At 65.6% G+C, this 115,343-nt stretch carries 96 protein-coding genes and 2 pseudogenes (2 of these 98 running past the window's edge); 40 read left to right on the top strand and 58 right to left on the bottom strand.

Annotation, left to right across the window (positions count from 1 at the left end):
* Positions 1–1,021, bottom strand: the 5' portion of a protein-coding gene (betC, locus tag P2869_RS23330) for a choline-sulfatase (RefSeq protein ID WP_026121694.1). Its footprint begins 542 nt before the window's first position; 1,021 of the gene's 1,563 nt are visible here — the first part of the coding sequence; its start codon is at positions 1,019–1,021; its stop codon lies beyond the left edge, outside the window.
* A gap of 185 nt (positions 1,022–1,206) precedes the next feature.
* Here betC and P2869_RS23325 point away from each other — a divergent pair, with 185 nt between their 5' ends.
* Positions 1,207–2,121, top strand: coding sequence for a LysR family transcriptional regulator (locus P2869_RS23325; RefSeq protein ID WP_017775990.1), 915 nt, complete (start codon positions 1,207–1,209; stop codon positions 2,119–2,121).
* 175 nt (positions 2,122–2,296) lie between these two features.
* Positions 2,297–3,184 carry a formyltetrahydrofolate deformylase gene (locus P2869_RS23320; RefSeq protein ID WP_017775989.1) on the top strand — a complete coding sequence of 296 codons (888 nt, stop codon included), beginning with the start codon at positions 2,297–2,299 and terminating at the stop codon, positions 3,182–3,184.
* A 103-nt stretch (positions 3,185–3,287) separates the two neighbouring features.
* Here P2869_RS23320 and P2869_RS23315 read toward each other — a convergent pair whose 3' ends face one another.
* From P2869_RS23315 to P2869_RS23270, 10 genes are all read right to left on the bottom strand, one after another.
* Positions 3,288–4,169 (bottom strand): glycine betaine ABC transporter substrate-binding protein, encoded by an 882-nt coding sequence (locus tag P2869_RS23315; protein ID WP_017775988.1) that lies wholly within the window; start codon positions 4,167–4,169, stop codon positions 3,288–3,290.
* A 154-nt stretch (positions 4,170–4,323) separates the two neighbouring features.
* Positions 4,324–5,481: a hybrid-cluster NAD(P)-dependent oxidoreductase gene (locus tag P2869_RS23310; protein ID WP_017775987.1), complete on the bottom strand. Its 1,158-nt coding sequence runs from the start codon at positions 5,479–5,481 to the stop codon at positions 4,324–4,326.
* A 72-nt stretch (positions 5,482–5,553) separates the two neighbouring features.
* Positions 5,554–6,795: an aromatic ring-hydroxylating dioxygenase subunit alpha gene (locus tag P2869_RS23305; protein WP_126877476.1), complete on the bottom strand. Its 1,242-nt coding sequence runs from the start codon at positions 6,793–6,795 to the stop codon at positions 5,554–5,556.
* Between the two features lie 88 nt (positions 6,796–6,883).
* The gene (locus P2869_RS23300) at positions 6,884–7,828 is read right to left on the bottom strand and encodes an electron transfer flavoprotein subunit beta/FixA family protein (RefSeq protein ID WP_277599833.1); all 945 of its coding nucleotides are present in this window, start codon (positions 7,826–7,828) and stop codon (positions 6,884–6,886) included.
* 14 nt (positions 7,829–7,842) lie between these two features.
* The gene (locus P2869_RS23295) at positions 7,843–9,021 is read right to left on the bottom strand and encodes an electron transfer flavoprotein subunit alpha/FixB family protein (protein WP_277599700.1); all 1,179 of its coding nucleotides are present in this window, start codon (positions 9,019–9,021) and stop codon (positions 7,843–7,845) included.
* Positions 9,022–9,034: 13 nt separating this feature from the next.
* Positions 9,035–10,954 (bottom strand): (Fe-S)-binding protein, encoded by a 1,920-nt coding sequence (locus P2869_RS23290; RefSeq protein ID WP_277599699.1) that lies wholly within the window; start codon positions 10,952–10,954, stop codon positions 9,035–9,037.
* A gap of 2 nt (positions 10,955–10,956) precedes the next feature.
* A complete protein-coding gene (locus P2869_RS23285; RefSeq protein WP_199543616.1) occupies positions 10,957–13,020 on the bottom strand; it encodes an NADH:flavin oxidoreductase in 2,064 nt (687 codons plus the stop codon).
* 73 nt (positions 13,021–13,093) lie between these two features.
* Positions 13,094–13,636, bottom strand: a complete 543-nt coding sequence (locus P2869_RS23280) for a DUF5943 domain-containing protein (RefSeq protein WP_017773742.1) — start codon at positions 13,634–13,636, stop codon at positions 13,094–13,096.
* Positions 13,637–13,734: 98 nt separating this feature from the next.
* Positions 13,735–14,706: a dipeptidase gene (locus P2869_RS23275; protein ID WP_017773741.1), complete on the bottom strand. Its 972-nt coding sequence runs from the start codon at positions 14,704–14,706 to the stop codon at positions 13,735–13,737.
* A 22-nt stretch (positions 14,707–14,728) separates the two neighbouring features.
* Positions 14,729–16,003: a serine hydroxymethyltransferase gene (locus P2869_RS23270; RefSeq protein ID WP_277599698.1), complete on the bottom strand. Its 1,275-nt coding sequence runs from the start codon at positions 16,001–16,003 to the stop codon at positions 14,729–14,731.
* A 483-nt stretch (positions 16,004–16,486) separates the two neighbouring features.
* On the opposite strand from P2869_RS23270, the gene P2869_RS23265 reads away from it, so the two are divergent.
* A complete protein-coding gene (locus tag P2869_RS23265; RefSeq protein WP_277599697.1) occupies positions 16,487–17,533 on the top strand; it encodes a GlxA family transcriptional regulator in 1,047 nt (348 codons plus the stop codon).
* 34 nt (positions 17,534–17,567) lie between these two features.
* Here the strand turns inward: P2869_RS23265 and P2869_RS23260 are convergent, their stop codons facing one another.
* The 3 genes from P2869_RS23260 to P2869_RS23250 are packed head-to-tail and all read right to left on the bottom strand — an operon-like array spanning position 17,568 to position 20,139.
* A complete protein-coding gene (locus tag P2869_RS23260; RefSeq protein WP_199543622.1) occupies positions 17,568–18,038 on the bottom strand; it encodes an SCP2 sterol-binding domain-containing protein in 471 nt (156 codons plus the stop codon).
* Complete coding sequence (locus P2869_RS23255) at positions 18,035–19,033, bottom strand: U32 family peptidase (protein WP_277599696.1); 999 nt, start codon at positions 19,031–19,033, stop codon at positions 18,035–18,037. Before P2869_RS23255 ends, P2869_RS23260 begins: the two co-directional genes overlap by 4 nt.
* 5 nt (positions 19,034–19,038) lie before the next feature.
* Positions 19,039–20,139: a peptidase U32 family protein gene (locus tag P2869_RS23250; protein ID WP_277599695.1), complete on the bottom strand. Its 1,101-nt coding sequence runs from the start codon at positions 20,137–20,139 to the stop codon at positions 19,039–19,041.
* Positions 20,140–20,439: 300 nt separating this feature from the next.
* On the opposite strand from P2869_RS23250, the gene P2869_RS23245 reads away from it, so the two are divergent.
* On the top strand, positions 20,440–22,977 hold the full coding sequence (locus P2869_RS23245; protein ID WP_126877485.1) for an adenosylcobalamin-dependent ribonucleoside-diphosphate reductase: 2,538 nt from the start codon (positions 20,440–20,442) through the stop codon (positions 22,975–22,977).
* A gap of 68 nt (positions 22,978–23,045) precedes the next feature.
* On the opposite strand, the gene P2869_RS23240 is transcribed toward P2869_RS23245, so the two are convergent.
* The 4 genes from P2869_RS23240 to fdhA all read right to left on the bottom strand — a co-directional run bounded on the left by P2869_RS23240 (position 23,046) and on the right by fdhA (position 29,481).
* Entirely contained in the window at positions 23,046–23,825 is a 780-nt protein-coding gene (locus P2869_RS23240; RefSeq protein ID WP_240659021.1) for a hypothetical protein, read from the bottom strand.
* A gap of 25 nt (positions 23,826–23,850) precedes the next feature.
* Positions 23,851–25,281, bottom strand: a complete 1,431-nt coding sequence (locus P2869_RS23235) for a hypothetical protein (protein WP_277599693.1) — start codon at positions 25,279–25,281, stop codon at positions 23,851–23,853.
* A 2-nt stretch (positions 25,282–25,283) separates the two neighbouring features.
* A complete protein-coding gene (locus P2869_RS23230) occupies positions 25,284–27,944 on the bottom strand; it encodes a type VI secretion system Vgr family protein (RefSeq protein ID WP_017773733.1) in 2,661 nt (886 codons plus the stop codon).
* A 337-nt stretch (positions 27,945–28,281) separates the two neighbouring features.
* Complete coding sequence (gene fdhA / locus P2869_RS23225; RefSeq protein WP_017773732.1) at positions 28,282–29,481, bottom strand: formaldehyde dehydrogenase, glutathione-independent; 1,200 nt, start codon at positions 29,479–29,481, stop codon at positions 28,282–28,284.
* Positions 29,482–29,713: 232 nt separating this feature from the next.
* Between fdhA and betI the strand changes: the two genes are divergently transcribed.
* The 4 genes from betI (at position 29,714) to P2869_RS23205 (ending at position 35,308) form a co-directional block, all read left to right on the top strand.
* Positions 29,714–30,301, top strand: a complete 588-nt coding sequence (gene betI, locus P2869_RS23220) for a transcriptional regulator BetI (protein WP_026121229.1) — start codon at positions 29,714–29,716, stop codon at positions 30,299–30,301.
* 37 nt (positions 30,302–30,338) lie between these two features.
* Complete coding sequence (gene betB, locus P2869_RS23215; RefSeq protein ID WP_277599692.1) at positions 30,339–31,808, top strand: betaine-aldehyde dehydrogenase; 1,470 nt, start codon at positions 30,339–30,341, stop codon at positions 31,806–31,808.
* A gap of 72 nt (positions 31,809–31,880) precedes the next feature.
* Positions 31,881–33,644: a choline dehydrogenase gene (gene betA, locus P2869_RS23210; RefSeq protein WP_277599691.1), complete on the top strand. Its 1,764-nt coding sequence runs from the start codon at positions 31,881–31,883 to the stop codon at positions 33,642–33,644.
* A gap of 206 nt (positions 33,645–33,850) precedes the next feature.
* Complete coding sequence (locus P2869_RS23205) at positions 33,851–35,308, top strand: MFS transporter (protein WP_277599690.1); 1,458 nt, start codon at positions 33,851–33,853, stop codon at positions 35,306–35,308.
* Positions 35,309–35,405: 97 nt separating this feature from the next.
* On the opposite strand, the gene P2869_RS23200 is transcribed toward P2869_RS23205, so the two are convergent.
* The 3 genes from P2869_RS23200 to P2869_RS23190 all read right to left on the bottom strand — a co-directional run bounded on the left by P2869_RS23200 (position 35,406) and on the right by P2869_RS23190 (position 39,238).
* A complete protein-coding gene (locus P2869_RS23200) occupies positions 35,406–36,659 on the bottom strand; it encodes a hypothetical protein (protein ID WP_277599689.1) in 1,254 nt (417 codons plus the stop codon).
* 337 nt (positions 36,660–36,996) lie between these two features.
* Positions 36,997–37,698: a YceH family protein gene (locus tag P2869_RS23195; protein ID WP_017773726.1), complete on the bottom strand. Its 702-nt coding sequence runs from the start codon at positions 37,696–37,698 to the stop codon at positions 36,997–36,999.
* 79 nt (positions 37,699–37,777) lie between these two features.
* Positions 37,778–39,238, bottom strand: a complete 1,461-nt coding sequence (locus P2869_RS23190; RefSeq protein WP_277599688.1) for a TIGR00366 family protein — start codon at positions 39,236–39,238, stop codon at positions 37,778–37,780.
* A 495-nt stretch (positions 39,239–39,733) separates the two neighbouring features.
* On the opposite strand from P2869_RS23190, the gene P2869_RS23185 reads away from it, so the two are divergent.
* The 3 genes from P2869_RS23185 (at position 39,734) to P2869_RS23175 (ending at position 41,786) form a co-directional block, all read left to right on the top strand.
* The gene (locus P2869_RS23185) at positions 39,734–40,189 is read left to right on the top strand and encodes a CHRD domain-containing protein (protein ID WP_277599687.1); all 456 of its coding nucleotides are present in this window, start codon (positions 39,734–39,736) and stop codon (positions 40,187–40,189) included.
* 510 nt (positions 40,190–40,699) lie between these two features.
* On the top strand, positions 40,700–41,197 hold the full coding sequence (locus P2869_RS23180) for a hypothetical protein (protein ID WP_017773722.1): 498 nt from the start codon (positions 40,700–40,702) through the stop codon (positions 41,195–41,197).
* Between the two features lie 130 nt (positions 41,198–41,327).
* Entirely contained in the window at positions 41,328–41,786 is a 459-nt protein-coding gene (locus P2869_RS23175) for an RT0821/Lpp0805 family surface protein (RefSeq protein ID WP_017773721.1), read from the top strand.
* An 8-nt stretch (positions 41,787–41,794) separates the two neighbouring features.
* On the opposite strand, the gene P2869_RS23170 is transcribed toward P2869_RS23175, so the two are convergent.
* Together P2869_RS23170 and P2869_RS23165 are read right to left on the bottom strand one after the other, a co-directional pair.
* Positions 41,795–42,499: a cytochrome b/b6 domain-containing protein gene (locus P2869_RS23170; RefSeq protein WP_277599686.1), complete on the bottom strand. Its 705-nt coding sequence runs from the start codon at positions 42,497–42,499 to the stop codon at positions 41,795–41,797.
* A 162-nt stretch (positions 42,500–42,661) separates the two neighbouring features.
* Positions 42,662–43,483, bottom strand: a complete 822-nt coding sequence (locus P2869_RS23165) for a ProQ/FINO family protein (RefSeq protein ID WP_277599685.1) — start codon at positions 43,481–43,483, stop codon at positions 42,662–42,664.
* Between the two features lie 134 nt (positions 43,484–43,617).
* Between P2869_RS23165 and P2869_RS23160 the strand changes: the two genes are divergently transcribed.
* Positions 43,618–45,576 carry a beta-galactosidase gene (locus tag P2869_RS23160; RefSeq protein WP_277599684.1) on the top strand — a complete coding sequence of 653 codons (1,959 nt, stop codon included), beginning with the start codon at positions 43,618–43,620 and terminating at the stop codon, positions 45,574–45,576.
* Positions 45,577–45,616: 40 nt separating this feature from the next.
* Here P2869_RS23160 and P2869_RS23155 read toward each other — a convergent pair whose 3' ends face one another.
* The 4 genes from P2869_RS23155 to P2869_RS23140 form a co-directional block, all read right to left on the bottom strand.
* Positions 45,617–47,593: a hypothetical protein gene (locus P2869_RS23155; protein WP_017773717.1), complete on the bottom strand. Its 1,977-nt coding sequence runs from the start codon at positions 47,591–47,593 to the stop codon at positions 45,617–45,619.
* Between the two features lie 131 nt (positions 47,594–47,724).
* Positions 47,725–48,390, bottom strand: coding sequence for a hypothetical protein (locus P2869_RS23150; protein WP_277599683.1), 666 nt, complete (start codon positions 48,388–48,390; stop codon positions 47,725–47,727).
* A gap of 43 nt (positions 48,391–48,433) precedes the next feature.
* Entirely contained in the window at positions 48,434–51,751 is a 3,318-nt protein-coding gene (locus tag P2869_RS23145) for an EAL domain-containing protein (protein WP_277599682.1), read from the bottom strand.
* Positions 51,752–52,361: 610 nt separating this feature from the next.
* Positions 52,362–52,967: an NUDIX domain-containing protein gene (locus tag P2869_RS23140; protein WP_033350620.1), complete on the bottom strand. Its 606-nt coding sequence runs from the start codon at positions 52,965–52,967 to the stop codon at positions 52,362–52,364.
* A 131-nt stretch (positions 52,968–53,098) separates the two neighbouring features.
* On the opposite strand from P2869_RS23140, the gene P2869_RS23135 reads away from it, so the two are divergent.
* A complete protein-coding gene (locus P2869_RS23135; protein WP_026121227.1) occupies positions 53,099–53,854 on the top strand; it encodes a DeoR/GlpR family DNA-binding transcription regulator in 756 nt (251 codons plus the stop codon).
* A gap of 111 nt (positions 53,855–53,965) precedes the next feature.
* On the opposite strand, the gene P2869_RS23130 is transcribed toward P2869_RS23135, so the two are convergent.
* The 4 genes from P2869_RS23130 to P2869_RS23115 are packed head-to-tail and all read right to left on the bottom strand — an operon-like array spanning position 53,966 to position 56,571.
* Entirely contained in the window at positions 53,966–55,285 is a 1,320-nt protein-coding gene (locus P2869_RS23130; protein WP_026121226.1) for an ATP-binding protein, read from the bottom strand.
* A 14-nt stretch (positions 55,286–55,299) separates the two neighbouring features.
* Positions 55,300–56,043 carry a response regulator gene (locus P2869_RS23125; RefSeq protein WP_126877500.1) on the bottom strand — a complete coding sequence of 248 codons (744 nt, stop codon included), beginning with the start codon at positions 56,041–56,043 and terminating at the stop codon, positions 55,300–55,302.
* A 10-nt stretch (positions 56,044–56,053) separates the two neighbouring features.
* On the bottom strand, positions 56,054–56,203 hold the full coding sequence (locus P2869_RS23120) for a hypothetical protein (RefSeq protein ID WP_017773710.1): 150 nt from the start codon (positions 56,201–56,203) through the stop codon (positions 56,054–56,056).
* Positions 56,200–56,571, bottom strand: a complete 372-nt coding sequence (locus P2869_RS23115; protein ID WP_017773709.1) for a GFA family protein — start codon at positions 56,569–56,571, stop codon at positions 56,200–56,202. Before P2869_RS23115 ends, P2869_RS23120 begins: the two co-directional genes overlap by 4 nt.
* 208 nt (positions 56,572–56,779) lie before the next feature.
* Between P2869_RS23115 and P2869_RS23110 the strand changes: the two genes are divergently transcribed.
* The 5 genes from P2869_RS23110 to P2869_RS23090 all read left to right on the top strand — a co-directional run bounded on the left by P2869_RS23110 (position 56,780) and on the right by P2869_RS23090 (position 60,271).
* Complete coding sequence (locus P2869_RS23110; RefSeq protein ID WP_017773708.1) at positions 56,780–57,493, top strand: cytochrome c biogenesis CcdA family protein; 714 nt, start codon at positions 56,780–56,782, stop codon at positions 57,491–57,493.
* 1 nt (position 57,494) lies between these two features.
* Positions 57,495–58,013: a thioredoxin family protein gene (locus P2869_RS23105; protein WP_017773707.1), complete on the top strand. Its 519-nt coding sequence runs from the start codon at positions 57,495–57,497 to the stop codon at positions 58,011–58,013.
* Positions 58,014–58,201: 188 nt separating this feature from the next.
* Positions 58,202–58,912, top strand: a complete 711-nt coding sequence (locus P2869_RS23100) for an SDR family oxidoreductase (protein WP_277599681.1) — start codon at positions 58,202–58,204, stop codon at positions 58,910–58,912.
* A gap of 119 nt (positions 58,913–59,031) precedes the next feature.
* The gene (locus P2869_RS23095) at positions 59,032–59,268 is read left to right on the top strand and encodes a 4-oxalocrotonate tautomerase family protein (RefSeq protein ID WP_017773705.1); all 237 of its coding nucleotides are present in this window, start codon (positions 59,032–59,034) and stop codon (positions 59,266–59,268) included.
* Between the two features lie 85 nt (positions 59,269–59,353).
* Complete coding sequence (locus tag P2869_RS23090) at positions 59,354–60,271, top strand: LysR family transcriptional regulator (RefSeq protein WP_277599680.1); 918 nt, start codon at positions 59,354–59,356, stop codon at positions 60,269–60,271.
* A 28-nt stretch (positions 60,272–60,299) separates the two neighbouring features.
* Here P2869_RS23090 and garD read toward each other — a convergent pair whose 3' ends face one another.
* Positions 60,300–61,889 (bottom strand): galactarate dehydratase, encoded by a 1,590-nt coding sequence (gene garD, locus P2869_RS23085; RefSeq protein ID WP_277599679.1) that lies wholly within the window; start codon positions 61,887–61,889, stop codon positions 60,300–60,302.
* 444 nt (positions 61,890–62,333) lie between these two features.
* Between garD and P2869_RS23080 the strand changes: the two are divergent.
* Positions 62,334–62,468 (top strand): annotated as a pseudogene (locus P2869_RS23080) (glycoside hydrolase family 28); the annotation flags it as partial.
* 59 nt (positions 62,469–62,527) lie between these two features.
* Complete coding sequence (locus P2869_RS23075; RefSeq protein WP_042302198.1) at positions 62,528–63,820, top strand: MFS transporter; 1,293 nt, start codon at positions 62,528–62,530, stop codon at positions 63,818–63,820.
* Between the two features lie 14 nt (positions 63,821–63,834).
* Here the strand turns inward: P2869_RS23075 and P2869_RS23070 are convergent, their stop codons facing one another.
* The 3 genes from P2869_RS23070 to P2869_RS23060 form a co-directional block, all read right to left on the bottom strand.
* Positions 63,835–64,314 carry an OsmC family protein gene (locus P2869_RS23070; protein WP_126877507.1) on the bottom strand — a complete coding sequence of 160 codons (480 nt, stop codon included), beginning with the start codon at positions 64,312–64,314 and terminating at the stop codon, positions 63,835–63,837.
* A 68-nt stretch (positions 64,315–64,382) separates the two neighbouring features.
* On the bottom strand, positions 64,383–65,339 hold the full coding sequence (locus P2869_RS23065) for a 2-hydroxyacid dehydrogenase (protein ID WP_277599678.1): 957 nt from the start codon (positions 65,337–65,339) through the stop codon (positions 64,383–64,385).
* 324 nt (positions 65,340–65,663) lie between these two features.
* Positions 65,664–67,679, bottom strand: coding sequence for an alkaline phosphatase family protein (locus tag P2869_RS23060; RefSeq protein WP_240659027.1), 2,016 nt, complete (start codon positions 67,677–67,679; stop codon positions 65,664–65,666).
* Positions 67,680–67,989: 310 nt separating this feature from the next.
* Between P2869_RS23060 and P2869_RS23055 the strand changes: the two genes are divergently transcribed.
* Entirely contained in the window at positions 67,990–68,388 is a 399-nt protein-coding gene (locus tag P2869_RS23055; RefSeq protein ID WP_277599677.1) for a VOC family protein, read from the top strand.
* 55 nt (positions 68,389–68,443) lie between these two features.
* Here P2869_RS23055 and P2869_RS23050 read toward each other — a convergent pair whose 3' ends face one another.
* Both P2869_RS23050 and P2869_RS23045 read right to left on the bottom strand, forming a co-directional pair.
* On the bottom strand, positions 68,444–68,881 hold the full coding sequence (locus P2869_RS23050; RefSeq protein ID WP_277599676.1) for a hypothetical protein: 438 nt from the start codon (positions 68,879–68,881) through the stop codon (positions 68,444–68,446).
* Between the two features lie 116 nt (positions 68,882–68,997).
* Positions 68,998–69,915, bottom strand: coding sequence for an AraC family transcriptional regulator (locus tag P2869_RS23045; protein WP_138721038.1), 918 nt, complete (start codon positions 69,913–69,915; stop codon positions 68,998–69,000).
* Between the two features lie 313 nt (positions 69,916–70,228).
* Here P2869_RS23045 and P2869_RS23040 point away from each other — a divergent pair, with 313 nt between their 5' ends.
* Together P2869_RS23040 and P2869_RS23035 are read left to right on the top strand one after the other, a co-directional pair.
* Complete coding sequence (locus P2869_RS23040; RefSeq protein WP_199543663.1) at positions 70,229–71,281, top strand: NAD(P)-dependent alcohol dehydrogenase; 1,053 nt, start codon at positions 70,229–70,231, stop codon at positions 71,279–71,281.
* Positions 71,282–71,623: 342 nt separating this feature from the next.
* The gene (locus tag P2869_RS23035) at positions 71,624–72,592 is read left to right on the top strand and encodes a LysR family transcriptional regulator (protein ID WP_277599675.1); all 969 of its coding nucleotides are present in this window, start codon (positions 71,624–71,626) and stop codon (positions 72,590–72,592) included.
* 47 nt (positions 72,593–72,639) lie between these two features.
* Here the strand turns inward: P2869_RS23035 and P2869_RS23030 are convergent.
* From P2869_RS23030 to P2869_RS23000, 7 genes and pseudogenes are all read right to left on the bottom strand, one after another.
* Positions 72,640–72,891: pseudogene (locus P2869_RS23030) on the bottom strand (hypothetical protein); the annotation flags it as partial.
* 24 nt (positions 72,892–72,915) lie between these two features.
* Positions 72,916–73,464, bottom strand: coding sequence for a dihydroneopterin aldolase (locus tag P2869_RS23025; protein ID WP_277599674.1), 549 nt, complete (start codon positions 73,462–73,464; stop codon positions 72,916–72,918).
* Entirely contained in the window at positions 73,461–74,120 is a 660-nt protein-coding gene (locus tag P2869_RS23020; protein WP_277599673.1) for a sarcosine oxidase subunit gamma, read from the bottom strand. Before P2869_RS23020 ends, P2869_RS23025 begins: the two co-directional genes overlap by 4 nt.
* Positions 74,110–77,109 carry a sarcosine oxidase subunit alpha family protein gene (locus P2869_RS23015; protein WP_277599672.1) on the bottom strand — a complete coding sequence of 1,000 codons (3,000 nt, stop codon included), beginning with the start codon at positions 77,107–77,109 and terminating at the stop codon, positions 74,110–74,112. The genes P2869_RS23020 and P2869_RS23015 overlap by 11 nt, the downstream gene beginning before the upstream one ends.
* A complete protein-coding gene (locus P2869_RS23010) occupies positions 77,106–77,450 on the bottom strand; it encodes a sarcosine oxidase subunit delta (protein WP_277599671.1) in 345 nt (114 codons plus the stop codon). Before P2869_RS23010 ends, P2869_RS23015 begins: the two co-directional genes overlap by 4 nt.
* Before the next feature lie 30 nt (positions 77,451–77,480).
* Positions 77,481–78,725 (bottom strand): sarcosine oxidase subunit beta family protein, encoded by a 1,245-nt coding sequence (locus P2869_RS23005; RefSeq protein WP_126877517.1) that lies wholly within the window; start codon positions 78,723–78,725, stop codon positions 77,481–77,483.
* A gap of 14 nt (positions 78,726–78,739) precedes the next feature.
* Positions 78,740–80,152: an L-serine ammonia-lyase gene (locus tag P2869_RS23000; protein ID WP_277599670.1), complete on the bottom strand. Its 1,413-nt coding sequence runs from the start codon at positions 80,150–80,152 to the stop codon at positions 78,740–78,742.
* Positions 80,153–80,525: 373 nt separating this feature from the next.
* Here P2869_RS23000 and P2869_RS22995 point away from each other — a divergent pair, with 373 nt between their 5' ends.
* A complete protein-coding gene (locus P2869_RS22995; protein ID WP_017773685.1) occupies positions 80,526–81,605 on the top strand; it encodes a GlxA family transcriptional regulator in 1,080 nt (359 codons plus the stop codon).
* A 232-nt stretch (positions 81,606–81,837) separates the two neighbouring features.
* On the opposite strand, the gene lhpI is transcribed toward P2869_RS22995, so the two are convergent.
* From lhpI to P2869_RS22960, 7 genes are all read right to left on the bottom strand, one after another.
* The gene (gene lhpI / locus P2869_RS22990) at positions 81,838–82,791 is read right to left on the bottom strand and encodes a bifunctional Delta(1)-pyrroline-2-carboxylate/Delta(1)-piperideine-2-carboxylate reductase (RefSeq protein WP_277599669.1); all 954 of its coding nucleotides are present in this window, start codon (positions 82,789–82,791) and stop codon (positions 81,838–81,840) included.
* A 395-nt stretch (positions 82,792–83,186) separates the two neighbouring features.
* Positions 83,187–83,858, bottom strand: a complete 672-nt coding sequence (locus P2869_RS22985; protein WP_277599668.1) for a C39 family peptidase — start codon at positions 83,856–83,858, stop codon at positions 83,187–83,189.
* 83 nt (positions 83,859–83,941) lie between these two features.
* The gene (locus P2869_RS22980; protein WP_017773680.1) at positions 83,942–84,565 is read right to left on the bottom strand and encodes a uracil-DNA glycosylase family protein; all 624 of its coding nucleotides are present in this window, start codon (positions 84,563–84,565) and stop codon (positions 83,942–83,944) included.
* A gap of 72 nt (positions 84,566–84,637) precedes the next feature.
* Entirely contained in the window at positions 84,638–85,978 is a 1,341-nt protein-coding gene (locus P2869_RS22975) for an FAD-binding oxidoreductase (protein WP_277599667.1), read from the bottom strand.
* A 160-nt stretch (positions 85,979–86,138) separates the two neighbouring features.
* Positions 86,139–86,486: a DUF4148 domain-containing protein gene (locus P2869_RS22970; protein ID WP_277599666.1), complete on the bottom strand. Its 348-nt coding sequence runs from the start codon at positions 86,484–86,486 to the stop codon at positions 86,139–86,141.
* A 226-nt stretch (positions 86,487–86,712) separates the two neighbouring features.
* Positions 86,713–88,074, bottom strand: coding sequence for an ATP-binding protein (locus P2869_RS22965; RefSeq protein WP_017773677.1), 1,362 nt, complete (start codon positions 88,072–88,074; stop codon positions 86,713–86,715).
* Complete coding sequence (locus tag P2869_RS22960; RefSeq protein WP_199543679.1) at positions 88,071–88,733, bottom strand: response regulator; 663 nt, start codon at positions 88,731–88,733, stop codon at positions 88,071–88,073. Before P2869_RS22960 ends, P2869_RS22965 begins: the two co-directional genes overlap by 4 nt.
* 467 nt (positions 88,734–89,200) lie before the next feature.
* Between P2869_RS22960 and P2869_RS22955 the strand changes: the two genes are divergently transcribed.
* Positions 89,201–90,055, top strand: coding sequence for a helix-turn-helix domain-containing protein (locus P2869_RS22955; protein WP_017773675.1), 855 nt, complete (start codon positions 89,201–89,203; stop codon positions 90,053–90,055).
* Between the two features lie 36 nt (positions 90,056–90,091).
* On the opposite strand, the gene P2869_RS22950 is transcribed toward P2869_RS22955, so the two are convergent.
* Both P2869_RS22950 and P2869_RS22945 read right to left on the bottom strand, forming a co-directional pair.
* Positions 90,092–91,960: an ATP-binding protein gene (locus tag P2869_RS22950; protein WP_277599832.1), complete on the bottom strand. Its 1,869-nt coding sequence runs from the start codon at positions 91,958–91,960 to the stop codon at positions 90,092–90,094.
* Positions 91,960–92,439 carry a molybdopterin-dependent oxidoreductase gene (locus P2869_RS22945; RefSeq protein WP_277599830.1) on the bottom strand — a complete coding sequence of 160 codons (480 nt, stop codon included), beginning with the start codon at positions 92,437–92,439 and terminating at the stop codon, positions 91,960–91,962. Before P2869_RS22945 ends, P2869_RS22950 begins: the two co-directional genes overlap by 1 nt.
* A 224-nt stretch (positions 92,440–92,663) precedes the next feature.
* On the opposite strand from P2869_RS22945, the gene P2869_RS22940 reads away from it, so the two are divergent.
* Complete coding sequence (locus P2869_RS22940) at positions 92,664–93,608, top strand: phosphoribosyltransferase (protein WP_126877578.1); 945 nt, start codon at positions 92,664–92,666, stop codon at positions 93,606–93,608.
* A 127-nt stretch (positions 93,609–93,735) separates the two neighbouring features.
* Here the strand turns inward: P2869_RS22940 and P2869_RS22935 are convergent, their stop codons facing one another.
* Positions 93,736–95,400, bottom strand: a complete 1,665-nt coding sequence (locus P2869_RS22935; RefSeq protein ID WP_277599665.1) for an ATP-dependent helicase — start codon at positions 95,398–95,400, stop codon at positions 93,736–93,738.
* A gap of 302 nt (positions 95,401–95,702) precedes the next feature.
* Between P2869_RS22935 and P2869_RS22930 the strand changes: the two genes are divergently transcribed.
* The 3 genes from P2869_RS22930 to P2869_RS22920 all read left to right on the top strand — a co-directional run bounded on the left by P2869_RS22930 (position 95,703) and on the right by P2869_RS22920 (position 98,675).
* Entirely contained in the window at positions 95,703–96,329 is a 627-nt protein-coding gene (locus P2869_RS22930; RefSeq protein ID WP_277599664.1) for a glutathione S-transferase, read from the top strand.
* A gap of 31 nt (positions 96,330–96,360) precedes the next feature.
* On the top strand, positions 96,361–97,953 hold the full coding sequence (locus tag P2869_RS22925) for a tetratricopeptide repeat protein (RefSeq protein WP_277599663.1): 1,593 nt from the start codon (positions 96,361–96,363) through the stop codon (positions 97,951–97,953).
* 86 nt (positions 97,954–98,039) lie between these two features.
* Positions 98,040–98,675, top strand: a complete 636-nt coding sequence (locus P2869_RS22920) for a Fur family transcriptional regulator (RefSeq protein WP_233411773.1) — start codon at positions 98,040–98,042, stop codon at positions 98,673–98,675.
* A 66-nt stretch (positions 98,676–98,741) separates the two neighbouring features.
* Here P2869_RS22920 and P2869_RS22915 read toward each other — a convergent pair whose 3' ends face one another.
* The gene (locus P2869_RS22915) at positions 98,742–99,209 is read right to left on the bottom strand and encodes a DUF1801 domain-containing protein (RefSeq protein ID WP_277599662.1); all 468 of its coding nucleotides are present in this window, start codon (positions 99,207–99,209) and stop codon (positions 98,742–98,744) included.
* Positions 99,210–99,253: 44 nt separating this feature from the next.
* Positions 99,254–99,658 carry a response regulator gene (locus P2869_RS22910; RefSeq protein ID WP_017773666.1) on the bottom strand — a complete coding sequence of 135 codons (405 nt, stop codon included), beginning with the start codon at positions 99,656–99,658 and terminating at the stop codon, positions 99,254–99,256.
* A gap of 424 nt (positions 99,659–100,082) precedes the next feature.
* Between P2869_RS22910 and P2869_RS22905 the strand changes: the two genes are divergently transcribed.
* Positions 100,083–100,832: a ribonuclease activity regulator RraA gene (locus P2869_RS22905; RefSeq protein WP_277599661.1), complete on the top strand. Its 750-nt coding sequence runs from the start codon at positions 100,083–100,085 to the stop codon at positions 100,830–100,832.
* A 27-nt stretch (positions 100,833–100,859) separates the two neighbouring features.
* On the opposite strand, the gene P2869_RS22900 is transcribed toward P2869_RS22905, so the two are convergent.
* A complete protein-coding gene (locus P2869_RS22900; RefSeq protein WP_277599660.1) occupies positions 100,860–101,732 on the bottom strand; it encodes a TetR/AcrR family transcriptional regulator in 873 nt (290 codons plus the stop codon).
* 133 nt (positions 101,733–101,865) lie between these two features.
* On the opposite strand from P2869_RS22900, the gene P2869_RS22895 reads away from it, so the two are divergent.
* From P2869_RS22895 to P2869_RS22860, 8 genes are all read left to right on the top strand, one after another.
* Complete coding sequence (locus P2869_RS22895) at positions 101,866–103,422, top strand: MDR family MFS transporter (protein WP_277599659.1); 1,557 nt, start codon at positions 101,866–101,868, stop codon at positions 103,420–103,422.
* A gap of 193 nt (positions 103,423–103,615) precedes the next feature.
* Entirely contained in the window at positions 103,616–104,710 is a 1,095-nt protein-coding gene (locus tag P2869_RS22890; RefSeq protein ID WP_277599658.1) for a phosphoserine transaminase, read from the top strand.
* 2 nt (positions 104,711–104,712) lie between these two features.
* A complete protein-coding gene (locus P2869_RS22885; RefSeq protein ID WP_277599657.1) occupies positions 104,713–106,194 on the top strand; it encodes a hypothetical protein in 1,482 nt (493 codons plus the stop codon).
* Between the two features lie 206 nt (positions 106,195–106,400).
* On the top strand, positions 106,401–106,961 hold the full coding sequence (locus P2869_RS22880) for a GNAT family N-acetyltransferase (protein WP_277599656.1): 561 nt from the start codon (positions 106,401–106,403) through the stop codon (positions 106,959–106,961).
* A gap of 185 nt (positions 106,962–107,146) precedes the next feature.
* The gene (locus P2869_RS22875) at positions 107,147–108,094 is read left to right on the top strand and encodes a MerR family transcriptional regulator (protein ID WP_017773659.1); all 948 of its coding nucleotides are present in this window, start codon (positions 107,147–107,149) and stop codon (positions 108,092–108,094) included.
* 263 nt (positions 108,095–108,357) lie between these two features.
* A complete protein-coding gene (locus tag P2869_RS22870; RefSeq protein ID WP_277599655.1) occupies positions 108,358–109,944 on the top strand; it encodes an NAD(P)/FAD-dependent oxidoreductase in 1,587 nt (528 codons plus the stop codon).
* 98 nt (positions 109,945–110,042) lie between these two features.
* A complete protein-coding gene (locus tag P2869_RS22865) occupies positions 110,043–110,945 on the top strand; it encodes an SDR family NAD(P)-dependent oxidoreductase (RefSeq protein WP_277599654.1) in 903 nt (300 codons plus the stop codon).
* Positions 110,946–111,019: 74 nt separating this feature from the next.
* Positions 111,020–111,904, top strand: coding sequence for a metal-dependent hydrolase (locus P2869_RS22860; protein WP_277599653.1), 885 nt, complete (start codon positions 111,020–111,022; stop codon positions 111,902–111,904).
* 106 nt (positions 111,905–112,010) lie between these two features.
* On the opposite strand, the gene P2869_RS22855 is transcribed toward P2869_RS22860, so the two are convergent.
* Complete coding sequence (locus P2869_RS22855; RefSeq protein ID WP_277599652.1) at positions 112,011–112,577, bottom strand: putative glycolipid-binding domain-containing protein; 567 nt, start codon at positions 112,575–112,577, stop codon at positions 112,011–112,013.
* A 535-nt stretch (positions 112,578–113,112) separates the two neighbouring features.
* Here P2869_RS22855 and P2869_RS22850 point away from each other — a divergent pair.
* Positions 113,113–114,522: a cytochrome ubiquinol oxidase subunit I gene (locus P2869_RS22850; RefSeq protein ID WP_026121216.1), complete on the top strand. Its 1,410-nt coding sequence runs from the start codon at positions 113,113–113,115 to the stop codon at positions 114,520–114,522.
* A 61-nt stretch (positions 114,523–114,583) separates the two neighbouring features.
* Positions 114,584–115,343 carry the 5' portion of a cytochrome d ubiquinol oxidase subunit II gene (gene cydB, locus P2869_RS22845; RefSeq protein WP_126877535.1) on the top strand. It continues 245 nt past the right edge of the window, so 760 of the gene's 1,005 nt are visible here — the first part of the coding sequence; the start codon lies at positions 114,584–114,586; the stop codon falls past the right edge of the window.

Here is a 115,343-nt window from a genome sequence, read left to right as displayed (position 1 = left end):
GGTGCGAAACCGGCGCCGCCACACGATGCGCCGCGAAATGGCCCGGCGCATGCACGATCAGCGGCACGCGCACGCCGCCTTCGAAGAAGGTCATCTTGTACCAGAGGCCGCGCTCGCCCAGCATGTCGCCGTGGTCGGAGGTGAGCACCACGATGGTGTCTTCGGCGAGGCCCGTCTGCTGGAGTGCATCGAGTATCGCGCCGAACTGTGCATCCACATACGAGAGCGCGCCGTAGTAGGCATGGCGTGCACGGCGCACCTGATCGTCCGTGGGCGGCGTGCGGTCCGTCTCGCAGACGTGGCGCAGGCGCTGCGAATGCGGGTCGCTCTCGTCGAAGGTGAGCGACGTGCGGGGCAGATCGATGTCCTCGTCGCGATAGAGGTCCCAGTACGGCTGTGAAATCGCGTAAGGGTCGTGCGGATGCGTAAGCGACGCCACGAGGCAGAACGGCCGATCGTCGCGGCCCGCGGCCCGCTCGCGCACGATGTCGAAGAGCTTCTGGCGCGAGGTGAAGGTGACTTCGTCGTCGAAGTCGAGCTGGTTGGTGCGCACGCACGGCCCCGCGTCGAGGACGGAACTCATGTTGTGATACCAGCTGGGCCGCACCTCGGGATGCGCCCAGTCCGGCACCCAGCCGAAGTCGGCGGGATAGATGTCGGTGGTGAGGCGTTCCTCGAAGCCGTGCAACTGGTCCGCGCCGCAGAAATGCATCTTGCCCGCGAGTATCGTGCGGTAGCCTTCGGCGCGCAGATAGTGCGCGAAGGTCAGCGTTTGCGCGGGGAATTCTGCGGCGTTATCGTAGGCGCCAATCTGCGACGGCAGCTTGCCCGCCAGCATCGAAAAACGCGCGGGCGCACAGAGCGGGCTTGCGCAATAGGCGGCGTCGAAGACGACGCCTTCACGTGCGAGCGCATCGATGCGCGGCGTGATGGACAAACGATGACCGTAGGCGCGCAGCGCGAACGGCGTCATCTGGTCCGCCATCAGAACGAGAATGTTAGGCTTCCTGCCGGAGGTCATGTTCAGTGGAACCGGGTGGTTGAGAGTTGAAGTGCGGTGCCATCGCATCGATTACGCCAATGAAGCGGCGGATGAAGCTGCCAATGAAGCGGCCGGACGCAGCGCAATGCGGCACCTCTGCACTATTGCCGCTCAATTTCGCCGTGGGAAGCCGGCGCATGCTTATAAGGACATAAGGGACCGTTATGACCGTGCAGGACCGCTTGCCGCCCATGCAGGCGCTCGCCGTATTCGAGTCGGCTGCGCGCCTCACGAGCTTTTCAGCCGCGGCGCGCGAACTGGGCGCCACGCAGCCCGCGGTGAGCCAGCGCATCGTGCAGCTCGAAAACGACCTGGGTGCGCCGCTCTTCGAGCGCACCCCGCGCGGCGTCACGCTCACGCCCGACGGCGAACGTCTTTACGAGGCGGTACGCGTGAGTCTCGAATCCATTCGCGTGGCGGCGGCCGACATTCGCGCGCGACGCTCCAATGAAGCCCTCACCCTGCTCACCGACTTCGGTTTCGCCACCTACTGGCTCATGCCGCGCCTCATGCGTTTGAAGGAAAGTCTGCCGGGTTTGAGCGTGAAGATCGTCACCTCGCAGCACGGCTACGATCCGCACCGCGATCACGCCGACATCGCCATTGCGTTCGGCAACGGCGACTGGGCGCCTTGCACGTCCACGCGGCTCTTCCAGGAAGAAGTGACACCCGTGTGCTCGCCGGCGTTTCTCGCCGCGCATCCCGAGGCCGCCACGCCCGCAGGCCTCGCGCATCTGCCGCTGCTGCACGTGCAACCGACGCAGCCCGAGCGCTGGCTCTCGTGGCGCGGCTGGTTTGCGGCGCAGCAACTCGAAGCGCCCGACGAGCGGCACGGCATGATGTTCAACAGCTACGCGCTCGTTATCCACGCCGCGCTGATGAATCAGGGCATTGCGCTCGGCTGGCGGCCGCTCGTCGATGAACTGGTGGCAACAGGGCAACTGGTTCGCCTCTGTGGCGAGCCCGTGAAGACATCGAGCGGCTACTTTCTGGTCTGCCCGCCCGCGCGGCCCGAAGCGGCAGCCACGCCGCTGTTCCGGCGCTGGCTGCTCGCGGAGGTTGCGCAGCCCGGTATGTAGGCGCCGCCCGCGTTGCGAAGCGCTGGCGTATGGATACCAGCAGCACGGCGCATCGGTTCTATTCGCGGCACACGTCGCGCTGGTTTACTTCGGCTACCTGCGTAATGGTTTGCCGCGCGTGCTGACGCATGCCAGGCACCGCGCGGGTATTTCACGCCAACCGGAGAGAACCCGCATGACCGCCACCGCTCGCTCGCATCAATACGCCCTGACGCTCGACTGCCCCAGCGCCGCCGGCCAGGTGGCCGCCGTGGTGGGATGTCTGGACCGGCATCGCTGCTACATCGACGAACTCACCGTATTCGACGACGACATCAGCGCACGCTTCTTCGTGCGCTGCGTCTTTCATGGCACCGGCGACGGCGTGGCCGCTTCGGACACCTCGTTGCAGATCGACACACTCAAGCGCGAATTCGCACCCGTGGCTGCGGATTTCCAGATGCGCTGGGCCATCCACGACATGACCGTGCGGCCCAAGGTGCTCATCATGGTGTCGAAGCTCGAACACTGCCTTGCCGACCTGCTGTTCCGCTGGCGCATGGGCGAGCTTGCGGTGGATATCGTCGGCATCGGCTCGAATCATCCCGACTTCGAACCGCTTGCGGCGCAGCACGGCTTGCCGTTCTGGCATCTGCCTGTGACCGTGGAAACCCGCGCGACGCAGGAAGCGCAACTGCTCGATCTCTTCGAACGCACCGGCGCCGAGCTGATGATTCTCGCGCGCTACATGCAGATACTGTCCGACGCCACGAGCCGCAGCCTCGCGGGCCGCGCCATCAATATCCATCACTCGTTTCTGCCCGGCTTCAAGGGCGCGCGGCCCTATCACCAGGCGCATGCGCGCGGGGTAAAGCTGATCGGCGCAACGGCGCACTTCGTCACCGACGATCTGGACGAAGGCCCGATCATCGAACAGGTGGTGGAGCGCGTGGATCACGCCTACCGGCCCGAGCAGTTGCTCGCCGTGGGACGCGACGTGGAATGCATCACGCTCGCACGCGCCGTGAAGGCGTTCGTGGAGCGGCGCGTATTCATCAATGGGGAGAGGACGGTGGTGCTTTGACAGCGTAGCGCCGTCAACGAAAAAGCGCGGACCGGAAGGGTCCGCGCTGGAACTTCACTGATACCGCTTCACTACGTTCAAGCCATTCGCGTCAGAAGACGCATTAATGCGCGCCCGCCACCCAGCTGTCGACGCGATCGGTGTGTGCGGCGATCCAGGCATCGGCCGCGGCCTCCGGCTTGGTGCCGTTCTGCGCGGCCAGCATCACGCTGTCGATTTCGCCCGGCTTCCACTGGAATTTCTTGAGGAACGAGACCACCGGCGGCGCCTTCGTTTCAAGTGACGGATTGATCACGTTGTCCACGTGCTCGGCCTCGCCGAATACCTTCTTCGGGTCGTCGAGGAATTTGAGCTTCCACTTGGCGAACATCCAGTGCGGCGCCCAGCCCGTCACGATCACGGGCTTGTTGGCCTGGATCTCGCGTGCGAGTTCGGCCGTCATTGCCGCGCCGGAACTCGGCATGAGCTGATAGTCGAGGTTGTAGGCCTTGATGGCGTCCGCGGTCTTCTTCATCACGCCGGCGCCGGCGTCGATCCCGACGATACGGCCGCCGAACGCCGCCTTCTGTGCTTCGAGGTCGGCCAGGCTGTTCGCGGGCGCGTTGGCCGGCACGATCAGCCCGATCTTGGCGTCAGGGAAATTCACGCCGAGGTCTTTCACTTGCGTCTTGAACTTGTCCCAGTACGCGCCCTGCGTGACGGGCAGCCATGCGGAGAGCGTCGCGTCCAGGTCGCCGCGCGCCACGCCCTGCCACATCATGCCTGCCGCTACCGGCACCAGTTCCACCTGGTAGCCGAGGCGTTTTTCGATCACGCGTTTGGCCACGTTCGAGGTGGCCACGCTGTCGTCCCAGCCTTCCACATAACCGATCTTGATGGTCGGTTTCGTGTCGGCCACGGCACCCGTGCTGAACGACGCACTCATCGCCACCACGAGCGCAGCGCCCACCGCGCCGCACAGCATCTTTCTCTTCAAGGGTTTCATCGTCGATCTCCTGTTCGCCGCACGTCCGCGCGGTCCCGAGCCTTCAGAATCACCAGCCAGAAATCGACTCGCTAAAGACATTGCGACACGTGATTGTCGAATTGCGACGCGTGTAACGACGTGTGCAAACACGCGCGCCATGACACGCCTTTCGCTACTTGTCGACGACGAGATCCGAAAGCGGCTTGCTACAACACAACAACACCATGCCCTGGTCGATTTCGCGCTGGCGAATGCCGCCGTTGTGCTTCATGTCGACCTGGCCCGAGACGAGCTTGACCTTGCAGGTGCCGCACATGCCCTGCGTGCACGAGGCGGGCAACCTCACGCCGGCCTCGCGCGCGGCGGTGAGCACCGGTTGATCGGCACCGCACGTGATCTCGCGATTGCTGCGCGCGAAGCTCACGGCAAAACGCGCGACACCATGGCCGGCCTGCGACTGCGCATCCGCCTCGCTGCCTTCGGTCGCCGCCCCGCTTGCCGCATTTTCGGCGGCCAGCGTCTCGAACGAAAAGCTCTCTTCGTGGTAGTGGCTGCGATCGAAGCCCGCTTCGTCCAGCAGATCGCGCACGGCCTTCATATACGGCGCTGGGCCGCACGTGAATACCTCGCGCTCCATGAAGTCCGGCGCAATCAGCTTCAACAGCGGCAGCGTGAGAAAGCCCGTGACACCAGGCCAGTTCGTGCGCGCACCCAGCCGCTCGCAGACAAACGAGGTGCGAAAGTTCGCCTGGTTCGACGCAATGAGATCGAGTTCGCGCGCGAAGATGATGTCGTCGGGCGTGCGGGCGCTGTGCACGAACACGATGTCCTGGTCGTCGCCCAGTTCGTGGTGCGCGCGGCTCATCGACATCAGCGGCGTGACGCCCGAACCCGCGGAGAGAAACAGAAACTTGCGCGCCGGATGCCGCGCGCACGTGAATTCGCCGGCCGGGCCCAGCACGCGCACGCTCATGCCCGCCTGCAGGTTGTCGTGCAGCCAGTTCGACACCTTGCCGCCCGGCACGCGCTTCACGGTAATCGAAATGGTATGCGGCCGCGTAGGCGCCGACGAAATCGTGTAGCAGCGGTTGATGGTCTCGCCGTCTATCTCAAGTTCGAGCGTGATGAATTGTCCTGGCTCGAACACGAACGCGCGGCCCTGCGGCGAGCGGAAGAAAAAGCTCTTCACGTCGTGCGTTTCCTGCCGGACGTGGCAGCACACCAGCGCTTCCTCGTCTTCGCTCGTCCAGCGCGCGGGCAACGCGCGCCAGAATTCCGGCTTCGTCACACGGCTTTCCACGGGCTCAAAGGTGGCCGCATCCCGCATCATTGTCTGCTCCTGTTGCCATGAGGCGTGGGTCTACGCGCTTGAACAATCCACGTCACGCGCACCCACGAACGCTCACTTTTCGATCTGCGCTTCGAGGCGGCCGATGTACCACTCGCAGAACTTCTCGACGAGGCCTTCCGTGAACGGCGAATACGGGCCCGGCTCGTAGGCGCTGCTCGAAGCGCCGCGCTGCGAATACTCCACAAGCGCGCGGTCCTGGTCGTTGGTCGCGTTCCAGACGGCCGTGAGGTTCTTCACGTCGTAATCCACGCCCTCTTTCGCGTCTTTGTGCACGAGCCATTTCGTGCGCACCAGCGTTTCGCCGGCCGACAGCGGAATGACCGAGAACGTCACGATGTGGTCGCTCATGAAGTGGTGCCACGAATTCGGCTGCGTCCAGAACGAGAGTCCGCCCAGGTCCGCCTGCCGGAACTCGCCCAGCAGCTTCTTTGAGGCCACCTTGGCGTCGAGCGTCTGCGACTCGCCGCTGCGGTCGAGCGGCAGGCGCTGCGTGCGAAAGCCCGTGACGTCCGTCAGGCGGTCGATCTCCACCGACGGCAGATCCATCGACTCCCACTGTGCGGCACGTTCCACACAGGTGCGCTCGAACGCGGCCATGCCTTCGGCGTTCGCGGGCGACGGCTGGTAGCCGAAGCCGTATTCGTAGAGCGAGATGGTGAGTTCGGGATGGTTGGCCACGCAGTGATAGCACTCGCGGTTGTTCTCCATCGTGAGCTTCCAGTTGCCCTTTTCGATGATGTCGACTTGCGCCGCGATCTTGCAGTTCGGCAGGTCGTGCGGGAGCATGTACGGCTCCATGGCGGCGCGCATCAGCTCGAAGTCGACGGGCGGCTCGTCGGCAAGGCACACGAAAAGCAGGCCCGCCAGGCTCTGCAGGTGCACAGGCTTCAGGCTGTGCTTGCAGCGGTCGAACTGCTCGCCCATGTGCTCGGCGAACATCAGGTCGCCCGTGAGGTTGTAGGTCCAGCTGTGATACGGGCAGACGATGTTGCCCACCGACCCCTTGTCCTCGTTGCACAGCCGCGCGCCGCGATGGCGGCAGACGTTGTGGAATGCGCGCACCTGCATGTCGTCGTCGCGCACGATCAGGATCGAGTCGTGGCCCAGTTCCACCGTGACGTAGTCGCCGGGTTCGGGAACGTCGGGCTCCACGCCGACCTGGATCCAGTGCTGGCGGAAAATGGCCTCCATGTCGAGCGCGAAAATCTCGTCGCTCAGATAGAACGGTGCTTCGAGGCTGTAACCCTTCTTGCGCCGTTCGATGAGCGCGCGCACGTCTGCCGATACTTTCATCTTGTGCTCCGGAAAGCGTAATGGGGCGGCTTGAGCCTGTTTCTGGAATCCTGGCCGGGGGCGGGGTCGTGAACGGTTCGCCCGCGGGCTAGTAATCGATGAGTTGATGCTCCCGCAAATAGCCAAGGATCACTTGTGCTTTTTCGACCGAAGTCCCTTCAATTACGACGCTGCCGCCCCGGCTTTCAGTCGTGGTAGCGGAGAGCATGCGGGCATGGCCGGAGCGCTTTTCGGCGGCGGCCAGCCGCACGGGCTTCCGCTCGATGGGGCCGATGGTCCAGGCGGCAGCGGTTGTGGCTGCGGGTTGCCGGTCTGCCGGGCCGCCTTGTTCGCGCCCCGAAAGCGACGCCTGCTGCGAGCCGGGTTGCGAGCCGGGTTGCAAGCCTGGCCGCGCGGCTTGCTTAGACCCCGACTGAGCAGCCGCCGCCGCGGGCCGACCCGGCACGATTTCCCCAGCACGCAGCCGCGCATAGGCGTAGCGCGGCGCCACGGCCGCGAGCGGGTGCACGGCCACCACAGCAGGCAGCGTCACCGCCACCGCGCGGCGCAGGCCCTTCGGCAAGAACTGGCGCACGCGCACCGCCGCAGGCGCACCTGCCGCGCCCGGCTCCGGCGCAACTTCCACGGCCGCGTTCACGAGCGGGTAGCCCAGCCGGTCCGCAAGCTGATACGGCAGCAGGCCGCTGTCGAAGGCGCCTTCGGCGCAGGTGCCCGTGAGCACGAGGTCGTAACCCTGCACGCGGGCCGCCAGCGCAGCCACAGCGGCGCCCTGGTCCTCTTCATCTGCATTGCCGCACGCAAGCACTTCGACGCGTTCGGCGCCGAGCGCCAGATACGCTTCCAGCACCGGGTTCCGGGCGTCGCCCGCATGCAGCACGTCGAGCTGCGCGCCCCAGCGTCCCGCAAGCGTGCGACCGATTTCGAGCGCCGCCGCATCGTTTCGGCTATAGCGCGCCACCCCGCTCACGGGATGCCGCCCCACCGAAACGAGCACCGCGATGCGCTTCAGGCGCGCTGCCTCGCGTGCTTCCATGTTGTCTCGTACGTTCATGCCGCGACTCCCTCCACGACGGTTGGCGCGCCCGCGGCGCGGCTCGCTTCGCCATGCGCGGCACGGGCGCGCGCGATGGCCTCGGTCAGCGACGCAATGGTTTCCCGCGTGTCGCCCACGATGGTCAGGTCCGCACGTTTGGCAATGGGCGCGCTCGCGTCCAGATTCACGGCAATCACGTGGCGGCAGTCCTTGATGCCCTGCAAGTGCTGAACCGCCCCCGAAATGCCGAACGCGATGTAGACGCTCGCCTGCACCGTCTTGCCAGTGGCGCCCACCTGCTTGTCGCGCGTGAAGTGACCGTTGTCCACGGCCACGCGGCTCGCGCCGATGGCTGCGCCCAGCACGCCCGCGAGCGCTTCGAACGCGGCGATGTCCGTCACGCCGTTGCCGGCCGACACGATGAAGTCGGCTTCTTCGAGCGCCATCTGCGACGCATCCGTTTCCTCGATACCGAGATCGCGATAACGCGCGGCTGCTGAAGCCGCCGTGTCGAAGCTGCCCATCTGCATGGCTTCGCCTGCGCCCACGAACGGCAAACGCGAATCGACGGCACCCGGCGCGAGCAACACGACCTCGGGCACCGTGCGCTTCGCCACGGCCTTCTTCGCGTGCACGTAGACGCTCACGTGTGCGGCGTCGATCTCCACCACGTGCGCGGCCACACTCGCGCCCGCCTGGGCTGCGTAGCGGCGGCCCAGATCGCCGTCGCCCGCAGCGTTGTCGGGCAGCAAGATATGCACGGGCGCGAACTGCGCTGCGCAGGCCGCAAGCGCCTGCACCTCGCTTTCAGGGGCAAACGCGCGACGGTCGAAGGCCGCGAGTTCGATCACCTTGTCGGCGCCCAGCGCGGCGGCGTCTTCTTTCAGTTCGCCGAATACCATCAGCGCGACCTGCGTCTTCGCGTCGGCCATCAGCGCGGCGGCCGCAACCGTTTCGCGTGCATGCTCGTCGAGCGCGCCGCGGTCGCTGTGCGCGGCCACGAGAATCGTGCGTTGCGCGGGCTCTACGGTGCGGCGCGGCTTCGCGGCTGCGCGCCCGTGCAGCGAGGCCGCGGCAGCACTCGTGTCGAACGAGCCATCGGCGGTGCCCACTTCGCCCAGCGTGATGCGTTTGAGACCGGCGGCCGTGATGACGAACGGCCGGCGCGGATCGATACGTTTGATCGTGTTCATGGCGCGGCTCCGTTCAATCCAGCGACGCGGCAACGAGTTCGGCCACGTCGAGCACTTCGGGCCTCGGCCCCACCACGCCTTCCAGCATCGCCGTGCAGTTCGGGCACCCCACCGCGACCACCTCGGCGCCCACAGCGCGTGCGTCGGCCATGCGGATGTCGGGAATGCGCTGCTTGCCCGGAATGTCGGTGAGCGGCGCGCCGCCTCCGCCGCCGCAGCAGCGGCCGCGCGTGCCGTGGCGCTCCATCTCCACCACCTCAATGCCGATGGTCTTCAGGAGCTTGCGCGGTGCGTCCGTTTCGCCGTTGTAGCGGCCGAGATAACAGGGGTCGTGATACGTGATGCGACGGCTCGCCAGCGCCTCGGCAGCCTTCGGCGCGAGCTTGCCCGCCTCCACCAGTTGCGCGAGCAGCGTGGTGTGATGCAGCACTTCGTAGCGCGCGCCGAACGCGCGGTACTCGTTGCGCAGGCTATGCATCACGTGCGGGTCCGCGGTGACGATGCGCCGGAACGTGAGCGTGGAAAGCGTCTGGATCATCGTGGCCGCGAGTTGCTGGAACGTCGCCTCGTCGCCGAGGCGCCGAGCCACGTCGCCAGTGTCGGTTTCGCCCGCGCCCAGTACCGCGTAGTCCACGCCGGCCTGGTTCAGCACCTTCACGAGCGCACGCAGCGTGCGCTGGTAGCGCATGTCGAACGCGCCTTCGCCTGCCACGAGCAGCACATCCACGGGCTTGCCCGGTTGCGCGAGCGCTGCGTTGAGATCCACGGACCAGTCGTAGCGCGCCGCGCGGTCATAGCCGCCCGCCGTGCCCGTCTCGCGCAGGTTCGCGAGCACCTCGGGGCCCTTGCCCGGCACTTCGCCGTGCACGAGCGTCTGGTTGCGACGCATGTCGACGATGGCGTCCACGTGCTCGATCAGCATGGGGCACTCGTGAACACAGGCGCGGCACGTGGTGCACGACCAGAGGGTGTCCGCTTCGATCAGGCTCGACACGATGGGACGCTGCGGCTCGCCGCCGTGGCGGCCCACCGGAATGCCCGGCGTCGGGCTGCCCGCGTAGGCCGAATCCGTGCCGCCCACCATGCCCGTTACGAGGTCCTGAATCAGCTTCTTCGGATTGAGCGGCTGGCCTGCCGCGAACGCCGGGCACGCGGCTTCGCACTTGCCGCACTGGACGCACGCATCGAAGCTCAGCAACTGGTTCCAGCGGAATTCGACGGGCTTGCCCACGCCGTACCCGTTGTGGTCCAGAGCGGGCGCCTTGAGCGCGGTGGGCGGCACGGCATCGCGTTGGGCCGTCTTTTCAGCGGAGAAACGTTCCTGCCGAGGATGAAACGCGAGATGCAGCAGCCCCGCGATGGCGTGTTTCATCGGACCGCCGCGTGCCGCGCCGAACGTCATCGCGAACGCACCGGCCGCGATGAGCAGCGCGAAGATCACGGCGAGCCCGCCCGACATCGCCCCGGCCGGCACCGCCACGTAGAGCGCGAGCCCCAGTGCGAAGGAACCGAGCAGCCACGGCAACGTGTTCCACGGTCCGCGCGACAGCCGCGCGGGTACGCCTTTCGTGTCGTGACGGCGACGCCACACGAACACGGCGCCCACCAGCATCGCAAGCGCGCAAAGCAGGATCAGGCGGTCGAGCCACGGCGAATAAATGGCGAGCCCGTAATTGACGAACACCAGCGCGAACGCCGCAATCGCGCCGCCCGCGGTGGCGATATGGGTCTTCGCGATGTACGGGTCGCGCGCCACGACGTGATGCAGATCGACGAAATAGCGCTTCGGAATGGCGAGCAGGTTCGCGAAGCCGAACGCGCCCGCCGCCGTGGCGCGCCCGAGCTTCCAGTACGACGCGCGCTTTGCGACCGCGAACGCGAGGCCCGCCACCGAAACCCACAGCAGCGCGGTGATGAGGAACGCCGGGCTCATGGCTAGAAGTCCTTGCAAAGACGCAGTGCGTCGTAGATCGCACCGTGAATGTTGTGCATGGAGATGCAGTCGCCCACGCGGAACAGCAGGAAGCGGCCGTTGCCGAGTTCTTCCGAAAGCGACGGCTGCGGTTCGGCGGCGAAGAGCTTGTGCACGTCCACCTGGCCGCGGTTCACGGACTCGGGCTTGAGCTTCCAGTAGAGCGCGTCGTTGGGCGTGACGCCGTTTTCGATCACCACCTGATCGACGGCGCGCTCTTCCTGTTCCTCGGTGTACTCGTTGCGGATCACGGCGATCTTCTTGCCGTTCTCTTCATAGACGCGGTCGAGCCAGTAGTTCGGCGTGTGGATCACGCCCTGCGCGTAGAGCCGGCGATAGAAGATGGGGAACGTGGTGCCGCCCACGTCGTCGGCTACCTTCACGTCGGGCGTCACGATCTCCACCTTCGAGCCGCGGCTCGCGATGAAGTCGGCCACGCCGGCGCCTGCATGCGTGCTCACGCCGTCATAGACGAGCACGTTCTGCATGGGCTGCACGTTGCCCGAGAGAATGTCCCACGCGCTCACGGCGAGGCCTTCGGCCACGCCCCACGCGGGCACCTGCTGCGTGAAGCTCGAGCCGCCCGTGGCCAGTACCACGATGTCGGGCTTCTCGGCCATGATGGTTTTCTCGTCGGCGGCAACACCCAGGCGCCGGTCTACGCCAAGGCGCTTCGTTTCCATGTCGAACCAGCGCACGATGCCGGCCATCTGCTCGCGCTGCGGCGCCTTCGCGGCGAGCAGAATCTGGCCGCCCACCGCGTCGCTCTTTTCGAACAGCACCACGTCGTGACCACGCGAACGCGCCACGCGCGCCGCTTCGAGTCCTGCCGGCCCCGCGCCCACCACGACCACCTTGCGGCGCGGCCCGCGCGTTTTTTCGATGACGTGCGGCATGGTGGCTTCGCGCGACGTCGCGGCGTTCTGCACGCAGAGCACGTCGAGGCCGTTGTACTGGCGGTCGATGCAGTAGTTCGCGCCCACGCACTGCTTGATCTCGTCTTCGCGTCCGTCGCGAATCTTGATGACCATGTGCGGGTCGGCAATCTGTGCACGCGTCATGCCCACGAGGTCGATCATGCCCGTGGCGAGCAGGCGTTCGGCCTGGCCCGCGTCGCGAATGCTCTGCGCGTGCATGACGGGCAGTTTCACGACCGACTTGATGCCCGCGGCCAGATGCACGAACGGCTCGGGCGGCAACGCCATGGGCGGCATGCAGTTGGCGAGCGTGTTGTGCGTGTCCGCGCCGGAACCGATCACGCCGACGTAGTCGATCAAGCCCGTTTCCGCCATGGCTTGCGCGATCTCTTTCAACTGCTCGTGGTCGAGGCCGTCTTCGTGAAACTCGTCGCCGCACATGCGCAGGCCCACGCAGAAGTCACGGCCCACAGCCTCGCGCACGGCTTTCAACACTTCGATGCCGAACCGCAGACGGTTCTGCAGGCTGCCGCCCCACTCGTCGGTACGGAAGTTGGTGCGCGGGCTCCAGAACTGGTCGATAAGGTGCTGGTGGGCCGCGGAAATTTCGATGCCGTCCATGCCGGCCTGCTGCACGCGCTTCGCCGCGGTCGCGAAGTCGCCTATGATGCGGCGGATTTCCTCCACCTCGATGATCTTCGCGTTGCCGCGGTGCACGGGCTCGCGCACGCCCGAAGGCGACATCAGATGCGGCCAGTGCTCGCCGTGAAACGCCGAGCGGCGGCCCATGTGCGTGGCCTGGATCATGATCTTCGCGCCGTGCCGATGCATGGCTTCGGCCAGCCGCCCGAGCGGATCGATCACGCGGTCCGTCGCAAGGTTCACGGACTTCCACCATCCCTGCGGGCTATCGATCGAAACCGGGCTCGAGCCCCCGCACACGGCAAGGCCCACACCGCCCTTCGCCTTTTCCTCGTAGTAACGGATGTAGCGGTCGCCGGGCAGCCCGCCGGGCTCCGCATAGACTTCCGCGTGCGCCGTGCTGACGATGCGGTTGCGCAGCGTGAGCTGGTTCAGCGCGAGCGGTTTGAACAGGTTGGGGTAACGCATCGCAGACAACCTCGGGCGTGGGTGTGGGGATTGAGTCGGTGTGGGGCGTGCCCGGCAGACCGGTACAAGTCGTTCAGTTCGCGAGCGGCGACACTTCGAACACGCAGTGGTCGTGGCCTTCGGCCGCACACTGCACTTCCTTCGACTGCGCACGCGGTGCGTGGCCGCTGGCGCCGCTCGTGTCGCTGGTGTCATTGACCCAGTCCATCGCGCCTGCGAACCAGCCGGCGAACATGTAGCAGAGCTTGCCCGCTTTGCCCGGCTGCGCGAGCACGAACGACGAGTGGCGCAGTTCGATGCGTGCATGTGCACTGGCGGGGTCCGCCTCGACGATGCGGAACAGACCCCAGCCGCGTTGCGACAAACGCTTCAGGTAATGCTCGAACACCGCCATGCCGCTGATGCCGTGCTGCTTCGCTTCCTTGTCGCACCAGTGGTACGCCGACTTGTAGCCGGCCTGGTACAGAATACCGGCGTAGGCTTCGCGGCCCAGCGCCTCTTCCACAGCGGTGTGGTTATTGGTGAAGAAGTGACGCGGCACGTACAGCATGGGCAGCGCGTCAGTGGTCCAGACGCCGGTTTCGGCATCGACGTCGATGGGCAGTTGCGGTTGCATCGCGAAAGCTCCGTGGGGTGAGCGTGAGGTTTCTTCGGTGTGTGGCGTGTCGTTATGGACGAGCGTGGTCGTGTGTCGGGTCGTAAGGCGCTGAAGCCTTACGCGCCCCACACGTCGCGGAACACGCGCACCCAGTTCTCGCCCATGATCTTGCGGATGCGCGTCTCGCTCCAGCCGGCGCGCTCCATCGCCTGCGTGAGGTTCGGGAATTCGCCGATGGTGCGAATGCCTTCGGGGTTCACCACCTTGCCGAAGTTCGTGAGGCGGCGGTAGCGGCCCTTGTCGTGCGTGAGCCAGTCGAAGAAGTCCACGCTGTAGCCCTGCGTGAAGTCCGTGCCGATGCCCACGGCGTCTTCGCCGATCAGGTTCACCACGTAATCGATGGCTTCGATGTAGTCGTCGATAGTGGCGTCGATGCCGCGCTTCAGGAACGGCGCGAACATCGTCACGCCTACGAAACCGCCTGCGTCCGCAATCTCTTTCAACTGCGCGTCGGACTTGTTGCGCGGATGCTCTTTCAGCCCCGAAGGCAGGCAGTGCGAATAGCAGACCGGCTTCTTCGAAAACGCGATGGCTTCCGAAGACGTATTGCTGCCCACGTGCGACAGATCGACCATGATGCCCACGCGGTTCATCTCCGTAATGACTTCGCGGCCGAAGTCGGAGAGCCCGCCGTCTCGCTCGTAGCAGCCGGTGCCCACGAGGTTCTGCGTGTTGTAGCAAAGCTGCACCACGCGCACGCCCATGTCGGCGAACGCTTCGATGTAGCCGATGTTGTCTTCGAACGCATGCGCGTTCTGGAAGCCGAGAATCACACCCGTGCGGTTCTCCTTCTTCGCACGCGCAATATCTTCGGTGGTGCGCACGAGCGTGAGCAGTTCGCTGTTCGCGCGGATCTGCTGCTTCATGAGCGCGATGTTGTCCACGGTCTTCGCGAAGCTCTCCCACACGGACACCGTGCAGTTCGCCGCCGTGATGCCGCCTTTTCTCATGTCTTCGAACACCGAACGGTCAAACTTCGAAATGTTCAGACCGTCGATGATGATGCTGTTCTCGTGCAGGGTGCTCATGCCGTAGCTCCGTGGTTCGGGTTCAGTAGATCGGGAAGCGCTCGCACAGCGCGAAGATCTCGCGGCGCACGCGCTGCTCGGTAGGCGCATGGCCTTCGGGGTGCTCGCGCAGCGCATCGAACACGTCGAGAATGAGGCGCCCGATCTCGCGGAACTCCGCAACGCCGAAACCGCGCGTGGTGCCGGCCGGCGAGCCGAGGCGAATGCCCGAGGTCACCGTGGGCTTCTCGGTATCGAAGGGAATGCCGTTCTTGTTGCAGGTGATGCCTGCGCGTTCCAGCGCCTGCTCCACCTGCGTGCCCTTGAGGCCCTTCGGGCGCAGATCGACGAGCAGCAGATGGTTGTCCGTGCCGCCCGTGACGAGGTCCACGCCGCCTTCTTTCAGCACTTCGCCCAGTGCCTGCGCATTGGCGAGCACGCTGTCGATATAGGTCTTGAAATCTGCATGCAGCGCTTCGCCGAAGGCCACGGCCTTGCCCGCGATCACGTGCATGAGCGGGCCGCCTTGCAGCCCCGGGAACACCGCGGAGTTGATCTTCTTCGCGATGTCTTCGTCGTTCGTGAGCACGAAGCCGCCGCGCGGGCCGCGCAGCGTCTTGTGCGTGGTCGAGGTCACAACATGCGCGTGGCCGACAGGGCTCGGATGACGCCCCGCGGCGATGATGCCGGCGATGTGCGCCATATCCACCATCAGCTTCGCACCCACGCTGTCGGCAATCGCGCGAAAGCGTGCGAAGTCGAGCACACGCGGATACGCGGAGAAGCCCGCGATGATGAGCGTCGGCTTGTACTCGTGCGCGAGCTTTTCCACCTGGTCGTAATCGATGCGCAGCGTCTCGCGATCCACGCCGTACTGCACGGCGTTGAACCACTTGCCCGAGAGGGCGGGCTTCGCGCCGTGCGTGAGGTGCCCGCCCGCGTCCAGCGACATGCCCAGCACCGTGTCGCCGGGCTTCGCGAGCGCGAGCATCACGGCGCCGTTGGCCTGCGCGCCCGAATGCGGCTGCACGTTCGCATAGCCCGCGTTGAAAAGCGTCTTGATGCGATCGATGGCGAGCGCTTCGACCTCATCCACATATTCGCAACCGCCGTAGTAACGCTTGCCGGGATAACCTTCCGCGTACTTGTTGGTCAGCACCGAGCCCTGCGCTTCCAGCACAGCGCGCGAGACGATGTTTTCCGAGGCGATCAGTTCGACCTGCGACTGCTGCCGCTCGAGCTCCTTCAGCACCGCGCTGCGCACGGGCGCGTCGCGTTCGGCGAGGGTCTGCGTAAAGAAAGGGTTGGCGTTCGACATGGGGCGTCCGTTGGTCAGGAAAAGCAGCGTATTCAGGCATGCGAAGCGCAGCACATAAGGCTCAGGGCTGCCGACGGCTCTATTCTTGTCTTTCGCCTTTTGCGCCAATTGATGAATTCAGACGCGTTCTTTTCCATTTCCGCCATGCGAGTCCGTTTTGGACAAGTCGGCTTTCAAGCGTCGGAAAAAGCAGGCCGCACGGCCAATGCTGCTTTGCAGCGCAAACACCCTTCAGGAGCACCGCTTGCGTGCGGCGTGCGCCCGCCCACGGTGCTCGTGCCGCACAGTGCAGGTGCACAGCACGACCGTGCGAATGCTCGATAAGTGGGACGAATAAGGGTTTGGCCGGGGTTTCGCCAGGGTTTGGCCAGGGTTACAACGTATGGCACGCTTGTTGCCATCAACACGAGAATAAATGCGGCCGCGCCCCACCGGCCGTCAAGCTGTAGAGCCGAAGTCAGAGAGCCGAAGGAACACCGCACCATGTCGCCCGACCGTACCGCGTCGTTGTCCCACTTCGCTTTCATGCCGCTGCCCAACTTCACCATGATCGCGTTCACCAACGCGATCGAAGTGCTGCGCATGGCGAATTACCTGAGTGGGCAGCCGCTCTACCGTTGGTCCGTCATCAGCCCCGACGGCGGCCTCGTGAGCGCGAGCAACGGCCTCTCCGTAGACACGGGGCCGGCCGACTGCGTCGGCAAACCCGACATCGTATTCGTCTGCGGCGGCATCAACGTGCAGCGCGAAACCACGGCCACGCATCTGGCCACGCTGCGCCGCTTCGCGCGCGAAGGCGTGGCGCTCGGCAGCCTGTGCACCGGCACCTACGCGCTCGCGAAAGCCGGCTTGCTCGCGGGCTATGCATGTGCGATTCACTGGGAAAACATGTCGGCGCTCAAGGAAGAGTTTCCGGACACGCGCTTTTTGAAAGAGCTGTTCGTGATCGACCGCGATCGCGTGACCTGCACGGGCGGCGTCGCACCGCTCGACATGATGCTGAATCTCATCGCCTCGCGCATCGGCACGGCGCGCGTGACGCAGATCGCCGAGCAGTTCATCGTGGAGCACGTGCGCGATACGAGCGCGCAGCAGCGCATGCCGCTCGTGGCGCGTCTTGGCTCAGCGAACAAGTCGCTGTTCGAAGTGATTTCGCTGATGGAGAACAACATCGAAGAGCCGCTCTCGCGCGAAGAACTCGCGCGGCTCGCGAACATGTCGCAACGGCAATTGCAGCGCCTTTTCCGCGAACATCTGGGCATGACGCCGACGCACTACTACCTCACGCTGCGTCTGCGTCGTGCACGCGAGCTGCTGCTGCAGACCGACATGTCGATCATGCACATCACCATGGCCTGCGGCTTCCAGTCCGCGTGCCATTTCAGCAAGAGCTATCGCGATGCGTTCGGTACGGCGCCCACGCGCGAGCGCCGCAAGCAGGTGGCGCCGCTTGCCGAAGTGGTGGGCGCTCCGGGCACTGTGCCGGCGCCAGCGGCAGCCTCAGCGCACCACGCGTTTCTGTCCGCCTGAAGTTCCCTGATACGTTCGCTGATATCCCGCACGTTCAAGCGAACCGCGCCGTCACCTGAACCGCGCGGCGCAGCGCCGTCTGCATGAGCGCGCCGCCCGGCATCTTCTCGAAGTCGATAGCTTCCACCGCGTTGCGCACGATCAGCCCGAGTTCCGTGCTGCCCTGCATGATGAGGCGCCGGCTGAAGAACAGCGTGTCGGCATCCACGTCGCGCGCCGCGAGCCGGATGAAGTCGGGGCCGCTCGCTGCGACGATCAGGTCCGGGGCTCGTGCCTCCCCACGCCAGAGTTCGAAACGATCCGCGCCCACGGTGAGGCGCACGGTGAGGCCGATGTCCGTCACGTTCAATTCGTAGAGATACCCGGCCAGCAACGCACGCGTATCGGTGTCGAGCACGGGCAGCACATGGCGATTGAGCGCCACACAAAGTGCATACGCGAGCGGCGTAGCGGGCAGACGGGCCGCGCAGTAGCGCAGCAGGGGCACAGGGCTCGGTAGCTTCATGTGCGGACTCCGGTCGTGCCTGCTGCGGCGGATGGATTGCCGGTCGGCGTGGCGCTCGTGAGGTCTGCGATGCCTGCATTAGCGGCCGCCTTTTCAGCCAGGCCCGGCTCCCCGAACCAGAACCCGTTGCAGGACGGTGCGTCGTGCTGCGCGCAGGCCTCGCGATACGCATCCCGCGGCGTGAGTTCGCCGTCGCATACCGCCTTGAAGATATCGAGCACCGCCACCGTGCGATTCGCCTGCGGGCTGATGCGCAGTACCGATACGCCTTCGCTCGCCAGACCGTGTGTGTGGCCGGCCAGGTTCACCACCTGCGCCGTCTGCGTCTGAATGCCGTTGATCGTGACGAACGGTTTGCCATCCTGAGCGAAAGCGGTCATGCCTTCGGGGTCGTCGATACAGCGGCGTTCGCAATGATCCTTCTGCAAATGGTGATGACGCGCGGTGAAGCAGCGCGCCGAAAAGGCGAGCGGCGCACGGCCGTAAGCGAAGTACTCGATCTCGCAGGTCGGCTCGCTCGCGGCGCCGTTCGCATCGGTGATGCCACCGCGAATTTCGGAGAGCGTGGCACGCGAGCAATCCACGGGCGTCACCCAGCGCCGTGCGCCCAGACTCACGAGCCATTCGAGCATCTGCGCGCTGTAGCAGTTGAGATGCGGCCCCGCCACGAAAGGCATGCGTCGCGCGACGAGCGCGAGCGCGGACATGTCGTTCACTTCCGGCATGAACTCGCCGTTCTCGGCGAGCTTGCGCGCCTGGCGCAGGTCCGCTTCGGTTTCGGCGAGTGCCAGTGCGGAGAGCACGACCTCTTTGCCGGCCGACGCCAGTTCGCGCGCAATCGCGACCCAATCCGAAAAGCGCAGTTCGTGACGGCGCGAGCAGACCACCTCGCCGACGTAGACGACATCTGCCGCGGAAGCCGCCACGTCGGCATAGAACGCCATGACGTGGTTGCGAGGCCAGTAATACAGAATGGGACCGAGCGCGAGCTTCATGAGGCTTACTTCCATGGACGTGAATAGGCGCCGAGCGTGTCCTGCTGCCCCTCGGCAAGCGAGCCGAGCGCGGCGTGCCATGTCGCCGCGCGCCGCGCCGCGACACCTTCGCGCGTGAGCGCATCGAGCGCTTCGCGCCAGACGCGCGTAACGGCCGCGGTGTAGGCGGGACCGCGCTGACGGCCTTCGATCTTCACCGCCGCCACGCCCATGCGCGCAAGCTCGGGCAAGAGTTCGAGCGCATTGAGGCTCGCGGGCTCTTCCATCGCGTAGTAGCGCTTGCCGGCCACTTCGAAGCGCCCCTTGCAGATGGTCGGATAGCTGGCCTTGTCGTCCTCGCGGTAGCTGTCCACGAGCACACCGCCGAGGCGCGCATCGAGCCGCTTTTGCGTGCCCTCCTGGCGCTCGACCCACTGCACGTGGCGCGCCGGCGAGCACACGCCGTTGAGATTCGGCGATTCGCCCGTGGCGTGCCCCGAGAGCATGCAGCGCCCCTCCACCATCACGCACAGGCTGCCGAACGCGAACACCTCGATCTCCACCGACGTCTGTCGCACCGTCTGCTCGACCTGTTCGAGCGAAAGCACGCGCGGCAACACGGCGCGCTGAATGCCGAACTCGCGCTGCAAAAAGTTGATGCCCTCGTGATTCGTCACCGACCCTTGCACCGAAAGATGCAGACGCAGCTCGGGATGCTGCCGCGCCGCATACGCCATCACGACGGGGTCGGCCACGATGGCAGCGTCCACGCCTACGCGTGCGGCCAGATCGATGGCGGCCGTCCAGCGCGACAGGTCGCGGCCATGTGCGTAGGTATTGATCGCGAGCAAGACTTTGCGATTCGCGCGATGCGCGTAATCGATGCCTTGCGCGAGCGTCGCTTCGTCGAAGTTGAGACCGGGAAAAGCGCGTGCGTTGGTGTCGTTGCGCAGGCCGACGTAGACGCAATCGGCACCGCCATCTACGGCGGTACGCAGTGCAGGCAGATTACCTGCCGGGCAAACGAGCTCGGGAATCCTGAGGGGCGGGTGTAGGACGGCAGTCGTGGAAGCAGAAGCAGATAGCGATGCCTGCGCCTCAGCGGCAGGCGGGACGATCGTGCGCATGGGCAACGGCGATCCTCGAAAAATGGATGGGCAATCATGCCACGCCCCCTCTGGCACGCATTGCGGCGAACTGACGCGTGCGCTAAGGTTGGAATGTTGTTTTCCCGATTGCGGCAAATAACGTCGCAATTGATCGCGTCAGCTGATTGCAGCAACCCCGTGCCACCGCATCATGTGGCAACCCGTGCGGCAACTGATGTGCCGACTGATGTGGCAACGCACCGCTCCTGGTTGCCGCAGCGCCGTCGCTATAGTGTCCGGCTTTCCAACCACCTCACTGCGCACCGTTCAGGTCCCTCTATGGCAACTATCGAATCCGAGTTTCAGATCGCGCCGCAAAAGTTCTCGACCGACGTGCTGCTCGAAAAGTACGCCAAAGGCGACGAGCGCACCGCCGACGACATCTACCGCCGCGTCGCGCGCGGTGTCGCGGCGGCCGAGCCGCAGGAACTGCGCGCCGAGATAGAGGCCCGCTTCGTCGACAACCTGCGCCACGGCGCGCTGGGCGCCGGCCGCATCATGAGTGCCGCGGGCAGCGGCATTGCGGCCACGCTCATCAACTGCTTCGTACAACCGGTGGGCGACTGCATTCAGGGCCTGGACGACCGCGGCCTGCCCGGCATTTATGTTGCACTGCTCCAGGCCGCTGAAACGATGCGGCGCGGCGGCGGGGTCGGCTACAACTTCTCGGCCATCCGTCCGCGCGGCGCCTACGTGCATTCCACCGGTTCGAGCGCATCGGGACCGTGCAGCTACATCGACGTGTTCGACGCCTCATGCCGCACGGTGGAAAGCGCGGGCTCTCGCCGCGGCGCACAGATGGCCGTGCTCGACTGCGATCACCCCGACCTGCTCGAATTCATCGAAGCGAAACATTCGAAGGGCCGCTGGAACAACTTCAACATTTCCGTGGCCGTGACGGATGCGTTCATGCAGGCTGTGGAAGCCGATCTGCCCTGGCAGCTCGTGCACCGCGCCGAACCGTCACCGGCACTGCGCGCCGCGGGCGACCTGCATCAGCGCGAAGACGGCCTGTGGGTCTACGCGGAAAAGAGCGCACGGGCGATCTGGGACATGATCATGCGCTCCACCTACGACGTGGCCGAGCCCGGCGTCGTGTTCATCTCGCGCATGAACGAGGACAACAACCTGCGCGCCATCGAAACGATCCGCGCCACCAACCCCTGCGGCGAGCAACCGCTGCCCGCCTACGGCTGCTGCAACCTCGGGCCGCTCAATCTCACGCGCTTCGTGCTGGACCCGTTCGCGAAGCTGCAAGGCGGCGAAAGCACGTTCGACTGGGACGGGCTCATTGCGCGCACGCGCACGCAGGTGCGCTTTCTCGACGACGTGCTCGACATCACGCTCTGGCCGCTGCCCGAGCAGCGCGCCGAAGCGGACGCGAAACGCCGCATCGGCATCGGCTTCACAGGGCTGGGCGACACGCTCGTGATGCTGGGTCTGCGCTACAACTCGCCCGAAGGCCGCGAGTTCGCCACGCGCGTGGCGCGCGTGATGCGCGACTCGGCGTATCGCGCCTCCGTGGAACTCGCCCGCGAACGCGGCGCGTTCCCGCTCTTCAACGCCGAGCAGTACCTGGCCGAAGGCACCTTTGCCTCGCGCCTGCCCGACGACATCAAGGACGCCATTCGCCGCGACGGCATCCGCAACAGCCACCTGCTTTCCATCGCGCCCACGGGCACGGTGAGCCTCGCGTTCGCGGACAACGCGTCCAACGGCATCGAGCCCGCGTTCTCGTGGACCTATCAGCGTACCAAGGTCATGGCCGACGGCAGCAAGCAGAGCTTCGCCGTGGAAGACTACGCGTACCGCGTGTACCGCGAGTTGGGCGGTGACATGGACGCCCTGCCCGACTACTTCGTGAGCGCGCTCGAAATGTCGGCGCACGACCACCTGCAAATGATGGCCGCGGTGCAGCCCTACGTGGACACGTCCATTTCGAAGACGGTCAACGTGCCCGCCGATTACCCGTTCAACGACTTCGAAAGCCTCTACTTCGACGCGTGGCAAAGCGGCCTCAAGGGGCTCGCCACCTATCGCCCGAACGAAACGCTGGGCGCCGTGCTCCACACGACCGAACCCGAAGACACGCTCGCCGAGGCCGATTTCGACCCGCTGCGTATCGCCATCGATCACCGGCCGAAGGGCGAGTTGCCCGCCATCATCGAGAAAGTCGAATACCTCACGCAGTTGGGCAAGAAGTCGCTCTACGTGGCCGTCTCATTCATGGAAGTGACGGGCCGCGTGGGCGGCGAGGAAGTCACCATCGAACGGCCCATCGAGTTCTTCATTCCCGTGGGCCAGCGCGACGAGTCGCAGCAGTGGATTACCGCGACCATGCGTTCGCTCTCGCTCGCCGCGCGCGGCGGGTTCGTGGCGCGCAACCTGCAGGACATGCGCAAGGTTTCATGGGACCGCGGCCAGGTGCGGCTGGGCGAAACGCAGCGGCTGGATGGCCGCCGCATTCCGCTCTGGCACGACTCCGAAGTGGCGGCGCTCGCTTACGCGATCCAGCAGATCCTACACCGGCGCGGCTTTCTGGATGCCGAAGGCAACCAGGTGCCATCGCGTCTGCTCGCAAGGCTGCCGCGCGGCGCAATGGCGGGTCACGGCACGACGATGCATGCCGGGGACTTCGATACAGCAGCCCCTAGCGACGCCGGCGCCGCCGACGAAGCAACGGCAGCCAGCGTCAACACGCCCGAACCGCGCACGATGTTCGGCCGCAAGTGCGGATCGTGCGGCGCAAACGCCGTGATCCGCAAAGACGGTTGCGACTTCTGCACGGCGTGCGGGGAGATTGGGTCGTGTGGGTGAGGTAACGGAGCGGGTGCGTCGGTGGGCCTGGTCGGCCATGAGACGCACCCGCGCTCTATCACCTCACTTCAGCGCGCCACCACGACAGGCTTGTTGTGCTCTCGCCGGAGTCGCGCCGGCAGCGCAACCATGATGATGTAGATCCGCACCAGCAAGCCCGCAAACCAGAGCGAAACGGGCATGCCCATGACCGCGAGAAAAAACAGCACGCCAGGCGTTCCAAAGCTGGCTGTCAACACGCGCTGCACGATGAGATAAAACGGCGCGATGCAGGCCACAACCAGCGCAAAAAGTCTCGGAAAAGGCGACTTCTCCGTACTCAGTCGCTCGAACTGCTGCATGCCGGCCTCCATGCCATACTGGAACTCGGCGGCCTGTTCCTCGAACGCTTTCCCGATAAATGCCGTGTGCTCAACGACGCGCAGCACATTCTTTCTCGACATGTATAGCCAGTAACCCGTTATCGCGATTCCTCCGAGCAAGCCCGGCCACCTGACCTGCGGGGGAAGCGGCGCAAAAAGGAACAGAAAAAAGTAGCCGAAAACGCCGAAGAAAAAGTAAAGAACAAAGAAGCCAATACATTGCGTGAGCCCGAACACCCACAACAGGTTCGATCCTCTTGCACGCGTGAGCAACACGCCCAGCGCGGCAAGCGATACGACCATAACGACTACCGCAATTCGCCAAGGCCATTCAGACACGGCCAGATCATCAGCGTAAGCCGCATACGACACACCGGCAGCCAGCAGCGGAAACAATACGCAAACCCATGCCGCCTTTTTCGCGGCGTCCCGGACCGGGTCGCTGAGGCCGGAAGAAGACTGCCTGATCGTGCGTGCTCTTGACATTGTTATGTGATTCCAGGTGGTGAACTCAGGGCATATACATCAGAGGGTATGAACCGTAGTCCTTAGGCATGGATTTTCCGAGATACTCGGCACCGTCTTTCAGAGATTGGCCAAGGGAGCGTAACCAGGATGTGACGCGCTCGGTGGTGTGCGTTTTCTTGTCGACCCAGTCCAGCCCATACCCAACAGCGGCTGCGACGAAAATAGTCCCGACCACGATGGCCGCGACGGGAACCGCGACAGTTCCCGCGACCAGCGCCACGACCGTACCGACGAGTACCGAAGCGATCGCGGCGCCGAGCCCGGCCTTGACGAGATCGATGCCAATCTTGCCTAACAGGTCGGCGAAATCCTTCTTGCGCTTTCCATCGGGGCCAGTCTGCTCATAGTCGTGCAGCCACTCCGCGGTATCGAGCGCTATCGTAAATATCAAAGCGATCAGCCCTGCTTTTTTGAATGCGCCCTTGCTTCCTTCCCACGCTGCGGCGGCGCCCGACTCCACCGTACCGGCACCGCCGGCAATAGTGAACACCTTTTCGTTCTTCACTCCATAGCGCGCAGCAGTGATTAGCTTTCTCAACCGCGGGTTACCAGTAAAAACCACGTACAGTCGTTCACCGACATTTTTGTGAACTACCTTGGTAAGGCGAAATTTTTCGGACCAAAGCTCGCCGATCCATTCTTTGTTGTCGTTAAGAAAGGCCGTGGCACCGGCCAGTTGAGCGATCAACCAGTTACGAGTAGTAATTTTGTTGGTATCGAGCGCAGTCTCGTCGGAACCACCTGATGCTAGCGCGTCGAGGACATCTTGTGGGATTGATTCCTTGTTGACCTGAAGAACATGCGCTTCCTGCAGAGGCTCAACTGTCGTGCTCTGCGCCAGTTTGATCGGCAACGGACATGCCATGGCATCACGCGACAGCGTAGGCGAAAGCAGCGGATCGGACCTGATTCCCCAACGTAAGTAATCAGGAACAGCGGGCTCCGGAAACTGGATCATCGACCGATTACCCGTCGCAGCCACCGGCGCGGAAGAAGATGTTGGGGGAAGATGCGTTGCCGTATTTTCCCTGACCGCGATGATAATGGGCTCCGGCTTGGCCTTTGGATCGGAACCGACATTCGATACGCCGAACTGCTTCATCGAATAACGATACAGAATCTTGTCACCACGCTTGAGCAGCAGTTCTCCCTTGAAATCCCGGCTAATCCAGACGTGATAGCGCTGACCATCGGAAAACTGCCCTTGCTTGGCACGCTTCTTCTTTGCAACGTCGTAAATCCAATCGTCGGTTGCTTCGACAACGTAAGTGGCGCCGCTATTGATGTGTATATCGAAAATCACATCCCGATGTTTGCGAAGTAACACCGTCGTCTCCGTATCAGCCCAGCAATCCACCGGCTCACCGGGCAAGTCGATACAGACTGTGTGCTGCATCAAAGCGCTGTCGCCCATATTTATTCTCCGCTTCTTTTGACCTGGTTAGCTACAAACCTTCCAAAGCTGATACCGTTCAATTCGCCCTTGCCTTCGCCATCAAGCACGACATTGTGTGTTGTGCCATCTTCGGCCATCAGCTTGATCGGCTCGCCGGGCGGCACATTGCCTTCGGCATCGACATACTTGAGGCGCATATCGGCCTTTTTCCCCTGCAGATTGTTTGCCTCGTGCATGCTGGTCGGTCCCGCAAACAAGTGCTGGGCTCCCTTGATATCAACCTTGCCCGGGGCATGTATCTCGATATTGCCGTCCTTGACGCGAATATACGCGCCACCCGACGTCAGCAATATTTCCTGCTTCGCCGCCGCCTCGATACCTTCCGTCGCAGACAATACCTTTACGGTCTTCTGGGCGGTCACTTCGATGTTGTCGGAATGCGCTCGAATCTCCACTTTTCCTTTGGCCGCGAACAACTTCATGCCGGCGTTCTGGACAAATAGACTGAGCTTTTCTGCCACGCTGGCAACCAGCGATTTACCGGTAGCAATATGCGCACTTTGTCCACTAACAAAATTGACTTGTGCGTTAGCGGCAAGATGAACGGATTGCTGCGTGGATAACGCGATTCCCGCAGGACTACCGAAGAGCATGATCGGTTCCTTGAACGCATTCGCGTTGCCGGCCCCGCCACTGCCCGTCTTTGCGCCAGCCGACCCACCGGAGACGCTGCTCTGCACAGCGTCTGCGAATGACTTGAGCGAGTCGTATCCGCTCTTGAGACTTTCGGCTTGATGCGTGGTACTGGCGTCCGACATCGATTCCAGCACGCTCTCCGAATTCAGCAGTTGCGAGACGGAGTCTCGTGCATCCAGCTGTTGAGCGGTCACCGGATGTGTGGTGATATACACCCCCTGGCCGGCACGCACTGCGCCGTAGGCGTCAGACTTCAGGTCGAAACCGCTACCTAGATAGGCGCCCCTGTTGTTGTCAGTCTGGTCGATGAGGTAGCCCAAATGCAGCAGCGCATTGGTGCTCGACGAATAGAGCTGAACCCGGTTCTGCCCCGTCGAGTCGTCCATCACCATCTGGTTGTAGCCGCTTCCCTGATATTCCTTTGATTTGTAGCCGGACAACAGACCGTTGGTGTGCCAATGCGGTTGCGTCGCGCCGTTATAGACCCTTCCGGTCACCAGAGGCCTGTCGCAATCGCCGTCCACCCAGTCGATCAAGACCTCCTCGCCGACTCTCGGCACATGCACGCCCCCGTATCCACCGCCCGTATCGGACATCGCGACGCGCACCCAGCATGACGCTTTCTCGTCACCCTCATTGAGTCGATCCCAGTGGAAGCGCACCTTGATACGATTCAACGAATCTGTGTAGACCTCTTCGTTGGGAGGGCCAGCAACGATCGCCGTCTGCATGTGCATATCCGGCTTGCGATGCTCGAATGGACTGCGATAGGGCACGGCCCTGCGTTGCGCTTCGATCTCGACGAGAAAGAATCCTTCGCTGCCGTCAGAGTGGCTGACCGTCTGGCCTGTCTGACGAGCTTTGGCTCCTGCCAGCACGCCTTTGAGGCCATGCGGAAAATCGGCGGCCTGGATGGATACCGGTAGATTGTTCTCGATGAACCACGCCGCCTCGACTATAGCGAACTGCCTTTGCGGATCGTTATCTCGCTCGTGGTCGGGATGATTCAGCAATTCAAACCACCGTCCGGCATCTGCCGCTCGCACGCCACCGCAGCCATAGAACCGTTTCGCACGAGACTCCCATTCCTCCACGCGGATTCTTGAAAGCGATTCCCCACGGTCCTGCGGACCATAGGTATAGGCTCCCGTGTACTCGTACACCTCTGCTTGTGCGGGCAGATCGCCCTGATCTGGGACCGTGGGCACGCTTACGCCCTTCGGATGGGAAAACGAACCCGGAGCCTTGTAATCGAAAGTTCGCGTCGAAAGGGATGTGCTTTGCAGCGTACGCGTGCCGGACCACTGCACCAGGGCATTCGCTTCAACACTCGTACCGGCGCGATAGAACTCGACGGTCTGTGGCGAAAGTGGCTCGAGCCGGTAAATATCGTCGACAACGACGAGCGTGTGAGACTTCCCGTCGTCTGCCTGCTCGAAATACGAAAACAACCCTTCGCTTTCCATGAGCCGGTGGACGAAATTCCAGTCGTCGTCGTATTGGACGCAAAAAGAACGGGGTGGCAGCGATCTGCTCAGCTCGAACCGGAAGGCACCTCGTGCCTGCGGATGCATATTGAAGACATCGCTCAGAATGGCATCGACCGGTTTTTCCTGCCAGATACGCGCGTCCTTGCGAAAGCGCAGGAAGTGCATCCACGACGCGAAGCCGATCTGAAAGGTTGTCAATCCACTATCGGACCCCAGGCGCCGAACGGTGTGAACATAACCTTGATGAGGCAAATATGATTTATCGCCCTGCTGAATCCAGAGCGTCACCGACTGCGCAATCAATGTCTTCAGTTCGATGGCTTCGGATGTCGAAACGACATCCACGGTCCAATCGAAATGGCGACCAATTCGCGAATGCCCCGTAGCCCGTTGAGGTAACAGCAGGTTACTGCCGATCGGATTATCCAGTTTGAGCAGGCGGTCATGCTGCAAAAATCCGGCGTGCATCCCCCTTATTAAGTCTTGAGCACCCATACCGCCTCTTCTGGTCGTTACGCTCCCGCGCGTGCGAGCGATTTTACGAAACCTCCGAGGAATCAGCCAGTCAACCGAGGTAAAAAAAACGTTTTCGGTAATTAGTTCTGATGCGGTTATCTATTTAATCAGAAGTGGGAATTTTTTCTGAGTATGGAATGTGCGTTCGCACAACGAAAGCGCTGGCTGTGACACATTGAGCGAAGAGCGCTCGGCATCGCGCCTCGAGCAACAACAGAAGTACGCGAGCCGCTCCGGAAAGCGGCTCGCGTGAACGTCCATACCGCGACACTCCGCTAGCGGAGCGGCGGCAAAACCAGGCGGCCGTATGGCCCCCTCAAGCCGCCTTCAACAACCCATGCGGGTCGATCACGAACTTGCGTGGCGCCCCGCCATCGAACTGCCGGTAGCCTTCGGGCGCCTCGTCCAGCGACACCACGGTCACGTTGACGATATCCGCGATCGGCAGGCGGTCCCACAGAATGGCCTGCATGAGATTGCGGTTGTACTTCATCACGGGCGTCTGGCCGGTATGGAACGAATGCGACTTCGCCCAGCCAAGGCCAAAGCGGATGCTCAGGCTCCCGCGTTTCGCCGCCGGATCCACGGCGCCGGGGTCGTCCGTCACGTAAAGGCCCGGAATGCCGATGGAGCCGGCCACGCGCGTAATGTCCATAAGCGAATTGAGCACTGTGGCGGGCGCCTCTTCGTGGTGGCCGTGCGAACCGTGCCCGCGGGCCTCGAAGCCCACACAGTCCACCGCGCAATCCACTTCGGGCGTGCCGAGTATCTGCGCGATCTGCTCGCCGAGCGACGCGTCACGCGAAAGGTCCACCGTTTCGAAGCCCATCTTGCGAGCGTGTTCGAGACGCTCCGCATTCATGTCGCCGACGATCGTGCATGCCGCGCCGAGGAGGCGCGCCGAGGCCGCCGCCGCCATGCCCACAGGCCCCGCGCCCGCAATATAGGCCGTGGCGCCCGGCTTCACGCCGGCCATCACGGCGCCGTGGTAGCCGGTGGGCAGGATGTCTGAGAGGCAGGTGAGATCGCGGATCTTCGCCATCGCCTGATCGCGGTCGGGGAACTTGAGCAGGTTGAAGTCGGCGTACGGCACGAGCACGTACTCAGCCTGGCCGCCAATCCAGCCGCCCATGTCGACGTAGCCATAAGCGCCGCCCGCGCGCGACGGATTCACGTTCAGGCACACACCCGTGTGCTGCTCCTTGCAGGTGGGGCAGCGCCCGCAGGCCACGTTGAACGGCACTGAAACGAGATCGCCCACGCGCAGTGTTTCCACGTCGCGGCCCACCTCGATCACTTCGCCCGTAATTTCGTGCCCGAGCACGAGGCCCGTGGGCGCGGTGGTGCGTCCGCGCACCATGTGCTGGTCCGAGCCGCAGATGTTGGTGGACACCACTTTCAGGATCACGCCGTGGCCAATGGCCCGGCCGCGGGGATCGACCATCTTCGGGTAGTCGATGGACTGCACTTCGACCTTGCCCGGCCCGGTATACACGACACCGCGATTGCTGCTCATCGTTCTGTCTCCATGTTCGTCTGATGACGTCGTCGTTCGCGGCGGCACGCGCGCGCCTGCCGCTCTCACTGCTATCAGCAGCGTAGTCGCGATGGGCCGGTGCCGATTGTGCAAAAACCGACACGGGTTTGGCCGCCGCCGACACGCGTGTTTCGGCGCTTTTTTATTGATTGAACGTTCAATAAAAAATAGCTACGATGCGACTTCCTTTAGACGTACCTTCCCGTTCACCATGCCCAAAGTCGGAATGCGCGAAGTGCGTCGCGCGCAGCTGATCGACGCCACCCTGCTCACCATCGACGAAGCCGGCCTTGCCGGCACCACGCTCGCGTCCGTGGCGCAGCGCGCCAACATCTCGACGGGCATCGTGAGCCACTATTTCGGCGACAAGGACGGTCTGCTCGAAGCCACGATGCGCCACATCCTGCGCGACCTGTGGGCGGCCACGCGGCGGCGCCGCATCGCTGCGAAGCCGCAGGCGCGTGCGCGTCTGCGTGCGGTCGTGGCCGCCAACTTCGACGTGAGCCAGGTGAGCGGCCCTGTCATGAAGACGTGGCTCGCCTTCTGGTCGCAGAGCATGCACGAGCCCGCGCTGCGCCGTTTGCAGCACGTCAACACACGCAGGCTCTATTCGAATCTCTGCGCGGAATTCGCCAAAGCGCTGCCGCGTAGCGCGGCACGGCGTGCGGCAAGCGGCCTCGCCGCGATGATTGACGGGCTCTGGCTGCGCGGCGCGCTCTCGGGCGACCCGTTCGACACGCGCGCGGCGCTGCGCCTCGCCAACGACTACATCGACATGCTGCTCGAAGCGGGCGCATAGCCCTGCAACGCGCCCGCCTCATTCAAGGAGAAACACGATGCCTTCCTACGGCCTGCAACGTCTCTACATCGGCGGCGAATATGTCGATGCCACCAGCGGCGAAACCTTCGATACGTTCGATCCCGCCACGGGCGAAAAACTCGCCACGGTCCAGCAGGCCAGTGCCGCGGACATCGACCGCGCCGTGGAATCTGCGCGCGAAGGTCAGCGCACGTGGGCCGCGCTCACCGCGATGCAGCGTTCGCGCATCCTGCGCCGTGCCGTCGAATTGCTGCGCGAGCGCAACGACGTGCTCGCGGAACTCGAAATGCACGACACGGGCAAGCCGATTGCCGAAACGCGCGCGGTGGACATCGTGACCGGCGCCGACGTGATCGAGTACTACGCCGGCCTCGCCCCCGCGATCGAAGGCGAGCAGATTCCGCTGCGCGCAGAGTCGTTCGTCTACACGCGGCGCGAGCCGCTCGGCGTGACGGCGGGCATTGGCGCATGGAACTATCCGATCCAGATTGCGTGCTGGAAGTCGGCGCCTGCGCTCGCCGCGGGCAACGCGATGATCTTCAAGCCGAGCGAGGTGACGCCGCTTTCGGCCTCGAAGCTCGCGGAGATCTATATCGAAGCCGGCGTGCCGCCAGGCGTGTTCAACGTCGTGCAGGGCGACGGACGCGTGGGGGCATTGCTTACCGCGCATGAAGGCATCGCGAAGGTGTCGTTCACGGGCGGCGTCGAAACGGGCAAGAAAGTGATGTCGATGGCGGGCGCGTCATCGCTCAAGGAAGTGACGATGGAGCTGGGCGGCAAGTCGCCGCTCATCGTGTTCGACGACGCCGATCTGGACCGCGCCGCGGACATCGCCGTCACCGCCAACTTCTTCAGCGCGGGCCAGGTCTGCACGAACGGCACGCGCGTATTCGTGCACGCCGCGGTGCAGTCCGCGTTCGAAGCGCGCGTGCTCGAACGCGTGAAACGCATTCGCATCGGCAAGCCGTCGGATCCGCAGACCAATTTCGGTCCGCTCGCGAGCGCGGCACAACTCGACAAGGTGCTCGGCTATATCGATAGCGGCAAGCGCGAAGGCGCACGGCTCGTGGCGGGCGGCACGCGCCTCGTCGACGGCCACTTCGCGTCGGGCCAGTACGTCGCCCCTACCGTGTTCGCCGACTGCCGCGACGACATGCGCATCGTGCGCGAAGAAATCTTCGGGCCCGTGATGAGCCTGCTCACGTTCAGGGACGAAGAAGAGGTGATCGCCCGCGCCAACGCCACGCACTACGGCCTTGCGGCCGGCGTGGTGACAGAGAGCCTGGCCCGCGCGCATCGCGTGATTCACCGGTTGGAAGCGGGCATCTGCTGGATCAACACGTGGGGCGAGTCGCCCGCTGAAATGCCGGTGGGCGGCTACAAGCAGTCGGGCGTGGGCCGCGAAAATGGCATCGCCACGCTTGAGCATTACACGCGCATCAAGTCGGTCCAGGTGGAACTGGGCCGCTATCAGGCGGTGTTCTGACGCACTGCACAGACAGGGCACAACGCGAACAACGGCACCGAGAGACGCACGGCTCAAGACAGGGAGCACAGCATGGCAGCGAAGGAATACGACTACATCGTGATCGGCGCGGGCTCCGCGGGCAACGTGCTCGCCACGCGTCTCACCGAAGACGCGGACGTCACGGTACTGCTGCTCGAAGCCGGCGGCCCCGACTACCGCTTCGACTTCCGCACGCAGATGCCGGCCGCGCTCGCGTATCCGCTGCAAGGCCGCCGTTACAACTGGGCCTACGAGACCGACCCGGAGCCGCACATGAACAACCGCCGTATGGAGTGCGGGCGCGGTAAGGGGCTGGGCGGTTCGTCGCTGATCAACGGCATGTGCTACATCCGCGGCAACGCACTCGACTACGACGGCTGGGCCGAACGAAAAGGCCTTGAAAACTGGGCTTATCTGGACTGCCTGCCGTACTTTCGCAAGGCGGAAACACGCGACGTCGGCGCCAACGACTATCACGGCGGCGACGGTCCCGTGCACGTGACCACGAGCAAGCCCGGCGCGAATCCGCTCTTCGAGGCGATGGTGGAAGCCGGTGTGCAGGCAGGCTACCCGCGCACGGAAGACCTCAACGGTTATCGCCAGGAAGGCTTCGGCCCGATGGACCGCACGGTGACGCCGAAGGGCCGCCGCGCCAGCACGGCGCGCGGCTATCTGGACCGTGCCCGCGCGCGCCCCAACCTCACCATCGTCACGCACGCGCTCACGGACCGCATCCTGTTCTCGGGCAAGCGCGCCGTGGGCGTGGATTATCTGCAAGGCAACACGACGGTCACGGCGCACGCGCGTCGTGAAGTGCTGCTCTCGAGCGGCGCCATCGCCTCGCCGCAGATCCTGCAACGCTCGGGCGTGGGCCCCGGCGCGTGGCTAAGCGAAGCGGGTGTGCCCGTCGTGCTCGATTTGCCCGGCGTAGGCCAGAACCTGCAGGACCATCTCGAGATGTACATGCAGTACGCCTGCAAGGAACCTGTCTCGCTGTACCCCGCCCTGCTGCTGCACAACCAGCCGGCTATCGGCATCGAATGGCTGCTGCGCGGCACCGGCATCGGCGCGAGCAATCATTTCGAGGCAGGCGGCTTCATTCGCACCCGCGACGACGACCCGTGGCCAAATATTCAGTACCACTTCCTGCCCGTCGCGATCAACTACAACGGCACCAACGCGATCCGCATGCACGGCTTCCAGGCGCACGTGGGCTCCATGCGTTCGCCCAGCCGCGGCCGCGTGAAGCTGCGTTCGCGCGACCCGCGCGAGCATCCGTCCATCCTCTTCAACTACATGGCCGAGGCGCTGGACTGGCGCGAGTTTCGCGACGCCATCCGCATCACGCGCGAAATCATGCGGCAGCCCGCGCTGGACCGCTATCGCGGCGAGGAACTGAATCCGGGCGCACAACTCACGACCGATGCCGAGCTCGATGCGTTCGTACGCGGCCGCGCCGAAACCGCCTACCACCCGTCGTGCTCGTGCGCGATGGGCTACGACGACATGGCGGTGGTGGACAGCGAAGGCCGCGTGCATGGCATCGAAGGGCTGCGCGTCGTGGACGCCTCCATCATGCCGCGCATCACCACAGGCAACCTCAACGCACCCACCATCATGCTCGCCGAGAAGATTGCCGACCGCATTCGCGGGCGCGCGCCGCTCGCGCGTGCGGAGACGCCCTATTACGTCGCCAACGGCGCACCGGCACGCGGCAAGCCGTTGCGTATCGATGGAGCCAGCGACGATGGAACCAGCGACGCCCCATCGCCGGGCACGGCGGGCGCGCACGACGCCGCGTTGCACACGCACTGAGCGCGAGACGCGACGCGCGCGGGGAACGCATCACGCGAAGTACATGGCGAACCCGTTCCATTGCCATGCCGCATCCGTTCTATGTGTGCGAATAATGGCCGCGTCTACTGAACGCCAGGTGGGCCGCAGCACACGTATCTGAACGGACGGCAGCGAAAGCGGTCTGCGCGTGGCGTGCCCTTCCATTCATTCGCTCAGGGGACGCCATGCCGACCGTCGCTGCATCTTCAGCCTCTTCCGCCTCCCGTCGCGCCACTGCGGCGGCCCGTCTCGAGCGTCTGCCGTTTTCGGGCTACCACCGCACGCTCTTCATCATCATCGCGATTGCGTTCTTCTTCGATTCGGTCGATTTGGGCACGATGACCTTCGTGCTCGGCTCGATCAAGACGGAGTTCCATCTGTCGACGGCGGCGGCCGGGCTCGTGGCGAGCGCGAGCTTCTTCGGCATGGTGCTGGGCGCCGCGGTCGCGGGACTGCTCGCGGACCGCTTCGGGCGCCGCCCCGTGTTTCAGTGGAGCATGGTGCTGTGGGGCGCGGCATCGTACCTGTGCTCCACGGCGCAGTCGGTAGAGACGCTGATCGTCTACCGCGTGCTGCTCGGCATCGGCATGGGCATGGAATTCCCCATCGCGCAGACGCTGCTCTCGGAGTTCGTGCCCGCCTCGTCGCGCGGCCGGCTGATCGCGCTGATGGACGGCTTCTGGCCGCTCGGTTTCATTGCGGCGGGATGCGTTTCGTACCTGGTGCTGCCGCATTTCGGCTGGCGCACGGTGTTCGCGCTGCTCGCCATTCCTGCGGTCTTCGTGCTGATCGTGCGCCGCGTGGTGCCGGAATCGCCGCGCTGGCTCGAACATCGCGGCCGTCTGGGCGAAGCGGATGCGGTACTGGCTCGGGTCGAGACCAAGGTCATGCGGTCGAAGGGTCTGACGTCACTGCCGACGCCCTTGCTGGTTGCATCGAGCGTGGATACGGATGCCGCAGCCAACCGCCGCAGCGCCTTCCGCGAAATATGGAGCGCCGCGTACCGGCAGCGCACCGTCATGGTGTGGCTGCTCTGGTTCTTCGCGTTGCTGGGCTTCTACGGCCTCACCTCGTGGCTCGGCGCGCTGATGCAGCAAGCGGGGTTCGCGGTGACGAAGTCGGTGCTCTATACCGTGCTGATCTCGCTCGGCGGCATTCCTGGATTTCTGTGTGCGGCCTGGCTCGTCGAACGCTGGGGACGCAAACCCACCACCATCGCCTCGCTCACGGGCGGCGCCGTGATGGCTTACGTCTATGGACAAACGGCCTTGCACGCGGGCAGCGAAACGCTGCTGATCTGCACGGGACTCGCCATGCAGTTCTTCCTGTTCGGCATGTGGGCCGCGCTCTACACCTACACGCCGGAGCTATACGGCACCGGCGCGCGGGCGACGGGCTCGGGCTTTGCATCGGCGATTGGACGCATCGGCTCGCTGATCGGCCCGTATGTGGTGGGCGTCGTGTTACCCGTGTTCGGCCAGGGCGGTGTGTTCACGCTGGGCGCACTGTCGTTCGCCGTGGCCGCGCTCGCCGTGTGGGTGATGGGCATTGAAACGAAGGGGCTCGTGCTCGAAACGCTGGCATCGAAAACCCAGCCCGGCGACACGGTGGCCTGGCAAGGCGCGGCGGACGAGGTCCGTTGAGCGGCGGCTAGCCGATGTTGTTGGCGGCGGTTAGTGTTGGCGTAGTGTGGGCATTAAGGCGCCGCCCCTTTGCCTTCACGGTGCCTTCACGGTGTCTTCACGGCCCGATGGCAGGGTTCTCGCCTTCGCGAGGCCCTACGTCCGGCGTAAAGATGCCGTTGTTCGCCTGACGGCGCTCGGACTCGCGCATCAGCGCCTGCGAAAGCAGCCAGTGTGCTTCGCCGTTGCTCGAATCGATGGTCAACGCATTGCCGGCGTTATGCCACACGCAGGTCCAGCGCCCCTGCGCCTCGCAGCCGCGCGCGCTGGCGAGCATCGAATCGCGCTGCTGCTCGCGGTCCATCAGGTCGCCGCGCATACGCAGCGCTTCCGCGTTATTCGGGTCTTCGGCCAGCACGTTCATGAGCGCCGCGCGCGCCGAACCCAGATTGTTCTTGTCTAGATTGATGCGCGCGCTCTGCAGACTCGCGGCAACGCGCGAACGGACTTCGTCGCTGCGACGCTGGGCCACCGTCGCCTCGCGTATGCGTCGCGCGGTGTCGGCATCGACGCGACTCGTCGTGCGCGATTTCTGCGTCGCCATACGCGCAGGCTGCGGGGGCGTGCTGACGCTGGGTGCGCTTGCATACGCCGTCGTGGATGAGGGCGCATTGGCCATGCCCGTCTCGCTCGCCGTATTGGGCGTGTTCGCGATGGTGGGCGCCGGCGCTTGTGCCGTGTCCGGTTGCGTCGGCGCGGCCTGCACGTTCGTGTTCGGCTGCATCTGCGGGACAGGTTGCGCAGACGTGCTGCCTTGATTCGCGAGGCCGGCTTGATATCCCGGGTTTCCTTGATAGGTCTGATTCGCCTGATTCGCCTGATTCGCCTGATTCGCCTGGTACGCCTGATCGACCTGTGCGCCGCCGTTGCCGGCGCCTTGCCCCGAATCGGCCACGGCACCGCTTGCCACTTGCGGCGGCAGATCGGGCGAATCGCTCTTGCGCGTGAAAAATGCGTGCGCGGTGAAAAGCAGCGCCGCGGCGACGAGCACAGGTATGGCGTAGTGGCTGACCTTTGCGTGCCAGCGCGTGTCGACCCAGCGCCTTGGCTCCGTATCGCCGAAATAGTCCCGATGCTCGAGTCCGCCTGCACCGGATCCGCTGCCGTAGAGCGCAAAGCGCCCGCCGCTCTCGTCGAGTGGCGGGCGCCATGTCGGCTCTGCTGGACCGCGGGCGCCAGACGACGCAGGCGACGCCGGGCCGCGTGCACCGGCCGCGGCACGCGCGTCGTGAGGCGCGCGCGTATCAGTATCGGACTGATGGCCGAGCTGATTCGCGCCGCAATGAGGGCAGAACGCAAACGGTGACGCCAACTTGGCATTGCAATGTGCGCACCGCAGCGGAACGTATTGATCCGAGCCGATTTCGCGAGGCATGGGCAGTCTTGCTGGTTCCAGAGAGACGTCGAAAAACTGATCCGACCCGTTGTCAGGTGGAGCGGCGTTGCGCCGGAGCGGCCATGGCGAAAGGACGAGAACGAATATGAAAGACGCCTGGCCGGGCGCAATTGCCACATGCAATATGAGCCAGTTTGCGCTGAAGATCAATCGCGAACCTGGAACAAAACGTGACGGCCGGCCTTGTGTGCGAAGCCGCACAGACGCATGTTGCGGCACACGCGCGATATTGCGTGCGCCGCATGCACCGAACCTACGATTCGCGCGCGCCGTCGATCTGAATGCCGAGTTCGGCCGCCATCTGTGCGACCACAGTCTGCAATCGCGCCAGTTCGCTCGCCATATGCCTGTGTTCCGCCTTCAGCGTTTCGAACTCGGTGCGTGAGACGCTATCCTCGCCGCCGGCCGCCGCTTGCGGCATGTCCTGGCTCACCTCTCCGCACAGCAGATGCGCCCAGCGGTTCTCGCGCTCGCCTGGCGTGCGTGCGAGCTTCACCACACGCGGCGGCTGGCCTGCTGCGAGTTCGTCGAGAAACGCTTCGACAGACGACGTATCCGCGAAACCATGCAGCCGTGCCGAATTCAACCGCAACTCGGCTGCGGTCTGCGGTCCGCGCAATATCAACGTGGCGAGCAACGCTACGCTCTGGCTCGATACGCCAAGCGCGCGATTCATGTTGTGCTCGAAGCGCGGCACGCGGCTGCCGCTGCTTTCGAACACGAGGCTCGGGTGCTTCAGGCTTTCGATCGCTTCCAGCACCTCGGCCTCGGTCGCGTTCATCACGGGCGAGCGCGCGGTCTTCTGGTTGCAGCCCGACGTGAGCGCGTTGAGCGAAAGCGGATAGGTGTCGGGCACCGTGTGCTGCTTTTCCACCAGCACGCCCAACACGCGTGCTTCGAGTGGCGTGAGTTGACGGCTGGACGGACGTTCGATGGATTCGTTGCTCGTGTTCATGGATGACGGTAAGGCTTGACGCCAAAAGCAGCAGCGCGCGGTGAAGACCCGACGACAGAGTTCGTCCGCGCGCGGTGCCTCACGGAATCAGCCACAACGCCGCGGCATAGATCACGAGCGAAACGGCAAACGTGACCGCCGTGTAGCCCATCACGCGCTGGATGCGAATGCCCGCAATCGCGACCACGGGCACCGCCCAGAACGGCTGCAGCATGTTCGAAACGTTCTCTGCCATCGCCACGCCCATCGCCGTGTGCGCGACGCTCGCATGCAGCGCCAGCGCGGCGGGCAGCACGAACGGGCCTTGCACGGCCCAGTGTCCGCCTGCACTCGGGATGAGCAGCGTAATGATAAGCGAGCTGAGGTAGCTCCAGAGCGCGAGCGTCGCGGGCGTCGCAACCGCCACGAAGGTTTTCGCGATCGCGGGTGCGAGCCCCGTGCCCGTCATGATGCCCATGATGCCGCCATAGACCGGATACTGAAGCAGCATGGATCCCGTCTGACGCGCGGCGCGGCGAATCGCGTCCGCATAGGCAATGGGCGTGCGTTGCAGCGCGAGACCCGCGAGCAGGAAGATCAGGATCGTCGTGTTGATGTCGAGTTCGAAGCCCTTCGCATGCCACGTCATCGCGAGGTAGCCGATGCCGAGTGCGAGCAGCAGCAGCGTGCCGAGCATCGAGCGCTCCATGCGCGCCGCCACCGACGATGTGCCCGCGGCACGCGCGTGCGGGTCGCCATTATCGTCGGCGGCATTCGCGCCGGCCTCGCGCGACTCGCTGAACGCAACCACGTGCTCCGCCTTCGGATGCATGCGGATGAAGATCGCTGTCATCACGACGACCACGAGCACCGTCGGGACGAACACGAACGGCGCGAAGACGGTATCGGTGAGCGGCACGACATGTCCGGTCGCTTTCTCCACGAGGTTGAGCGCATTGCCGTGCGATGCCTGCGACAACGCAATGGAGCTCGACAGCCCGCTGTTGCACACGGACCATGCCGAGTAGCTGCCGGCCACGAGCCACGCGAAATCCACCTTCACGCGACGCGCGATTTCGCGCGACAGCAACGCGCCCACGATGAGCCCGAGCCCCCAGTTGAGCCACGCCGCCACGCCAACCACCGGAAACACGAGCAGCGCCGCCCGCGTGGGCGACGTGACCCGCGACGCGAGCGCACGCAAGCCACGCTGCACGATGGGCGCATCCGCGATGGCGTAGCCCGTCGCGAGAATCAGGATCATCTGCAGCGCAAAGCCGAGAATGTGGAACGTGCCGTCATACCAGGAGGTCAGGATGACGGGCAGCGTGCCGTGCGGCGCGAGCAACGCGGCAAGCACGATCACGACGAAGGTGAGGCCGAGCGAAAGGACGAACGGGTCGGGCATGACCTGCTCGAATACATAAACGAGGCCTGCCACAACGCCGCGGCCGCGCGGTTTTTCCGGCCGGTTCTCTGTTACGCCCGGGATTCCCGTTGTGCTGGCGGGATGAACGACGCCCGCCATGCCGGCGTGCGAGCCGGTATCTGTCTTCTCCATGACTTCGATCCGTGTGGTTATGTGGTGCTGAAGGGGTACTGAAAAGCTCGTTCGGTGCCTCGAAGCGACGATGTGCAAATGTTCTAATTGCGAACGATGCGTCCACTGAACGAACCCCGGAGCATACTCGTCTCATCGGAAATTTGCGCGCAGCCATGCAGACGGCATGGCTTTCAATATGCCCACAGCCGCGTTGCGATTTGCTGGAACGAAGCGCAACGCGTGCGCGCCTGGCACCACGCGCAAGGCCGTCCACGCGCGCGAGCACGCGCCTGCGCCGCCGCAGACGCTGGGCTAGAATCGCCTCAGGCTTCGCCCCCTTCTTGTTTCGCGCTTGCATGCCGAGCGCACCCCTCGCCGATATCGCGCTGAAGCCCGCATTCGCTGCTGACTCACCGACACGGCGGTTTCAGTTCCCCCACACCGGCTCACAACGGCGCACGTCGTGGTTCGGCCGGCACTCACCGGAAAAGGAGATGGCAGATGAGACAATCAATGAGGCAATCAGTGTGGCAGCGCGCGGCCGCGACCGTGGCGGGCCTCGCCTGCGCGACCGCCATGGCGGCGGCTCACGCGGCTCCCGTGTCGCTCACGGTGCCGCTCACAGGCGACCAGCAGGTGCCGCCTGTGCAGACCTCGGGCAACGGCAGCGCGGCGCTGACGTACGACGCGGATACACACGTCGTGACGTGGAAAGTGACGTACAGCGGTCTTTCGAGCGACGCCACTATGGCGCACTTCCACGCGCCCGCCGCGGCCGGCAAGAATGCGCCGCCCGTCATCTGGCTCACGAAAAAAGGCTCAACGGCGATATCGAGTCCCATCAGCGGCGAGGCCACGTTGACACCTGAGCAGGCCAGGCAATTCCTCGCAGGCGACATGTACATCAACGTGCACACGAAGGATCACCCTTCGGGGGAAATTCGCGGCCAGGTGCTGCCACCGAAGTGAACCTCGCGCTCAATACCCCGCGATAGCACGCAAAGACGGCAGCCCGGCTTCGGCCGGGCATGATCACGTGCCCTGTTCTCTCGTGCAGTTCGCCGCGGGCTACCCGGCGCTCCCCCTTCTCTTTGGCCGAATACCGCACCGTCAGGCGTTTCACATCCAGCGCGCGAACGACGTCCATGTTCCTGTTGAACACCGGGCCGGCCGATTCGTCGAATACCCCCGCTTATAGCGCGTCATGACGCGCCATAAGGTGCCATAAGGTGCCATAAGGTGCCTTAAGGTGTTATAAGGCGCTGCCCATGCGCCGCCCCTCTGCCCGCGCCGCGCATTTCGCCTCTCCCGCTCACGCTTGATACACGTCAACACCGCGCCTTGGCCGGCACGTCATTCTGCATTGGCCAATGAGCGGTCCATGCGTTGGGCGGGATATCTGACGCGAGGCGCGACTCCATCGCGTAACGGTGCCCCGCCTTTTCCTTCGCAGCCGCGAACGCATGTCTGGAGGTCTCTATGTCGAACATCTCTGCCCGCGTACTCGCCGCGCTGCTTCTGTCATGCGTGTTCGCGAACACCTACGCCCTGGCGCAAACGGCACAAGCGGTGCCAGCGGTGCCAGCAGTACCCACGCCGGTCGAGCGTAACGGCGTGACGTACATCACGGGAGGCATCGGCGAGGACGAAGTCCGCGCGTTCCGCGAAGTCGCGCCGAAGTACAACCTGCGCGTCACGCTCGCGTCGAAGGCTGGCCACTATCTTTCCGACATCAACGTGAGCATTGCTTCCGGCAAACGGGTGGTACTCGCCGTACACACGGAAGGCCCCTTTCTGTTCGCCCGCGTGCCGCCGGGAAGCTATCGGATCACGGCGCGTGACCGGCACGTAACGATCACGAAACAGGTGGTGGTGCCACGCCAGGGCGGCATCGACGTGCACTTTTACTGGGACGACCCCGACCGCCACGACGTCATGCTGATTTGCCAGCGCTGCCCGACACCGGCACCGAAGTGATCGTCGCACCGTTGCGGATTCGTCCTGTGGATGTTGCGGATTAGATAGTCATGCCAACCATTTTGGCCGTGCCGTCGTGCTCACGTGAGTGCACCGGCGCGCGGTCGTGAATTACCGAAGGAGGCTGGTGATGGAAATGAAGCTTCGTTATGCGTCAGTTGCGTTGATCGCACTTTCGGTGGCGGCCTGCACGCAGCCGCCCACCAAAGAGCAAGGCGGCATGCTGATCGGTGGAGCATTGGGCGGCGTGCTCGGCTCGCAAGTTGGCGGAGGAACCGGCAAGACCGTCGCGACCATCGTCGGCGTGCTGGCGGGCGCCGCGGTTGGCGGTGCCGTGGGACGGTCGATGGACGAAACCGACCGGCTCAAAACGGCGCAGACACTCGAAGGCGTTCGGACCGGAGTCCCCTCTACCTGGCGCAATCCGGACACCGGCAATCAATACACGGTCGTGCCCACGCGCACGTTCGATGCATCGACCGGGCCATGCCGGGAATTCACGGTTGATTCGGTCGTAGGCGGCAAACGCGACAAGGTTTATGGAACAGCGTGCCGTCAGTCCGATGGCAGCTGGCGGGTGACCCAATAGGCAACGCGCTAGAGCACGCTCGCGAGTAGCGTCACCCCGCCCGCGGCGACAGCCAGCAGAACGATGGCGAGCCAGAGCGGTGCGCGCCGCGGCTCGCGAACATGCGCGGGCAATGACTTGTGCCCGTCGAGCATGGGGCGCACGAGATTCTGTCCCCACACGAAGGCATAGAGCGCGACGGCGCAGACGTGCAGTGCAATGGCCACAGCAAGCGCGTCCCACAATATCGAATGCAGGGCCGTGATAGTGTTGGAGACAACGGCCGGCACGACTTCGGAGAGCGGGCCTTCGTCGGCGACATCGTTGTAGACGTAGAGCCCCGTCAACGTCTCGGCGGCCAGCAGCGCGAGCAGCAGCAACACCATCCAGCCGCCCGCGGGGTTGTGGCCCGCCTGCACATCGGGCTCGCGGCGCACTACTGCACGCAGATGCCGGAGCGCCGCGGCGGGCGCCGCCACGAAGCTGGTGAACCGCGCGGTCTGGCTTCCCAGAAGGCCCCACAGCAGGCGAAACACCACCAGTACGAGCAGCGCCTCGCCGATGCGCACGTGCCAGTCGATCCAGTTGAGGCGGACGGTCACGTAGGCCGCCGCCACGAGCGCCACTGTCAACCAGTGAAAGAGACGGACGGGCCAGTCCCAGATCAATACGGTGCGGGACGAAGACGCCGCAGCAGGCGAGGCAGCCGACGCATCACCATGGTCAGGCGCCATGCGGGGCTCCGTGCGGAACACGCTGCGTCGCGAAATCGCTTCGCGCCCCGGGGTTCGCCGCACAGTTCGCCACGCCGTTCGCCACCCGCGACGGCACGCGGCACCCGCATGGGACATGGCGCCCCAACGCCGGCACGCACGCGCTTCGTTGCGCGCCGGAGGTCATTGCGCCGCGGTGCTCGGAGCCGCGGCCGGCTGCTCAGCTTCAGAAGGCGGCTGTTGCGCGGCCGGTTGTTCCGCCGTTGCCGGCTCCTCCGGCTCCTCTTTGGCAGCCGCTTGCTGTGCCGGGCCGTGATTCTGCCCCTGCCTTTGCTTCTGCCGCTCGAGCGCCCGCGTGGCGCGCGTGACGTGCGAGGCTTCCACGCCCGGCCCCGGCGAGGCCGTACCGTCCAGCTCGTAGCGCGGCCCGCCCACGGCCACGTGCTCGTGATAGCGCGGATGATTCACGTGCAGCTTCAGCACGAGTGAAATGAGGGCCTTGTCGAGTTCGGGATGTTGGGCGCAGAGATCGTCGAGCACGCCGATCTTGAGCGGGAGCCAGTCGCGAAACGCAGGATGCTGCTCCCCGAAGCGCTTGCGCACGGCCCGCAATTGCTGATCCCGCTCGATACGCGCAGCCAGCACCGGGTCTGCGGGACGCCGGGGCGCGCCGCGATCCTTCGGTTTCTGTCCCCGCGAGCCCGGCGCCGGGTTCGGATTCGGACCGCGCGGCCCTTTGGCGGCGCTGTCGGGCTTCGGGCCGCCCCGCCGCGGATGCGGCGGCTTGCCGGGCTGGCCCGCCCGCCCCTGTGGCCCGCCCGATCGCGCGTTCTGCGCGTTGGGCTTTTTCGTATCGGCTGGCCTCGGCTGGCGAGGCGCTTCGGCCGCAGCGTGTGTGGCCTGCCCCTCGTCCTGCCGTTCGGGGTTCGACGCGAGCGCCTTCTTGATTTCCTGCAGGCCTTCGCGAAAGCTCAGTGCGCGGCGCGGTTGGGTTGCGGTTTTCACGAAATCTCTCTGATCCAATAATCGCCGATATGATAACCAATCGCGTGCGTTGCTCGCTGACGCGCGTATTGCCCGTTTCGGCAAGCCGCGCCGCGTTCGCGAATACCCGAGCCCCATGGAGGCAAACGGAACGTATGGCAACCGGCACGGCAGACGATACTCCGCCCCTCGGCGAACGCCGCGTCCCATGGGTTCCGCGCCCGGACGAACCCGACGGCAGGCCTCACCGCACTTTCGCCTTCAGCGCCGACGGCGCGCATTTCCTGCTCGATGGCGAGCCATTCCAGATTCGCAGCGGCGAATTGCACCCGGCACGCATTCCCGTCGAATATTGGCAGCACCGCATTCGCATGGTCCGCGCGATGGGAATGAACTGTATCGCGCTTTACGTGATGTGGAATTATCACGAGACACAGCCCGGCGTGTTCGATTTCGAAACCGGTAATCGCGACATCGAAGCGTTCATTCGACTGTGTCAGCGCGAGCGCATGTGGGTGCTGCTGCGCCCCGGCCCATATGTCTGCGCCGAGTGGGACCTGGGCGGTCTGCCGTGGTGGCTCCTGCGCTACCCCGACATCGTGCTGAGAACCGGGTCGGCTGGTGACGCGCGCTACATGGCTGCCGTGGCACGCTACGTCGCCGAACTGGCCGCGCGCGTGAAGCCGCTCATGATGGCGGCGGGCGGGCCCATCCTCATGGTCCAGATCGAGAACGAGTTCGGCTCTTACGCGCACAACCCGCCGTACCTCGAAGAAATCCGCGCGCTCTGGCTGCAAGGCGAAATCACGGGTCCGTTCTATACCGAAGACGGCCTGATGCAACTCCAGCAAAATCGCAGCCACGTAGAGGGCGGCGCCATCGCGCTCAGCAACGGCGACGCGGCGCAGATCGCGGCGGCACGCGCGGCGTTTCCCGGCGTGCCTGTCATGGCCGGCGAGGTGTATCCCGGCTGGCTCACGCACTGGGGCGACGCGGCATTCCAGGGCACGGCTGTCGATATCGGCGAGAAGCTCGACGCATTCATGCGCGAGCGGCTCTCGTTCAACCTCTACGTGATCCACGGCGGCACCAGCTTCGCCTTCTACGCCGGCGCCAATATCGACGACCGCACGGGCGCCTACCAGCCCGACATCACGAGCTACGACTACGCGGCACCTATCAACGAGCAAGGCGCGGCCACGCCGAAGTACGCGAAGTATCGCGAGATCATCGCGCGCTACCTGCCCTCGCCGTTACCCGAGGTGCCGCCGCCGCTTCCCGCGATCGAGCGGCTGGGCCGCGCCGCGCTGATGCCCGCGGCCTGCGCGTCGATCTGGGACAACCTGCCCGAGGCATTGCCTGCAGGCGACACCATCGATCCGCAGCCGTTCGAGATGGATGGCCAGGCGTTCGGCTTCGCGCTCTATCGCACGACGTTGCCCGCCGAAGCGATGCAGGCGGATAGCCGGCTGGAAACCAGCGGCGTCCACGATTACGCCACCGTATTCGTGGACGGCGAGTATGTGGGCGGCATCTCGCGAGCCCGCATGCCCGCGCACTCCGCGAAGCGATACGGCGTGGTGAACGAGACAGACGCCCCGCTTATGCTGCCGGCGACCGCGGGTACGCAAAACGCCACGCGGCAGGCGCAGCGCTCATCGACGCAGCTCGACATCCTCGTGGAAGGCATGGGCCGCGTGAACTACGGTCACGCGATGGTGGATCGCAAGGGGATGCCCGGGCCCGTCACGCTTCGGTATGCCAACGGTAAGGGCGAAACCCTGAGAGGCTGGGAGGTCTTTCTGTTGCCCATGGACGATGCGTTCATCGCGGCCTTGCGTCCCGTCTGCACCCATCCCCACCGGCCTGGAGTGTTCTTCAAGGCGACGTTGATGCTCGACGAGATCGGCGACACGTATCTCGACATGCGTCACTGGACCAAGGGCGTGGTGTGGGTCAACGGACACAACCTGGGCCGCTATTGGCATATCGGACCGCAAACGCGGCTCTATTGTCCGGCCCCGTGGCTCGTGCGCGGCGCAAACAACGTGCTGATCTTCGATATTCATCAGACAGAGGCGAGGCCGGTCGATCTTGTGCGCACGCTTTCTTAGCACGCTTTCGTAGCGCAACTTGCTGCGCCTTACAGCACGTCTACCGGGCGACGAACTCGACTGTCAGCACCTCGAAAGGCTCGAGCTCGAACGCGAGCGGGCGGGCGGCATCGACGATGGCCGCCATCGATCGTGTGTGGGAACAGCCCCATGGTGGCTCGTGCAGTTCGAAACGCGTTGCGGCGTCGTCGGGCAAGGCCAACGCTTCGCGCAGATCCAGCACGAAGCGCTGCATACGGCGATCAGGATTGCGTAGCGTCACGACAGCGCGCTGCGGGGACCACGCCGCCCAGCCATAGACTTCGAGCGCGTCGGGCACACCGCCAATCCAGTGCGAATCGCGCAAGACCTCTGCATTGCCGCGCGCCCATCGGGCGGCTTGCGCGAGCACGTCCCAGTCGCGCTCCGCAAGCAGCGACGGCGTGAGGTAAAGCTCCTGTAATTGCGTGCCGCTCGCGAAAAACGAGCGCACCTCGTGCACGAATGCCTCGCCCTGCGGGGCATCGAGCCCTCTGCAATGCTGCGCGCAGATGATCCCGTGCAACATCAGCGAGTTGAGCGGAAAGAGCGGACTGCGCACCACGACGTGGTGATAGGTCTGCGCGTCCCGATACGTGATCCAGCGCTCCCGGTCGCAGCCTTCGCCCGCGAAGCCGTGGTCCGCGCCGTCGCGCCAGATGGTGTCGGCGAAGCGCAACCAGAACGGCGAGGGATGCGTGCCGGTGGTCAGATTGATGAAGGTCTCGGGCTTCGCCGCGCGAATGTCTTCGATCAAATGAATCGCCGCGTCCCAGTCGCTGTCGAAGCGGCTGCCCGGCACGACGCGGTCCGCATTGCCCGTGCCGTCGAACTTGAAGTGATTGACGCCATGCTCGCCGAGCAGCGCCATCGCTACCGCGTAGAAACGCGCGTAGTAATTCGGCCCCGAAAGCGCAAAGCCATGATCGACCACCTCGTACCCGCTCGCGGCGCCCCGCTCCACGCGAGCATCGCGCGGCGCGCAGTAGCCGCCCCAGGGCGAGAGCCACACGCCAGGCGCCGCACCGAAGCGCGCGGCGGCATCACGTAGCGGCACGAAACCTTGCGGAAAATCGCGGCTGAAATGCCAGCTACCGCTCAGGTCATCCCAGCCGTCGTCGAACATGAAGGAATCGATGTGGACGCCGCGCTTCGCATGCAGTTCGCGCCCCACCGTTTCAATCCGCTCTACCGCCTGCCCTGCCGTGTACGGCGTCAGGTAGCCGATGTCGTACCAGCTGTTGTAGTGGAGAAACGGACGGGACGGATACGCCCGCTCGCGTTCGACGTACGTCGCGAAATCACGTCGCATCTGCCCGCGGCGCGCCACGCCGGCAACGGCGCTGTACTCGACGGTCTTGCTCTTGCCGAACGGCAGCGCACGCGAAACCGTGAGCATCACCGCGCCGTTGCGCACGCGATTTTGCGCGCGCGGCAGTTCGATGCCGAGATAGACGTCACCGGCAATGACGGGCACGCCGTCGAGCCCCTCGCCGGCCTCAGCAGTATCGATGCCATCGATGGCATCGACGCACAGCATGGCGACGTTCGCCACGTGCTCGTCCTGCTTCTCCGCCGTCAGCCACACGCGTTCGCGCAGATACGGTGAACCCTCGCGTTGCTCGATACACCAGCGAATGAGAAAGCGTGCCGCGTCATCGGTGAAAGAAGCGACGATGCATTTGCCGGCGATTCGCGTGGCGAGGCACGAGGCCGATGCATCCGCTTCAAGCGCCTCTTCGTGCGGCGGCGCGAGCAGCGTGAGGTCTCGCATGTCGAGCACGCGACCATCGGCGAGCGTGAGCGCGAACGGCGTGCTCACGGACAGCGTGCGTGCATGCAAGCGGTCGGTGAGCACGAAGTCGCATAAGCGCCTACCCGTCACACGCCAGCCCATCGCAATCGCGGCGTTGCCGAACGTCTGCCGCTCGCCCTCGGCTTGAAACGCCGGCGTGCCAGCCCATGAAGACGACGGGGACGAGGTGGCGTTCGGTGGCATGGCGTAAGCGTCCTCCAGGGCATTGAGGCGTGGCGTAAGACCGCCTGCCGATGATATCGCCCAAGGCCGCCTGAAGTGAGGCTTGCAGCGGATCGCCGGGGTAAATCGTGCGATCCGTGTGCCTCATGCCATCAATGCCGCGTCCGACTCACCTCGCCGCCTTGCCCCTGCGACGGCGTCACCGCGCAGTAAGCCGGTTGCGCAGCCTGTGCGCCAGGCGCGATCGCGCAGTAAGCGGGTTTCGCTCCCACGCTCGGGGTCACCGCACAGTAAGCGGGTTTCGCCTCCACGTCTGGCGTCACCGCGCAATACGCTGCCTGCGCCTCGGCGCCCGGCGCAATCGCACAGTACGCCGGTTGTGCCTGGGCACCCGGTGTCACCGCGCAATACGCGGCAGCCTGCGCCTGTGCCCCAGCGCCAAACGTGCGCTCCATCAGCGCGCCGGTAGCGGACGCGAGTTCGAACAGGCGCGCCTCATCGTCCGCGCCATCGATTCCCACATACGGGTTGTGATGCAGCACGAACCCGAAGATGCGCTCGCAGTCGTCGGCATAGCGCCTCGTGTCCAGAATGTGCGCGTGCCAGAACTGATCCACTTCCTCGTTCGGCACGATCGCCGTGCCCGGGTACTGCGCCGCGAGCTTCAGGAACTGTCGGTAGCCCGCCTCGGCACGCGCCACCGTTTCGGGCGTCCACTGCCCGTCGCGCCGGTGCAGCAGCTTTGCTTTCATCCGCGCGAAGTCGAGTGCATCGATCGCGAGCCACATCCGTGCTACGTCTGTCTCTTGCTCATGCATGGTCCCACTCCTTTCGTCAGTAAGACGCGCCTCGGTTTTCGCTTCAGGCGCGCCGGGATTGCAGCGGCCGCACCTCGGCGCGGTCGCGATCCTGCCAGCGTTTGAGGAACAACGTCATTTCGCTCGCGGGAATGGGGCGGCTGTAGAAGTAGCCCTGCACTTCATCGCAGCCTTCCTTGCGCAGGAATTCGACGTGCGCCTCGGTCTCCACGCCTTCGGCCACCACCTCGAGGCCAAGGCCGTGACCAAGCGCGATTACCGCGCTCGTGATCTGCGCGTCGCTCCTGCTTGCGGGTATGTCGTGAATGAACGAGCGGTCGATCTTGACCGTATCGATCGGAAAGCGGTTCAGGTAGGCCAGCGACGAGTAGCCGGTGCCGAAGTCGTCGATAGAGAGGCGCACGCCGGTGCGCTTGAGGTTGGAGAGCCACGCCGCGGCCTGCTCCGCGTGGCGCATCACCATGCTTTCGGTGAGTTCGAGTTCGAGCATTTCGCCCGGCAATTGCGCGTCTGAAAGCGCCGCCATGATCTCGCGATGCAGTTCCTTGTCCGCGAACTGGCGCGCCGAGAGGTTGACCGCGACGCGTACCGGCGCGAGGCCGCTGGCGAGCCACGTGGCGTTCTGCCGGCATGCTTCGCGCAGCACCCACGCGCCGATCTGCACGATCGCGCCCGTCTGCTCAGCGAGCGGAATGAAGGCCATCGGCGCCACGAGCCCGAGCGTGGGATGACGCCAGCGCACGAGCGCCTCAACGCCCGTGCAGCGGTCGGTGCGCAACGAAATGCGCGGCTGGTAATAAAGCACGAGTTCGCCGTTTTCCACCGCGCGGCGCAGGTGCGATTCCATTTCGATGCGTTGCTGCAAAGACGTGCTCATCTGTCGCGCGTACAGCTGCCAGGTGTTGCGGCCCTGCTCTTTCGCGCCGTACATGGCAATGTCGGCGTGCTTGAGCAGCGTTTGCACATCGTCGCCGTCGCCCGGATACGAAGCGATGCCGATACTTGCTGTCACCGCGAGTTGCCGTCCGCTCACGGCGAAGGGCCGTTCGAGCGTGGCGTGAATGGCATCGACCGTGCACCGGATGTCGAACGGTGTGCCGGGCGGCTCTTCCACCAGCATGACGAACTCGTCGCCGCCCAGGCGCGCGATGTCGCCAGGTGCGGCGACCTGCCCGCGCAGACGCTCGGCCACCGCACGCAACAGCAGGTCGCCGGCGTTGTGGCCGAGCAGATCGTTGACGTCCTTGAACTCGTCGAGGTCGATGAACAGCACGTGAAAAGCGGTCCCGTCGTGACGGGCACGCGCGAGCACTTCTTCCAGGCGCTCGCGGAACATCAGGCGGTTCGGCAGCCCGGTGAGGACATCATGCGTGGCGAGAAAACGCAGCGTGTCTTCGGCCTGGCGGCGCTGCAGGAAATGGCTCGTCTGGATCACCACGGAAGCCGCCATGGTCAGCGCATTCGACTCGGCGGGCCGCCGTTCGCGCGCATAGAATTCCGCCACGCCAAGCATGGTGGTGCCCGCGCGGATGCCGAAGGCGAACACCGTCGTCATGCCGCCGGCGGCGAGCCACGCCGCATGCGGCAGCCGCGAAAGCGCCTTCCTGCCGGAGCGCCAGCACGGCTGTCCGCCCTCCCAGGCGCTTTGCCACCGCAAGCCCGCGGGACGCGACAACAGCCACTGCCCGGCTTGCGCCTCGCGTACATGCAAAGCGACTGAAAGCGCGTGCGTTTGCCCCGAGGTGTCCGGCCAGAACGCAGCAGCGTCCCACTCCATGCCCTCGGCCAGGGTATCGACGATCTGCTGGATGATCACGGCTTCACTCGCGGCGGTGGCGAGCATCAACGAAATCGCGTGCTCCAGTTGCCGCGCGCGCTCGGCGAGCTTGCGCGGCGTGATTTCGAGCGCGGTGCCGCGCAGCGCGCGCCGTTCCTGCACCCCGCAAGGCCGGCCGATCAGTTGCAGCCAGCCACGCCGGCCGCGCACGGACCGGTAGCGGCATTCGAGTTCGAACGGCTCGCCCGTGCGCAGCGTTTTTCTCGCATGCACGACGAGTGCGGCGCGATCGTGCGGGTCGATTGCCGCGAGCAGATCGTCGACGCCCGCGCTGCCGCCGCGCCAACCGATGAGACGCGCCATTTCGGTGGACAGATGAACGGCCGCGCCGTCGGCATCGACGCGCCAGTCGCCAAGATGGGCGATGCGCTGCGCCTCGGCGCGCGCCATTTCGCTCTCGCGCAGCGTGCCCGTGATGCGTTCGGCGAGTCTCACGGCACGCACGCGCGACGTGGCGAGCGAATACGCGAGACCAGCCAGCAGCAGACTGATGACAACGCCCGCCAGCGCAGCAAACCGCGGCAGCATCCACTGCGTGCCGGCGAGCGCGACGGGATCGGCCGTGACGACGAGCAGCCAGCGGCGGCCGCCAAAAGGTTGCACGACGCTCGTGGACCATTCGTGGTCGATTGCGTCCGGGTTCACACCCGGAATCGGGTTCGTTGCTGAAACCGTCGCGGCGGAAGCGCCAGCACTCGTCTCGCCGCGCGCACCTGCATTGGCGCTGTCGAACAGCAGCGTGGCGCTGGACGGCAGCACGGCAGGTTCGTCGAGCCGGCCCGCTTCATAGATGCGCAGACGTATGGCCGCCGACGTGTTGGCCGCCAGCAACCCCGCCATCAGATCGTTGAGCCGGATGCCGGCGCCCACGGAGCCGATGTAGGCGCGCCGCCGCTCGGGCACGGTGTCGTGCGGCATGCCGCGGCGGTACACGGGCAAACGCAATGCAATGCCGATGTGCGGATGCGTACTCTGCGCGAAGATCAGACGCCCACTGCTGACGGGCTCCCCGGTATCACGCCCCCGCGCCAACGCCGCGAGCCGCCCCGGTTCGACGCCGAGATCGAGCCCCACCGACGGCAGATTGGCCTGCAGCGGCTCGACATAGGTCAGCACGAAATACGCGGGACGCCGCCCTGGCGGACGAATCGCAAAATCCATATGAGCTGCGCGCAGCATGGGGTCGATCCGCTGCCCGGCGATGAACTCCGCTGCATCTTCGTCGGGAACGTAGGCGGCGTAATTGAGCGTCTGAAAACCGGGGTAGCGGTCCGGCAAATTCAGGCCGTTGACGAAATCACGAAATTCAGTGCGTGAAATATCGTCACTTGCGCTAAATAGGGCCTGCATCGTAACGAGCACGTCGGAATACAGGCGAACACGCGTACTGATTTTCTGCTGGATATCCGCGGTGTCGGCACTGAAACGCAAATGCGCCTCCCGCTGAATCAGATCGACGCTGATCAGATAAACCACTGCTGTAATGCCAAGGCCGGCGAGCAGCATCCCGATGGAAAGACCCACCGCACCGGCTCGTTGAAGCGGACTAAAGTAACGACCCCATAATTCGCGCACATCGGCTCCCGCTCTTTCAGCACGAACGGTCGCTTCGCGGCGCGAAGCTGCTTTTCCGCAAGGCGCTTGCGCGGCCATGCGGGAATAGCGCTGAAACAACCGTATGAAATACCGGCGGAAATGCCTGGATGAGGGTGTGTGCGTATCAGAAGCTGACCGCGGTCCGTCTTTCTACTTTCTATTCAGCACGACGCGGCGCGGGCGGATAAAACTCCTGGAGTTCATGAAGCCCGCGGTCACGAAGCGTAACGGAAAATCATCGATTTACCACTTATCGAGAACCCGTATCAAGAAACGCTTAAAGCGGCCGTAAGGCGAGCGCCCTTTCGTTGGAGGGAGTTTATAACGCGCAGAAGACCCAGCATCATTTGATGTAAATCAGAAAACACGGGTTCTATGCGTTATGCCATGCAATGTCGATTATCCCCTGCGCCGCGTATGGTTTATTCGCATCATTCTTTTTAAGCAGTCGTTAAACGCGGCGGGTTTTGCAGCAACATTTCCCGATCGATTCGAACCCCGATTATGGACAGCCCCTCGGCCGTATTCAACGCATGGCTCATAGGGTCCGGCCTTGCTTCAGCTGCTCCAATGCAAGATGTTGCAGCAACATGATGGTCTTGCCGTCTACGATGCGGCCCCGCTCCACGTGTTCCAGCGCCGTGCGCAGCGGCATTTCCAGCACCTCCACGTCCTCGCCTTCGTGTTCAAGGCCGCCGCCTTCGCTCACGCGCATCGAGGCGTCGTACTCGCCCACGTAGAAGTGCAGCTTTTCCGTCACGGAGCCGGGGCTCATGAACGCTTCAAAAACTTTGCGGATGTTGTGGACGCGGTAGCCGGTCTCTTCTTCCGCCTCGGCGCGAATGCGCTCTTCCGGCGTGGCGCTATCGAGCAGACCCGCCGCCGCCTCGATCAGCATGCCGTCATGGCCGCTCACGAATGCGGGCATCCTGAACTGGCGCGTCAGCACGATATTGCCGGTGGCAGGGTTGTGCAGCAGGATCGTCGCGCCGTTGCCGCGATCGTATGTTTCGCGGCTCTGGCGCTGCCATCTACCGTCGCGGCGAAGGAAGTCGAACGTGATTTTCTTCAGCACGTACCAGTCGTTCGACAACACCGTGGTCTCGACAATGCGAACCCGGTCATTGCCTGCTCTATCGTTCATCGACGTCATGAGTGCCCCCATTCGACAGCGGATGAGTCTCATGGTAACGTGCAGTTTCGTGCAATATCAAGAAATTTCGTGCACTGCATTATTGTGCCGGCACTTTGCTGCACGTCCTTCCGGTTCATCTCATGCTGACGAGTCAACGCAAGAAAGCCATTCTCGACGCGCTCAAACGCGACGGCCAGGTTCTGGCAGGCGAGTTGAGCGCCGCCTTTGGCGTGTCCGAAGACACGGTGCGCCGCGACCTGCGTGAACTGGCCGCTGAAGGGCTGCTCCAGCGTGTGCACGGTGGCGCGCTGCCCGCCTCGCCGGCAACGGCGCCGTTTGCCCAGCGCGAAGAAATGGAGTCCGCCGCCAAGCGCCGTATTGCAAAACGCGCCGTGCAGATGATCGCGCCGCGCCAGGTCGTGATCGTGGACGGCGGCACCACGTCCGCGCTGCTGGTCCGTAGCCTTCCCGCAGACCTGGAAGCGACGGTGGTCACGCACAGCCCCAGCGTGGCCGTGGCGTTGGTGGAGCATCCGTCAGTGGAGGTGATCCTGATCGGCGGGCGGCTCTACAAGCATTCGATCGTGAGCGTAGGCGCCGCCGCGGCCGAAGCGATATCGCAGATACAGGCGGACATTTACTTCATGGGCGTGACCGGCGTTCATCCCACCGCCGGACTCACCACCGGCGACTTCGAAGAGGCGGCGATCAAGCGCGCGCTCGCCGCGCGGGCGGCAGAAACGGTCGTACTCGCGTCCGCGGCGAAGCTCAATGCGGCTTCGCCCTACCGGATTGGCGAAATCGGTCTTGCGCAATCGGTCATTGTCGAGGCCGCTACCGACGCGAAGCTCACCGAGCCGATCGAACAGGCCGGCGTGACGGTGATACGCGCCTGACGTCGTCCGGCAGCAGGGGTCGTGCCTCGCGTCGCGGTTAGAAGAAGCGGCTGAAAAAAACCGCGAGGCAGCAAACACCCGTGCACGGCGGCGTCAAACCCCAGCACGCGCTCAACCCGACGTCTTCAACGTAAGCGTGGCAGCCAGCCCGCCCCCGTCGGAACGATTGCGCAGCGCAAGCGTGGCATCCAGCGCCAACGTGAGCTGCCGCGCAATGGCGAGCCCGAGGCCCGTGCCGCCCGTATGGCGATTGCGCGAGCTTTCCACGCGATAGAACGGCTCGAACACCTGCTCGAGCAGCGCCTCCGGAATACCCGGACCGCGGTCGAGCACCGTGATGCTCACGGCACCCTCCGCGCTCCGCGCCACGTCGATCGAAGCCGAGCCGCCGAATTTCAGCGCGTTATCGACGAGGTTGCCGATAATGCGCCGCAGCGCCTCCGGACGCGCCACGACCGCTACCGGCAAACGTCGTTCGAGCACGACCGCTTGCCCGGCATCCACGTAGTCGCAGACCAGACTGTCGAGCAACGCATCCAGATCGATACGCCGCGCCGTCTCCGTCGCGCCATGCAGCGTGCGCGCGTAGACCACGCCCTCTTTCACGAGGCTCTCCATTTCGAGCAGGTCCTGGCGCATCTTCGCGGCCTGCTCGCTCTCGTCCATCACGTCCACGCGCAGACGCAGGCGCGTGATCGGCGTCTGCAAATCGTGCGAGATAGCGGCAAGAATCTGCATGCGCTCCGCGGTGTACGTGGCGATGCGTTTTTGCATCGCGTTGAACGCGCGCGCCGCGCGCGCCACTTCCGAGGGACCGTCCTCGGGCACGGGCACGGCCTTGAGGTCGGGGCCGAGCGCGTCGGCCGCCTCGGCCAGCTGCGCGAGCGGACGCGCCGCGTGCCGCACGGCAAACCAGCAACCCGCGCCCAGCACCGCGAACTCCAGCACGAGCACTGCCGGCAGCCACTGCGACAGCGGCGTGCCGTACATGGGATGAAGGTCGATGGTCAACGGGCTGCCGTCGCTCAACCGGAGGTGGACCTGCAGGTGTTCGGACTCGCCCGGCAACGCATTGGCGGTGACGTGATACGACTTGCCGATGCCCGCGGTAATGGTCTGCTCGACGCGCGCCGAAAGACGCGCATTCACGGGCGCACCGCTCACGCCCGGGCCCAGCACGAACTGGTAGCTGCGGCGCGCGAGGCGAGGCAGCCATTGCTCGCGTTCTTCGGGCGAAAGATGGTCGAGCAGCGCGACGGAGCTGGCCACCTCGCGCTCGATGTAACCCATCATCATGTTCGTGGTGGACTCGTCGCGCTCGGTCATGGTGAGCCAGAACGAGAGCCCCTGCGCCAGTGCGAGACCCACGCAGAGAATCAGCGCGACGCGCGCGAACAGCGTGCGAGGCCAGTGCAGCAAGCGGTCGAACATCATGGCGCCCGATCTCATGAGCGCACTTCGACCACGGTCACCGCCGCGGAGAACACGTAGCCTTCGCTGCGCAGTGTCTTGATGTAGCGCGGCTCGCGCGCCTCGTCGCGCAAACGCTGGCGCAGCCGGCTCACGAGCAGGTCGATGGAGCGGTCGAACGCATTGGCCTCGCGGCCCTGCGTGAGATTGAGCAACTGGTCGCGCGTCAGCACGCGCTGCGCATGGTCCAGAAACACGCGCAGCAGACGGTACTCGCCGCCGCTCAGCGCCACCATCGTGCCTTCCGCGTCGAGCAGATGGCGCGCCGTGGTGTCGAGCCGCCAGTCGCCGAACGCGAGCATTTCGGCGGCCTCGGTCACCTGCATGCCTGGCGGCAGCATGCGCGTGCGGCGCAGCACGGAGCGGATGCGCGCGAGCAGTTCGCGCACCGCAAACGGCTTGGGCAGATAGTCGTCGGCGCCCATTTCGAGGCCGATAATCCGGTCCGTTTCCTCGTTGCGCGCGGTCAGCATCAGCACCGGCACCGTACGGAATTTGCCCGCACGCAGTTCGCGGCACAGCGTAAGCCCGTCCTCGCCCGGCATCATGAGATCGAGCACGATCAGATCCGGCACGCCGTATTCGAGCGCGGCGCGCATTTCGCGTCCGTTCGCCGCGAGCGACACGCGCATGGCGTTCTTCTCGAGGTAGGTGCCAACGAGTTCGCGAATGCCGCGGTCGTCGTCCACGATCAGGATGTGGTCGGGCTTTTCGGTCATGGCGTTGTCCTCATGTCCGGCTGTCTGTGTTTTGTTCGCGCTTGCGTTCGCGCGCGGCGCTCTGCATGCTCGGCGCCAGCAGCGAACAGTACACCGGATGCGCAACTTCCGTCGCAAAGCCCCCGGCCACAAAGAGGATCATCGCCATGACGCGTTTCATGCGTCCTCCACGACCGAAAGGCTCGAACCATCGGCGACCGAATATTCGAACGCATACGGATCCACGCCTTCCAGGCACCCCAGATTGACGCGCCAGCGCCGCGGATCGAGCCGCGTCTGATGAAACGGATAAATGCCGCAATGCCGGCAGAAGTAATGCTTCGCGACGCCCGTGTTGAATTCGTAGCGCGTGAGCGCGTCTTCGCCTTGCAGAATCGTCAGCCGATCGGCGTCGAACGGCGGGCTCATCAGCGCGCCCCTGCGGCGGCACAGGCTGCAATTGCAGCGTACCGCCGGCGTAATGGCGGCCCGCACCTCGAATTTCACGGCGCCGCAGTGGCAGGCGCCCTTGTAGAGACGGTCGTTCATGTCGTGCTCCGCGTGGGTGGATAGGTCAATGAGTCAGGCAACGCGTGCTTTATAACGCAACCGCCACGCAAGCACCGGGGCGTTTTGTATCGCACTGTATCTGCGCCCTACACGGACACAAGACATTGCATTCAAGGCCGCCGCGCGACACAAGCGCGATACGCGCAAGCGGTCCAATGGCGCCATGTCATCAACCTGAACGCCGACCATGCACGCCCCACTCGAACCGCTGTTCGCCCTGCTCGCCGGGCTCTTCACCATCGCGTCGCCCTGCGTACTGCCCGTGATGCCCATTCTGCTCGGCACCGCTGTCGAGCGGCCGGCGGGCGCACGGCCGCTCTTCGTGATCGCAGGCTTCGTGCTCAGCTTCGCGTCGTTCGCGCTGTTGCTGGGTGCCGTTTCCAGCACGGTCCACATCGCGCAGCAGGCGTTGCGCGATACCGCTATCGCCTTGCTCGCACTGTTCGGATTCCTGCGGTTGTGGCCTCGCCCGTTCGAATGGCTGATGGCTCGCATGACGTGGCTGCAGAGCGTAGGCAGCACTCACCACGCTGCGAGCGAAGCCGGCAGCAGCAACGCCGGCGGCTTCGTGCTCGGCATGTCGCTCGGTGCGGTATGGACGCCCTGCGCCGGCCCCGTGCTCGCCTCCATTCTGGTGCTGGTCGTGAAGGCTCAGAACCTTCGGTGGTCGGCATTGCTGCTCACGCTCTACGCCGCAGGCGCCGCCATTCCAATGCTCGGCATTCTCTATGGCGGGCAGTACGCGCTGCGCCAGTCGCGAGCGATCGCGGCTCACGCGCAGCGTCTGCAGCAAGTATTCGGCGTGCTCGTGATCCTCACCGCCGCCGCCATCTATTTCCAGTACGACACCCTCGTCGTGGCTTATCTCTCCAGCTTCTTCCCTTCGTTGAAAGGACTCTGACATGCTCAACCGGATCAAAACTCTCACGGCCGCGGCCGTGCTCGCGACCCTTCCCCTGCTCGGCCATGCCGCCGCGGCCGCACCCACCGCGCCCGAATTCACAGGCCTCGACAAATGGCTCAACAGCCCGCCGCTCACGTTGCAGCAGTTGCGCGGCAAGGTCGTGCTGGTGGACTTCTGGACCTACACCTGCATCAACTGCATTCACACGCTGCCCTATGTGAAGCAGTGGAACGAGAAGTACCGCAATCAGGGCCTTGCCGTGATCGGTGTGCACACGCCCGAGTATCCGTTCGAGCGCGACACGGACAACGTGAAGACCGCGATTGCGCGCTTCGGCATCTCGTATCCGGTCGCCCAGGACAACGAGTACGCCACCTGGAACGCCTGGGGCAACCAGTACTGGCCGGCGTTCTATCTGCTCGATCGCAAAGGGCGCATCGTCTATTCGCATTTCGGTGAAGGGAACTACGCGCAGACCGAAGCCGCGATCCAGCACGCGCTGGCGGAAAAGGATTGAGCAGGCGTCCGGGGCACGCAGCCCGGGGCACGCAAGCCCGGGGGGGCATGGCGCCACTTATGACGGCGACGCAAGACTGTTTGTCCATGGCGGGTGTTCGAATTTCGCGGCCATGCGCCTAGATTGAGCACCCATCGGAGCCGCGCTCCGATCAGCTTTTCCGAATCCTCATCATTGGAGAACTCATCATGGCAACGCAGCAAAAAGTGGTCGTCGTGACCGGCGCATCGCAAGGCATCGGCTCGGAAATCGTCAAGGCGTTCCGCCAGCTCGACTATCGCGTGGTCGCAACCGCCCGCTCGATCCAACCCACGAACGATCCCAACCTCGCCGCCGTGCAAGGCGACATCGCCGACCCGCAAACGGCGCGCCGCGTCGTGGCCGAAGCGCTGGCCCGGTTCGGCCGCATCGATACGCTCGTGAACAACGCAGGCGTGTTCGTCGCGAAGCCCTTCACGCAATACACGGCGGAAGATTACGCGTCGGTGATGGGTGTGAACGTGGCCGGCTTCTTTCACATTACGCAGCTCGCCGTGGCGGAAATGGAAAAGCAAGGCAGCGGTCACGTGGTGAGCATCACGACGAGCCTCGTGGACCATGCCGTTCAAGGCGTGCCCTCGGTGCTGGCATCGCTCACGAAGGGCGGCATCAACGCCGCCACGAAGTCGCTCGCCATCGAGTACGCGAAGAAAGGCATTCGCGCCAACGCGGTGTCGCCGGGCATCATCAAGTCGCCGATGCATGCACCCGAAACGCACGAAGCGCTCGGTGCGCTGCACCCGATGGGCCACATGGGCGAGATGCGCGATATCGTCGACGCGGTGCTGTTCCTCGATGCCGCGCCGTTCGTGACGGGCGAGATCCTGCACGTGGACGGCGGCCAGAGCGCAGGCCACTGAGCCTTTTCAGCGCCTTTGCAGCATCACAGCGCGCCGCCGTGCGCGGCGCCTGTGGTTGTCACCTGTAGTTACCTCACCCTGTGGTTGCCGCATTTGTTCCTACACTTCAGGAGCCCGACATGCCCATCGTCACCATCCAGGTTACGCGCGAAGGCACGAAGCCCGGCCGCGAATCCGTCACCGCGGAAGAAAAGGCCCGCCTGATCCACGGCGTGAGTCACCTGCTGCTCGACGTGCTGAACAAGCCGCTCGAATCCACCTTCGTCGTGATCGAGGAAGTCGATACCGCGAACTGGGGCTGGGGCGGTTTGCCCGTGCAAGCGTATCGCAGGCAGCGTGCCGCGCAGCAGCCGTGACGCGTGCCGGTCCGCATCGTGCGCCCCGTCGCTCTCTCGCGTTCGGCCTGATATTCTTGCCCGCACGCACGCCGTGGGAGAGTCGATGCAACGTCAATTCGAAGACCTGCTGCTCGGCAGCATCGAGCTGTTCTGTCTTGCAGCGGAACTGGAGAGCTTCACGTTAGCGGCGACGGCGGCAGGCGTCACGCCTGCCGCCGTGAGCCGGTCGGTGGCGCGGCTGGAGTCGCGCCTCGGCGTGCGGCTCTTCGTGCGCACGACGCGACAGATTCGCCTCACGGACGCGGGACGCCGCTACTTCGAACAATGCCGCGAAGCGCTGGCCCGTCTCGCCGAAGCCGAACGCGAAGTGACGGGCGAGCAGAGCTCGCCTGCCGGCGTGCTGCGCATCAGCATGCCGACGCCTTACGGCCACTACCGCGTGCTACCGCTGCTCGCCGAATTCCGCGCGCGCTTTCCGGGCGTGACCGTGGAAACGCATCTGAGCAACCGCAACATCGATTTCGCCGACGAAGGTTTCGACCTCGCCATTCGCGGCCGCGCGCCCGACGACTCCGGCCTGATCGCCCGCAAGCTCGAAGATGCGGAACTCGTGGTGGTGGCCTCGCCGGCCTATCTGAAACGGGCGGGCCAACCCGCTACGCCTGACGATCTCGTCCATCACGAATGCATCCAGTACGCGCTGCCCAGCACGGGCCGCAACCTTCCGTGGCTCTTCAAGCGTCAAGACGAAAGCGAAGCCGCGGAGACAATGACGCGCGGCGGCTACAGCACAGCCGGCGACGTACTCGCGGGCGTCACGCTGGCGCGCCACGGCGCCGGGCTTTTCCAGACTTATCGATTCGTGGCGGCAGAGGGCCTGGCGAACGGCACGCTGCGCGAGGTGCTCAAGGACTACGGCGGCGGCTCGCGGCCGTTCGTGCTGCTCTACCCGCACGCGCGGCATCTGTCGTCGCGCGTGCGGTGTTTCGTGGACTTTCTGATGGAAAAGCTGCGCGCGTAGCGAAGCATGGCAGCTCGCAGTCGATGGATCAGGTCACCGGCGCGGGGTTGAACAGCACCAGTGCATTGGCGAGCTTCCACTGCTCGGCCCACGTCTTCTTCCGGCCGCTCGCCACGTCGAGCATGAAGTGGAACAGTTCCCAGCCGAGGTCTTCGATGCTCGCCGCGCCCGTGGCGATGCGGCCCGCGTCGATGTCCATCAGATCGTGCCAGCGTCGCGCCAGGTCGCTGCGCGTGGCCACCTTGACCACCGGCACGGCGGCAAGGCCGTAAGGCGTGCCGCGGCCGGTCGTGAATACGTGCAGGTTCATGCCCGCGGCCAGTTGCAGCGTGCCGCAGACGAAGTCGCTCGCGGGCGTGGCCGCGTAGATCAAGCCTTTCTGGCGAACCTTTTCGCCGGGCGACAGCACGCCGGCAATCGGCGCGCTGCCCGACTTCGCGATGGAGCCCATCGCCTTTTCGACGATGTTCGACAAGCCGCCCTTCTTGTTGCCCGGCGTGGTGTTGGCGCTGCGGTCCACCTGCCCGCGTTGCAGGTAGCTGTCGTACCAGGCCATTTCGCGGACGATGGCCTGCGCCACGTCGGCATTCGCGGCGCGCGCCGTGAGTTGCGCGATGCCGTCGCGCACTTCGGTCACCTCGGAGAACATCACCGTAGCGCCCGCGCGCACCAGCAGGTCGGCTGCGAAGCCCAGTGCCGGATTCGCCGTTAGCCCGGAAAACGCGTCGCTGCCGCCGCATTGCATACCGACCACGAGTTCCGATGCCGGCACCGTTTCGCGCCGCCGCGCATTGAGCCGTTCCAGATGCGCGACGGCCGTCTGCATGATGGAGTCGATCATCGACTGGAAGCCCACGTGGGCGGGCTCCTGCAGACAGACCACCGAACCGTTCGCGTCCTGCGCCGCACCGTCGCCTTCGCCGTTCGCAGATGAGGCCGCGATGGGAATCGTGCCCGGCGGCATCAGGCGCTCGGGCTGAAGCTTCTCGCAGCCAAGGCTCACCATCATCACTTCGCCGCCGAAGTTCGGGTTCAGGCTGATGTTGCGCAGCGTGCGGATGGGCACCACGGCGTCGGGCGCGTCGATGGCGACGCCGCAGCCATAGGTGTGTTCGAGCCCGACGACGTCGTCGACGTTCGGGTAGCGCGGCAGCAGTTCGGCCTTGATCCGCTGCACCGCGTGTTCGACCACACCGGAAACGCACTGCACCGTCGTCGTGATAGCCAGCACGTTGCGCGTGCCCACCGAGCCATCGGCGTTGCGATAGCCCTCGAAGGTGTAGCCCTCGAGCGGCGGCAGCGCCTCGACTCGGGTAGCGATGGGAAGGTCCGTGAGACCGGGCGGCTCAGGCATGCGCATGGTGCGTTCGTTGACCCAGCTGCCGGCCGCGAGGTCGGTGAGCGCGTAGCCGATCACCGTGTTGTAGCGCAGCACCGGGTCGCCCGCCGCCAGGTCCACGAGCGCCACCTTGTGCCCTTGCGGCACGGCTTCGCGCAACGCGAGGCCATCGGGGAAGACCGCGCCTGGCGGCAGGCCGCCGTCGTCCACCACGACGCCCACGTTGTCGTTCGGATGCACACGGATGTAGCGCCCAACGAGGTTCAACCGCTGATTCATTGCTGCAAGCTCCCGGCTCAAGTTGTTTGGCATCTTACAACATCGCCGGCAAGATTTGGGACGTTCGTGACGCTTTTGCGTCCGCGCTACCACGTGCCGTCACGCCTTGGTCTGCCGACGGAAAACAGGGACACGAGTGGCTCTACGGCGTCATAAGGCTAAAGCGGTCCCGGGCAATGGATCAGGGTAAGCACCAGGTGTCCCACCCCCATGCCGCGCGGCTAGACTTGCCAACGTTGTTTTACAACATGGGCTGACTTTCGAGGTTGTCCGATAACCGCTTCACGACCTGCCACTGATTCATGGCAGACGGCCGCGACGGACCGGGACGCCGAGACCCCACGAGCACCAGGCGGCCCCACCGCCTTTCCGGAGACAGACGTGACCCACCCAGACCGTCATGCAGCAGGCGGCCGGCACGACAGCGTGTGCCGGCAGGCCGACACGCCGGTCGCGGCGGGCCCGGTCACGGCGAGCACACCAGGCCCCGTCTACGCGTTCAACGTCAACGCCATCACGCTCGCCAACGTGCTGATCGCGGGCACGACGTGGAACACGTCGATCGTCGATACACGCTGACGCCCCTTTTTTTCAAGCCGCATCAATCAAGCCGCAACCACTCAGGAAAGAGTCATCTCATGAAAGCAGTCAAGGGCATGCGCTGGTGGATGATCAGCCTCGTTACCGTGGGGCTCATCGTCAACTATCTCGCGCGCAATACGTTGTCGGTCTCCGCAGCGACCATCATGGAACAGCTGCACGTGACCACCCAGCAGTACTCGTATGTCGTGGTGGCCTGGCAGGTGTGCTACGCGCTTGTGCAGCCGGTGGCGGGCTACGTGCTCGATGCGCTCGGCACCAAGATCGGCTTCGCGATTTTCGCGGCGGCGTGGTCGCTTGCCTGTGCGGCCACGGCGCTCGCCACGGGCTGGCAGAGCCTTGCGCTCTTTCGCGGCATTCTCGGCGTGGCCGAAGCGGCCGGCATTCCGGGCGGCGTGAAGGCGTCGTCGGAATGGTTTCCGGCGAAGGAACGGTCGGTCGCGATCGGCTGGTTCAACATCGGCTCGTCGGTGGGCGCGCTGCTCGCGCCGCCGCTCGTCGTATGGGCGATTTTGCGCGGCAGTTGGGAATGGGCGTTCGTGATCGTCGGCGTGCTGGGACTCGTGTGGACGGTGCTCTGGCTCGCGTTCTACAAGCATCCGAAGCAGCAGAAGCGCCTATCAGCAGCCGAACGCGATTACATCGTCTCCGGCCAGGAAGATCAGGGCACGTCGAACGGCACCGCGAAAAAAGCGAGCTGGAAAGAGATCGTGGTCTCGCGCAATTTCTGGTCCATTGCGATTCCGCGCTTTCTTTCCGAGCCGGCATGGCAGACCTTCAACGCCTGGATTCCGCTCTACATGGCCACCGAGCGGCACATGAACCTCAAGGAGATCGCGCTGTTCGCGTGGCTGCCGTTCCTCGCCGCCGACGTGGGCTGCGTGCTGGGCGGCTACCTGAGTCCGCTCTTCCACAAGTACTGCAACGTGTCGCTCTTCGCCTCGCGCAAGATGGTGATGGTGTTCGGCTCGCTGTGCATGATCGGACCGGCCTGCATCGGGCTGGCAGTGAGCCCGTACACGGCGATTGCGCTCTTCTGCGTGGGCGGGTTCGCGCACCAGACGCTCTCCGGCGCGCTCTACTCGATTACGTCCGACATGTTCGACCGCAACGAAGTGGCCACGGCAACGGGTCTGGGCGGCATGAGCGGTTACCTGGGCGCGACGCTCTTCACGCTGCTGTTCGGCTTCCTCGTGACGCGCATCGGCTACAACCCGCTCTTCGTGCTGCTGGCGCTGTTCGACATCGTGGGCGCGCTCGTGCTGTGCTTCGTGGCGAAGGAACGCCGCGAAACGGCGATGCCCGTCGGGCAGCTTCAGACCTCGGTCTGAACGGTCTAAAAGATCTAGGCGGCCTGCCAGGCCCAGCTTCCCTCCACATCGATCACCGTCTTCACCGAGTTCGCGAGGAAGCATTCCTCGTGAGCCCGGTGGTGCAGATGGGCAAGCGCTTCGTCCGTGGGAGCTTTGGCACCGTGAAAAACGACGTGCGGCTTGAGCACCACGCGTGTCACCACTTCCTTGCCCGCCTCGTTCTTCGCCATCGTGCCTTCGGCTTCGTCACGGTACGAGGTGACTGCGTAGCCCTCGCCCGCGGCAATCGAAAGGAACCAGAGCATGTGGCAGCTCGAGAGCGCGGCCACGTAGGCTTCTTCCGGATCGACGCCCGCCGGGTCGGAGAACGGCACGCGCACCACGTGCGGCGAACTCGACGCGCTCACCACGGCGCCGCCGTCGAACGTCCAGTGATGCGCGCGGCTGTAGCGGTTGTCCGTGAATACGCTGCCGTTGCCGCTCCATTCGATCGTGGCCGTGTGCGTTGCCATGCATGCTCCTTTTCTTCTGGTCGACGAAAAAGTTTGCGGGCCCGCTGCTGCGAGCAGCGGCCCACGATTCAGATCGGCGTCAGCAGCGCCTCGCCTGCGAAGTGCCGCGTCGCGTTGGCGATGAAATTGCGCACTGATGCCGCGATGGCCTCCGGCGAGCGACCGCCCACGTGCGGCGTCAGCACCACGTTCTTCAGATGCAGCAGCGCGGCAGGCGGCTGCGGTTCGCCTTCGTAGACGTCGAGCCCCGCGCCTGCGAGGCTGCCCTGGTCCAGCGCCTCGGCCAGCGCCGCCGTATTCACGACGCTGCCGCGCGACACGTTGACGAGATAGCCGTGCGGCCCGAGCGCCTGCATCACGGCGGCGTCGATCATGTGCTTCGTTGCGGCACCGCCCGGCGTGGCCACCACGAGAAAATCGCTCCATTGCGCAAGCGCGAGCACGCTGTCGAAGTAGCGATACGGCACGCCCTCGCGCGGCTGGCGGTTGTGATAGCCGACTTCGATAGCGAAGCCCTCGGCGCGGCGCGCCACCTTGCGCCCGATATTGCCGAGCCCCACGATGCCGAGCCGTTTGCCCGAGACCGAAGGCGTGAGCGGCAGCGCATCGCGCCATACGCCGGCGCGACACGCGGCGTCGAGTTGAACGACGTCGCGCACGGTAGCCAGCAGCAGCGCGAACGCGTGGTCGGCCACACAGTCGTCGTTGGTGCCTGCGCCGTTGACGAGCGTGATGCCGCGCGCGCGGGCATGGTCCAGCGCGATGTTCTCGTAGCCCGCGCCCAGCGCGCTCACGAATTCGAGCGCCGGCATGCGGTCGATCTCAGCGGCGGTGAGGCCCGTGGTGCCGTTGGTCAGCACCGCGCGCACGTGGGCCCCGTGCGATTCGATGGCCTGATTGCGCTGTGCATCGTCGGGTGCGTAGAGAACGTCGAGTGGAACGGGAGCGTGTGTGTCGAACGCGGCGGTGATTTCCGCGAGAGTGGCTTCGGTGAGGGCAATCAGAACCAGCAGGGAAGGTTTCATGACCTGTTTGCGGGTTGGCCTGGGGTTGGCGCAGGGTGGGCACGGAGTTGGCACCGGATTGGCGCAAGGTTGGTACGCAATGAACCCGGCGGCACGGGATCGAACGGCAACGAAACAACAGGGAAGCGACAGAGCAACGCCAGAGAAGCGGCGGAAGAACGGCAAACAGGCGCCAGTTTAACAAGCCTTTGCCCGCCCCAAACGCAACAGGCTTTCGCGCCTCACGACGCGAAAGCCTGCATGCGGTAATGCGCTTCGATCAAACCGGTGGACGCCGCGAACGGCTCAACCGGCCCGGGTCACGCAAAGCTCAAGACCCGGAACTCAGAACGGCCACCAGCCCTTGCCGCCGCCCGAGCCTTCGTGGCTATCGTCACCGTCGCCATGCTGGCGCGGGAACTGGAACGAATCGAACAGATCGCCCAGCGCCGGCGCGTTGACCGGCACGTACGGATGCGCGGCCATCTGGACCGGGTTCGGCAGGTTGTCGCGGCTGCGATCCGTGATCGGCTTCAGGTGCCAGTTACGCTCGATAAACTTCACGATGGACACGTGATCCGAGTACTGGTGCACCACGCGGCCGCCGCGCGAGTACGGCGACACGACGATGAGCGGAATGCGCGGACCGTCGCCGAAGAAGTCGACCGGCTGGATGTAGCCCGAATCGTAGTAGCCGCCGCCTTCGTCCGTGGTGATGAAGATCGCCGTGGAGGCCCACAGCGCCGGGTTGCGCTGCACCGCGTCCACGAGCTTGTGCACGAAGGCTTCATACAGGCCGAACTTCGACGACTCCGGGTGCCCGTCCAGCAGGCCGCCCGGCTTCACGAACGAGACCGCCGGCAGCGTGCCGTTGGTGATGTCCGAGTAGAGGTCGCTCGTGTCCTGCAGGTGCGCCTTGACGACCGCGGGGTTCGTCATGATCGCCTTCTCGTACAGGAACGGGTTGCAGATATTGCAGTACACGCTCGTCGACGGCGAACTCACGAACGTATTCCACCCTTCGCCGTAGTACTTCCACGAGATGCTCTTCTCGAGCAGCGTGTCGCCGATGGTGCGCACGGGCGACGGCGGAATCGTGAAGGTGCTCGTATTGACCGTGCCGTCCCCGTTGTAGCCCGGGTTGTAGTTGTTCAGCAGGTAATACGTGTTCGGCGCGCACTTCGCATCCGGCTTGTACGAGAGGCTGCTCAGGTAGTGACGCAGCGTGCCCACGCCCGGTTGATGCAGGTCCGAGCAGTTGCTGTAGCTGCCGCCCGAGTAGCCGTCCTGCGTGTACCAGTTGTTGGTGCCCGCCATCGGCAGCGGGTTCTCGATCTGATTGACGGGCGGTTTGGCCGGGTTGCCGTTGCTGTCCGTGTAGTAGATCGCGTCGGCCGTGCCGATCATGATGCTGTTCGCACCCGTGCCGCCCATCACCGGCTGGTGATAGTTGTCGCTGATCGTGAACTCGCGTGCGAGATGCGTGAAGTACGGCATGTCGCCCGTCGTCGTGTTGTAGTAGCCGAGCGCCGTGGAGCCTTCATGCGTGGTCTGGTCCGTGAACGGCGTGGGCTGGGCCTTGCCGTTCGCGCCCGCGCCCACCGACGTCTCCACCCAGGCGAACAGGTCCATCTTGCAGCCGCTCGGATTGTCGGGCGTGGCGTACGCCGTGCTGCAGTCCGCCTGCTGCCAGTTCTGGTAGAAGCGGTGCACCGGGCTGTTGATGTACTGGTCGTAGTCGGGGCCCACGCGCGAGATCTGGTACGGACCGTTCGGCAGGTTGAACGTGTTGGCGCCAAAGCGCGTGTCGGGCACGTCCTTGGGCAGGCCGCTCGCGCCCGTGGTGAGCTTCACGACGTCTTGCGGCTCGAGCACGCTGCCTTCCGCGGCCTGCGCGGCGGCGAGCGTCGCGAACGGCGGCGGGTTGGTGTCGCTCGGCGCGCTCGTGGTGCCGCCCGTGTTCGGTGCGGGCAGCACGGAATACGGCTGCTTGCCGCCGGGCGCCATCTCGAACAGGTTCGGGTTGGTGGCGCTCGCCGTGTATTGCGCGGCGGCGCTGAAATTCGGACCCGGCTGACCGTCGGCCGTGATGATGCCCTTCGTGAGCAGGTTCGAAACGGTCTGGCCGGCGCGCGGCTGATACGCGCCGAACACGTGATCGAACGTGCGGTTTTCACCGACGATCACGATGACGTGCTTGATGGGCGAAGCCGTCTTCAGCGACGGATCCTGGGCCGCGGCGTTCTGCTGGCTTTCCGCAACGGCGGGCCATACGGCAGACGCCACTGCGAGCGAAACAGCGGCGCATAACAGCGAACCTCGTAACAACGGGCTGCCGACTACCTGGGCAAATCGACTCATTAACGCCTCCATGACGTGATGCGTAAAAGCACGGGTGATGTGGCGTGTGGAATGGGGATGGCCGCGTCTTCGCGTGGAGGCGCAACCTTGTTATCAAGTCTTACGGCGGTAAGAAAGATAAAGATGCGCGGTGAAGATCTCGGGACGGCCGTGTGTCGGATGCGTGTACCGCTGCTGACGGAAGGCTTGCCGTGCGATTACGTTTCGCGCTGTTGCGTCAGGTGGGCAGATGCATGAGCATGCACAGGTCCGCCCGCACGGCGGCCCGGTCTGAGAATCTCTGCGAATCGTTCAAGGGAGAGACGAAGCGATGTTTTCACACGTGTTCATCGGCATCACGGACTTCGGACGCGCGTTCGCGTTCTACACCGCGCTCATGGACGAGCTGGGCCACGTGCTCAAGTTCAGGGAAGACGACGTGCCATGGGCGGGATGGATGGCAACGGACGCGCCACGCCCGCTGCTATTGATCGGCCGGCCCTGGAACGGACTCGCGGCGAGCCCGGGCAACGGGCAGATGACGGCGTTTCTCGCGCCCACGCGTTCGATGGTGGACCGCGTGCATGCCGCGGCGCTCGCGCACGGCGGCACCTGCGAAGGAGCGCCCGGGCTCAGGCCGCAATACCACGCGCACTATTACGGCGCGTACTTTCGTGACCCTGACGGCAACAAGCTCTGTGTGTGCTGTCATGAAGACGAGCGGCCCTGAGCGGGAGCGACCCGAAGCGGAGCCACGCTGAGCACCGCCCGGCACGCTCACAAGGTCACTGCTCGCACTGCACGTCCTGCTTGCGCACCACGATGATCGCGGGATACGTGCCGTGCTCCAGTTCCACGCGCGCCACCACGGACATCGTCGTGCTGTCGATGTCGTCGTAGACGCTCACACGTTCGCGCCGCAGGTTCGTAACGCCGGTGCAGCCCGACGTGCGGCCTTCGTCGGAGACGCTGCATTGCAGCGGGTGGTCCGCGAGGTAGCGGTATTTGTCGCGGTCCGGCGTGGCGAGGTACTCGCGCATGCTGGCCGCCGCCCCGCCGATACCGCTCACCACGCCAATGGCGCAAGGCGGCTGCGACGCATCGCTGCTACCGGCGGTCTGGGCTTGGGTTTGAGCTTGCCCCGGCGCACTGGCGGCGATGGCGATAACGGTGGCGGCCGCGCAGACGATGGCCCTGGAAGCGGATGCAGCGAAAACGTTCATGGTGCGAGAGCGATGGCGGTGGCCGGGTCGAAGTGCTGGATTGTAATGGCATCGTCGCGCTTCAGAACACGAGCCGGGCAGCGCACGCGGCGAGCGCCGCATCGCGACTTCAACCCTCAAACCACCGTCACATACTGCGGCCCCGGCGGCGCCACACGCTGCGGCGGCGCCGCGAACGCGTCGCGCATGCGGCGCACTTCGTCGATCGGGCTCAAGCCGAAAAGCCGCTTGAATTCGCGGCTGAACTGCGACGCGCTCTCGTAACCTACGCGCGCCGCGGCGGCGCTCACGTTGAGCCCATCCTGCGCCATCAGCAAACGCGCGTGATGCAGCCGCGTGGTCTTCACGTACTGCATCGGCGAAGTCGACGTGACCTGCTTGAACTGCGCGTGAAACACGGCGAGGCTCATGCCCGCTTCGCGCGCGAGTGTCTCTACGTCGAGGTCGCCGCGATAGTCCGTATGAATGCGCCGCAGTGCCTTCGCGATGCGCCCGAAGTGATGCTGATGCGTGAGCGCGGCGCGAATCGCGTCGCCCTGCTCGCCCGTGAGCACGCGATAGCAGATCTCGCGCACGATGGACGGCCCGAGAATGCGCGCGTCGAACGGCGACACCAGCGACTCCAATAGCCGCAGCACCGCGTCGCTGAGCGGCCGGTCGAGCGGCGTGGCGTAGATGCCGCGCGGCTCGCTGTGCACGGCGCCGCGCGTGTCGTTAAGCGCCATCAGCAACTCGGCCACGAGCGTCAGGTCCACGCGAATCGAAATGGCGAGCAACGGCTCGGCCGCGCTCGCCTCGGTCTCGCACTCGAAGGGCAGCGGCACGGAAAGCACGAGGTACTGCTGCGCGTCGTAGACGAACGACTGCTCGGCGAGAAAGCCGCGCTTGCGGCCCTGGCAGACGATCACGATGCACGGCTCGTACATCACGGGCTGACGCGGATGCGGTCGGTTCGCGCGCATGAACTTCACGCCTTCGAGCGTGGACTGGGTCATGCCCTCGGCGGGTGCGAGCGTGGCGAGCAGTTCGACCATGCGCCGCTGGGCCGGGCCGGCGCCCGCGGCAACCTGCGCGACGGCGGTGCCCGGCGTGGCGGCGTCCCGCAGGGTTTCAGGCGAGGTCTCAAGCGAGGCCTCAAGCAAGGTCTCAAGCGGATATAAGGGAACGGTAGTCATGACGGATGTATGACGGTTCGAGAGAATCAGGCTCGAAATCTAGCACCAAACCAGGCGTCCCGCTTGCCGCCAGGAGAATCAGGCAAATGTTCCGTAGCTTCAGGTATTCCCTGGGTGGGGCCCGATGCCTAGCATGTGAACCCTGACGTCATACCTTTTTGCAGGAGCGAACATGCCGACTACCTATGCATACGCAGCACGCAGCGCCGACACCCCTCTCACACCGTTCGAATTCCAGCGCCGCGCGCTGCGCGAACTCGACGTGCAGATCGAGGTGATGTACTGCGGCGTGTGCCATTCGGACCTGCACCAGGCGCGCAACGAATGGAAGAACTCGATCTATCCGGTGGTGCCGGGCCACGAAATCGTGGGCCGCGTCACCCACGTGGGGCGCGGCGTCACGCGTTTCAAGGCAGGCGACCTCGTGGGCGTGGGCTGTCTCGTCGATTCGTGCCGCACCTGCCCGAGCTGTGCCGAAGGGCTCGAACAGTATTGCGAGAACGGTTTCGTCGGCACCTATAACGGCGTGGACCGCGTGAGCGGCGAGATCACCTACGGCGGCTACTCGACCAACCTCGTGGTGGACGAAGCCTTCGTGCTGCGCGTGCCCGACAACCTCGACCCGGCCGCCACCGCGCCGCTGCTGTGCGCGGGCATCACCACCTACTCGCCGCTGCGCCAGTGGGGCGCGGGGCCCGGCAAGAAAGTGGGCATCGTGGGCCTTGGCGGTCTGGGCCACATGGGCGTGAAGCTCGCCCGCGCAATGGGCGCGCACGTGGTGCTCTTCACCACCTCGCGTTCCAAGGTGGAGGACGCGAAGCGTCTGGGCGCACACGAAGTGGTGATCTCGAAGAGCCTCGATGAAATGCAGGCGCACGCGAACAGCTTCGATTTCATCCTCAACACCGTGGCCGCGCAGCACGACCTCAATCCGTTCATCGAGCTGCTCAAGCGCGACGGCACGATGACGCTGGTGGGCGCGCCCGAGCACGATCATCCGTCGCCGCAGGTCTTCGGGCTCATCATGAAACGCCGCCGTCTGGCCGGTTCGCTGATCGGCGGCATCGCCGAAACGCAGGAAATGCTCGATTTCTGCGGCCAGCACGGCATCACGTCGGACATCGAACTGATTCCGATGCAGAAAATCAACGATGCCTATGAACGGATGTTGAAGAGCGACGTGAAGTACCGCTTCGTGGTGGATATCGACTCGCTGCGGCAGTAACGCGGTCAGGACCTTCAGGACTTACCCGCCCTTCGCTGCGCTGAAGGGCATCACGCTCCCCCTGACCCGCCGGGTCGCGCCGGGTTACATCTTCCCGGCCGGCCCCTGCCTCGCAACGCAGCCGGTACCGCTCGCATTCACCGCCCTCGGGTGAATAGAAGAAGGCTTCCGGCTGCGAGTCCCCCTCGCCCGCCACACGTGCGCCGCCATGCGTCCGACCGCATGACCGGCACGCTGAAGCCCCGCTGAAGCCCGTATGTCGCGGCGGTTCGCGCTGTCTTTCGCTGTTTTGCTTACCCCCGGCTTCGTCCGGATGACTCTCTTTCGCACAGGAGATTGCCCGTGTTCGACCGAATTCAGGCGATGCGCACCTTCATTCGCATCGTCGATACCAACAGCTTCACCAAGGCCGCCGAATCGCTCGAGATTCCCCGCGCAAGCGCGACCACCATCGTGCAGAACCTCGAAGCGCTGCTCGGCACGCAACTGCTCGTGCGCACCACGCGACGCCTGAGCCTCACTGCCGAAGGCGCGGCTTACTACGAGCGCTGCGCACAGATTCTCGCCGACATCGACGAAATGGAAGCGAGCCTGCGCAACAGCACCGACGCGCTGAGCGGCCGCCTGCGCGTCGAGATGCCGGGCGTGGTGGCCAATGCGATCGTGCTGCCCGCGCTCGCCGACTTCCACGCGCGGTATCCGAATCTCGACGTGGCCGTGGGCGTGACGTTGCGCAACGTGGACCTCGTGGGCGAGGCCGTGGACTGCAGCATCCAGTTCGGCGAATTGCCGGACTCGGGGCTTGCGGCACGCCGTCTTGGCGCGCTCGAACACGTGACGTGCGCGAGTCCGGCCTACGTCGGGCGCTACGGCATGCCGGCCAGCCTCGACGACCTCGCGCAGCACGTTGCCGTGAATTGCCTCGCGCCCGTTGCGTCGCGTCCGGATGCGCTCGACTTCGAAGTGGACGGCGCCGCCGCCGCCGTGAAGATGAACGGCTTCGTGCGCGTGGGCGACGAGCAGGCGTACCTCACGTGCGGGCTGCAAGGCTACGGGCTGATCCAGCCTGCGCGGCTCACGGCGCAGCCTTACCTCGATACGGGACAGCTAGTGGAAGTGCTGCCGCAATGGAAGCCGCTGCCCATGCCGGTTTCGGCGGTGTTCGTGAAGAGCCGGCGCGTGTCGCCGCGCGTGCGCGCCTTCGTGGACTGGCTTGCCGAACTGTTCGAGGGTCACAGCTTGATGGACAGCCTGATGGACAGCGACCTCTCGCACGTGCATCAACTGCTGCGGGGGTTGCAGCCGGCTTGATTGTCGGGCGCGGGGGCATTCGCATCGACAACAGCCAGGCGCGTGCGCTGGGCGCGGGCGCGTGCCTCGCCCGCCACGCGCGCGAGCGCCTTCGCGCTCATGCGCGCGGCCACGTCGCGTACGTAATCGTGGTGGCGCGCTTCGAGCGGCGCCCGAAGGCGCTCCGCCAACAGATAGCGGATCAACGCGATGCGCCGATGACCGAGCGCGATGCTCTGCTCGAGCAGCGCGAGCGCAGCGTCGGGGTCGCCGGCTTCGCAGGCGAGTCTGACGAGACGCGACGTTTCCGTGCGAGGCATGACGGGGGTCCGCTCGCGTGGGGTTCAGACGGCGGCCGCGGCAGGTTCGATGCACGGGACGTGCGCAGACGCGCCCGCTGGCACGCCTACCGCGCCGGTCACGCCGCGCGCCTGCGGTTGCCCCGCTCGCATCGCCGTCCGCGCACACCGCGCCTCGTAATCGGCGCGCGTCCAGTCGAGTTCCACGCCGATGCGCCGCGTGCCCTCGCGAATCTTGGGCTTGTGCAACGCGAGCGTGAGCGCGGCCAGCGCGGGCCACTCGCGAAACGACAACTCCGCGAGGTCCAGCGCGAGCGTTTCGAGCAGACGCGTATGCGTCCGCGTGTCGAGGAACTGCGCGACGCGCGCGCAGTAACGCTCGTAGTCGATCATCGCTCCTGCCGCTGCTTCGCTCTCGCACGGTTCGCCCGCGTAGACGAGGCTCGCGTCGATCACCACGGGCTGCGGCTTGCCATGCTCGTGCGCGTGAATGCCAACGTGTGCCGCGACCACGAGTTCGTCGATAAACACGCGCCAGCCGCGGCCCGTCTCGCGCGGCAGGTCGGATGACAAGTCGGACGGCAGGCGCTTCACAGCAAGAGCGGCGCCGCGGCGTCGAGCATGATGCGGCAGAAATAATCGGCGAAGCTGCGTCGCACGATCACCTCGAACGTATCGGCCGCCGTGGGCACGAGCACGATGGACGCCTTGAAGTAGTGGCTCTGCGCGCACTGCCCCGGCGCGAAGAGGCGCGGATGCAGGTCGAGCGGACAGCCCCGCGCGATCACGTCGCGCACCTTCTCGCCCGCCAGTTCGATCACGGTGTAGCCGCTGCTCACGTCCACGGCGGACGCGAACTGGCCCGCAAGCGCCGCTGCGAGCCGCTTTTCCAGCACCGCGGCCTGCGCTTCGCGCGAACGCACGAGCCATTCGTCGGGCCCGAGCCAGAGCACTTCGGCGCCCTCGCCCTGCGCCACCGTGTTGGGCGTTGTGGGCAGACGGCAGCCCAGCACGCTGGCCACGGCGCTTGCGAATGCAGGGTCGTCGGCGTCGCCGCGCAGGTTCACGAGGTCGATGAACGGCCGCTCCGTGAAGCGGAATTTCTTCTGCACGTTGGCGTGCTGCGCGCGCAGAACATCGGCCGCGCCGACGAGCGGCGATTCCTGCCACGGCCCGCGTGCGGCACCCGATGCACCGCCTGCGTCGCTCGCACTTTTAGCCGCGGTATTGCTTCGTGCCTCATTCCACATTTTGACGGGCTCCTTCGGTGTCGTAGAAAACCGGGCTCGCAATCTTCGCCCCGATCTGCCGGCCGTCCGCCAGCGGAATGTTGACCTTCTCGCCCATGCGCGACAGGCCGCCCTTGATCACGGCAAGCGCAATGGAGCGCTTCAGGATAGGGCTGTAGTAGCTCGACGTGACGTGGCCCAGCATCGGCGCCGTATCGCCCTGCACCGGTCCCGCCGTGATCTGGCTGCCTTCTGGAATCACGAACTGCGCGTCGTCGGAAAGCAGGCCGACGAACTGCTTGCGGCCTTCCTTGGCGGTGTCCGAACGCGTGAGCGAACGCTTGCCGAGGAAGTCTTTCGACTTCGCCACGAGCCCGCCCATGCCGAGGTCGTACGGCGTGACGGAGCCGTCCGTGTCCTGGCCCACGATGATGTAGCCCTTCTCCGCCCGCAGCACGTGCATGGTTTCCGTGCCGTACGGCGTGATGTCGAACTCGGCGCCCGCGGCCATCAGTGCTTCCCACACCGAGCGGCCCAGGTTCGCGGGCACGTTGACCTCGTACGCGAGTTCGCCCGAGAAGCTGATGCGCATCACGCGCGCCGCCACGCCCGCCACCGTGCCTTCGCGGTACGTCATGAACGGGAACGCGGCGTTCGCGAAGTCGATGTCGCCGCACACCTTCTGCAACACCTGGCGGCTCTTCGGGCCCACCACGGCGAAGGTCGCCCAGTGGTCCGTGACGGAGGCGAGCCGCACCTTCATGTCGGGCCACTCGGTTTGCAGCCAGCGTTCGAGCCACGTGAGCACGCGCGCGGCGCCGCCCGTCGTCGTGGTCATGACGTAGTGCTGGTCAGCAAGGCGTACGGTCACGCCGTCGTCGAACACCATGCCGTTCTCGTCGAGCATCAGGCCATAGCGGCATTTGCCCACTTCGAGCTTGCTCCACGGGTTCGTGTAGACCCAGTTGAGCAGCTTCGCGGCGTCGGGACCCTGAATGTCGATCTTGCCGAGCGTGGAGGCATCCAGAATGCCCACGCTCTGGCGCACCGCGAGGCTCTCGCGTGCCACGGCCGCATGCAGGTCTTCGCCGGGCTTCGGGTAGTACCAGGGGCGCTTCCAGTTGCCCACGTCCTCGAACGCGGCGCCGTGCTCCACGTGCCACTCGTGAATGCAGGTCTTGCGGATGGGGTCGAGCAGGTCGCCCAGTTCGCGGCCCGCCACGAGACCGAACGTGACCGGCGTGTAGTTGGGCCGGAACGTGGTGGTGCCCGTTTCGGGAATCGACTTGCCCAGCGCGCCGGCCAGAATCGCCATGCCGTTGATGTTGCCGAGCTTGCCCTGGTCCGTGCCGAAGCCCATCGACGTGTAGCGCTTCACGTGCTCCACAGATTCGAAGCCTTCGCGCGCGGCGAGCAGGATGTCGGCCGCGGTCACGTCGTTCTGGAAATCGACGAACTGCTTGGGACCGCGCGAGGCCTGCTCGCGGCTACCCACGAGCCAGAGCGGTTCGAGCGGCTGGCTTGCGACGTCGGCCGCAACCGGCGCCTGCGGACGTGAGGCTTCGAAGCCCGCCGCCTTCGCGGCTTCCACGCCGGCATCCACGGCAAGACGCAGGGCACTGGCGAAGCGAAACTCGCCCGCCGCCGCGCCTACGCTGCATTCCGGCTGCACGGCCTTGCCCGGCACGAAGCACGCCTTCTCGTCGCTCCAGTGCGCCTTGCCGCCCGACTGCGCGAAGAGGTGCAGCACCGGGCTGAAGCCGCCCGACATCGCGACGAGGTCGCAGGGCATGTCGGTCTGTTGAGCGCCGACCTCGCCGTTGGCATACGACGCCACCTGTACCGAACTCACCTTGAACTTGCCGTGCGCCGCCGTGACCACCGCCTGGTTGAGCACCTTCACGCCCTGACGGCGCGCCGCCGCCGCCAACGCGCCGTTGCCCTGCGCACGCGAATCCACCACCGTCACCTTCGCGCCGCACGCCTTGAGGTCGAGCGCGCACTGGTAGCCGTCGTCGTTGTTGGTGAACACCACGGCCTCGCGGCCCGGCAGCACGCCATAGCGATGGATGTAGCCCGATACCGCCGACGCCATCATTACGCCCGGCAGGTCGTTGTTGCCGAACACGATGGGCCGCTCGTGCGCGCCTGTCGCGAGAATCACGCGCTTCGCGCGGATCTTCCAGAGCAGTTCGCGCGAACCCTTGCGCATCGAGACCGGCAGGTGGTCGGTCAGGCGCTGCGCCACCGTCACGAGGTTGTGGTCCTGATAACCAAACGCGGTGCTGCGCGTGAGAATCTTCACGTCGGGCATGTGGGCGAGTTCGGCTTCCACTTTCTCGACCCACTGCATGGCGGGCCGTCCGTCGATTTCCACGCGGCCCGCCAGCAGGCTGCCGCCCAGTTCGCGCTGGTCGTCCACGAGGATCACGCGCGCCCCGGCCTTCCCGGCCGCATGAGCAGCCGCCAGGCCCGTGGGGCCGCCGCCCACCACGAGCACGTCGCAGTGCGCAAAGCACTTGTCGTAGCGGTCGGCGTCGGGCGTGTCGGGCGCCTTGCCCAGACCCGCGGCTTCGCGAATCTTCTCCTCGTACTTCGGCCACCATTTGCGCGGCCACATGAAGGTCTTGTAGTAGAAGCCCGCGGGCAGGAAGCGCGAGAACTTCTGGTTCACGGCGAGGCGGTCGTGCTCGAGGCTAGGCTCCGCGTTCACGCTCGTGGCCACGAGCCCCTGATACAACTCGACTTCCGTGGCGCGCGCGTTGGGCACCGTGTAGGCACCGCGCTCCAGCTGCACAACGGCATTCGGTTCCTCGACGCCCGCCGTGACGATGCCGCGCGGCCGGTGGTACTTGAAGCTGCGCGCGACGAAATGCACGCCGTTGGCGAGCAGCGCCGAGGCGAGCGTGTCGCCCTGGTAGCCCTGATACGTGCGGCCGTTGAAGGTGAAGGTGAGCGGAATGGCGCGATTGATGCGCCCGCCCGTGCCGAGGCGATCTTTCTGGCTCATTGGCTGTTGCCCCCGTTTGCGGTGTTGCCCGTCGTGTTTGCCCCGCTCTGCGCGGCGCTCGCGCCCGACGCCGAGGCCGCCGGCTTGCCGAACTTCTCGAAGCCGAGGAACTGGTACGTCACGGTGTCGCGCGTCGCGATGAACCAGCGGCGGCAGCCCTGCGTATGCACCCATTGCTCGCGGTGCACGCCGCGCGGGTTCTTGCGCATGAACACGTAGTCGCCCCATTCGCGGTCGGACAGTTTTTCAGGTTCGGCTGGGCGCGCGATATCGGCTTCGCCGCCGCAGTGGAATTCGCTTTCGGCGCGCGGTCCGCACCACGGGCATTCGATCAGCAGCATGGGTTTCTCCCGTCAGAAGCGGTGGCTTGTTTAGTGAGCGACAGCGGCAGCGCCGTGCTCGTCGATCAGATGGCCCGTGTAGAAGCGGTCCAGCGCGAACGGCGCGTTGAGCGGATGCGGCTCGTCGCGCGCGATGGTATGGGCGAACACCCAGCCCGAGCCCGGCGTCGCCTTGAAGCCGCCCGTGCCCCAGCCGCAGTTGAAGTAGAGGCCCTTCACGTCGGTCTTGCTGATGATGGGGCAGGCGTCCGGCGACACGTCCACGATGCCGCCCCACTGCCGGTTCATGCGCACGCGCGAGAACACCGGGAACATCTCCACGATGGCCTCCAGCGTGCCTTCGATCACCTGATAGCTGCCGCGCTGGCCGAAGCCCGAGTACTGGTCGATACCGGCGCCGATCACGAGGTCGCCCTTGTCGGACTGGCTGATGTACGCGTGCACCGCGTTCGACATCACCACCGTGTTGACCACGGGCTTGATGGGCTCGGAGACGAGCGCCTGCAACGGATGGCTTTCCAGCGGCAGCCGCACGCCGGCCATGTCCGCAAGCGTCGTCGTATTGCCCGCCGCCACCACCGCGACCTTCTTCGCCTTGATGAAGCCCTTCACCGTGTCCACGCCGACGACGGCGCCGCCCTCGCGGCGAATGCCCGTGACCTGGCAGTTCTGGATGATGTCCACGCCGGCCTGGTCCGCGCCGCGCGCGAAGCCCCAGGCCACCGCGTCGTGCCGCGCCACGCCGCCGCGCCGCTGGATGGATGCGCCCAGCACCGGATAGCGTGCGTTGAGGTTGATGGTGGGCTCGATTTCCTTGATCTGCGCGGGCGTGAGGAACTCGGCGTCCACGCCGTTGAGGCGGTTCGCGTTCACGCGGCGCTGTGTGTCGCGCACGTCCTGCAGCGTGTGCGCGAGGTTCATGACGCCGCGCTGGCTGAACATCACGTTGTAGTTGAGGTCCTGCGCGAGCCCTTCCCAGAGCTGCATCGCTTTTTCGTAGAGCGCCGCGGACTCGTCCCACAGATAGTTGGAACGCACGATCGTGGTGTTGCGCGCCGTGTTGCCGCCGCCTATCCAGCCCTTTTCGAGCACGGCCACGTTGCGCACGCCGTGCTCCTTCGCAAGGTAGTACGCGGTGGCGAGGCCGTGGCCCCCGCCGCCCACGATCACGACGTCGTATTCGCGCTTAGGCTCCGGGCTGCGCCACTGGCGCTCCCAGTTCTCGTGATACGACAGGCCGTTGCGGAACAGGCTGAATATCGAATAGCGGCTCATCTCTGCCTCTCGGGTTAGCACTCGATGACGTTCACGGCCAAACCGCCGCGCGACGTCTCCTTGTATTTCGTCTTCATGTCGGCGCCGGTTTCGCGCATGGTCTTGATCACGCTGTCGAGCGACACGTAATGCTGGCCATCGCCCTTGAGCGCCATGCGCGAAGCGTTGAGCGCCTTGATGGCGCCCATCGCGTTGCGTTCGATGCAGGGAATCTGCACGAGCCCGCCCACCGGGTCGCAGGTCATGCCGAGGTTGTGTTCCATGCCGATCTCGGCTGCGTTCTCCACCTGGGTCGCCGTGCCGCCCATCACCGCGGCAAGCGCGGCGGCGGCCATCGAGCAGGCCACGCCCACCTCGCCCTGGCAGCCCACTTCGGCGCCGGAGATGGAGGCGGTTTCCTTGTAGATGATGCCGATGGCGGCAGCCGTCAGAAGGAAGTCAACGATGCCGGCTTCGTTCGAACCGGGCACGAACTTCACGTAGTAATGGAGCACGGCGGGAATCACGCCGGCCGCGCCGTTGGTGGGCGCCGTGACGACGCGCCCGCCCGCGGCGTTCTCTTCGTTGACGGCCATCGCGTAGAGATTGACCCAGTCGAGCATGGAAAGCGGATCGCGCAGCGACTCTTCGGAGCGCGCGCGCAACTGCGCCGAGAGTTCGGCGGCACGCCGCTTCACCTTCATGGGGCCGGGCAGTTCGCCGTTCACCTTGCAGCCGCGCTCCACGCAGGCCGCCATCGTGCGCCAGATGGCCGCGAGGCCCTCGCGCACTTCGCGGGCCACGTCGGCGTCGTCCTTGCCCGACGCCGCGCGCAGCGCGCATTCGTTGCGAAACGCGACCTGCGCGACGGAAAGACCGCTTTCGCGGCACACGCGCATCAGGTCTTCGCCCGTGCGAAACGGGTACGGCACCTCGCCGGCCGCACGCACGCCGTTCACGCGGTCGCCGTCGCGGTTCACCACGAAGCCGCCGCCCACGGAGTAATACTCTTTCTCCACGAGCAGCTGGCCGTTCTCGTCGAAGGCCTGAAAGCGCATGCCGTTGGGATGGACGACACCCGTGCCGCCCATCAGGCGCCGGTAGAACGCGATGTGCTCCTTCTCGTCGAAGCGCACAGTCTGCTTGCCGAGCAGCGCGAGCGCGCGGTCGCCGCGAATCTGCGCGAGACGCGGCTCGATCATGTCGGGGTCGATCGATTCGGGCAGATGCCCTTCGAGGCCGAGCAGCACAGCCTTGTCGGTGCCGTGCCCTTTGCCGGTGGCGCCGAGCGAACCATAGAGCTCCACCTTCACGCGGCGCACGAAGGCGAGCAGGTTCGCGTCCTCGATGTGCGAGGCAAAGCGGCACGCGGCGATCATCGGGCCGACCGTGTGCGAGCTGGACGGGCCGATGCCGATCTTGAACAGATCGAAGACGCTGACGTTCATGGTGCGCGGGCTTCCGTTCGGGTGGGTGGGATGCCGGTGCCGCAGCGTTTTATACGGACTTCGCGTGCGGTTCACCAGCGTGCCGCCAGTACACCAAAGCGTAAAATCCGGCGATAGAACAAAAACGGCATGGAAATGGGACGCCACCGCCAGCGGCCCCGCAAGACGGGGGCTCCGTTCGCTTCTGCGAAGATTGGCGACGGAAAAACGCAAGCCGGGCGCGTGGGGATGGGCGACGCTAGGGTCGGTTCAGTCGCGAACCCCGCCTCGCTCGTGCGCCGCACCATGCCGTCTGCCGAGACAACGCCTGCAAGCGTTCGTGCCCACGCAAACCTGGGTGCCGAACCGCCTGCCCCTACCTGCGCAGCCGACCATGAACACCGCTGAACCGCTTCCGCTCTACTCCGTCGACAGCGCACCGAAGGAACGCATCCGCTTTGCCATCGTGCTGCTGCCGAACTTCACGCTGACGGCGTTCTCCGGTTTCGTGGACATGCTGCGGCTTTCCGCCGACGAAGGCGACTACAGCAAGCCGGTGCGCTGCTCGTGGAGCGTGGTGGGCGACACGCTCGCGCCCGTGCGTGCAAGCTGCGGCATCCAGATCACGCCATGGCAGACCTTCGCCGAGGCCGAACCGTTCGACTACCTCGTGGTGGTGGGCGGCCTGCTCCATTCGGGGCCGCAGGCCAACGAGGAAACGCTGCAGTTCATCCGCAGCGCGGCACGCGCGAACGCGACGCTCGTGGGCATCTGCACGGGCGTGTTCGCGCTGATGCGCGCGGGCGTGCTGGAGGACCATCGCATCTGCGTGAGCTGGTTCCACTACTGGGACTTCGTGGAGCGCTTTCCGGCGGTGAACGCGGATAGCCTCGTCGCGGACCGCCTGTTCGTGATCGACCGGCGACGCATCACCTGCTCGGGCGGCCGCGCCTCCATCGACGTGGCCGCCGCCATTCTGCTGCGCCACTTCGAGCACGCCACGGTGCAAAAGGCGCTGCGCATCCTGCTCGTGGGCGAGATGCAGAAGGGCAACGCGCCGCAGCCGCATCCACCGGGACTCGCGCCCGCCACGCACCCGAAGGTGAAGCGTGCCATCCTCGTGATGGAACAGCACGTGGGCCGCACGCTGCCGCTCGAAGAGCTGGCGTGCAAGCTCGACCTCTCGCCGCGCCAGTTGGAGCGGCTCTTCAAGGCGGAAACGGGACGCAGCCCGCAGGCGTTCGCCAAGCAGGTGCGCCTGCGCACCGCGGCCTGGCTGCTCACGAGTTCGGACCGTACCGTGGCCGACATCGCATCGAGCTGCGGCTTTTCCGATGCCTCGCACCTAGGGCGCGAGTTTCGCAAGCAGTTTGGCGTGCCGCCCGTCGCGTTTCGCGAGCAGCGCGCGGGCACGCCGGACGCGGGCGCCGCAGCGCTCGACGAGACGTTTCCGGGGCGAGTCGACGTTTATTGATCGTTGTTGACCGAGCGGGCGGTGGGGCTGCGTTTTCGGCGACGTTTTCCGCCACGTTTTCGGACCGCGCTTCGGACTGCGCTTCTCGCCACGACCGCGCTTTGGACCGCGTTTCGGATCACGCTTCTAGCCACGTTTCAGACCACATTCGGACTGCGGCGTACCGCAACCAGCCCGACTGGCTTCAAGACGAGCGCACGATTTGTCGCCTACTCGCCGCCTACCTGCCGCCTCAGATCATGGATCGCGCCACGCGGCACGCCGCCAGGTCCCATGCGGCACAGCCGACGCTCTTGAGCATGACCGGCTGCCCGCCCTGCACGACGGCACATGCGCCTGACGCACCGGCCGACTGGATCGCGTCGGCAAGACTCGACACGCTCGTCCAGTCCACGCCCGCCTGGATATAGTCGCCCGCCTCGTGCGCGGCGCCGGCGAGGTCGTCCACGTAACGCACGCTGCCCAGCACGGTACGCGCGCCGATCTCGACGGCGTCGGCGGTGAAGGCCCCCACGCCGATCACAAGCCGCGCGGCGAGCGGTGCTTCGTCGTAGACGGCCGTCTTGCTCGTGGTCGCCGTTATCACGAGGTCCACCGACTCGGGCACGCCCGCCTCCAGGAGCGGCACGAGGCCGCCCGGCACACGGGCCGCATGGGCCGAATGGGCCTCGCAGAACGCCACGGCGCGTGCCGGCGAACTGCCCTGCACGCGCACCTTCGCCGCGGGAAAGAGTTCGCCGATCGCCTCCACGTGATTGAGCGCCTGCGTGCCCGTGCCGATCACGAGCACGTCGCGCGGCGCGGCGCGGGCAAAGAGCCGGATGCCCAGCATCGAGACCGCCGCCGTGCGGCGCCCCGTCACCGTGGGACCGTCGAGCATGAAGAGCGGCACACCGCTGTCCGCATCGCACGCCGTCACCTGGCCGTGAATGGTCGGCCAGCCGCGCGCGCGGTTGCCGGGACACACGTTGACGAGCTTGTGAATCGCGATGTCCGGCGCCGTGGCCGGCATGGAGAGCATCACGCCGCCGCTGTTGAGCGGCACGACGAGACGCTCGGGGCTCGCGATGCGCCCGTGCGCGTAGTCGACGGCGGCAATCTGGATCGCCTCGACGAGAGCCGCGTAAGGCAGGCGCCGGGCGGTCTCGGCCGCATCGAAAGCCGGTGGCGTGTGACTGGCGGTCATGGTGGTTTCCTGGTTCATGTGGTCGTCTATGTGACAGTAAGGCAGCGGCGCCAGGCGGCACTTCGCCTGCCCTTGTTCTGTACTGGCCCGGAATGTAGACCAGCTTGGGGCCTGCATCAACCTGTCAGGGCGACGGCCGGCAGTTTCGACCGCAGCGTGCGGCGATGAGGGAAACCAACGTGCGTGGTGATGCGGATGCTGCCTGTGTTGATGTCGGGCATGTCGGGCAGCGCATTTTGCGGGTGGGATGAGAGATGGGGGAGCGTCAGAGGGGCCGCTGAAGGCGGCATTGAAGTCGATGTCAGGCGACACGCCGGAATGCGCGCCGGTTTCGGATTGCCGATCCCCGGGATATCGGGCAATCGAAACCGGCGTTTCGAATAACACGGCTTGATTCAGCCGGGATGCCTCAGCCAATCAAATCTCAGCCGGCCGCACCTCGCCGGCCGCGCAACCGTCATCCCTCGCCCGGCAAAGAAACGCGTCATCTGGTCGAACCGCAAATACGCGTCGGCCTGATGCGGCGCCACGCCCGACGGGTTGTGGAACCACACGCCCTGCGCATCGCGCCCGTGCAGCAGCACGAGATGCCCACCCTGCCTTGCGTTGGGCCGCTCCGGGTAGCGAATCTCCGGGCTGACCGAGGCGATGGCAAGCGTGTTCTCGTCGATGCGCGCCGCCAGATCCGCCAGCGTCACGGTGCCCAGCACCTCCACGCGCAGGCCGAATGCGCGCTCCGCCCACGTGCCGAAGGGTCGATAGATCAGCCCGTCGACGCCACCGTCGTCGCGCAGACGGTAGACGTCGTGACGCAGTGCTTCGTCGAGCAGATGCGCACGCGAACCATGCGCGATGGCCCAATAGTCGAGCAGCGATTCCAGGCACGTGAGCCCGCACAGGCGTTTGGCCCAGAAGCGGTAGCGCTCGGGGTCGGTAAAGCCGCTGCGCGTCCAGGCGGGATCGGCGCAGGGGTCGGCGCCGTCTTCGACGATCGCCCGCACCCACTCGGGGCTGCCCCACTGCGCGTAGTACGGCACGCGCACATGGCGATAGACGTTCTTGTTCATGTCGTTTGTCTCGAATCTCGAGGAGGGCAAGGCAGGCGCTCGCAGCAACGCCCTCCACTCCCATCAAAGTCCTTCAAAGCCCCTCAACGCCCATCCACACGCCCAAGCGCCGCGGCCACGCGCTCGCGCAACGTGGGCAGCACCTCCGCGTCGAACCACGGATTGCGCTTGAACCACGCGACGTTGCGCGGCGACGGATGCGGCAGCGGCATCACCTGCGGGCCGAACTCGCGCCAGCGTAGCAGCGTGTCCGTGAGCGTGGGGCCGAAGGCGTCGCCCAGACCGAAACGCTGCGCGTACTGACCGACGAGCAAGGTCAGCTTCACGTCGCGCAATTGGGCGAGCAGCGCGTCGTGCCAGCGCGCGGCGCATTCGGGACGCGGCGGCAGATCGCCGCTCGCGCCCCGCCCCGGAAAGCAGAAACCCATGGGCACGATCGCGAACTTCGTGGCGTCGTAGAACGTGGCGTCGTCCACACCGAGCCAGGCGCGCAGACGCGTGCCGCTTGCGTCGCTCCAGGGCACGCCGGACGCATGCACGCGCGCGCCGGGCGCCTGGCCGATCAACAGGATGCGCGCCTCGGCCGCCGCAGCCAGCACCGGACGCGGCGCGTGCGGCAGCACAGGCGCGCAGATCGTGCACGCGCGGATCTCGCGCAGCAACGTATCGAGCGAGCGGGACGGCGGGGACTGCTTCTTCGCGGTCATGGCGTCATGGGGTCAGGCGGGACGGACGCAACGGTGAACGCCACGCCGGCGGATGGCAAGGCGCCCCCGGCATTACAGCATGCTCCGCGGCCGTTGCATCGTGCCGTCGAAGAAGCGCTGCAGCCGGAACGCCGAGAGATCGAGGGAAGGCTGACCGTCGCTAATCCATTCGGCCACCAGCCGCCCCACGATGGGCCCCATCGCGAAACCGTGTCCACAAAAGCCCGTGGCGATGACGAGGCCGGGCGTTTGCGGTGGCGCGTCGATGACGGGAATGCCGTCGGGCAGCACATCGATCAAACCGGCCCATGCCTCAACCACCTGCGCGCCGGCCAGCGCGGGGAACAACGCGCGCAGCTTCGCGAGCGCACGCGGCGCGTGCCGCGCATTCGGCTGCGGCTGCGGATCGCGCGGATGGATCACGCGCTCGCCCGCCTTCACCACGCCGGGCAAACGCTCGTAGAGATCGCGTGCGAACGCGCCGTTCAGGTGAAAACGAAATGCCTCGTGCCGCGCCCAAAGCTCCGGCAAAAACCATTTGAGCGCACGCAGATGGCCGAGCGTGATGTCGACGTCCACCTGCATGTCGTCGGCCAGATTGATGGCGCCGTTGGCGCGCTGACGGATGCCGAGGCCGTGACCCCAGAACGTGGACGCCGTCACGGCGGGCAGTGCGTTGGTTCGCATGCAGGTACCGCGCACGGCTTGCTGCGGGAGTTCCAGGCCGAGCGTGGCAAGCAGGCGCCAGCTCGTCGCGCCGGCCGCGCAAACGAAATGGCGCGTACGGATCGTGCCGCGCTCCGTCACCACGCCAGCGACGGCGCCCGCCTCGCGCTCCACGGCCACCACGCCGCAGCCTTCGATGAACCGCGCGCCCGCTTCCACCGCGCGTGCGGCGAACGCGGGCGCCGCGCGACGCGGCTCGGCCTGGCCGTCGGTCGGCGTGTAGAGGCCGCCGTGTGCGGGGCCGTGCATCCCGCTCACATAGCGGTCAATCTCTTTGCGCGAGAGCACGCGCGTGTCGAGTCCGTACTGGCGCGCGACCTCCGTCCATTGCTGGAACGAGGCCCAGTCTTCGTCATTGCCCGCGACATAGAGGCAGCCGCCCTGGCGCCACTCGAGGTCGAAGCCGAGTTCCGCTTCCAGCTGTTCCCAGAGGCGGATGCCCGCCATCATGAGCGGCACCTCGGCTGCCTCGCGGCCCTGTTGACGCACGAAGCCCCACGCGCGCGTGGACTGTTGGCCTGCGATGCGCGACTTGTCGAGCACCACGGCCTTGAGCCCGCGCCGCGCGAGATAGTACGCAGCGGCGCAGCCCATGATGCCCGCGCCAGCGATGACGACGTCGGCGTGAGTGGGAAACGGTTCGTTGGAAGGCGAGAGGTTGGCGTGCAGCGGGTAGGTGGTCGTCATGGGCGAAGGGGGACGAATAAGCGCAACGTCTTGCGGTCGGACCGTGCATCTTCGCAGGCCCGTCGCCGCATGGCAAATGCGCAGAGTCCCTCTCGCGGCACTACGTCGAGCCTTCTATGCCGCCGTGCATGTCACCTTCGCCGCCCTCGCGGCCCGCCGATCAATGATGCTCGAAGAGCGAATGCGGAACGACGTAGTGCGGCAGTACGCCAGGCTGCCCAGACTGGGACACGCTCGACACACCCGAGCCATAGCCCGTTGTTTCATTCGACGTCTGAGCCGATGCCATGTTGGCCGCGGGGCCATTCGCCGCGTTGTACGCGGGGTACTTCGTCTTGTCCTGATGCAGCGTGCCGTTCTGTTCGGCCTGGGCAATCTGTGCCTTCACGTCGCTGCGCATGAGCGGGCCAGTAGTGCCGGTAGTGCCGGTAGTGCCGGTCTGAGCGAAGGACGCGACCGGAGCAATAAGCGCGACGGCGACAGCCAGCGTTGAAATAAAGGTCTTCATGGTGCTCTCCTTGTACCTGCTTCGTGTTTCCGCCCGGCCGATCCGGGCGAAGATGCCTCACGATGCACAAGGTCAGAATAGCCAGTACACCTTAACGGAGCCTTAGCCCTGGCACACCAAAAAGAACGCCAAAAAAACGAGGAGCTATGTGTTGCCGGATGTGGACACTGAGGTGGACACCGAGGTGGACACTCAGGTGGCCCCCCGGCGCCACACCGGCACAGGGTCAGGTCGTCGTGACCGGTTCGACCGCCCGCAGGCCGCTCAATTTGACCGACAGTCCGCCTTGCGGCGAAACATTGCCAAGCGAGAGCGTTGCGTGATGACGGCCCGCAATGCGCGACACGATGGCAAGGCCCAGTCCGCTGCCCTGCCCCATGGCATGCTCGCCGCGATAGAAGCGGTCCAGCACGCGGCCGCGCTCGCTCTCGGGAATGCCGGGACCGGTATCGGCCACTTCCAGCGTCAGCTTGCCGCCGTCGCGCGTCAACATCACGTCGACTCGCCCGCCTGGGGGCGTGTAGCGGATTGCGTTATCCACGAGATTGGAGAGCAGCACCCCGAGCGAATTCGGCTCGGCCAGCGCCATGCAGGCATCGTCGTCTGCGGCGGCGCCGTTGCGCGACACGACGAGCCCCAGATCGATCGACTTCACTTCGGCAAGCAGCGAGAAGTCGCCCACCGTCTGCTCGCAGAGTCGCCTCAAGCTCACGGCCTTCATCGGCGCCGGCTGTTGGGCATCTTCGCGCGCGAGCGTGAGCAGTTGATGCACGAGATGGATGATGCGATTGAGCCGCCCTTCCACGCGTTCGATGGTGGCCGCGTCACCCTTCAGCGTGCCGTCGCGCACGGCGCCCTGAAGCTGCAGCTTGAGCGCCGTGAGCGGCGAGCGAAGTTCGTGGGCGGCGTCTGCGACGAAGGTGCGCTGCGCCTGCAAGGCCACGTTGAGCCGGTGCAGCAGGTCGTTGACCGCTTCCACGAGCGGCCGGATCTCGACCGGCACGTCGCGCCCGTCGAGTTGCAGCGGTTGAAGCGAATCGATGGAACGCGTGGCGAGCGCGCGCGAGAGTCGGCCGATGGGCGCGAGTCCGCGTGCTACTGCAAACAGCACGAGCGCAATGGTGGGCGGGATCAGCACGCCGAGCGGCCAGAGCGTGCGCAACGCGAGCCGCAAGGCGAGGTCTTCGCGCACGTCGATGGGCTGCGCGACCTGCACGAAACGCCCCGGCTGCTGCACGCCGAACACACGCCAGTGGTGCTCGGCGTGCTCGACGGTTCTCAGCCCTTCGGGATAGCGCGCGAGCGCCGGCGCGGACGACGAGCGGTAGACGAGCTGGCCCGCAGCGTCCCAGATGCCGATCACGATGCGTTCGTCGCCGATATTGCCGAACGCGGGGCCGCCGCTACGGTTTGTGCTACCGGCAGCGAGATTCGACGGCAGCGAGATCGCCACCACGCGAAGTTCGTAGTCGAAAAGCTCGCTGGCCTCGTGCTTCGCGCTATGGAAGATGCCGGCGCCCGCGGCGAGCGCCGCGACGGCAAGACCGAAGATGAGCCAGCCCAGCAGCCAGCGACGGATGGACCTCATTCGCAGCGCTTCAGCCGGTAGCCCACGCCACGCACGGTCACGATCTGATCGGCGCCGATCTTGCGGCGCAAGCTGTGCACGTGCACTTCGATCGTATTGCTGCCCACTTCCTCGCCCCATCCATAAAGTTTCTCTTCCAGTTCCGCGCGCGTGAACACGCGCGAAGGCTCTTCGATCAGCACCTGCAGCAGCGCAAATTCACGCGGCACGAGGGCCACGGGTTCGCCGTTCCTCGTCGCCTCGTGCGAGGCGGGATCGAGCGCGAGTTCGCCATGCGTGTACACGGGCTGCTTCTGCCCCGTGCGGCGCCTCAGCAGCGCGCGCACGCGGGCGGCCAGTTCGTCGAGATCGAACGGCTTGATGAGATAGTCGTCGGCACCGGCGTCGAGGCCGCGAATGCGGTCGTCCACGGCGTCGCGCGCGGTGAGGATGATGACGGGCGCCGCGCCCCCGTGATTGCGGTAGCCGCGCAGCACGTCGATGCCGTCCTTCTTCGGCAGCCCCAGATCGAGCAGTACCAGATCATAGACGCCGTTGCCGAGCGACAGCTCGGCCGCGCGGCCGTCCTGCGCCCAGTCGATGGCGTAGCCCGCCCGGCGCATCGCTTCCAGCACCGGCTCGGCAATCATGTCGTCGTCTTCGACCAGCAAAAGCCGCATTCCCTTCCCCCTCCCTTTGCGCTGCGGACCACCAAACGCCCATTGTGGCGAGCCGCAGCTTAACGCTTCCTGATGAATTGCTTAAATGCCCGAACTCCGGGCACGCTATTTCATCAGAGGATTAAATGCCTGCCCAGTTAATCGGTTACTTCGTAAAAATGCACGCTTCGTGCAGCATGCGATTCCATCAGCGAAAAATTCCATGCCTCGAAACACTTCATTACACGTTTTTTGCAATTTATGCGTTTAGAATAACGCCCGATCCGGCGCCGTTTAACACGGGGGTACGCGCGCCGGCACGTGAAGACGGCACGCCGCCTGCTGGGCGCGCCGCACCTTCGCGTAATCGCTGCTTCGTACTGCGTAGCCGGTCGGCTCGCGGGGCGGGCGCTGCCGAGACAGGCGCCCTTGAGCCGCATGACGTCCATCACCCCGATATAACCTCAATCGACGGACATCCACGCAGTATGGCCAACGTTTCACAATCACCCGACTCGCTTGCGGTCGCGGAACGTGTGCGCGAACTGATGAGCCGCCATGGCATCGGCAAGCGCCATCAAACCACCGAGTTGTGCCGCATTCTCGATCTGAGTTTTTCGCAGGGGCACCGCAAGCTGCGCGGCAATAGTCCCTGGACGCTTTCGCAAATCAAGAAAGTCGCCGAGGCATTCGGCGAGCCGGCGGCGCAGTTGTTCGGCGCGCAGTCGCTCGACCCCGGCATGGTGGGCGCGGTCGCCCACGAGGCCGTGTTCGCGGTGGCCGCCATCGAAATGCCTTGTACGGCGTGGGTGGGCGCGCCCATCGAGCCCGGCAGCCGGCCCGAATTCATCGCGTACTCGAAGCAGGGCCAGTGGCGCGTGGTGCGCCACGACGGCGCGCTCTATCAGAACGCGCACGAGGTTCACAAGATCGAGATCTACCCGCGCCGGCCCGAGAACGACCGGCCGCTCATCGCTGTGGTGGACGACGACCGCACCTCCGCGGACAACCTGCGCGATTACCTCGAACACAACGGCTTTGCGGCGCTCGCGCTGTACGGCCTCACGGCGTTTTCCGAGGCGCTGCAAAGCCAGGTCTTCGACGGCGTGGTGATCGACTGGCTGTTCGGCACGCAGACGTCCGCCGAGGCGATTCGCGCGGTGCGCGCCTCCGAAAACCCCGACGCGCCGATCCTGGTGCTCACGGGCGAACTGCTGACGGGCAAGGCGAGCGAATCGGAGATCGGCGAAATCATTCGCGCCTACGACGTGGCCTGCCACGAGAAGCCCGCGCGCATGGCGATCATCGCGGCGGACCTCTCGAAGCGGCTCAATCGCGGCTGAGGCTGGGGCTGAGACTGGGCCTTCTGCGCGTCTGGTTCAGCGCTGCGCTTCGGTCAGACCGGAGCGCGGCCGCGAGCGGCCAGCGGCCAGCGCCCGCTGAAGCGCGGCCCGCAGTACGTCGTAATGAACGGGCTTGGTGAGGCTGTCGAAGAACGCTGCCGGGAACGTCTGCCCACCGCCGTCAGGGCCGCGCGCGTCGAGGTCGGACATGTACGCGCTCACGGCAATCACGCGCGGCAGGCCGCCCGGGTAAGCGCCCGTGCCGACGCGCATGTCGAGATCGGCCATCAGCGAATAGCCGTCCCGGCCAGGCATGTGCAGATCGAGCAGCATCACGTCGCAGCGCTGGCTGTCGAGCCAGGCCAGGGCTTCTTCGACATCGGCCGCCGCGTGCACGCTGTAACCCATGTGCGCCACCATCTCGCAGAGCGATTCGCGTACGAGCGGGTTGTCGTCCACTACCAGCACCTGCGGCGGCGCGGCGCTGCGCGCATCCGTCGCGGCATGCGCGGCGGGGTTGCCCGGCACGGACCGCACCGGCACGGTCACCGTGAAGGTCGTGCCCTCGCCCAGGCGGCTGTCGGTCTCGATCGTGCCGCCGAACAGATCCACCAGCCCCTTCACGATGGCGAGCCCCATGCCCGCGCCTTCGAAGCGCCGCGAGCGCGAGGCGTCAAGCTGCGTGAACTCCCTGAAAATCTGTGGAATCTGCGCGTGCGGCACACCAGGCCCCGTATCACGGACCACGATGGAGAGCAGGTCCGGCAACATCACGAACTCGAGATGAACCGAGCCGCGCTCCGTGTAGCGGATCGCGTTGGTGACGAGGTTGTTCGCAATCTGGCGGATGCGATGCGGGTCCGACACCACACGCCCGCCGCCGCGCTCGGCACGCGCCGCGCGCTCGAACACAAGTCCTTTCGCACGCGCGGCAGCTTCATGCTGATCGGCAATGGATGCGAGCAGTTCGCGCGGATCGAACTCCTCGTCGCGCAACTCCAGCTTGCCGGCGCCGAGCCGCGCGTAGTCGGTCAGGTCCTTCATCTGCGTTTCGAGCTGCCGCGCCGCGATTTCAAGCCGGCGGATCACCTTGCCGTCCGCCTCCGAATGCGGCGTGAGCCCAAGCAGTTCGATCGACGACACGATGGCGTGCAGCGGCGTACGCAATTCGTGGCTGATCATGCCGAGAAACGCGTCTTTCGCGAGGCTCGCCTCGCGCGCCGCACGGCTTGCGTCGTGCTCGGCGGCGAGCAACGCCTTTTGCTGGTTGATGAGCCGCGTGCGCCGGAACCCGTTGAACACGAGCAACGCGGTGGCCGCCGCCGAAAGCAGCAGCAAACCGACACCTGCGGCAAACAGCATGCGGCGCTTCGCAAGAAAGTCGCGGCTCATTGCCTCGCGGTCTTCCACGTCGGCAAAGCGCCGGCTGAGCGCAAGTTCGTTGACGGTGTTCCAATGGCTGTGCAGCGCCGCGAAAACCTGGCCGGCGAGGTCGGGATTGGCTTCGAGCGCCGCGATTTGCGGATCGATTTCGGCCACGAGCGCATCGAGCGCCGCAAGCTCCGCTTGCTGGCGCCGCTGCAAGTCCGGCTGCGACGCGAGGTTCCGCGTAGACCCGGCCAGCACATGCAGCTTCGACTGCAGCACCGCGTAACGCAGTTGCAGCTTCGCGTAATCGCGATTGGCGCCGAAGCGGTATTGCAGCAGCTGGTTCTCCAGCCGGGCGTAGGCGATCTGCAACTGCGCGGCGTCCCAGTAATAGCCGTCGTAAGCGCCCGTGATGCGCTGCGTGGCGCGCGAATCGATCAGGTTCGCGTACAGCAGATAGCCCACCGCCGCGACCGGTGGCGCAATCGCCACGAGCCACACGAGGACGAGAACGAAGCGGCGTAACGGACGGCGCATCACTTGACGACGATCGACTTGATCTGCCACGCGAACTTCGAATCGCCGCCAGGCCCGCCCAGTTCCGATGGGAACGTGTCGCGCGGATAGATCAGAAAAAGCGGCCCGAAGTCGCTCATCTTCAGGCGCTGCCCGTTCATGCTGTAGGCGAGCACGACGCCGTAGCGACCGGCATCGGCCATGGGCACGACGCAGGTGTAGTCGTCGAAGGTATGGATTTCGAGTTGCGTGCCATTCGCGCCCACCGTCTTCAGCACGTCGGAAAGCAACGGGCCCGTGAACGTGGAGCGCGGTGTCCAGGTGGTGGACGTCGTGATGGCATGCACGGGCAGCGCGAGCAGTTGCGCTTCGCTGAAGTGATAGACGGTGTGCGTTGCGTCGTTCGTGTTGGCGATCTTGCCTTTCACGTCGAGCGACAGCGTGGCCGCAAGCGCGTGCGAAGCGATCAACGATGCCGCGCACACGAGCGCGGCCCGCATTCCCCCTAGCCTGCGCGACCGCCCCGCCGTACGCGAGGCCGAAGCCTGGTCTTCGTGCATTTCTTTCATGCCCCGTTATTCGTCCGCTTTGATCTGGCGCTGCGTTTGCCGCGCCGCCCTTGAGCCGGGGAGCGTGTTCACGCAGGCCCATGCATAATATCGTCAAATTCCAACCTGGCACGACGCCGTGCCCGCAGCCGCCGGGTCTCGCGCTCCGTCACGACATGAACAAGCCGATTCTTCCGCTCACGTACGAACAGCTCGGTCAGTGGATCGAGTCGCTGCAACCGGCGCTGCGCGCAGAAAACTTCGCGGTCATCGTAGGCATTCTGCGGGGCGGCGCGCCGCTCGCGCTGATGGCCTCGCATGTGACCGGCGCGCCGGTGGCGTTCCTGCGCTACGACCGCTCCACGCGCGCAGTCACGTGGGACTCCACGCTGCCGCTGCCCGAACCGGGTTCGCGCGTGCTGCTGTGCGAAGACATCGCGGGTCTGGGTTTCACGCTGACCGACTGCATCGCGTTCCTGCGCGAGCACGGCCTCACGGTGCGCACCTTGACAGGCGCCTACGACGACCTGAGCCGCCTGCGCCCCGACTATTCGATCGACGCCGACAGCTTCTTCACGCTCTTTCCGCAGGAACGCCAGAGCTACACCCAGCGCTACCGTTCCAGCTGGTCGCGCGAAGGCGCACAAACAGATGCACTGATCGCGACCGACCGCGAATACGCCACCTACGCCATCGACCTGGACGGCATCGTGCCGCCCGACACGCCGCTTGCCGCCGAAGATGATTTCGACGCCACGCTGGAGGAGCGCGAGGCGCTGCAGCCGTTCCGCAAGTTTTCGGGCGTAGAGATCGGACGCGTGCGGGCGGTCGTGACCGACCGTGCTGAAGCCGAGCGGGCGCGCGTGCAGAAGTGGCTCGAACGCCAGGGCTTCAACGGCGTGGAACTCATCATGCGCGAGGCCGGCCCGCACGACGCATCGCCGTCGGCGCAGGCCGCGCACAAGGCCGAAGCCGCGCAGCGCTGCGGCGTGACGTACTTCGTGGAAGGCGACCCGCTCGAAGCCATCCTGATCGCCCAGCAGGCCCCGCTGCTCCATGTGGTCTGGTGGAACGCGCACACGCAGAGCGGCACGCTGATCGGGGCGTCGGCCTGGCGCTAGGCGCTTAGCGCCGGCCAGGCTCCAGGCGGCTGGCGGCTGGCGGCTGGCGGCTGGCGGCTGGCGGCTGGCGGCTGGCGCAATCGAGCGCCGCTTCGACCGCTTCATTCAACCGCTTCATTCCGCCGCTTCATTCAGGCACGCGCAATTGCCGCGCGGCGCGCTGCGATGCCACGAGAATCAGCTTCATGGTGGCCCGCGTCGCACCGACAAAGAGCTTGCGGGCAACACGCTCGTCGAGCGTTTCAAAATCGATTTCCGTGAAGATCACGCAAGGCGCGGCCTGCCCCTTGAAGCGATAGATCGACTCCAGCAGCACGTCGCCCTCGCGGTATTCGGGGTTGCCGAACAGGTCGTACTTGCCCGTGAAACTGCGCAGCCGGTGCGGGCCGAGATGGTCGAGCGCCGTGAGCGCCGAGCCCTCGCGGCCGCGAAACGACAGCACCACGATGTCCTGCCGGCGAAAGCCGAGCCCGAGCGCCTGCGTGATGGCGCGCTTGGTGGCGTCGACGATGCCTTCGGTCGCTTGCGGGCCGTCGTGATGGTCGTAGGTGGAGACCGCGACGTCGGACCCGTCGAACGGGCTGCCGGCCACAAGGCGCGCGGCGTCCTGCGACACCGGCCCCGCCACCTCGCGCACGTAGTCGAGGATGTCGCGCGGACTGCGGTAATTCGTCGATTCCCGCAGCACGGTCCAGCCATCGAGCGTCACGCTCTCGCGCATATAGAGGTTCTGCAGCGGGTCTTCGAGCCACCACCACGCGGCACCCGGCCGCAACAGCCGTTCGAGCGCCGCCACCCACGGCTGCATGAAGTCCTGGCCTTCATCGACGATCAACACGTCGAACTGCCAGCGCGCGTCGATGGGCGTCTGCGCAAAGGTCTGTTCGAGCTGGTCGAAGACGTCGGAGCGGCCGAAATCCGGCGCGCGTCCCGCGTCGCGTGCAATCCAGTCGCACAGCTGGTGATAGTTGGCCACCTTCACGCCGGGAGGCGCCACGCGCGCGATATGGTCGGCGAGCGGCCGGTTGAAGCACACGTAAAGCACACGCTGATCGCGCGCCACGGCGTCTTTCATCACCTGCACCGCAAGCTGCGTCTTGCCTGAGCCCGCCGTGCCGATCACGCGCAGCCGGAACGGCGAGAATTCGAGCCGCCGCGCCCAGGTGGCAAGGCCGCCCGCGAGGCGCGTGACGAGCGTGCCGGCCGCGCCCACGAGCGCGCTCGCGTCGGGCGTGAGCGCAAGTTCGTCGGCGAGAAAATGGTGAATCTTCGCGGCGCATGGCAGACGCGGCTCGTCGGCAGGCAGCGCTTCGCGCACGATGGCGGCGAGCCGGTCCTTGCGCGTGGCATCGACGATACGCGCCGGGTTCACGCCGGCAATGGCCGCGTTCCTCACGACGTGATCCGGGCAATACAGCAGCTCTTCGATGAAATACGTGCCGGCCCCGAACGCCGCGGTAAAGCGCCGATGCAGGCCTTCGATGGTGCGCGCGAGCGCGATGGCCACATTGCGCTCAGTCTGCAGATGGACCTTCACGAGGCCCTTCGGCGTCTCGCGCAGGAAGCCCGTTTTCTGCTCGACGATCATCACGCGGCCTGCCGGACTCACGATCACGAAGTCCGCCTCGCCGAATACCGAGAAGTTCTGGTTGAGCCGCGTCCAGTGCACGCCGTGGTAGACGGTGTAGTCGGCCGGCAGCGCTTCTTCGAGCAGCGTAAGCGTTTCGCGCTCGCGCGCGGCCGCGCCGGTGGCGGCCAGATGCTTCCAGTCGTCGGGAACAATGCGGGCCATGCGGCGCCTCGTCGTGGTCGGTTGGGTGGGTTGCGGGCAGTGGGGTGACTGGCGGAATTGCGGCTGCCGGTATTTTACGCACGCGGCCCCGCACCGCATCATGCCGGCCGTTTGCCGAAGCGCGCGAACCACGCGACGAACGACGGCGGACGATGGCGAACGGCGGCGGACGATGGCAAATGGCGGCAAGCAGCGGTCAGCGTGCCGGAAGCCGCCTTGCGGATCGTGTATCGTTACTGGTTCATCGCGCGCGCCGTGCGTGCGCAATCTGTCTGCAAGCCTATTGAAGGAGAACCGGCCGGATGATCACGATCTGGGGACGCGCCAACTCGGCGAACGTGCAGAAACTTTTGTGGTGCTGCGACGAACTCGTGCTGCCGTACGACCGCATCGATGCGGGCATGCAGTTCGGCCGCACCCACGACGCCGACTATCTCGCGCTGAATCCGAACGCCCGCGTGCCGACGCTCGTGGACGGCGAGTTCGTGCTGTGGGAATCGAACTCGATCCTGCGCTACCTCGTGATGCAATACGGCGCCTCCAGCCAGCTCTATCCGGCCGATCCGAAGGTGCGCGCGAGCATCGACCGCTGGCTCGACTGGTCGCTTTCCACGCTCGCGCCCACGGAGCGCCCGCTTTTCATGGCGCTCGTGCGCACGCCGCCGGAAAAGCGTGACGCCGCCGCGATCGAGGCCGACCGGCAGGCGGCCGCGGCGCTCTGGACGATCGTCGATCGCCATCTGCAAGGCCGCTTCTTTCTGGAGAACGACAAGTTCACGCTGGCCGACATCGTGATCGGCACGTTCGCGAAGCGCTGGTTCGATCTGGAAGGCGTCGAGCGGCCGTCGCTGCCGAATCTCGAACGCTGGTATTCGCGGCTTGCCACCCGCCAGGGCTTCAAGAAGTACATCGATCTGCCGCTGACCTGACGCCGCACGGGCTCACACCGATCTCCACGACATGACGTTGAACATCGCCGCGATGCTCGACGCGGCCCACCGGCACTTCGCCGCCGGTCGCCTCGACGAGGCGCGCCGCCTGCTGGAAGAAGCCGTCGATCAGGCGCCCGACCACCGCGAGGCACTGGAAGGTCTTGCTCACGTTGCCGCCCGGCAAGGCGACTACGCGCGCGCCGCGGACTGCGCCACGCGCTTGCTGCAAAGCCGCGCCGAAGGAGCGGTTTCGCACGAGCAGTATTTTTGGGCCGCGCAGCTCTGCCAGCTCGCGCAGCGGCACGGCGAGGCGATCGACCTCTTCGAGCGCTGTCTTGCGCGGGCCCCCGATCATCCGGCGCTGCTGCATGGACTCGCGATGTCGCTCGTACAGAACGGCGAGCACGAACGTGCGCTGGCAACCCTCGACCGCCTGAGCGCGCGCCATCCGCAGCTCCACGAAGCGCATTACAACCGGGGCAAGCTCCTCGGCACGCTGGGCCGCTACGACGAGGAAATGGCAGCCTACCGGCGCGCCATCGCCATCAAGCCGAACTTCACGCCGGCCTACGTGAACCTCGGCGTCGCCCTGCGCGATCTGCACCGCTTCGACGAAGCCCTCGCCCAGTTTCGCCAGGCGCTCGCTATCGACCCCAACGACGTGGGCGCCCGTACGAATCGCGCGCAGACCAACCTGCTGCTCGGCGAGTTCGAGCACGGCTGGCGCGAATACGAATGGCGCTGGCGCGACGGCACCGACACGCACGGCTTTCCCGACGCCACCTTGTGGAAAGGCCCGAAAGCGCAGCCCCCGGCGGGCCGAACGCTGTTCGTGCATCACGAACAGGGCCTCGGCGACACGCTGCAATTCGTCCGCTACGTCGACCTGCTGGCCGACGCCGGCGCGCGCGTCGTGCTGCGCGTTCAGGACACGTTGCTGCCGTTCCTGCGCGACTACCCGGGAACCGTGGCGGTCATCGGCGAACACGATCCGGTGCCGGCGTTCGACTGGCACTGTCCGTTGCTGAGCCTGCCCTTCGCGTTCGGCACGCGTGCCGCCGGCATTCCGGCGAAGACGCCGTACCTTGCGGCCGACGCCGCCCGGCTCGCGCAATGGCACGACGTCATGGCCGCAGCAGGCGAGCGGCCGCGCGTGGGCATTGCATGGTCGGGCAGCCGCACACACGTGAACGACGTGAACCGTTCGATGCGCGCAGCCCAGCTCGCGCCGCTCTTCGATGCGCCCATGTGCTTCGTCTCGCTGCAGAAAGACGTGCGCGACGAAGACCGGGCGTGCCTTGCCGAAACGCCGGCGCTGCTCGACGTTTCGCACCGGCTCGACACGTACGCCGACACGGCAGCGCTCGTGGCCCAGCTCGATCTCGTCATCAGCGTGGATACGTCGGTTGCCCATCTCGCCGGAGCGCTTGGCAAACCCGTCTGGATCGCGCTTCCGTTCACGCCCGACTGGCGCTGGCAACTCGGGCGCACGGACAGCCCGTGGTATGGCGAAGCCCGATTGTTCCGCCAGCCCGCCCGGGGCGACTGGGCTTCGGTGGTAGCGAACCTGCGGGCCGCGCTCGACGGTTTCACGCCCGCGAGCGCAGCCCGCGCAGCCTGAGCGGACGCGGCGCCGACAAGGCGCGCCGCCCGGCGCGCCCACAACGCCAGCCAATGCCAGCCAACGCCCGCCCGTATAATCGCCGCATGAAGATCGCAAAATCCTCGCCCGTCGACCGGAAACCGGCTGCTCGCCCAGCCGGTCATGCGCATGACCACGACGGCGGCCAGCACGACTCGCACACGGCGGGCGGTTCCCCAGGCGCTTCGCATGCCGGGACGCCCGCCTCGCAGGAAGAAGCGCTCGCGCTCGCCGATGCCTACTGCCGGGAGCGCGGCGAGAAGCTCACGCCGATTCGCCGCAAGGTGCTCGAACTGCTGCTCGCATCGGGCCGCGCCACCAAGGCGTATTCGCTGCTCGACGAAATGCGCGCGATCCATCCCGGCTCCGCGCCGCCCACGGTTTATCGCGCACTCGACTTCCTGCTCTCCGCGGGGCTCGTGCACCGGATCGAATCGATCAATGCGTTCACGGTCTGCCACGATCTCACGCAGTGCCGGCATGGCGTGCTCGTGGTGTGCCAGCAATGCGGCAACGTAACCGAACTGCATCAGCCCACGCTGCGCGCAGCGCTCGTGGCGCAGATCGAAGAAGCGGGCTACCGGCTCGCGAGCGACGACATCGAACTCAAGGGTGTCTGCGCCAACTGCCAGGCGGCCGAACGCGCGGCCAAAGATGCGCCGGGCGCAAAAACGGTGAAAGCGGCGAAAGCGGAAGCGTAGGCCTACGCGCTGGAATGTTCGGCTGCGGTTGCCTGTCTTTGAATGCGACGCGGTGCTGGGGCGCGATCAGTCAGTGGGCCGATCTGCGGCAGACGCGGGCGTCTTTGCAGCTTTCACAACCTTCCCAGTCTTCACGCGCTGGGTCCCCTTCGACGTATTCAGCAGCACGGCAGCACGAATCAGTGCCTTCAGCGCTTCCGCCTCGATTGCGTCGCCCTCGTGAAAATCGATGGCGCGCCGCGTATTTCCCTCGAGACTCGCGTTGAAGAGACCGGCCGGGTCGTCCAGCGACGCGCCTTTTGCGAACGTCATCTTCACGGCGCTCTTGTAGGTCTCGCCTGTACAGATCAGCCCGCCGTGCGACCACACCGGCACGCCGCGCCACTTCCACTCTTCGACCACGTCCGGGTCGGCTTCCCTGACAAGCGCCCGTAGCCGCGCCAGCATCTCGCCGCGCCAGTCGCCCAGTTGCTGGATTTTTTCGTCGATGAGTGTGGAGGCAGAGGGGCCTTCCGGCGGTTCGCTCTTTTTCATGTTCTGCGTGTTGGGCATGTTCCCGACCCGGCTAAACCTGCCGGCTAAACCCGCGCGTCGATCGATTCGCGCAGCAGCGCGATGAGCTTGTCGGGCTGGGCCGGCTTGGTCATGAAGTGCTGGAACCCTTCGCCGATGCTGCGCAGCCGCCAGCTTTCGCCGGTGTGGCCGGTCAGCGCGATCGCGACGGAAGGCGTGTGATCGCAGCGTATTTCATGGTCGCGCAGGCGTTGAATGAGGTAAAACCCGTCCATGGCGGGAAGGTCGAGGTCGCATACCACGGCGTCGGGCAGCAGCCGAAGCGCCGCTTCAACGCCTTCTTCCGCGTCGGCTACAGCGACAACGCGCGCGCCCTCCGACTCCAGCAACGTTGTCAGCGACTCCCGGCTTTGCGGGTCGTCTTCGACAAGTACGATCGTTGCCTGATCGAGTCCTTGTAGTTCCTTCATGTACCTTGATGCAAAAAGACAGATTCAGGGGCCGCACACGAGGACGATTCCCCTGCACGGCATGCCGCGCGCGTCGTGCCGGCCGCTGGCGTTGGCTGACGGGCGCACGCGGATACGACGCCTTTGGATACCCGGCTTTGGATACCCGCATTGCAGCGATGTTCCAGGGGACGGATGCAAAATACGTTCCAGTTTTCTGCACCCACTGGCGCCAGGCTCACGCTACGTCGCGGTGCGGACGATAGCGCCGCAAAAAGACAGCCTTGTGAAAGGCGTTGCGGCCCCATCGACGATGCTTCGGGTGCTGTCTGAAATCATGGCCGAAGGTCTGTTCGCCGTCGTGGCCGGGCCCGGCGCCCGGGGATGTGCCGGCGATCGCACTGGCTTTTCGGCCGATGTCAGCCGCGCGCCGTGCGGCGCTATCATGGCGGACCCTTCCCTCCTTTTTCCGGACACGACGATGCAGGAACTCGACGCCGCCACTCTCGAAGCGCTCCGCCACGTCACCACGGCAACGCTCACCACGCAGTTGTTCAAGCGCGGACTGCGCAACACCTTCATGCAGGGCGTGAGTCCGCTCGCCGCGCATACGGGGCCGAACCTCGTCGGTCCGGCCTTCACGCTGCGCAACATTCCGTCGCGCGAAGACATCGACGTGCTCGAACTGTTCGCCGACCCGGAGTACGCGCAGCGCAAGTGCGTGGAGACGGCGCCCGCAGGCCACGTGCTGGTGCAGGATTGCCGCGGCGAGCGCGCCAGCGCTTCGTTCGGCTCCATCCTCACGCTGCGGCTCAAAGTGCGCGGCGTGGCAGGCATGGTGTCGGACGGTCCCGTGCGCGACAGCGCCACGATCGCCGAGCTTGGCCTGCCCGTGTTCTGCGCCGGCGCCAGCGCGCCGCCGAACCTGATCCGTCATCACGCGGTGGACTTCAACGTGCCGATCGGCTGCGGCGACGTCGCGGTGTTTCCGGGCGACGTGATCGTAGGCGACGCGGACGGCGTCGTCGTGATTCCGCGTGGCATCGCCGCCGAGGTCGCCGCGGCCGCGGCGGAACAGGAACGGCTCGAAACGTTCCTCACCGAACGCATTCGCGAGGGCGCCACGCTGCCCGGCACGTATCCGCCCAACGACGTGACGAAGGCCGCCTACGAGGCGTGGAAAAAGACGCACTGAAAGGGCGGGAACCCTCGGCCCGGCGCTTCAGTCCTGCGGCCCGACGCCATGCAGGAGCAGTGCTACGGCGTGCCGGGCGATGGCCTGCGCACTGACCTGGCGACGCGCGGGCAGATCGCGCCATTGCTTCGACGTGGCAAACGGCAGCACCGTCAGCCCGAGCAGCGTCAGAAACACGAGCGAGGGTTCGAGTGCGCGGTTGAGCCGCCCTTCCCGTTGCCAGCGCCGGATTGCGACGAGCGCCGCCTTGCGGTTCGCGTTGCCGAAGCGTTCGTGCATGCGCTGGCGCAGCACGCCGCCTTCGCTGATCACCTCGCGCACCCAGAGTGGCGGGAACCAAGGGTTCTCATCGGCGACTTTGACGAACAGCAGCGCGAGGTCGGTGAGCGCTGCGACCGGATCGTCGGGATGGTTGCGGAACGGCTCGCCGAACTGCGCGCGAAGCGGCACGAAGCACTCGTCGATCAGCACGTCGATCAGCTGGTCGCGCGTGTTGAAGTAGTAATGGACCATCGCCGGCGTCACACCGGCCTCGCGGGCAATGGCGCCCAGCGTGGTTTCGAGGATGCCCTGCCGCGCGAACAGCCCAAGCGCCACTTCGAGCAGTTTCTCGCGCTGCTGCGGCCCCCGGGCGCTACCCGATGGCCGGCCCGGGCGGCGCGGCGGGTCGTTGTCTCCCAACTTCTCGCCTCGCGCGGCCAGGGCCTGGGCGCCATCGCCCCCATCGCCCCCATCGCCCCCATCGCCCCCATCGCGGGCATTGGCCCCGACGGTCCCGCGCGGCACGCGGTTTCTGACGTGCAGCGCGGCTCGCGCGCTTCCTGCTCGATCCTGTTTCGGTTCTGACATGCTGAATCTGGAATGGCGGCGCATGGTGCTGCGGGCGCCGGTTCGGTTCATCGCGCCCGGCACGGCGACACGGACACGGCGCGCCCGGCGAATTTACGCAGGGTAACAGAGTCCCGTTTGACGTAGGCGCTCATCCGCAATATATTAATCTTCGTGTTAATTAATTCAACGTCAGGCACTTCCCATGGAACTACAAACCTCCGCGCAAGGCGAAGGGCACCGTGAAGGGGCTGGCGGCATCGGTTCGCAGCCGCAGACACCAACGCAAGCACAGGGGCATCCGCCCATCCGCCTGCTGTTTCCGGCGCTCCTGCTCGTCATGCTGCTCGCCGCACTCGACCAGACCATCGTCTCCACGGCGCTGCCCACCATCGTCGGGGAACTGGGCGGGCTCGACCAGCTTTCGTGGGTCGTCACCGCCTACCTGCTCACGTCCACCATCGTCGTGCCGCTCTACGGCAAGCTGGGCGACCTGTACGGCCGCAAGGTCGTGTTGCAGGCGGCCATCGCGCTGTTCCTCGCCGGCTCGGTGCTCTGCGGCATCGCGCAGAACATGCCGCAGCTGATCGTGCTGCGCGCGCTGCAAGGTCTCGGCGGCGGCGGGCTGCTCGTCATCACCATGGCCGCGATTGGCGACGTGGTGCCGCCCGCCGAACGCGGCCGCTACCAGGGCCTCTTCGGCGGCGTGTTCGGCCTCGCGACGGTGGTCGGTCCGCTGCTGGGCGGCTTTCTCGTCGAGCATCTGTCGTGGCGGTGGATCTTCTACATCAACGTGCCGCTCGGTGCGGTCGCACTCGTCGTGATCGGCGCCGTGTTCAAGCCGCGCACCGCGCACGTGAAGCATCAGATCGACTACATGGGCGCCGCGTTTCTGGCCGGCGCGCTCACGTGCATCATTCTCTTCACGAGCGAAGGCGGTTCGGTGCTGCCATGGTCGTCGGCGCAACTGTGGCTCACGCTCGTGCTGGGCCTCGTGTGCGTGGCGGGCTTCATCCACGAGCAAAAGCACGCGGCCGAACCCATCATGCCGCTCGAACTCTTTCGCGAACGCACGTTCTTGCTAGCGAGCCTGATCGGCTTTGTCGTGGGTGTATCGATGTTCGGCTGCGTCACGTTCCTGCCGCTCTACCTGCAGGTCGTGAAGGGCTCCACGCCATCCGAGGCCGGCGTGCAGATGCTGCCCATGATGGGCGGCCTGCTCGTCATGTCGATCGTGGTGGGACGACTGATCAGCCGTATCGGACGCTACCGGATCTTTCCGATTGTGGGGTCACTGCTCGTGGGCGTCGCGATGGTGCTGCTCTCCACGCTGAAAATCGAAACGCCGATCCGCGTGATGTACCTCTACATGGGCCTGCTCGGCTGCGGCCTCGGCATGATCATGCAGGTACTCATTCTCGCCGTGCAGAACACGGTGGCGTTCCGGCACCTCGGCGTGGCCACGTCGGGCGCCACGCTGTTCCGCTCGATTGGAGGCTCCGTTGGCGTGGCGGCATTCGGCGCGGTGTTCTCGCACGGCCTCGAAGCGCGGCTCGACAAGATTCTGCCGCCCGACACGGGTCTGCCGCAGGGGCTCACGCCCACCGCGATCCAGCATCTGCCCGCGGCGCTCCACGACGACTATCTCCAGGCGTTCGCGGGCGCCCTGCACACGGTCTATGTCGTGGCCGCCGTGGTCGTGGTGCTGGCGTTCGCGCTCTCCTGGCTGCTTCAGGACGTACCGCTGCGCGAACATCACTGACGTGTATGAGCGGCCGGGTGGCGCGCGCCGTCCGGCCCGTCGACATTCCTGCGGAATAAGCGGTACTTCGGCCCTCTGCTCTCTTCTTTGATCCACCGCCCGCGCTGCTAGTCTGGTTGCCTACCCGATCCTCGATTCCCGCTGCCGGCGCACAACGCGCCGACAGCGAACTGACGGCAAGCTTTCGGCCACCATGACGTCCAACGCACTCAACTTTTCCGGCGGTCCCGGCGCCCTGCCCGAGTCCGTTCTCGAACAGACGCGCGAGGCCATCGTCGCGCTACCCGAGACGGGGCTCTCGGTGCTTGGCATGAGCCATCGTTCGGCCTGGTTCAAGGCGCTCGTGGACGAAGCCGAACAGAACCTGCGCGCGCTGCTCGGACTCACCGACGACTACGCCGTGACGTTCCAGCAAGGCGGCAGCAGCCTGCAGTTCGCCATGATCCCGATGAACTTCGCGCGCGGCGCAGGCTCGCCGCCCGAGTACGTGACCTCCGGATACTGGAGCGGCCGCGCGACGCAGGAAGCCGCCAAGGTGACGGCCCGCCGCGTGGCCTGGGATGGCCGCGCAACGGGCTACCGGCAACTGCCGGCGCTCGATGCGCTCGACGTCGCGCAAGACGCCGCGTACCTGCACTACGTTTCCAACGAAACCGTGGAAGGCCTGCAGTTCCCTGTCTTCGACAACACGCCGCCCGCCCCGCTGATCGCGGACATGTCGTCGGACTTTCTGTCGCAGCCCATTGCCTGCAACCGCTACGCGATGATCTACGCGCACGCGCAGAAGAATCTGGGGCCCGCGGGCGTGACGGTCGCCGTGATCCACCGGTCGCTGCTCGAACGCATTCCCGAGGGGCTGCCCGCCATTCTCGACTTTCGCACGCACGTCGCCCACGGCTCCAACTACAACACGCCGCCCGTGTTCGCCATTTACGTGCTCACGCTCGTCACGCGCTGGCTGCGCGACGAGATCGGCGGACTGGCCGCCATGCAACGAATCAACGAACGCAAGGCGGCGCGTCTGTACGGCACGCTCGACGCACTCGGCGACGCCGTGAGCATCCACGCACACACACCGTGGCGCTCGCAGATGAACGTGGCCTTCACGTTCGGCGACCGCCGGCTCGACGAGGCATTCGTCGCGGCCGCGCGCGAACAGGGCATCGTGGGACTGGAAGGACATCGCTCGCTGGGCGGGCTGCGCGCCTCGCTCTACAACGCGGTGACGGAACAGGCTGTCGATACCCTCTGCGAGGCGCTGACCGAGTTCGCGCTGCAACGCGCATGAGCATGAGCGCCACGCCGAACGAAGAACCGGGCGCCATGCCGGAAGCCAACGCCAGTCCCGCCACCGCTCTCGCCGCGCCATGCGCTGAGGCCACGTCCGCGAGCGTACCGGCAACGAACACTGCCGACACGCTGACGAGCCTCGCCCGCGCCCTCGACGCTGCGCCGCTCGACATGGACCTGCATCGCGCCATCCTTGCCGCCATGCGCGAAGCCGGCGACGAAAGTGGCTTCCTCGCGCACCGCATCGCCGTGGTGACGGCCGAAACCATCGCGGCGGGCGCCCCCGATCTTGCGGCGATTCCGCTCTACAACCTCGCAACAACGTTCTACCTGCGCGGCGAGCCCGCGCGCGCGAAGCACTGGTACGCGCACGCGCTCGCCGTGAATCCGAACCTGGCGATCGCACACCAGAACCTCGCAGCGATCTACGACGAAGAAGGCCGCGCTGCGGACGCGCAACGACACCGCTCGCGCGCCTACAGCCTGCAACGCGTGTTCGTGGAGCCCGTGGAGCGCCCGCAACGCCAGTTGCTGATCCTGTGCTCGGGCCATGCGTCGGGGAACGTGCCCTTCGATACGCTGCTCGACCCGCAAACCGCCTCGCGCATCAAATACGCCATCGACTATGCCGACGACGCCGAAGACACGCAGTTGCCCCCGTTCGATCTCGTCTTCAACGCAATCGGCGAGGCCGATATCGCCACGCCGCTCACGCCGCGCATCGAACGCTTCGCGGCGCGCTGCGGCAAGCCGCTCCTGAACCGTCCCGGCGCGGTCGCGAATACGCAGCGCCACCGCATGCCGGCGCTGTTCGACGCACTCGACGACGTCGTGACGGCGGCCTGCATCCGGCTCGACAGCGTGCCGCCGTCGCCCAACGTGCTCGAACGCTGCCTTGCCGTCGGCGCGCTCGCGTTCCCGCTGCTGATGCGCCCGCTCGCCACGCACGGCGGCGACGGCCTGACCTTGCACGCGTCGATGGAGACGCTCTGGCCCGCGCTCGAAGCGCTCGCCGCGCCCTGCTATCTCACCGCGTTCCATGACGTGCGCAGCGCCGACGGCTACTTCCGTAAGTACCGCATGGTGTTCGTCGACGGCGAGCCGTTCCCCTACCACCTCGCCATCGCGCCGCACTGGATGGTCCACTACTACACGGCCGAAATGGATGCGGCGTGGAAGATCGCCGAAGAGCGGCGCTTCCTCGAAGACCCGGCCGCGACGCTCGGCGAACGCGCGATGCGGGCGATTGTCGCCATCGCGCAACGGCTCGACCTCGACTACGGCGGCATCGACTTCACGCTGCTGCCCGACGGCCGCGTCTTCGTGTTCGAAGCGAATGCCACGATGCTCGTGCACCGCGAACCGATGGACGGGCCGCTCGCGCACAAGAACGCATTCGTGCAACGCATTGTCGATGCGTTCGAGCGCATGCAGATGGCGCGTCTTTCGGATGACGCGCCGGGCTCGCCTCGGCCGGCGTAGCGCAAAGTAGCGCAAAGCGCCGACAAGAGCCTGTCTTGCCACGGTGCCAAACGGTGCCAAACGGTGTCAAAGAGCACCAGGGAACCCATTTTGTCCGCTTCAACGCGCCGCCGAATGCAGGTAAGGTGACGGCAGAACGCGCGGCGCCGCGCCGTGCCTTGCCACATCGCCCGCCGCATACACGGCGGCCACACAGCGAAGCAGCCATGAGCGAACTCTCCCCTTCCGTTTCTCCTCACGGCGACGCCACCTTGCGCGACGCCACCGAGCAGGATCTGCCCACCATCGCGGCCATCTATGCGCATCACGTGCAGCACAGCGTGGCATCGTTCGAGGAAACGCCGCCCACCGTCGACGACATGCGCACGCGCCTCGCCACGGTGCGCAGCCTCGGCCTGCCGTGGATGGTGGCCGAGATCGACGGCAAGGTGGCCGGCTACTGCTACGCGACGCCCTACCGCCCGCGCCCCGCATACCGACACACGGTGGAAGACTCGATCTACATCGACGACACCTTTCGCGGACGCGGCCTGGGCCGCGTGCTGCTGGCCGCGCTGATTGAGCGCTGCGAACAGGGGCCGTGGCGCCAGATGATCGCGGTCATTGCAGACGGCGGACGCGGCGGATCGCTCTCGCTGCATCGCAGCCTTGGGTTCGAGTTGATCGGCACGCTGAAGTCGGTGGGCTTCAAACAGGGCCGATGGCTCGATACGACCTTGATGCAGCGCGTGCTCGGCAAAGGCGATGCGGTGCCGCCCGGCGCGTGATGTGGCGTTAAGCGTGGTCGAGCGTGGTTGAGCGCGGTGGCTCGCCAGCGATGTCCGCTGTACTCAAACGACACTCATGCGGCACTCGAGCAGCGCTCAGCCCGCATTCGAGCGCAGCCCTTGAGCAGCCCATGCGCCACGCAGCCCAGGCGTCTCGCGAGACGACGCCGCGTTAGAATTCCGGCATGCCGAACACGCCCTCTCCCGCCGCGCCGTCCAACGAGCCGTCCGATCCACCGCGCAACGAGTACACCGTCGACGAACTCGCACGCGTGGCCGACACCACCGTGCGCAACGTGCGCGCCTATCAGGACCGCGGCCTGCTCTCGCCGCCGGAAAAACGCGGGCGCGTGGGCGTCTACGACGACACGCACGTCTCGCGGCTCAAGCTCATCAATCACCTGCTCGCGCGCGGCTACACGCTCGCCAACATTCAGGACCTCATCAAGGCCATCGACGAAGGCCACGACCTGCGCTCCATCCTCGGCCTCGAAAGCGCCATTGGCAGCCGCTGGTCGCATGAAAGGCCCAGGAAGTATTCGCTCGTCGAACTCGGCAGGATGTTCGGCAGCAAAGCCTCACCCACCGTACTCGCGAAGGCGCTCGAACTCGGGCTGCTGGAACGCGACGGCCTCTCGTTCGTGGCGAAGAGCCCCGCGGCGCTCAACGCCGGCGCCGCCATGGCGCACGAAGGCATTCCTGCAGCGGACCTGCTCGACGCCGTGCGCGCCGCCCGCCCGCATTTCGGCGCGGTGGCAAAGGCGATGGTCGATCTCGTCGTGCGACAACTGGACCGTTACGAGAGCGGCGACCTGCCGCCGCCTGCGGACGTCCCCGCGCTCGTGGAGGCGATCTGGCGCATCCGGCCGCTCGGCATGGTGCTCGTGGAAACCGAAATGAACCGCGCGCTCGAAGAGGCGTCTGGCGATTACCTGGGCACGCGCGTGGCCGCGATCATGGAAAAGCTGGGGCACGGCGAGGCGGGCACGGCAGACGACAAGGCCGCCGCGACGAAACGGGCAACGGCGAAAAAAGCCGCATCTCACGCAGCGGCCTCCGGAACCACGGGCCGCGGCTCCGCTGGCAAGCCGGCGAGGAGCAACACGACCAAGGTCGGACGTGGCCGCACGTAGCGATTCGAGCGATCGGGTCGCCTAAGGCCGAGCGTTTCGTTCGCAAGCGGCCCGGACCCCTCGCTTACCCCCATCCACGGGCGCTCCATACGCGCCCAAGGCGTTCCGCTATCTACCGCCCCGCGCGGCTGCACACCTCCCCCAGCCCAGGCGCTTCCATAGAGTCCCCTTTCTAACCCGCTCCTTGCGCCTTCCGTTTTCAGCCTCTATCGTTACATCCACCGATGTAACAGTTGACACTGAATAAAAAGGAGACGGATCGGATGAACGCGCGCACCCTGCCCGCCGAAAGCGCCGCGCCCGCGGAGATCGACGTCGCGATCATCGGCTCGGGCTTTGCCGGGCTCGGCATGGCCATCCGCCTGCGCGAAGCGGGATTCACCGACTTCGCTATCGCCGAAAAAGCCGCCTCCGTAGGGGGCACCTGGCGCGACAACCACTACCCGGGCTGCGCCTGCGACGTGCAATCGCACGTCTACTCGTTCTCGTTCGCGCCGAATCCGCGCTGGACGCGCATGTTCGCGCCGCAGCCCGAAATCCGCGCGTACCTCGAAGACTGCGCGCAGCGTTTCGGCGTGACGCGCCATATCCGCTTCGGCCACGAGCTTGCGAACGCCACTTACGACGAAGCCACCCACCGCTGGCACCTGCGCTTCGTCAACGGCCAGCAATGGTCCGCGCGTGTGCTGATCTCGGGCATGGGCGGTCTCTCGCGTGCGGCGCTGCCCGACCTGCCAGGCCTCGAACGCTTCGCCGGCAAGACATTTCACTCGCAGCAGTGGGACCACACGTACGACCTCGCGGGCAAGCGCATTGCCGTGATCGGCACCGGCGCGAGCGCCATTCAGTTCGTGCCGCAGATCGCGCCGCGCGTCGCGCATCTCGATCTCTTTCAACGCACGCCGCCGTGGATCATGCCGAAGCCCGATCGCGCCGTGCGCCCGTTCGAGCAGTGGCTGTTCCGCCGTCTGCCCTTCACGCAGAAGCTCATGCGCGCGGGGCTCTACTGCATGCTCGAATCGCGCGCGCTCGGCTTCGCGATTCATCCGAAGCTCATGAAAACCGTGCAGAAGATCGCGCTGCGCCATCTGCGCCGCCAGGTGCCGGACCCGCAGCTGCGTGCGGTCTTGACACCGAACTACACGATTGGCTGCAAGCGCGTGCTGATTTCGAACGACTACTACCCAGCGCTTTCGCGCGAGAACGTGAAGGTGGTGACGAGCGGCATCCAGCGTATCGAGGCCGACGCGGTGGTCACGCTCGACGGCGTGCGGCACCCCGCCGACTGCCTCATTTTCGGCACGGGCTTCCAGGTGGCGGACCCGTTTCCGCGCGGCGCGGTCATCGGACGCAACGGCGTCGATATCGTGGACACCTGGCGCGACGGCGCGCACGCGTACCTCGGCACGACACTGCCTGGTTATCCGAATTTCTTCATGATCGTCGGACCGAACACGGGGCTGGGCCACAACTCGATGGTGTTCATGATCGAGTCGCAGGTCGAATACATCGTGCAGGCGCTGCGCACGATGAAGCGCGAGTTCGCCGACGCCATCGAGGTGCGCCCGCACGTGGAGCGCGCCTACAACGAGCGCATCCAGCAGAAACTGGGCCGCACCATCTGGTCGACGGGCGGCTGCAAGAGCTGGTATCTCGATCCGCGCACGGGCAAGAACACGACACTGTGGCCCGGCTTCGCCTACCGGTTCCGCCAGGCCACGGCGACCTTCAACATGGCCGACTACTTCGCCTGGACTCAGCCGCCAGCCGTGCGTCCAGCCACGCCGGCCGCAGTCACCGCACTCGCTGAAAACGGCAGCGGCACGCGCAACGTCGCAACTACGCCATGAGGCAATCAAAGGCCGCGAAGCACCTCTCATAACGACAAGGCAATGCAAAGCAACACCAGGCAACACCAGGCAACACCAGGGAGAACAGGAGAACCACGATGAAGCATTTCACCGACCGGGTTGCCGCCATCACGGGCGCGGGTTCGGGCATGGGCCGCTCGCTCGCGCTGGCGCTCGCCCGCGAAGGCTGCCACCTCGCACTCGCCGATCGCAATGTCGCCACGCTCACCGAAACGGCCAGGCTCGCGCGCGCCGCGGCACCCGACAGGATCGGCGCGCCGCTCACCGTCACGACCTGCGTGCTCGACGTCGCGGACCGCGCCGCCATGTACGCCTGGGCTGACGCAACCGTCGCCGCTCACGGCCGCGTGAACCTCGTGTTCAACAACGCGGGCGTGGCGCTCTCCAGCACCATCGAAGGCATGGAATACGCCGACCTCGAATGGATCGTCGGCATCAACTTCTGGGGCGTGGTGCATGGCACGAAGGCGTTTCTTCCGCATCTGAAAGCGGCGGGAGAAGGTCATATCGTCAATACGTCGAGCGTGTTCGGCCTCTTCGCGCAGCCAGGCATGAGCGGCTACAACGCGACGAAATACGCGGTGCGCGGCTTCACCGAAGCGTTGCGCGAAGAACTCGATCTGATGGGCTGCGGCGTATCCGCCACCTGCGTGCACCCCGGTGGCATTCGTACCAACATCGCGCAGGCCAGCCGCATCGCGAAGAACATGGTCGGCTTCATGATCGAGGACGAACAGCAAGGCAAAGACGACTTCGAGAAGTTCTTCATCACGAGCGCCGACGATGCGGCCCGCACGATTCTCGCCGGCGTACGCCGCAACCGTCGGCGCATCTTGATCGGGCGCGATGCGCGCGCCGCCGACTGGCTCGCGCGCAGTCTGCCCGCCGCGTACCAGGCGCTCGTCGTGTGGCAGACGCGCCGCATGCGGCGCATCGCGCAACGCCGTGCGCGCGCTCATGCCGTGGAGCACGAAGCATGAACGACGCACGCGCCCCCATGGAAACATCCACGCAACCTTCCGCGAAACCGACGCAACCCCGAGGAGAGATGGCCATGATGCCCGTGCGCCGCGACCTGCGTTTCGCCCTGCCGCCCGAGCGCGCCTGCACGTGGCACGCGAAGGGGCCGTACGTGACGCACTTTTTCAACGCGCTCTCGCTGCTCTTTCCAGCGGGCGAGCGCTTTTTCATGGACTCGGTGCGCAACTATCGCGACCGTATCGACGACCCGGTGCTCAAGCAACAGGTGCTCGGCTTCATCGGTCAGGAAGCCATGCATACGCGCGAACACATCGAATACAACGATCTGCTCGACGCCGCGGGCCTGCCCGCGCACAAGCTCGACCGTCGCCTCTGGTGGATGCTGGACCTGTTCCGCAAGACGCTGCCGCAGTCGTTCCAGCTTGCCATCACGGTGGCGCTCGAACACTACACGGCGATGCTCGCCAATATGCTGTTGTCCGACGCCACGCGCATCGAGGGCTCCGAGCCCGGCTACACGCGCATGTGGACGTGGCACGCGCTCGAAGAAACGGAGCACAAGGCCGTTTCGTTCGACGTCTGGAATACGGTGATGAAGCCCGGCGTGGGCCGCTATCTGCTACGCACGGGCACCATGCTCGCGACCACGGTGCTGTTCTGGCTCATCGTGTTCGACTACCACGTGCGCCTGCTGATTGCGGACCGCAAGCGCGGCGGCCATCTGCGCGGCCTGTGGCAGACCGTGAAGTTCCTGTATGGCCCGCGCCACGGCGTGTTTCCGGGCATTGCGGGCGAGTGGCTCAGCTTCTTCCGGCCGGGCTTTCACCCCTGGGACCACGACAATCGTGAGCATCTTGCCCGCATCGATTCGCTCGTCGCCGCGGTGGATGCTGCGAATGCGACTAACCCCGACGCCGTGCGCAAGGCGACACGTCGGCGCGTGCAGGCTGCGGCCTGAGCGTGATGACGGCCTGCGGGGCTGCCGTTCTCAATGCAACGGCAACGCGCGCCGTGCCGCCTATCGTTCGGCCGGGCGGCCGGGCGGCCCATCGTGCCGCCTGCTTTCAGCGCGGCGGCAAAGGCAACGGCGCAAGCCGCCGGAATAACGTCGGGTAGTCGATGACGATCCCGTCCTCGTCCACGGTGAGGTTCGCCGTGAAGTCGCGAAAGATGCCTTCGTAGCGATACTCGCGGTTCAGTTCGACGCACGAGTAGGCCTGCCCGGCACGCGTCACCTGCAGGTCGGGCGTGGAAATGTAGGCCACTGAAATGGGCTGACGCTCGCCCTGCGCGAGTTGCAGGCGGCGGATGGGCAGCGTGTTCGTGAACGGCGTGGCGGCAATGTCGATATCGATGCAGCCTTCGATGCCGCCCAGCCACTGGCCGTGTCCGTCGTGCCAGTTGCCGGCGCCGTCGCCGAGCAGTTCCAGTTCGCCGCCGCCCGCGATCTTGAGGTACGCGCGCAGGGTGCGCCACTGCAGATCGCAGCGCACCTGGTAGAAGAGCCCGTACGGCTTGCTGTAGCGCTGCCCCACCACCACGCTCTCCACGTAGAAGCCGTCGTCGCGCGCGTCGAACGTCAGATGCTCGATGCCGTCGCCTTCCGCCGATGCCCATCGCACTTCGCGCATGTTCCTCTCCTGTTCGTGCTGTTCGTGCCGTCTGTGCTGTTCGTGATGCCGGAGACACAACGTCGCCGTCCGTCAACGCGTTGCCTCCTGCCTCCAGGCAGCCGCGCTCCATCGTAACGCCATTGCCGCATTCGGCGCGCTGCGCTTCCGAAGCGCCGTTCGACGCGCCCGCCCCCGCACTTCCCGTACCTGTTGCCGCCGTCGCCGCATGGTGCGGCGCGGTGTATTGACGCACTTTGCCGCACACCCGCGCGCAGGCTTCGTCGTGACATGAAACAAAAAATTGATGCACCTCAACGATTTAGCCGCATTTTCAGGATCTGCATCATTGACGCCTGCGACGTGTTGGCACACCCCGCGTCGCAGCAAAGCCAGACGCATTGGCCTACGCTTACGCCGTCTGCCGAGGGGTCGTTCGACAACAATCCGGCAGCGCTTCAGTAGCAACTGAGCAGCAACAACTGAGCAGCATGAACTGACCAGCAACAAGCGCACCGGCATGAGCCGGCGCATCAAGTCAATCTGGCATCGGCATATGAACACCGCACTCTCGGCTTTCGATCTGGCCCGCATCCAGTTCGCCTTCACTGTCTCGTTTCACATCGTCTTCCCCGCGCTCAGCATCGGGCTCGCCAGCTTCATCGCCGTGCTCGAAGGCATGTGGCTCAAAACCGGCAAGGCGTACTACAAGGATCTTTGTCTCTTCTGGTCGAAGATCTTTGCAGTCGCCTTCGGCATGGGCGTCGTCTCCGGCGTCGTGATGAGCTACCAGTTCGGCACCAACTGGTCCGGCTTCTCGTCGTTCGCGGGTCCCGTCACCGGACCGCTCCTCATGTACGAGGTCATGACCGCGTTCTTTCTGGAAGCCGGCTTCCTCGGCATCATGCTGTTCGGCTGGAACCGCGTGAGCCCGCGCGCGCACTATGGCGCCACGCTGATGGTCGCCATCGGCACGCTGATCTCCACGTTCTGGATTCTCGCCTCCAACAGCTGGATGCAGACGCCGCAGGGCTTCGAGATCGTGGACGGCCACGTCGTGCCCACCGACTGGTTCAAGATCATCTTCAATCCGTCGTTCCCGTACCGGCTCGCGCACATGGCGATTGCGGCGTTCATCGTCGCGGCGCTCGTCGTGGCGGCAACGGGTGCATGGCATCTGCTCAAGGGTCGCCGCGACAAGGCGGTGACGAAGATGTTCTCGATGGCGCTCGGCCTGCTGCTCGTACTCGCCCCGCTGCAAGCCGTGGTGGGCGACCAGCACGGGCTCAATACGCGCGAGTATCAGCCGGCCAAGATCGCGGCCATTGAAGGTCTGTGGGACACCGAACAAGGCGGCACCGCGCTCAACCTGTTCGGCATTCCCGACATGAAGGCCGAAACCACGCGCTACGCCGTGTCGATTCCGCATCTGGGCAGCCTGATCCTCACGCACAGCTGGGACGGCGAGATTCGCGGCCTCAAGAGCTTCCCGCCGCAAGACCGCCCCGATTCGACGGTGGTGTTCTGGAGCTTTCGCGTGATGGTGGGCTTAGGCATCGCGATGATCGCGCTCGCCGTGGCGGCGTGGGTGCTGCAACGGCGCGGCCGGCTGCATGAGGCGCGCTGGTTCCACAAGCTCTGCATCGCGATGGGACCGAGCGGCTTTGTCACGCTGCTCGCGGGTTGGGTCACCACTGAAGCAGGCCGCCAGCCGTGGGTGGTATACGGCGTGATGCGCACCTCGCAGGCAGTGTCGCCGCTCACGGCGCAGCAGGTGAGCGTCTCGCTGATGGCCTTCGTGGTGGTCTACTTCCTCGTGTTCGGCACGGGCATCTACTACCTGCTCAAGCTGATGCGCTCCGGCCCCGCGCTGCCCGGCACCACGCCCAACGGCGTACCCGACCACGAACCGGCTCACACGGCACGCCGCCCGCTTTCGGCCGCGGACGGGCTGATCGACGCCTGAGGGCCACTGCGCACGCCTGAGCACCGCAACGAAAACTATCGGATCACCCCACGAGGACACAATGGACGTCACGACAATCTGGGCCGCCATCATCGCGCTCGGCCTTTTCATGTACGTGGTGCTGGACGGCTTCGATCTCGGCATCGGCATCATCTTTCCGTTCTTCCCGGACGAAGGCGAACGCGACCTCATGATGAACACGGTCGCGCCCGTCTGGGACGGCAACGAGACCTGGCTCGTGCTGGGCGGCGCGGGCCTCTTCGCGGTGTTCCCGGTGGTCTACTCGACCGTGCTCTCCGCGCTGTATCTGCCGCTCATCTTCATGCTGGCGTGCCTGATTTTCCGCGGCGTGTCGTTCGAGATTCGCGCAAAGGCCAACCGGACGAAGCATCTCTGGGACCTCGCGTTCATCGGCGGTTCGGCGGGCGCGGCGTTCTTCCAGGGCATTGCGCTGGGTGCGTTCCTGCAAGGCATTCCCATGGACGACGGCCGCTTCGCCGGCGACCCGTTCGGCTGGCTCTCACCGTTCAGCCTGCTCACGGGGCTCGGCCTCGTCGTGACCTACGCGCTGCTCGGCTGCTGCTGGCTCGTGGCGAAAACGGAAGGCGACCTGCAACGGCGGCTGCATCGCGTGGTGTGGCCGCTCACGGTGGTGCTGCTCGCGTTCATCGGGCTCGTGAGCCTGTGCACGCCGCTCCAGGACCCGAACATTGCCGCCCGCTGGTTCGACTCCGGCCTCTTCTGGCGGCTGCTGCCGGTGCCGTTCCTCGTGGCCGCGTGCGCGTTCTTCATGCGCCGCGCCGTGAAGCGGCGCGAGCACG

It is taken from the genome of Paraburkholderia sp. SUR17 (assembly GCF_029536165.1).
GTDB classification, from domain to species: Bacteria; Pseudomonadota; Gammaproteobacteria; order Burkholderiales; family Burkholderiaceae; genus Paraburkholderia; species Paraburkholderia kururiensis.
Note: the sequence above shows the minus strand (reverse complement) of the source record. Positions and strands in the feature narration are given on the sequence as shown.

Excerpts from the sequence above, each read along its gene's own strand:
- P2869_RS23325 (WP_017775990.1), top strand. The coding sequence starts at position 1,207 with ATGACCGTGCAGGACCGCTTGCCGCCCATGCAGGCGCTCGCCGTATTC.
- P2869_RS23320 (WP_017775989.1), top strand. The coding sequence starts at position 2,297 with ATGACCGCCACCGCTCGCTCGCATCAATACGCCCTGACGCTCGACTGC.
- P2869_RS23315 (WP_017775988.1), bottom strand. The coding sequence starts at position 4,169 with ATGAAACCCTTGAAGAGAAAGATGCTGTGCGGCGCGGTGGGCGCTGCG.
- P2869_RS23310 (WP_017775987.1), bottom strand. The coding sequence starts at position 5,481 with ATGATGCGGGATGCGGCCACCTTTGAGCCCGTGGAAAGCCGTGTGACG.
- P2869_RS23305 (WP_126877476.1), bottom strand. The coding sequence starts at position 6,795 with ATGAAAGTATCGGCAGACGTGCGCGCGCTCATCGAACGGCGCAAGAAG.
- P2869_RS23300 (WP_277599833.1), bottom strand. The coding sequence starts at position 7,828 with ATGGAAGCACGCGAGGCAGCGCGCCTGAAGCGCATCGCGGTGCTCGTT.
- P2869_RS23295 (WP_277599700.1), bottom strand. The coding sequence starts at position 9,021 with ATGAACACGATCAAACGTATCGATCCGCGCCGGCCGTTCGTCATCACG.
- P2869_RS23290 (WP_277599699.1), bottom strand. The coding sequence starts at position 10,954 with ATGAGCCCGGCGTTCCTCATCACCGCGCTGCTGTGGGTTTCGGTGGCG.
- P2869_RS23285 (WP_199543616.1), bottom strand. The coding sequence starts at position 13,020 with ATGCGTTACCCCAACCTGTTCAAACCGCTCGCGCTGAACCAGCTCACG.
- P2869_RS23280 (WP_017773742.1), bottom strand. The coding sequence starts at position 13,636 with ATGCAACCGCAACTGCCCATCGACGTCGATGCCGAAACCGGCGTCTGG.
- P2869_RS23275 (WP_017773741.1), bottom strand. The coding sequence starts at position 14,706 with ATGAGCACCCTGCACGAGAACAGCATCATCATCGACGGTCTGAACATT.
- P2869_RS23270 (WP_277599698.1), bottom strand. The coding sequence starts at position 16,003 with ATGTCGAACGCCAACCCTTTCTTTACGCAGACCCTCGCCGAACGCGAC.
- P2869_RS23265 (WP_277599697.1), top strand. The coding sequence starts at position 16,487 with ATGTCGCCCGACCGTACCGCGTCGTTGTCCCACTTCGCTTTCATGCCG.
- P2869_RS23260 (WP_199543622.1), bottom strand. The coding sequence starts at position 18,038 with ATGAAGCTACCGAGCCCTGTGCCCCTGCTGCGCTACTGCGCGGCCCGT.
- P2869_RS23255 (WP_277599696.1), bottom strand. The coding sequence starts at position 19,033 with ATGAAGCTCGCGCTCGGTCCCATTCTGTATTACTGGCCTCGCAACCAC.
- P2869_RS23250 (WP_277599695.1), bottom strand. The coding sequence starts at position 20,139 with ATGCGCACGATCGTCCCGCCTGCCGCTGAGGCGCAGGCATCGCTATCT.
- P2869_RS23245 (WP_126877485.1), top strand. The coding sequence starts at position 20,440 with ATGGCAACTATCGAATCCGAGTTTCAGATCGCGCCGCAAAAGTTCTCG.
- P2869_RS23240 (WP_240659021.1), bottom strand. The coding sequence starts at position 23,825 with ATGTCAAGAGCACGCACGATCAGGCAGTCTTCTTCCGGCCTCAGCGAC.
- P2869_RS23235 (WP_277599693.1), bottom strand. The coding sequence starts at position 25,281 with ATGGGCGACAGCGCTTTGATGCAGCACACAGTCTGTATCGACTTGCCC.
- P2869_RS23230 (WP_017773733.1), bottom strand. The coding sequence starts at position 27,944 with ATGGGTGCTCAAGACTTAATAAGGGGGATGCACGCCGGATTTTTGCAG.
- fdhA (WP_017773732.1), bottom strand. The coding sequence starts at position 29,481 with ATGAGCAGCAATCGCGGTGTCGTGTATACCGGGCCGGGCAAGGTCGAA.
- betI (WP_026121229.1), top strand. The coding sequence starts at position 29,714 with ATGCCCAAAGTCGGAATGCGCGAAGTGCGTCGCGCGCAGCTGATCGAC.
- betB (WP_277599692.1), top strand. The coding sequence starts at position 30,339 with ATGCCTTCCTACGGCCTGCAACGTCTCTACATCGGCGGCGAATATGTC.
- betA (WP_277599691.1), top strand. The coding sequence starts at position 31,881 with ATGGCAGCGAAGGAATACGACTACATCGTGATCGGCGCGGGCTCCGCG.
- P2869_RS23205 (WP_277599690.1), top strand. The coding sequence starts at position 33,851 with ATGCCGACCGTCGCTGCATCTTCAGCCTCTTCCGCCTCCCGTCGCGCC.
- P2869_RS23195 (WP_017773726.1), bottom strand. The coding sequence starts at position 37,698 with ATGAACACGAGCAACGAATCCATCGAACGTCCGTCCAGCCGTCAACTC.
- P2869_RS23190 (WP_277599688.1), bottom strand. The coding sequence starts at position 39,238 with ATGGAGAAGACAGATACCGGCTCGCACGCCGGCATGGCGGGCGTCGTT.
- P2869_RS23185 (WP_277599687.1), top strand. The coding sequence starts at position 39,734 with ATGAGGCAATCAGTGTGGCAGCGCGCGGCCGCGACCGTGGCGGGCCTC.
- P2869_RS23180 (WP_017773722.1), top strand. The coding sequence starts at position 40,700 with ATGTCGAACATCTCTGCCCGCGTACTCGCCGCGCTGCTTCTGTCATGC.
- P2869_RS23175 (WP_017773721.1), top strand. The coding sequence starts at position 41,328 with ATGGAAATGAAGCTTCGTTATGCGTCAGTTGCGTTGATCGCACTTTCG.
- P2869_RS23170 (WP_277599686.1), bottom strand. The coding sequence starts at position 42,499 with ATGGCGCCTGACCATGGTGATGCGTCGGCTGCCTCGCCTGCTGCGGCG.
- P2869_RS23160 (WP_277599684.1), top strand. The coding sequence starts at position 43,618 with ATGGCAACCGGCACGGCAGACGATACTCCGCCCCTCGGCGAACGCCGC.
- P2869_RS23155 (WP_017773717.1), bottom strand. The coding sequence starts at position 47,593 with ATGCCACCGAACGCCACCTCGTCCCCGTCGTCTTCATGGGCTGGCACG.
- P2869_RS23150 (WP_277599683.1), bottom strand. The coding sequence starts at position 48,390 with ATGCATGAGCAAGAGACAGACGTAGCACGGATGTGGCTCGCGATCGAT.
- P2869_RS23140 (WP_033350620.1), bottom strand. The coding sequence starts at position 52,967 with ATGAACGATAGAGCAGGCAATGACCGGGTTCGCATTGTCGAGACCACG.
- P2869_RS23135 (WP_026121227.1), top strand. The coding sequence starts at position 53,099 with ATGCTGACGAGTCAACGCAAGAAAGCCATTCTCGACGCGCTCAAACGC.
- P2869_RS23130 (WP_026121226.1), bottom strand. The coding sequence starts at position 55,285 with ATGTTCGACCGCTTGCTGCACTGGCCTCGCACGCTGTTCGCGCGCGTC.
- P2869_RS23125 (WP_126877500.1), bottom strand. The coding sequence starts at position 56,043 with ATGACCGAAAAGCCCGACCACATCCTGATCGTGGACGACGACCGCGGC.
- P2869_RS23120 (WP_017773710.1), bottom strand. The coding sequence starts at position 56,203 with ATGAAACGCGTCATGGCGATGATCCTCTTTGTGGCCGGGGGCTTTGCG.
- P2869_RS23115 (WP_017773709.1), bottom strand. The coding sequence starts at position 56,571 with ATGAACGACCGTCTCTACAAGGGCGCCTGCCACTGCGGCGCCGTGAAA.
- P2869_RS23110 (WP_017773708.1), top strand. The coding sequence starts at position 56,780 with ATGCACGCCCCACTCGAACCGCTGTTCGCCCTGCTCGCCGGGCTCTTC.
- P2869_RS23105 (WP_017773707.1), top strand. The coding sequence starts at position 57,495 with ATGCTCAACCGGATCAAAACTCTCACGGCCGCGGCCGTGCTCGCGACC.
- P2869_RS23100 (WP_277599681.1), top strand. The coding sequence starts at position 58,202 with ATGGCAACGCAGCAAAAAGTGGTCGTCGTGACCGGCGCATCGCAAGGC.
- P2869_RS23095 (WP_017773705.1), top strand. The coding sequence starts at position 59,032 with ATGCCCATCGTCACCATCCAGGTTACGCGCGAAGGCACGAAGCCCGGC.
- P2869_RS23090 (WP_277599680.1), top strand. The coding sequence starts at position 59,354 with ATGCAACGTCAATTCGAAGACCTGCTGCTCGGCAGCATCGAGCTGTTC.
- garD (WP_277599679.1), bottom strand. The coding sequence starts at position 61,889 with ATGAATCAGCGGTTGAACCTCGTTGGGCGCTACATCCGTGTGCATCCG.
- P2869_RS23075 (WP_042302198.1), top strand. The coding sequence starts at position 62,528 with ATGAAAGCAGTCAAGGGCATGCGCTGGTGGATGATCAGCCTCGTTACC.
- P2869_RS23070 (WP_126877507.1), bottom strand. The coding sequence starts at position 64,314 with ATGGCAACGCACACGGCCACGATCGAATGGAGCGGCAACGGCAGCGTA.
- P2869_RS23065 (WP_277599678.1), bottom strand. The coding sequence starts at position 65,339 with ATGAAACCTTCCCTGCTGGTTCTGATTGCCCTCACCGAAGCCACTCTC.
- P2869_RS23060 (WP_240659027.1), bottom strand. The coding sequence starts at position 67,679 with ATGAGTCGATTTGCCCAGGTAGTCGGCAGCCCGTTGTTACGAGGTTCG.
- P2869_RS23055 (WP_277599677.1), top strand. The coding sequence starts at position 67,990 with ATGTTTTCACACGTGTTCATCGGCATCACGGACTTCGGACGCGCGTTC.
- P2869_RS23050 (WP_277599676.1), bottom strand. The coding sequence starts at position 68,881 with ATGAACGTTTTCGCTGCATCCGCTTCCAGGGCCATCGTCTGCGCGGCC.
- P2869_RS23045 (WP_138721038.1), bottom strand. The coding sequence starts at position 69,915 with ATGGTCGAACTGCTCGCCACGCTCGCACCCGCCGAGGGCATGACCCAG.
- P2869_RS23040 (WP_199543663.1), top strand. The coding sequence starts at position 70,229 with ATGCCGACTACCTATGCATACGCAGCACGCAGCGCCGACACCCCTCTC.
- P2869_RS23020 (WP_277599673.1), bottom strand. The coding sequence starts at position 74,120 with ATGTGGAATGAGGCACGAAGCAATACCGCGGCTAAAAGTGCGAGCGAC.
- P2869_RS23015 (WP_277599672.1), bottom strand. The coding sequence starts at position 77,109 with ATGAGCCAGAAAGATCGCCTCGGCACGGGCGGGCGCATCAATCGCGCC.
- P2869_RS23010 (WP_277599671.1), bottom strand. The coding sequence starts at position 77,450 with ATGCTGCTGATCGAATGCCCGTGGTGCGGACCGCGCGCCGAAAGCGAA.
- P2869_RS23005 (WP_126877517.1), bottom strand. The coding sequence starts at position 78,725 with ATGAGCCGCTATTCGATATTCAGCCTGTTCCGCAACGGCCTGTCGTAT.
- P2869_RS23000 (WP_277599670.1), bottom strand. The coding sequence starts at position 80,152 with ATGAACGTCAGCGTCTTCGATCTGTTCAAGATCGGCATCGGCCCGTCC.
- P2869_RS22995 (WP_017773685.1), top strand. The coding sequence starts at position 80,526 with ATGAACACCGCTGAACCGCTTCCGCTCTACTCCGTCGACAGCGCACCG.
- lhpI (WP_277599669.1), bottom strand. The coding sequence starts at position 82,791 with ATGACCGCCAGTCACACGCCACCGGCTTTCGATGCGGCCGAGACCGCC.
- P2869_RS22985 (WP_277599668.1), bottom strand. The coding sequence starts at position 83,858 with ATGAACAAGAACGTCTATCGCCATGTGCGCGTGCCGTACTACGCGCAG.
- P2869_RS22980 (WP_017773680.1), bottom strand. The coding sequence starts at position 84,565 with ATGACCGCGAAGAAGCAGTCCCCGCCGTCCCGCTCGCTCGATACGTTG.
- P2869_RS22975 (WP_277599667.1), bottom strand. The coding sequence starts at position 85,978 with ATGACGACCACCTACCCGCTGCACGCCAACCTCTCGCCTTCCAACGAA.
- P2869_RS22970 (WP_277599666.1), bottom strand. The coding sequence starts at position 86,486 with ATGAAGACCTTTATTTCAACGCTGGCTGTCGCCGTCGCGCTTATTGCT.
- P2869_RS22965 (WP_017773677.1), bottom strand. The coding sequence starts at position 88,074 with ATGAGGTCCATCCGTCGCTGGCTGCTGGGCTGGCTCATCTTCGGTCTT.
- P2869_RS22960 (WP_199543679.1), bottom strand. The coding sequence starts at position 88,733 with ATGCGGCTTTTGCTGGTCGAAGACGACGACATGATTGCCGAGCCGGTG.
- P2869_RS22955 (WP_017773675.1), top strand. The coding sequence starts at position 89,201 with ATGGCCAACGTTTCACAATCACCCGACTCGCTTGCGGTCGCGGAACGT.
- P2869_RS22950 (WP_277599832.1), bottom strand. The coding sequence starts at position 91,960 with ATGCGCCGTCCGTTACGCCGCTTCGTTCTCGTCCTCGTGTGGCTCGTG.
- P2869_RS22945 (WP_277599830.1), bottom strand. The coding sequence starts at position 92,439 with ATGCGGGCCGCGCTCGTGTGCGCGGCATCGTTGATCGCTTCGCACGCG.
- P2869_RS22940 (WP_126877578.1), top strand. The coding sequence starts at position 92,664 with ATGAACAAGCCGATTCTTCCGCTCACGTACGAACAGCTCGGTCAGTGG.
- P2869_RS22935 (WP_277599665.1), bottom strand. The coding sequence starts at position 95,400 with ATGGCCCGCATTGTTCCCGACGACTGGAAGCATCTGGCCGCCACCGGC.
- P2869_RS22930 (WP_277599664.1), top strand. The coding sequence starts at position 95,703 with ATGATCACGATCTGGGGACGCGCCAACTCGGCGAACGTGCAGAAACTT.
- P2869_RS22925 (WP_277599663.1), top strand. The coding sequence starts at position 96,361 with ATGACGTTGAACATCGCCGCGATGCTCGACGCGGCCCACCGGCACTTC.
- P2869_RS22920 (WP_233411773.1), top strand. The coding sequence starts at position 98,040 with ATGAAGATCGCAAAATCCTCGCCCGTCGACCGGAAACCGGCTGCTCGC.
- P2869_RS22915 (WP_277599662.1), bottom strand. The coding sequence starts at position 99,209 with ATGAAAAAGAGCGAACCGCCGGAAGGCCCCTCTGCCTCCACACTCATC.
- P2869_RS22910 (WP_017773666.1), bottom strand. The coding sequence starts at position 99,658 with ATGAAGGAACTACAAGGACTCGATCAGGCAACGATCGTACTTGTCGAA.
- P2869_RS22905 (WP_277599661.1), top strand. The coding sequence starts at position 100,083 with ATGGCGGACCCTTCCCTCCTTTTTCCGGACACGACGATGCAGGAACTC.
- P2869_RS22900 (WP_277599660.1), bottom strand. The coding sequence starts at position 101,732 with ATGAACCGAACCGGCGCCCGCAGCACCATGCGCCGCCATTCCAGATTC.
- P2869_RS22895 (WP_277599659.1), top strand. The coding sequence starts at position 101,866 with ATGGAACTACAAACCTCCGCGCAAGGCGAAGGGCACCGTGAAGGGGCT.
- P2869_RS22890 (WP_277599658.1), top strand. The coding sequence starts at position 103,616 with ATGACGTCCAACGCACTCAACTTTTCCGGCGGTCCCGGCGCCCTGCCC.
- P2869_RS22885 (WP_277599657.1), top strand. The coding sequence starts at position 104,713 with ATGAGCGCCACGCCGAACGAAGAACCGGGCGCCATGCCGGAAGCCAAC.
- P2869_RS22880 (WP_277599656.1), top strand. The coding sequence starts at position 106,401 with ATGAGCGAACTCTCCCCTTCCGTTTCTCCTCACGGCGACGCCACCTTG.
- P2869_RS22875 (WP_017773659.1), top strand. The coding sequence starts at position 107,147 with ATGCCGAACACGCCCTCTCCCGCCGCGCCGTCCAACGAGCCGTCCGAT.
- P2869_RS22870 (WP_277599655.1), top strand. The coding sequence starts at position 108,358 with ATGAACGCGCGCACCCTGCCCGCCGAAAGCGCCGCGCCCGCGGAGATC.
- P2869_RS22865 (WP_277599654.1), top strand. The coding sequence starts at position 110,043 with ATGAAGCATTTCACCGACCGGGTTGCCGCCATCACGGGCGCGGGTTCG.
- P2869_RS22860 (WP_277599653.1), top strand. The coding sequence starts at position 111,020 with ATGATGCCCGTGCGCCGCGACCTGCGTTTCGCCCTGCCGCCCGAGCGC.
- P2869_RS22855 (WP_277599652.1), bottom strand. The coding sequence starts at position 112,577 with ATGCGCGAAGTGCGATGGGCATCGGCGGAAGGCGACGGCATCGAGCAT.
- P2869_RS22850 (WP_026121216.1), top strand. The coding sequence starts at position 113,113 with ATGAACACCGCACTCTCGGCTTTCGATCTGGCCCGCATCCAGTTCGCC.